This is a genomic window from Hoylesella buccalis ATCC 35310, assembly GCF_000177075.1.
Classification (GTDB): Bacteria; Bacteroidota; Bacteroidia; order Bacteroidales; family Bacteroidaceae; genus Prevotella; species Prevotella buccalis.
In genome coordinates this window covers 57672-156192 of sequence record NZ_ADEG01000090.1, presented here as the reverse complement: position 1 = coordinate 156192, position 98521 = coordinate 57672, and the positions used below count along the sequence as shown (strand labels likewise).

Below are 98521 nucleotides of genomic sequence, written 5' to 3'. Positions count from 1 at the left end.
GATATTATTTATGAATTGGGAACGTAAATTAATTTAAATAAAACTTGTATTTTTGATGTGATATCACTACATTTGCTGTGGAAGTAATTGCAATGATACAGGGTGAACCAGATACACCTCACAACCTATTTCTATGCGTTAACCCCTTACTGTGAATAATATTCAAAGTAGAGATATATATTATTAACTTAAATTTCGGGTCTATGAAAACAAAAAATTATCTATGTGCGATACTTACCGTCGCAGGTAGTGCTTTTGCGTCCCAACCGATGTTGGCATCAGCAAGTGAGCTGAATTTGCCTGGTGTGATGATGCAGCAGCAAGCCGTTCGTGGTATTGTCACCGATGCCCATGGTGAACCGATTGTAGGTGCCACGATTGTTGTGGTTGGTAAAACCACAGGTGCCATTACGGACACAAACGGTCGCTTTACACTTTCTGTGGATGCTGGTACTCAACTTAAAATTTCTTACGTTGGGTACAAAACAGTGACGGTACGTGCAAAAGACAACATGCAGGTTTCACTTGAGGAAGATGCCGGCCAGCTGTCAGAAGTAGTCGTAGTCGGTTATGGCACGCAGAAGAAAGCCAACCTGACGGGAGCAGTCTCGACGGTTGACTTGAGTAAAACCATGGCAGGCCGTCCTCAACAAGACGTGACGAAAGCCCTGCAAGGTGCAGTGCCAGGACTTACTATTACCTCATCGAATGGTAGTATTAACGGGCAAGCATCTATGCGTATTAGAGGTGTAGGTACCTTGAGTAACAAGGCGGTGAGCAATCCGTTGATTGTCGTAGATGGCGTGCCTATGGATGATATCTCATTCCTGAACACACAGGACATTGAGAGCATTTCAGTGTTGAAAGATGCTGCATCCACTTCTATCTACGGAACACGTGCTGCTTTCGGTGTTATCTTGATTCAAACCAAGGGAGCACACCCTGCAGAACGCACCACTGTGACGTATAACAACAACTTCTCTTGGGATCAAGCAACCTATTTGCCAGACTATCCCGACGTGCCGACACAACTTAAAATGGCTTTGGAAGGAAAAGCCAACGCAGGACAGTACGAAGTAGAATTGTTTGGTATGTACTTCGACAAACTTCTGCCTTACGCTGAAAAATGGAAAGCACAGAATGGTGGCAAGATTGGTTATGGCGAGATGAGAAAATATGTCAGTGACGATAATGTGGGTGATTATGCCATGATAGGTGCCACACCTTATTATTATGCAGACTGGGATATCAAGAAAATCTTTTTTAACAATGCTGCTCCTTCACAGAGTCATATACTCTCAGTACAAGGCTCGTCTGGTAAAACCAATTATTATTTGTCATTTGGCTATGATGAAAAACAGGGGTTGATGAAAATTCATCCTGACAAGTTGAACAAATACAACGCATCGGCTAATATTACGAGTAATGTCACTGATTGGTTACAAATAGGTGCACGCATCAATTTCACGCGCAAGATGTACAAACGTCCTGACACCTGGTCAAGTACCTATCAATATTTGTGGCGTTGGGGATCATTCTTTATCCCTTCAGGAACAATAGATGGATTGGATCAGCGTGTGGTCGCCATGCAGAAGCAGGCATCAGACCGTCGTACAACGGTTGACTTAACCCGCTTGAATACTTTTGCAAAAGCTAACTTAACTAAAGAGTTGACCCTGAATGCCGATTTCACCTATATGATACAGAACATGAATAGTGGCTCTGAAGACTTTTCTGTTCATGGTATTAACTGGGGTGGAGTGAAGCCAGGATATATTGTAAACCCAAGTCAAACTACTGTTTGGCGTGACAATTCAAAGAGCAATACTTGGACACTCAATGCTTATATGGACTATGATAAGAGTTGGGGAAATCATCATTTCAAAGCGATGGCTGGTGTGAATGCCGAGAAATCCGACTATATTTACCTCTATGGAAAACGTAGTGGCTTGTTCGATGAGCAAATGCCTGAATTGAATTTGGCTTCACAAGAAGGACAAGACATTAAGTGGGAGCACTCAGCAAGGGCTTCGGCAGGTTATTTTGGACGATTGAACTACGATTATAAAGGCATCTATCTCTTAGAACTGAATGGTCGTTATGACGGTTCTTCACGTTTCCCACACAATGCTCATTGGGCTTTCTTCCCATCGGCTTCGGCAGGTTATCGCTTCTCTGAAGAGACTTATTTTGAGCCTTTGAAGAAGGTAGTAAGCAATGGTAAGTTGCGTGCGTCGTTTGGTGAAATTGGTAATGAGGCGATTGGTAATTATATGTTCGAAGAACTCATCAATCAAACGAATTCACGTTATGCGTATTGGGTAGAGAACAACGCTGCCAATGCTAATAAGCTGACCATGTATAATATGCCAAACTTAGTTGCTAATTCCTTGACATGGGAGCGCATTCGCACTATTGACTTAGGCTTGGATTTAGGCTTCTTCAATAACGAATTGATGCTGGGCTTTGACTGGTTCCAACGTGAAAACCGAGATATGTTAGCTCCATCGCAAGTCTTGCCTGACGTATTAGGCGCCGCTGCACCTTATCAAAATGCAGGAACGCTGCGCACACGTGGCTGGGAATTTAATATCAACTGGAATCACACCTTCGGAGAGGTGAATGTATATGCTAACTTTAACTTGAGTGATTCTAAGACTACGGTACAAGAGTGGCGCAATGATGCGAAGCTGTTGAATACCAATTACTCAGGTAAGGTTTATGGTGATATTTGGGGATTCGAGACAGATAGGTATTTTGAAGAATCAGATTTCACGGGACGGAACGCCGATGGAACATGGAACTATGCAAAGGGAGTTGCCTCACAAAAAGGCTTGGAGAAGGGCTCTTTCCATTATGGACCTGGTGATGTTAAGTTTAAAGACTTAGATGGCAGCGGCGTTATCGATGGTGGTAAAGGCACTGCCGATGATCATGGCGACCTGAAAGTGATAGGAAACTTCTTGCCTCGTTACGAATATAGCTTCCATTTAGGTGGTAATTGGAAGGGATTCGACTTGGATTTGTTCTTCCAAGGTGTTGGCAAGCGTGATGCTTGGACTATCTCATCGCTTAACTTCCCGTTGATGCGTAGTGCAGACTTGGCATCTTATGCACATCAGGATAGTTATAACAGGGTGCTTTATTCGGATGATTGGAAAACGATAAAGGGCTATGAGATAAATCAAGGTAATCGTTACCCGCGTTTGTTCCCAGGAAATGATGGAGGCGGTACGGTATCAGGTATTAGCAACGGATCGAATAACTATTATCCACAGTCACGCTATCTGACGGATATGTCGTATCTACGATTGAAGAATATCACGCTTGGTTATACACTTCCTACAGCCCTGACACAGAAGGCTTATATCCAAAGAGCACGTATTTACTTCAGTGGTAATAACTTATTCTTGTTACACAAAGGACACGATTTACCTGTAGACCCAGAAGTGAACACGGGTGATGGTGAGAGTTACGGTGGCTGGGGACGTACAGCACCCATCACGCGTACATTCTCTTTTGGTGTTCAAGTAACCTTATAGTGTATAATTCCTAAAAATCAGCAATTATGAAAAAGAGCATTATTTTAGGTATTGGTTTGATAGTGGCGATGTCGAGTTGTAATGACTTTCTGGACATCAGCCCGTACGACACCTTTACCAATACCCCAACATATTGGAGTAATTCCAGCAACTTAGACAACCAGTGTAACCACTTCCTGAATAACTATGTAGGTTATGGCAACGCTGGCGGTGGTGGATGGTTCTATTTTAAGACCTTGAGTGATGACCAAGTAAGTTATCACGATAACTTGTGGTCTTACACCAACGTGGTTTCTTCCTCTGGTAACTGGTCAAATCCATTAACAGAAATACGACGCGCCGACTATATTATCCAGGGTTTGAAAAACTCAACGTTGGCTGATAACGTGAAGAAAAGCTATGAAGGTATTGCACGTTTGAACCGTGCCTGGCAGTATTATCAGTTCGTAAGAGAATATGGAGACGTGCCATGGGTAGGTCATGTGGTGTCTACTGACGATAATGACGTGCTGTATGGCTCGAGAGTAGATCGCGATATTGTTATGGATAGCGTGCTAAACGATTTAGACTTTGCGGCCAAATACATTCAGGGAAGCAACAAACAGCGTTTTACCGCCGATATGGCATTGGCAATGAAAGCGGATGTTACTTTATTTGAAGGAACCTATTGTAAATATCGTACTGCTAAAGAAAATGCTGGCAAAGGTCCGGATGTGGCACGCGCCCAAAAGTATTTGAATGAGTGTGTGTCGGCATGTGAGGCATTGATGAAGAAGGGATACAAACTCAATGATTCTTATCAGGGTATCTATAATTCGATAGATTTGAGTAAAAATCCTGAAATCATTTTCTACAAGCCTTATTCTCAGAACGTTTTAATGCACTCAACAGTCGATTATACCTTGAATACCAGTGGTACACACGGTATGACAAAGGATGCCTTTGATGCTTATTTATTCTTGGATGGAAAGCCAAAGGCTACAACCGCATTGGATAATACCGATGCAGTACAGGCAGATGCAAATGGTGTTTTTAACATCAATTCTTTGCTTGCAGTGCGTGATAAGCGTCTGGCAGTAACTATAGATACGGTTTTGGTATTTAAGGGAAAGCCTTATTCGCGTGCTGGGTCGAATGAATTTACTTCGACCACAGGTTATGGTGTAGCCAAATATGATAACCCTAAGGAAATGAATACCACTGACCGAAACAACATAGGAAAGCAATATACCGATTGTCCTATCTATTGGTTGTCTGTGATTTACTTAAATTATGCGGAAGCGAAAGCAGAGTTAGGCAATCTAACTCAAGCAGATTTGGATAAGAGTGTGAACCTTTTACAGAAGCGTGCAGGCTTGCCAAACATGACAACAACTCCAGAGGCTGACCCCGCTAACAACATGAATGTTAGCAACTTGTTGTGGGAAATCCGACGAGTACGCCGTTGCGAGTTGATGTTCGATAACTGGTATCGCTACTGGGACTTGATACGTTGGCATCAACTTGATTTGTTAGATTCACAAAATCATCCCAATATCTATCTTGGCGCTAACTTAAAGTATTTGAAGAATCCTGAAGTTGATGTAAATGCCGATGGATATATGATTGGTTCGAATACTTTGAAGCAGATTCGTACCTTTGACAAAAAGCATTATTTCTATCCTGTTCCAACAGGACAGATAACGCTGAATAAGGAATTGAAACAGAATCCAGGTTGGTAACTGGTGCTTGAGTGTAACGAATGTTACATTTCACAGGTAGAGCCACGCAAGTTCTTACGATAAAAAGAATTTGTGTGGCTCTTTAACGTTGCCTCCAATGTTGGATGCTTTCCATGTTTCTGCAAAGTTGGTGTAATGGACATTTGGTAGACTGAAATAGCCAGCCTACCAAATGTCCATTACGCCTAAACTTGCCTCTCCAATGTGCGCTTAAACATTATTTATGAATTGGGAACGTAAATTAATTTAAATAAAATTTGTATTTTTGAGGTGATATCACTACATTTGCTGCGGAAGTAATTGCAATGAAACAGTGCGAATCAGATACACCTCACAACCTATTCTATGCGTTAACCCCTTACTGCGAATAATATTCAAAGTAGAAATATATTATTAACTTAAATTTTGGGTCTATGAAAACAAAAAATTATCTATGTGCGATACTTACGGTCGCAGGTAGTGCTTTTGCGTCCCAACCGATGTTGGCATCAGCAAGTGATTTGAACTTGCCTGGTGTGATGATGCAACAGCAAGCCGTTCGTGGTGTTGTAACCGATGCCCATGGTGAGCCGATTGTAGGTGCCACGATTGTTGTGGTTGGTAAAACCACAGGTGCCATTACGGACACAAACGGTCGTTTTACACTTCCGGTAGAGGCTGGTACGCAACTTAAAATTTCTTACGTTGGGTACAAAACGGTAACGCTTCGAGCAAGAGACAACATGCAGGTTGCGCTTGAGGAAGATGCTGGACAGCTTTCAGAAGTAGTTGTTGTGGGTTATGGTACACAGAAGAAAGCCAACCTGACAGGTGCGGTGGCTAATGTTGATGTAAAAGAAGCCATTGCCAGCAGGCCTATTACAGATGTAGGCAAAGCTTTACAGGGAGTTACTCCAGGATTGACCATTACAAATAAGATAGGAGGCGTAGGAACGGAATCTACCATTAAACTACGTGGTTCGATAGGTTCTTTAAATGCTTCAAGCGGAACGTCTCCTTTAATTTTGGTTGATAATGTTGAAGTACCCAGCTTGAATCTGGTCAATCCTGATGATATCGAAACCATATCTGTACTTAAGGATGCCTCATCTGCTTCTATTTATGGAACACGAGCAGCGTGGGGTGTTATCTTGATTACGACAAAACAAGGTGCTGCCAATGATAAAGTTAGAGTGTCTTATTCTAATAATTTTGCATGGAACACACCGACCGTCATGCCCAAATTGGCTTCCGCCTCTGATAATGCTGACTATATCTGGAGAATCATGCAGTCGGAAAAATTGACTCAGAAGTCCAATATTGGCTATACCATAGACCAATATGCCATCAAGAAAATCAAAGAATGGGAGCAGAAATACGGCGGTATGTCGCAAGATGCATTGGGAGAGATGCAGGAAGGCCGCGACTTTGAGATTGTTAATGGCAAAACGTATTTTTACCGTTCTTTCGACCCTGTGAAGGAATTCACCCACAAGTGGACACCACAACAAAATCACAGCTTGTCGATAACTGGAGGGAACAAGAACACGCAATATAATATCAGTTTGAGTCGCTTAGGTCAAAAAGGCGTTATGAAATTCAACACTGACGAGTATGACAGATACACATTGCACAGTAATATTACTACGGCAATCACTAAATGGTGGAAAGTACGCTCTAACATATTGCTGACGCGTTCTAAAAAAGAGGAGCCTTACCGCTTTACATCCGGACAGTATGATGCTTGGTTCTATTTGTTGCGTTGGCCTCGTTGGTATCCGTACGCCGATTACAAAGGAAAGCCATTCCGCTCGGCAGTAACAGATATCAAAAATGGTAATCGGGAAAGCGTCACCTCAACATACGTCCGTGCCAACTTGGGGACTGAGTTGAATCCTATGAAAAACCTGTCCGTCAATTTTGATTATACATTTTCGTATGCTAATGATGCGCAGAAGCGTAATGGAGGAAAAGTTTTTGCATACAACATGTTTGCAACCTCTCCTTTCAACAGTTACGAGCAAATCTACTCCAGCTATCATGATGCCGTAACACAAAACAGCATGTATACCACACAACATATTTTCAAAGGATATGTAACTTACCAGTTCGACTTGTTAGATAAGCATAATTTTAAGTTGATGGGTGGTTTTGATGCGGAAAAGCGTGAAAGTCTTGGACATCACTCTAAACGGCAGGGATTGATAAGTCAAGACCTTCCTGAAATAGCACTTGCGTCAGGTGATCAGTATTCATTTGAAAGAGGTTCAAGCTATCATACCCATTTCGCAGCAGCAGGTTTCTTTGGGCGTATTAATTATGATTACATGCAAAGATATCTGTTCGAGCTGAATGCTCGTTATGATGGTTCGTCTCGTTTCCCCGTTGGAAAGAAGTTTGCTTTCTTCCCCTCTGCATCTGCAGGATGGCGTATGTCAGAAGAAAAATTCATGCATTGGGCATCGCCTGTGTTGTCTAATCTGAAATTACGTGGATCGTGGGGTACCATAGGAAATCAAGATGTGGCACCTTATTCGTTTATGTCTGTAATGGCGATGAACTATTCGGGTTGGGTAGTCGGAGGTAAAAATATGGCTTCGCTGAATACTCCTTCCGTTATATCTCCTACGTTAACATGGGAACGAGTTACAACGTTAGATTTCGGTGTTGATGCTGCATTTTTCGACAATGATTTGAAATTTACGTTTGATTGGTATCGTCGTGTAACATCTGACATGCACACCGCGGGAGAAGCCTTACCTGCTACGTTTGGAGCGAAAGTACCAAAAGTTAATTACGGAGAACTTACGGGCACAGGTTTTGAATTGGGCGCCAGTTATCAGCATTTATTCAAAAATGGCTTAGGTATTTCGTTGGGGGCAACATTGTCTCATGTAACGGAAGAGATTACTAAATTTAACGCCCAAGACCGCAATATCTATGGCAATTACCAAGGTAAGAGGTTAGGCGAAATATGGGGCTATACATCCGATAGGTTGTTCCAAAAAGATGACTTTGACGAGAACGGTAAACTCAAAAAAGGTATCGCGTCGCAAGCCCTGTTTGAAAGTGGAAACTTCAAATTTGAACCTGGAGATGTAAAATACAAAGATTTAGATAAAGATGATAAGATAACATACGGAAAAAACACCGTAGAAGACCATGGAGATTTGTCTGTTATTGGTAATGAGCTTCCAAATTTTGAATACAGTTTCAACTTAGGAGCATCATATAAAGGATTTGATGTCAGTCTTTTCTTCCAAGGTGTAGGAAAACGCGACTATTGGCCAACCGGTGCTGTGGGTATTGCAGGAGGTGGCTCTGGATATATGGATGCTGCTTTTGACCATCAAATGGATTATTGGACGCCCGAACATACTGATGCGTTCTATCCACGCCCCGTTAACATGGCATGGACATCAAATGGTAAAAGCTATTTGCGGCAGACTCGATTCTTAGAAGATATGTCTTATCTACGCTGTAAAAACATTACGGTGGGATATACGTTACCGGCAAAATGGGTACAAAAGGCCTATTTCCAAAGCTTTAGAATATATTTCAGTGGCGAAAACTTGTTTGAGTTTGATAACATGAAATTGCCGTTAGACCCTGAGTCAACAAATTATAAAGCTGGCTATGGAAACAGTAGCTGGTCGTTTGGTAGAAGCTATCCGTATACAAGGACATTGTCTTTTGGTGTACAAGCTGTATTCTAACTCTTAAAAAGCAAATAATATGAAAAAGCAAATATTTGGATTGGGACTATTCCTGATATCCATTACATTCACATCATGTAATGATTTTCTGACCTTGGATCCACTGGATACCGTGAGCTATTCTCCAGATTTTTGGGATAAAGAGTCGAACATTCGGTTGTCGACATTAGATTTTTATACCACTTACTTCCCTGGATATAGGTCGGGATGGTCGCGTGCTGATTGGTTTGCCGATACCAATGTTGCAGACTGGACAGACGACATCGCACAATTGAAAGCAACATTCTTTACAAAGGTCGCACCGGTATCAACAAGTGGTTCTGGTTGGAACTTTGATAACGTTCGTGCGTTAAACCTGCAAATAAATAGCATTGAAAAGTCGGCCTTGAACGAAGAAGCGAAGAAGCACTGGTTGGGCGTAAGTAGATTGTTGCGTGGAATGGAGTATGCTTCGTTAGTTGAAAAATTTGGAGACGTTCCTTATTATGCAGATACGATAGCGCAAAATAATTATAATACACTTTACAAAGCACGGGATCTGCGTACGGTGGTAATGGATAAAGTGTTAGATGATTTCAATTTTGCTGTTGAAAATATTCGCGTATCCGATGGCAAGGCCGGATTGACAATCAACAAAGATGTAGCGAGAGCTTTTGCGTCGCGCTTCATGTTGTTTGAGGGTACATGGCAAAAATATCGGGAAAAGAATAACGAAGCTGCAAAAAAATACTTGATGGCTGCGAAGATTTTTGCAGAGTCCATCATGAATGAGGGCAAATATAAATTGTGTAATAATTATAAAGACTTGACCACGTCTATGGATCTCGCCGGTAATCCGGAAGTCATTATGTACCGTGCTTATGTTGAGTCGATTGTAACACACAGTTTGATGGCATTCCAAAACACAGAACACGAGGAAAAGGCACCTTCAAAATCCTTGATCGACTCCTATCTAACCAAAAACGGTCTTCCTATAGGTCAAAGTGGTAACAATATGTTTAAGGGCGATAAATGGTTCTATGACGAAATCGCTGATCGTGACCCTCGCCTGTATGCCAATATTGATACGACGGGACTTTTTTTGACGGGTGTTGTAGATGTTTGGGCTGTTTCTGGCTATTTTGGCAACCGCTTTGTAAATGAATCGCTAAAATACTTGCCTGGAGGTAGAAGCAGCACTTGCATTACGGATGCTCCTGTTATGAAATACAATGAGGTGTTAATGAATTATATTGAGGCGGCTGCCGAGTTGTCTACTTTGGGCGCATACAATTTGACGCAAAAAGATTTTGATAAAACGATAAATGTTTTAAGAGATCGGCCGAGCACCTCTATGCCTCATGTAACTTTAGATGGTGGGCAATTGAAGGTAAACGGTGTTGTCATCAACGATCCTAAACGCGACCAAGATGTTTCGCAATTGTTGTGGGAGATACGTCGTGAGCGGAGAGTTGAGCTGGTTTTCGAAGGAATCAGGTTCAATGACTTGCGCCGTTGGAGTAAACTTAATTATGCTGACATGAGTCTGAATCCCGATTTGAATAGAGGGGCATGGGTAGATAAAGATAGATATGTACAATGGTATAATGCCAAATATCCGAATAAGAAACCGTTGACTGTTGAGAATTTGAAAGGCGTACATCTTGACGGAGGCGGAAACAGCGGGTACATTTTGCCAATCAAAGATAAGGGCAAAATGCGTACTTATTCAGAGAAAGACTACTTGTATCCTTTGCCCAAGGATCAAATCACATTGTATGAGTCTCGCGGATTTAAGCTTCCACAGAATCCTGGTTGGTAGACATGAGTCCTGACTGAGAGATTTTAAGCTTATTGCAAGAGTTTTTCGTATTGCCACTTACCATTCTGTTCAAGTAAATATGAATCGTCGGAATGGTGAGTGGCTTTTAGTTTTATATCATCCATAAGGGTTCCTTGTAACTTACAAGTGGTTGTAATTAGATTTCATCAACTCAATGACAAACAATGGTATATATGCTACTCTCGTAGTAGGGCTTAACCCGAACTGGGATATTATTACCCAATTTCAACAAAACCTGCGATAGTAAAACGGAAAAGAAAAAAGAGCTGTAATCAATGATTAACAGCTCTTTAATTTTATGTCGGGATTACTGGACTCGAACCAGCGACCTCGCGCCCCCCAGAGGCTGCCAACTGCGCCAAATCCTACTCTGATAATCAATGAGTTACAAAAAATCTCAATTCTCGGTTTACATCTAAGTTTACACCAACTCCAAAACCCTGATTTAGTTTATAATTTTTAAATTAGACTATGGGGCTTACCTTTGCTACAAAGGTAAGGATTTTAATTGAAAAATTGCGCACTTAAATCGGGATTTCTGTACAAATAAAAAATGGACAAAAGAAGTACTCAAGACTTCTTTTATCTCCATCTTTTATATATGGTAATTTATGTTACTTTATTTTAAGAATGTTGTATAATAATCTTAATCTTTTTCTTCTACATCATCATCTACTTTTGATTTAATAGCTTATTAAATGCTTCGAAAGTTTTCTTAGTAGATAGGCTGTCTGATTACAATTTTGACAATCGTTTCTATCTCCTTGCTAAAGTTTGCTTTTTGCTTTTCATTTGTCATTTTATTTTAGTCAATTCTTGGCCATCTAATCTTCCGTTCTCTGTTAGTATCTTACACTTGTGTGTAGTGAAGCCAAACTCCTTAATCTGTGTACCTGTAGCGGTGCGGTTAATGCCGTACTTTCGATAAAGCTTTTTCAATAACGATTTAAGCTGTTTGTTAGAAATGCGATCTCCATCATCAAATAATAGATGGAGTTCGCACCTCATCTTTTCAAAATTCATATTTAAAACTTATTGTTATTTCTTGAAATCTGTATCCGTTTATTTTCTTACCATTCAGCGTTTTACTTGTTTTCTCATATCGGCACATAGTCTAATTCTTTATCAAAGTTGCTTTTGGTTTAAATGTGTCTATCCCAAGTTTGGTGAATTGTTCGGCAAGTGCTTCTTTTAAATCCTTGTTGCTCATGAATTTACCTTGCTTGTAGATATTACGGAAAGCTTGGTTCAGTTTTTTCTTGTCTTCAACAGATTTCATCATCTTGTTTTTATTCCATCTTAAACTATTCATTTCCTTTATAGTAAGCCATTTCTTAAAACTTCTGAACTCTGGGTATTCCCAATCATATTCTTTGCTTGGATGATCGAGATAACTAATTAACAGCTGCTTATAGCTAACTGTCAAGGCTTTCTTTATCTGTATATCAAAATATTCCCACTTCAAGTTATAATCGAAAGCTACAAACTTATTGGAGCTGTCATAGCTTCTTATAATGCTAACCTGATCTTTGTATTGGTTCTTTAGCCTGTGCTTGAAGATAAATGATTGTCGCTTTAACTCATTAAACTACATCTTGCCATTTACTATGGAAACGAGTTGCTTATCTAACTTTAGATTCTTGGAATAAACACTTCTTTCTTTATCGTCCATTTTCCCCCAACCTCTAATCATCAACTCACCCTCATTTGCCTTATCGACCATCATCTTTTCAAATTCTTCATCGGTCTGCATGTGGTTGGATTTTGAATAAATGTGTATTAACGAGTTTCTAAACACATTTTGATAATTCTTGTTATCTCTCAAACGACCTGCTATCTGTTCTAAAGTAGTGGATATATCAACTAATGTGCTATCCCTGTTCCCATCGCTTGCAACGATAATCAGTCCGTTATCGGTAAACATATTGCAGCCTTGAAATCCTTTTTTGGTGAAGAAGTTTATTTTCTTGTTTGGTGCCAATTCTGTACTTGCTGCTTCTATCTCATATTTGCCAACGAGAATCCTGTTTCTTAGTCTATCCGCACAACTAACCTTAACCATGCTTGGGTCGAGTTCTAAAGTAGAAACTATCTGCTGTATGCTTGTAACTGAATTAAGGAAGATGAATAAAGATTCAACTTTCGTTTCCACTCCATGTTTATTTGGCATTATTATTCCGTCTTGCAAGAAACATGCAATAAGGTTGGTAACTCCTCTTACGGTATTACTGGTTTGGTAGGGAAGTATTTTTATCTTGGTGAGATTATTCCATATTACTTTATAATGTGGTAACATTTTAAAGAAAGTTATCTCAAGATCATCATCTATGGGAGTTGCAGAAAGAAAACTGTAATGTGTGAACTTATTGACATTCTCTATCAATCCCATGATGGCATCTTCTCTATAATCTATATCTTCAAGTATCAAGTGGTATTCATCTACTACTAACTTGTAGTTGTTTACATCATTCATCCATCTCATTAACTTCGGCAAAGAATCATAGGTGACAGCTATTTTCCTTACCTTGTTCTCTCTGATGTATTTTTCATATTCATATTGCTTTGTACCACCATAGCACTTGAATGTCTTGTACTTATTGTTTTTATCTGCTTCGATGCTATCTACTAAATCTCTAAATGGGCAAACTATAATGTAGTTGCTCTTGCAGTTTGCAGCAACCCACGTTCCGCCACAGTCTGGTTTTGTCTTGTTGATTACTCCATGAGGTAATCCATCTTGAAATTCTGGTAATTCAGATAAATAACGATGGTCTCCACCGCTAATAATAGTCTAATTCATTCTATAAGTGATTTGGATCCATATATTCAATCTATTGTCTGTTAGCATTCCTCAACTACATAAAATCAATTTTATGCTAACTTTATGCGAAAAGAATATTTTTTCTATTTCTTATAGTAAACCTTGAAAAAAAAGTTTCTTCCTTTCCTTATCTATGGTATGGGATTATCTTGTTAAAAAATTCGGGTATCAGTTTAGTCTGATAGTAGAATTCTAAATTTAGATGCAAATAAAAGCTGCCTCTTACAGCAGCCTTTATTCTCTCTTATAGAATTCATCAGGTTATGTCTGATTATTAAAGATCGTATTCTCTCTTATATTTTGTCTCAACCCTCAGCCATATTTATTTAATTATAGGTTGGAGGTTCTTCCTTGCTCTCATTTTAAAGCTAAAGTAGCATTCGAGTCTTCTTTTCAATCTGTATTTATCAAAAATTTTACATAGCAAATATAATGATTCGGAAACCAAATTCCAAACAAAATCAATAGAAAATAAAGAATTGACCTTAGAGACAACTAAAAGTCGATATTTATTAATCAATGGACATTTTAACATTTGGGTATATATAAAAGTTTTAGGAGTAAAAATGTCATGTGTATGAAACTCTATTCAGATTTATCTTTTTTATCTAAATCTTATCCCATTCATGATAGAGTGAGATGTGTTATCATGTACATGACTCTCACAAGGAATATTACGTCTAACTTAATAAAATAGGGATAGGCTTAACCCGAACTGGGGTAATAATCCTTACTTTAGACAGACAGAAAGCAATAGAATTTTGAGGAATTAAACATTGTTTCTTGCAATATAAAGTAAAGTCGCACCTAAAACTAAGTCCAATTGTCCATATTTCTTAATAGCTGGAACAAGAATTTGACGTACATACAATTCTGGAATAGGTGATTCACATCCTTTGCTATAGTCATCATAGAAATAGACGATGCAATTCTCATATTCAACATCTGATAAATTCTCAACAGTAGTCATTAATTCAAGGATAGACTTTAAAGCATTAAATGTTTTCCGCTCGTTATGCAAAGTACCGTTTGTCATTAGATACATGAAACAAGCATGCATCATGCGTTTATGCTCTTCTTCTCTATAACTTGATGTCTTCTCTTTTGAATTCCCCTTAAAATTATCCATCTAATTCATTTTATTTCTGACTGTTCAAATATTATTTGCGCTGCAATTCATGAAACATGACTTAATCAGAATTTTCACAAGCTTCTATCAGTGCTGCAATTGCCATAGAAATTTGGATTAAGCTCATCTTTCTGCCAAACAGATAATAAGGTGCTAATTTAACACTGTTTGATGCACTGTCAGCAATATCCATAATTTCACTCATTAAAACTGCTATTGTTCTACACTCTGTTATTACCCGATTTTTATTTGGATAAAGAGAATTAGCTTCATATTCAATAGCTTGTATTTTAGGTTCTATTTGTTTGAGCAAAATGTTTATTTTGTTTACATTACTGAAAGTTGAAAAAAGTCCCATATATTCTATAGTTTAAAAATTTAGTATCTTGTTATAAAACTCTTTTGGTTTTGAACCTTTTGGAATATATTCTATAAAAGTAGCAATCAAATTCTTTTCTTCCTCCGCAAAATTGTTATCAACCATTGCCGCTTTATTTAATTGCTGAATTAAGAATTCTTTGTCGCCTATTCCTTGAAGTGTTTCAAACATGTCTTCGTCGTCAATATCAATAGAATCCCTTATTAGACTATTACTTACATTTAGCTCTTTAACTAATAATGTAAAGTAAGCCTTTTCTTCTTCTGTTATAATACCATCGGCACTAATAATATATAAAACAGCTTTAATGATTGCTTTTTTCTGAATAACCGAAAGTTCATGAACTTCTTTAGAGGACAGATGTGATTCAGTGTTATCTGTCGTAATAAAATTTGAAAAATTAATTTTTTTAGTCATCATAATAATATTTAGAATTAACAACAGCTTATTTAGCATAAATATTTGTTTCTCATTCGGTCAATTGTTGTATCAATTAGTTCAGATATCTCATTGGTGGTAACTCCTAATTGACTGGCATAACCCACTAAAGAATCTAATAACTCTTTGCGAAATTCACCAAATGAGATTTCTATAAGTGATCCTGTCATAATTCCCAACCCCTCGTTATTAGCATCTTGTACTAATTTTTTACAATACTCTTCTATTTGGTTCTCAAGTCCTTTCCTTATGTTATAATCCATATTACTATTAAATGTGTTATAAGTTACAAATAAGCAGATATACTACATAGAAATCATTTACATTCATCGTGTATCCCTAGAATAAAAGCTTCAAGCGATTGATGGATTTGTTTTTATCTTCTCACTTTTTCATATATTTTAAATGGATAAATCAACTAAAAATGCTCTTTCCACCGCTCTACTATAGTATCATCATATTGTGATATTATATCTAGTTGCTCTTTGGTTGCTGTTATCTCTATTTCATCTTTGGGCAATAAGTATTTCTTAATAATATATGTCTTTTCTGAATCTTGCAAGCTCATTTTTTTTAGCACGGAAAAAACAGCATTCATTATGTGTAATTCTATAAGTTGAGTTCGTGAAAGTCCAATTGAATTAACAAACTTCATTATGGAGTCTGCGTTTGCTAACAACTTTTTTCTATTAGTTGGATAGCAATCATGTACTTTGTCTCTTGAGGATAAATTGGAGTATTCTTCCATCTTTGATTGCAAATTTCTCTCTTCGATTATTTTTCTCCCTGCAGTGTGCCATACTAAAGATGTTGTTACTTTACTAACTGGCACAAGCAAATCTCCAATGTCTCTGCAAAAACACAAATCTTCATCATAGATGTCGTTTCCAAATAAATTCCAGCTCATAATAGTTTTATTTTAAATAAATAATTATATCATTTGATTAGTGAATGTATTTAATATCAAGTGCAACATTTCATTTTCGTCATTACATTGTGATATGTTGTATATGCTTGGTGAAAAAAAATATAGGGAGCTTGCGATAGACGTAAGAAAAAAAGGATAGATTTTTTCTGATCCGATGCAATTATAGGCTTTTCTCAAGGTTATTAGTTTTATATTGACAAAATTTTGAAACCATTCATCACCTTTGTTCTGCAAGTTAGGGGACAGTAGCCTAAAAGGCATCTTTCCGTCAATTTTTACATTGATAAGATTTTGTGGACTAGTTCCTTTTTTGTCTATAGAAAGTAGTATTTTACATGCCGTTTCTACGTACACAATAATTCTTTCATGAGAGTTGGGATGGAGCCGTGATGCAACTATGGCAGACCTCAAGGGTTCATTTCGCATTTCTCTATTAAGCATCTCTAATGTTTCTTCAGACCCCACGCCAAATAATAAAGAAATGATTTGAATGAATTGCCAAATATTTTTGTTCTCAATGTTTTTACATATCCTCTTTTCATTAGGAGATGTTATGTCACAATAGTTTGCGAGGGAAACATACGGATAATAAGCAAGTTGATAGCACTCTGCGTGCTTTAAGTTTTCTTTTTCCAACAAAGAGAAAAATACCTTTTTATCTGTGAAGTTAATTGTTATCATATATTTCGTTTACATTCTTTTCCAAGTGATTAATCAAGTATCCACTTAGGGGTAACGCTTTGTAATTCACAAAACGATGATACTACACTGTCGATTGTTTGGCGGATAATAATTTCAGATTTGTAGTCTGAATTGCTGTTCTATCTTATTTTACAATTAACTTCTACTAATGTCACTTAATATAGCACTAACGGGTCCTCCAATTCCAAAGATTATAAATAAAATAATCTGGAATGTACTTGGATTTGATGTTATATTACATATCCACCCCCAGAAAATAATCCAAATAATAGCAACTTTAATGCTTCTCATATTTTTGGAGTTTTAATAGCAAACTGTTTCCCAGAAGTAAGCGATTAATAATTAGATAGATGACAAAAGCGTGGGAACTATTGCCGCTATCTCCTCTGTGGTCGTGGAAATTACCTACTGCAGATAACACACAATAGCCCACGCATTGAGGTATATTATTCCCTTTGGTAAGAGTTTAATAATCCCAAGCGTGAGCCCTGCTGTCATCATCCTTGCAGTATTGAAATTTTCCACGTTTCAGAGGAAGGATAATTAAGCAAACGCTCTTTTATTAATTTGAGCCTTTAAAACGCATACGCTCTCTGGCGCACACTTGTACTCGTAGGCAAATATAAGCCTTTTTCTTTAATAAAAGAGATTTTGCTCTAAAAAAAATGCTATAATTGTAAATTTATCTATTTTCTTTACAAAACTAAGTTTATCTAATTTCTTTATATAACTAAAGGTACATTTTAACAACTAGAGCTATCATACTATTAATCCTCGCTAATTTGTGCCTCTATTTATTTAATCAGTTGAACTCCTGTTTAATTCTTTGAACAGTGCTTATTCCCTTACCTGTGAGTTTGGCGATATTCCTAATGGAGTAGCCTTTCTTTAGGTAGAGAATAACTTCCCTGTACTCCTCCTTTTTCTGCGCACTACTTTTTACAGAACCAACCTTACGGCCTAACTTGCCTCCACGCTCAACGTACAACTTCCTGCCAGAATTTAGTCTAAACTTGATGTTTTCTCTTTCAAGTTGAGCACACGTGGATAAGGTTGCAATCATAATAGGTGCAAACATGGTAGGTTTTCCCTCTTTATCAAGTAAGGTAAACTGCTCTTTCTGCATATATAGGTTGATGCCGTTGTCTATGAGTAATTTGACAGTATCAAGTACTTCAAAGGCATTTCTTCCAAGTCTTGACAACTCACTAACTAGTAAGCATTTAATTTTATTTGTTATGCAATAGTCTATTGCTTCCATCAAGACAGGTCTGTCAGTATTCTTCTTTGCTCCAGATATATGCTCCTCATATATCTTGGAAATTGTGAGATTTGTGAACTCTGCATATTTTGAAAGGTCATTAACTTGCCTTTGTGTGCTTTGCCTGTCTCCAACTGATGAGACTCTGGCATAAATAACTGCTGTTGTATTCATATTATTCTTTGAATAAGTTGAACTCATAGTTTAGTGTATTCAAGCAATCATTATAGATTTATTTGAACACATTGGTTATTTGAACACAGGAGCACTACCAATTACGGTAGTGCACTTGTAGTTTTAAAAATAATTGTATTCCTGTAAAGCCTCACATGTCATCCACTGACAGCTATTGAGGCTAAATCCATATTCGTTTTCGAGCGTTGCCAAAAAGTCCTCAAAATCATCATATTTATCTACGGCCTTGACCTGCTCATCACTGAGACGGATCTTGATTAGTGAAGCTGTGCAGAAATCAAGTATAATAACATGTCTTACTTCCATATTTAGATCCTTCCTTCATCACGATAGCTGTAATAGCCATTATTTGAAATTATTAAATGGTCTGTGAAGTGGTATCTTAAAATCTCACATGCTTCCTTTATTCGTCTTGTCAGCATATCGTCCTGTGTGCTTGGGTGCAGATTGCCGCTTGGGTGATTGTGACACAATAAGATTTGAGAGGCATTGGTAAGTAGTGCTCCCTGTAATATCATTCTCACATCAACGGCAGTCTCAGAAATTCCACCCTCTGAAATAGTGTTATATGCGATAACTTCACTTGCTTGGTTGAGATAAAGCACCTTTGCATATTCTCTATATTCAATTGTTCCCTCTTTGAAAGTTGGGAACAGTATTTTATAGGCTTCTTCTGAACTCATTACCTTACCTTGTTTCTTACAAGTGGGTTTATATTGTAGTGTTACTTCGGCTACTTTGAAATCCATATCCATAATATTAAATGTTTAAAATTAAAAAATAAAAGGAGACACCACAGTGGATGCCTCCTTCTCCCTAATCAATAACCCATTCAACCGAGAAACCACTGATATGTGGAATCTCCATGAAGTGCGTTATTTATGCCCACAGCTACCTCTGTTGCGTTTACCGCACGTGTAAGGTAACTGTCAATATAGCTCGACTTGTTGCTCTCTGTAAGGAGATTATGAAAGTCAAACATAGAAATCTCATTGTTCTTTACCCCAAAATGTTTGTCAGAATAGTAGCCACGGCAAACATTGTTAATTTGACTGTCTGTGATAAGTAACTTGGGTATGTCTCTGTTGTCAGGTATGGCTTGGTATAGTCTGCAACGTCCAATAATCTGTGCAAACTGCGTTTCTGTGAGTGTAGTCTGCGATAATGTTTGCATCAAATGAATATCCTTTGCTGGATTGAAATTGTAGAATAGTTCCATCACTCTTTGATAGAGGTCTTGAACGCTTGAAACTTCGACCTGTAATAATGTACCATCGCCTGTAAGGACTTGGTTACTGCAAATCAAAACTCTCCAACCCACAAAGACGGAAAACTTCTCTATGCCCTTGCTTGCCCTATATAGATTGAGGTCGCTGTAATTGCGCACTCCACCTATGCAAAGTTCAAGCTTCTCACCCCTAACTGTTTCATAGATAGTTGGGATGGTGAATGCAAAGGCAAGTCTCTGATAGAACTGTGTCTTTTCAGATTCAAGAAGCTCTGATGCTTTTTTGCCAAGTGCTGATGGTACTCTGCCACGCACGATGTGTGAAACACGAATGTCAGGTTCATTGATAATCTCTCCGTGATAGAAAGTCTTCGCTGCATCGTGAACAGCTTCAATGAATTTCTGATGTGAAATAGTAAGTTCTTGATTTCCCCAAGTTGGGACAACGCATTTTGAAGTGAGGTCTGTCATCGAAATTGCATCTGTATTGGCTTCGAGGAAATTCACACACGCTTTTGTTTTGACAGTCTCAATCTCCTCAAAGGATGTGTACTCTGCATCCGAAAATTCTAATAACGGTTTGTTGGCCACCGTTGGAGCACTAATCATTAAATTTTCCATGATGAATGAATAAAATAGTTATTGAATAGAGTTAAATCGTAAATAAAATATTTTTCGAACAGCTAAATAAATTTAACCGTCTAAATTTGACTAAAGTATTTTATAATTCTATTCTATCAATTCTCTGGAATAGCTTTTATCTAAAGTGAATTAGTGTGTCTAAAATATAGTTATAATCTTATTTATTAAGAATGCTTCCCATGTCATGGATAGGTCTATTCAGTCAATTCTTTTTATTGTTTTTGTAGGGCGGGGGGACTAACTTTGGAGTACACTTTAAGAGCAATGACTTTATATATTTTTTTATTAATGTTAACCAAAAATAGGAATGTTTTGACAAATGTTTGATTTGTATGTTTTTGGTCTGCATTTAAATGTAAATGAAAGCCCAAAATGTTTTTTATTTGTCACATATTTTTTTTATTTTTCTTAAATATTTCAAATAGGGAGATGCTATTAATAGGATTAATTGTGGGAATGTTAATTATAAAAAAAAGAGTAATCAAGCCAGAATTATTTCTCTACTTCATTTCTCCTAAAACTTCAACATTTTTGGGCGAGGGGGAAGAATCTTCTTTTTCTTATTATGTCACATTTCTGAATTTTGAAGAGAATAGGTAATATCCTCGTCCTTCTTTTTTCTTTTGTTCTACAGCTTCAAAATAATCATTGATAGTATGTGAGGTTATAGCCTTAGGGGGCGATATGTTCAAGCTATCGAAAATCTCTTTTAGACGTTTCTTTATCATGGCACACGAGTACCAATGCTGATTTTTGAAATTGATGTTAATAAGTTTTATAATGTCTTCAGAAGATGTCTTTTGCTTGTGTTCTTTTAATATGATGGCCTCTTTCATCTTCTTGGTGCTGTATTGCATAGATTCTATGGCTTCTTTTCCAAACATATCGTATGCTCGTACTAACAGCGTATCTACAAACGACAAATCCGTTTTATATTGTAATTCAGCTTCTGTTGTGCAATCTCCAAGAATTTCTAACTGATTAACAATTTCCACACGTTTCTCTTTGATAGTTAGTCCACTGCAAGCAAACTTCAATTTTTCATAGTCGCCCAACTTGTATTGGTGCCTGATATGTTTAACATTAAAATAATCGCATTCAGTGTATGCCTTACAAAGTGTTTCATGAGAGTTGTAAAAAGTCTTGATATATTCATCGTTTATGTAGTTATCAATAAGAAAGCCATTTTCTTTTCCTGTCTCATCAAGGAATTTGTTGTAGTTGAGCAAAGCTATGTTGTTTGTGTAGACAGTATTCAGCAAGTCATCATTGCAGTTATCTCTGAATGTACAGAGCCTATCATAAAGGAATTTCTCACATTGATAGGAGCAAACAATCTGTGGTCTTGTCCAAATCTTGATTCTGAAATCTGTATTACTGATATGTACAAGTTTGGAAACACCGTTCCGAAATCTGCCAACAACCTGTACCGTGTCCATATATGGGTCAAACATGGTATATTCAGCCTTAAAACAGTCTGTAAGCAAGATTACATTCGGTTTGATATTTGCGTCGTCGAATTCAATATCAAGTGCAGAGTAGAATCGACTTGTCATGAAGTTGTATCGCATTTGTCTGTCACTTTTCCAGTCCTCATAAGCATGCCTAAACCGTTCAGACTTTAATTTCTCAACACTCTTTTGTGAACAGAAAACAGCTGAATCTTCCAATATCCCGAGTTGTGTCATTATGCTATAAATCATATCCGTGTAATTCACAAAGAGAAACATGGGTTGCTCGCTATCTTGCATTTCTGTAAGCTTTTCCTTTAAGGTCTGTAGAACATTGTTGGAGGTTTGCAATTCTATATCCTGTGAATAGTCATTGTCTGGCTTTATTTTCAAAACCTCAAAGTTTTCAAACCTATCATCAGAGAACTCATTTGGAGGGGTAGCTGAAACGATAGCCTTGTTCTTGCATTGGAAGAAAAATTCTATCGGCAAGGTAATATTTGCTCTATATCCACTATCCTTTACCATCTTTTGACATTCATCAAAGAGCAGGAAGTAACCCTCAAATCGAATATCGATATCAAGTTCCTCAAAGGCACTCCGTACTTTACTGAAACTCTCTGGAGTTGTCATTATCTTGATGAACTTGCCTCGCTCCTGACTTTTCAAGACATATTTGACGATGTCATCTGTATAGACACCCTCGAAAACACTGAAAAGATTATCTTTCTTATGTTTTGAATCATTACACTTGCCATAGATTACAGGTCTGTTTGGTTCTATGATTATAGAGTTGCGCTTTGTTTTGATTTCTGTATAGGTGGCACCGCAACCTGTTATGGTTTTATTGAGGATAGTATTTGTTGGAATGGCAGGTAGCACCTCATTGAGATGCTGTACCTTGCCGTTAATTTTCTTAATTATAATTTCCATATTTTTTATGCTATTTGCTTGTTCTCTCTTAGGTATTCAAGATTATCTTCACTTCTTGTAATTCTGAAAAAGATATTGCCTTTTAACATGGGAATATTTCCACTAATCTTGTCATTGTACTCTCTAAAGAGTGGTACATATTGAATAACGTGCCCTTGTTCAATAAAGAATTTTAAAATCCACAGTTGGAAATCAAAGTCTTCTTCTTTTTCAGGTGTAAAGTTATCGGGATGCAAATCGAAGTCCGTTGCTTCCCCTGTTTGAAGGTAATGTATTAATCCACCAAGAGTTTCTGCTCTCACAATGTATTTGAAACCTGCAACCTTTTTAGATTCAATCCATAAGCTTGTATGGCCTTCTTTATCTGTGAAACATTTCACGGAAAGTTTATCGCCTCTTTTCATCATTACTTGAAGTTGCTTATAGGCTCCCACATTATCATATTTCTCACTTGTAGACTTTGCTACATTTGCTACTGATATTACAATTTGTTTGTCCATATCAAAATTCTCCTTTTCATTTAGTTATTGGTAATCGATAAGGTTAAAGCTTCTTTATCAAAGGGGCATCCCATATTTTTTAAAGCCCCTTGTACTGCTATGTTTTTTGGTAAACAGAAATCTACTGATCTCATTTTAGCCAGTTGGAAGCTAACGCAGGCATAACGTGTTCCGTTATCATCAATCCAGTCTGGTCTGATTTCTCCTTTACTATCTGATTCAAGAAATTGGTAAAATAAATCTAGTCTTTCATCGTTTAGGATTACTTCTCCCAAGTCGTCTGATTTTAGATAGTCAAGAAGAGCATCTGGACTATTTGTTGCAAGAACTGTTATAAGTGTCTGGATTAGTTCAAAACTGGCAGGGCTTGTAATGGTTGCCGAATTCTTGTGTCCGTATCTGAGCTGATAGTTTACCTGCATCACTTCCTTGTTCCATTTAAATCTTAGTGTCTGTGCAAATGGTAAATGTGCATTCGTGAGATAATTGGATAGCTGTTCAATTGATTTTCTGTTTACACCGTTTGTGTTCAAATTTTTATTTTGGAATATTTTTTCCATTTCTTTTTTTTTATTGAGCCCTTTTAATATGAGGTGGAACTCTTTTCCTACAGCCAAATAAGCCGCGCGCTGCTTCTCGGTTGCGATGCAAAAGTAGGAAGAAATGAAATAGGAAAATGGAAAAGTGACCTAAATGGCCATAGGGAAAGAAAAACAAATGGTCTTTCCCTAAAACATAAATCGCTGATTAATAGTCTGTTGGGATATCAAAGTAATAAAAGGAATTCTTAACGTTGGGTTTGTCTTTGCATTTCTTTATAGTGTCTGCAATATTTTTACCTACGTCGAAGGGGATAGCTACGTATTCTATGCCGTTTATAGAATGATGTTCATATTGAAGTATCTCATATTTCTTACATTCTCTTATGGGTCTTGGCTCATATCCTAACCAGTATCGCTTGTCAAAGGAGATTTCTGCAAGATAAAGGAATTTTCCTATGAAACTTACTTTACTCGGAAAACGGGCTGTTACTTTGCTCATCAGAAAATAACTCATCATTTCCTTGAAGAATTTCATGCGCGCAACACGGTATCTTTGTATGTCTTTATCAGAAGATATGCAAACAGTACCATCCATGTAACTCATGTTCAATTCTGACATTATTTGCAGACTTTCAGAGAGTTTATTTTTGAAAAAAGGATTGATGGTTGAGAATGATTTTCCGTTTACTTTTATTTTGAGCTCTTCGCCCTCTGATATCTCGCAGGACAAAACTTTTGCAAGTTGTCGAGCAGAATAAAACTCATAAGTCGGAATATAGGAGAAACTTATATTTGTATAATCCAAAATAAAGAGGTAAAGTCTCCAGAACTTCTTGTAGTCTAAATTATATGTATGTAGTATCTCTTGTACTTCATTAGAGGATAGATATGTTTTACACTTACTAAGATGCTCCTTAAAAAGCACGTTGTACCTGTTTCTGAAATGGTCAATAGCTGTAAACTCTGCTTCATCTTGGAGAAAGAGGTCATTAATATCTTGTGCTCTGCAAAATTTACGAGCTACAAATGCAACATATTCAAGTTGTTCTAAAGTCAATTCCTTATCCATGAACGCAAATGTAACAAAAAAACTCCGCATGAAGATAGTCAAATGCAGAGTTTCTTAAAAAGATGGACATTTTTAAAATAAGGACTTATAGATCATTTTTATAGAAATCATGTCTCACAGTAAATTTTTCATTGCTTTATCAACCTGTGCATTATCAAAACTATCAAGATAAATCTGTGTCGTTTGTATGTCTTGGTGTCCAAGCGACTGAGAAATTATTCCTATGTCCACGCCAGATTTTCTTAGCACAGTAGCAAATGTATGCCGAGCAACATAGGTAGTGACATCACCTTTTAGATTCAATTCTTTTGCAATGGTATGTAACTCACGATTTATGTACTCAATAACTTTGCGTACACGATTAAATTTTTGCATTGGGGTTGTATGTCGCTTTTGATTGAGTATTGGAAAAAGATAGCCAGATTGGTGGCATTGTATTTCGTATTTGCTAATTATTTTCTGCGCCTCTTTCATTAAGCACAAATTTATCTCTCCATTAGTTTTCTGTCTGATGTAGTGCAATCTTCCATCTACAATGTTATTGGGGGTGAGGTTCGCAACATCAACGAATGAAATCCCACCGCAATAATATGAAAAAGTAAAAATATCATGTGCAAGTTGAGTTATATTTTTTCTTTCACTACAATCCAACTTGATAATTTTTCGCATATCATCTTTTGATAGCGCACGCTTCTTTGTCTTTGTTGAAAAGCGGCTTAGATTATATTCTGGGAATGGATTATTGTTCCTCCGTGCAGATTTATCTTTTATGGCTCGGTTATATGTGGCACGCAATGTCTTAAAGTAGAAGTACATAGTTGTATCAAGAAATTGCCTCTTACGCATCCATTTTTCAAAGTTTTCGCAAAAGCAGACATCTATGCTATCAAAGTAGAAGTTTAAGGGCTTTCCATAAAACTTTTTGAGAGTCGTATGTAAGTTTAGATAAGCGTAACTATTACCTACATGGCCATCTTTTCGAAGCATTTCAACTATTGAAATAAGATATTCACCCACATATATTTTTTTGAATGAATTGGTTTCTGTCATAATTAGTGAAGCAGAGAGTTCTCTTCCAACCATCTTTTCTTCAAGTATTTTGGCTTGATATTTACTCATAATATCAGAGATAATTTTTTCTATAAGTAAGCGGTTAGGACATTTGATTTTCGGGGCATTTCGTTGAAAATCCCAAAAGTCTGCATTTACAGAAATGCCTAAACTACGGTAACTCCGATTGCCATCTTTACTAATTCGTAACATAAGTGGAGATTCTCCGTTTTTTAACTTTTTGCTTTTGTAGCAAATCACAGAAATTGTTGCTTCCATATAAATCCTGGTTTACATCTGGGTTTACATGAGAGGGGGGAAAAAGAGGTAATATTACCCAATTTCACCAAAACTTACGATAGTAAAACGGAAAAGAAAAAAGAGCTGTAATCAATGATTAACAGCTCTTTACCTTTATGTCGGGATTACTGGACTCGAACCAGCGACCTCGCGCCCCCCAGACGTGTGCGCTACCAACTGCGCCAAATCCCGATCATTTTCTAAAAGTGCTGCAAAGATAGTGACTTCGTGGCATATCTGCAAATTTATGTTTCCTTTTTTGTTTTAAAATGTTTAATTTACATGGATTCATGTAGATATCGTTTAAAAGCGTTTGCCTTCACTCATTTTTTTTAGTAACTTTGCATGAATCAATAGAGATTATTTTCATGCAACGATATACATATATTTTTCTGTTGTTTTGCTTCACGTTTTTTTCTTGTAGTCAAGATGATGGGCTGGAGCGGAAAACGCAGAATGAGGTAGTGGATGAGGACGATGACGATACGCAGACGGCAATTGATGATGAGTATGTCTATCGACTGCCCATCATCTTCCACGTTTTGTACCAGGATGCGGAAGATGCCACACAATATGTCCCTGTTTCACGTTTGCAAGCCATTGTGAGGAACGTCAATGAGTTGTTTCAGGGTGGTGTCTATGGGAAGAGTGAGCGCATACGCGTGCATTTTTTTCTGGCACAATATGATGAATCAGGCAAGGAACTGGTAACCCCTGGAGTGGAATATGTGAAATATACCGGCGCTTATCCCATCAATCCCAAAGAGTTTATGAATGACAATTCGGGAAAGAATGTCAAGTATATCTGGGATCCCAATGAATACATCAACGTGATGCTGTATCATTTCACGAAAGACAAAGATGGACAGACTTTGGGCGTTAGTCACTTACCGTATGTGTCGAAGAGTGATTCTACCATCTCTGGTCTTGAATCTGTTCGTCAAAAACATTTGACCAAGCGCAACTTGAATTATGCTTATTGCTCTTCCATCAACAGCACCTACATCAATTCAGAGTCCACCCGCTATGTCTTAAACGACAAAGGACGTAGAGGATATCAATATGTTTCCACCGATGTGAATGTGACCTTGGCGCATGAATTGGGTCATTACTTGGGACTGTATCACACGTTTTCAGAGAACAAGGCTCATGGAGGTTATGAAGCTGTTGATGATTGTCACGACTCTGACCATTGCAAGGATACGCCTTCCTATAATAAAGTAGCGTATGACAGCTGGTTGAATGACTATTTGAAGAATGCTCCCAGCAAGAACATCGACATTAAAGAACTGGTGAAGAGAGAAAATTGCCAAGGACAACAGTTTGAATCAACTAACATCATGGACTATGCCATAGGATTTGGTTTTTACTTGTCACCCGACCAAAAGCATCGTATTCGTCAGGTATTGTATTATAGTCCGTTGATTCCAGGCCCAAAGAAAAACAGGTCAACCAGCCGAGCTGCCAAGGAGGAGAGTGACGAGGTGTTAGATCTGCCCATACAAACAATTAACTAAAGGTAAAGATGACACAATATGAAATCACGGCACCCAGCTGTTTCAACCATACCATCAAGTTGCCTGCATCTAAAAGCGTGAGCAACAGGGCATTGATCATCAATGCTCTTTCGGGCGGAAAGATTAGTCCCGAGAATCTCTCCGATTGCGATGATACGCAAGTTGTCATCGATGCTCTCAAGAACATGCCGCGAGTGATAGATGTCAAAGCGGCTGGTACAGCCATGCGATTCCTGACGGCTTACTTAGCTGTCCGTGGAGGAGAACATGTCATCACGGGAACAGAGCGGATGAAACATCGCCCTATTGGGCCGTTGGTAGATGCTTTACGCTATTTTGGTGCGGATATTGAATATACCGAACAAGAAGGTTTTCCGCCACTACGCATTAAAGGCAAACCTTTAAAAGGCGGTTATCTGGAGATGCCAGGCGATGTCAGTTCGCAATACATTTCGGCCTTGTTGATGATTGGGTCCGTGTTGAAGGATGGACTTGAACTGAAACTGACGGGAACTTTGGCGTCGCGTTCCTATATCGACCTGACGCTATGGGTTATGCAACAGTTCGGCGCAGAGGCTGAATGGAGCGACATTGACACGCTTGCCGTCAAGCCAACTCCCTATCAACCGCACGAATATTACATAGAAAGTGATTGGAGTGCGGCTTCGTATTGGTATGAAATTCTGGCCTTGTCCAGTCATCGTGATAACACGTTCATGTTGAAAGGACTGACCGATGGGTCGAAGCAAGGTGATTCTGTGGCGCGATATCTTTTCTCTTTGCTCAGTGTCAAGACAGTTGTAGAAGATGGTGACGACCCACGTACGGGGGGCATACGTATCACGCGACATGTCAGGACGTTGCCGAAATTGGAGTACGATTTTATCAATTCGCCCGATTTGGCACAGACATTCGCAGTATGCTGTGCGGTACTCGACATACCGTTTCTGTTTACAGGCTTGTCTTCTTTGCTGATCAAGGAAACAAATCGCATTGAGGCTTTGAAGACTGAGCTGCGCAAGTTGGGATATGTCATCAAGGATCAGAATGGCAGTGAGCTCTTCTGGGATGGTGAAAAATGCGAACCTACTTTTGAACCCATCGATACATACGAAGACCATCGCATGGCCATGGCCTTCGCACCAGCAGCGATCAATTTCCCTGGTTTGCGCATCAATCATCCGGAAGTCGTATCAAAGTCTTACCCGCATTTTTGGGATGACATGCGTCATGTGGGTTTTCAGATAAAGGAAATCAATACGGTTCATCATATTTAGCCATTATGACAGTCATACTTATCCTATTAGGTTTAATCCTGCTGGCCGCACTATTTGGTATCTTTGCAACTAAACGAGGTGAGGACAAAGAACCTGTCCACATGCCAACCAGTTCATGTGCCACCTGTAATGGCGTTGACGAGATGTGTGAGCAAGTGTGTATGATGGAGGCTGCAACGAAAGATATCGAATACTTTGATGACGAAGAACTGGACCGCTTTAAAGGAAAACCGTCTGATCAGTTCACAGATGAGGAGGCCAATGAATTCACCGAAGTGCTCTACTCCATGAAACAAGAGGAAGTGAAGGATTGGAACAGAAGTCTTATATTGCGGGACATCCACCTTCCTAACCAACTGAAGGACGAGGTCATCATGCTTATTTCCAATCAATAGCCATGAACATTCTGCATTATACGTTTTTTCAAAATGCCCTATTAGGTTCACTTTTGGCCAGTATCGTGTGTGGCTTCATCGGTACATACATTGTAACGCGTCGACTGGTGTTCATCAGTGGCGGCATCACGCATGCGTCGTTTGGCGGTATTGGCTTGGGGGTGTTCTTGGGTTTCAATCCTATTGTGTCGGCCATGCTGTTCGCCATCTTCAGTGCATGCGGCATTCAGTGGATGTCACATCGTAGTGATGCGCGTGAAGATTCTGCTATTGCTCTGTTCTGGACCTTCGGTATGAGCGTGGGTATCATCTGTTGTTTTTTGACACCGGGGTTCATGCCCGACCTTCCATCGTTCCTTTTTGGCAACATTTTAACCATTTCCCGTGGTGATCTGTTGTTGCTTGCCGTGCTTTCTTTGTTGTTACTCGCCATATTCACATTGCTCTTTCGTCCTATTTTGAGCGTAGCCTTCGATCCATGTTTCGCCCGTTCGCAAAAGCTCCCCGTATCAGCCATCGAATACATGATGATGATATTAATTGCCATGACCATCGTTTCCACACTCCGTATGGTTGGAGTTGTCTTGGCCATCAGTCTGTTGACCATTCCCCAGATGACAGCCAATCTGTTTACATATAGCTACAAGCGAATCATCGTATACAGCATTTTGGTGGGGTGGGTGGATTGTTTGTTAGGCTTGACATTCGGTTATTTGCTGAACATTCCATCAGGAGCAGCCATCATTTTTGTCAGTATCATCATTTATGCCTTGTTAAAGGCAATAAAAGTCCTTATATTCAAGTTTAACCAACGTGAGGTCTCACCATCTTAAAAATATCACTTTGGCTGTGCCGTTGATAGCTTTATTGTTGTCATTGGCAGGTTGCTCTACGCAGAAAAACACTGCCAAGAGTAGATGGTGGCATTCGTTTACCGCTCGGTACAACATCTATTACAATGGTTCGGTTGCCTATATTGATGGCTCATTGGAAAAAGAGAATGGACATCGAGACAACTTTACCGAAATGCTTCCTCTCTATCCTGTTGGAAATAAAAAGAGCCGTGAGCTTGGTAAGGCCAACTTTGACCGCGCCATTGAGAAATCTCAGAAGGCAATCAAGTTGCATAGCATCAAGCGTAGACCTGAGTGGAATCCAGGAAAGCGAAAGACAGCAAAAGATCGTGAGTGGCTGAGTCGGAAAGAATACAATCCTTTCTTATGGAAAGCGTGGATGCTCATGGGGCGTTCGCAATTCCATTCGGGTGCTTTTGAAGAGGCTGCGTCAACCTTTTCATACATGAGTCGTCTGTATCAGTCGCAGCCTTCCATCTATGGTCGTGCACGAGCCTGGCTTGCTAAAAGCTATATTGAGCAAGATTGGTTGTACGATGCCGAAGACGTCATTCGCAACATGCAGCGCGATTCCATTCACTGGCAGGCGCAAAAAGAGTGGGATTATACCTATGCCGACTATTATCTACACACGAAGGAGTACGATAAAGCCATTCCTTATCTCCGCAAAGTCATTAAACACGAGATGCGTCGCAAGCAGAAAGCCCGCCAGTGGTTTCTGTTAGGGCAGCTCTATGAGGCCGTTGGAAACAAGGAACAGGCTTACAAGTCATACCAGCGAGTACTTAGACAGCATCCCCCTTACGAGGTTGAGTTCAATGCTCGTGTTGCCATGACCGAAGTGATGGCGGGTACACAAGCCAAGAAAATGATTGCCAAACTGCGTCGAATGGCAGTCAATGAAAATAATAAGGACTATCTGGATCAGGTTTATTATGCCATTGGTAATATCTATTTGGCCAAGAAAGATACCCTCCAAGCTATCGATGCGTATGAGAAAGGGAACAAAGGTGCTACCCGCAGCGGCATTGAAAAAGGTGTGCTACTGCTGAAACTTGGTGATCTTTATTGGGAACGTGAGAAATATAACGATGCCCAACGGTGTTATGGCGAAGCGATAGGCTTGTTGGATAAAGAGCGTGAAGATTATGAAGAGCTGTCTTATCGCTCGAAAGTTCTTGACGAACTGGTGCCTTACACCGATGCTGTTGCGTTGCAAGATTCCCTGCAAGCACTGGCTAAACTGCCCAAACCAAAACTTTATGCAGCTATCGACCGTGTCATTGATGCGTTGAAGAAGAAAGAAAGAGAAGAGGCTGATCGCCTGGCTGAGCAGAATGGTCAAAACTCGATGGCTGGAGGGGATGACAGTTATTTCGACAACCAACGAAACACTCCTTACCGACCACCCACGCCAACCCCTCAAAAGCAAGGTGATGGCCAATGGTATTTTTATAATCAAATGGCTGTTAACCAAGGCAAGACCGCTTTTGAACGATTGTGGGGAAAGCGTGAAAACGTTGACAATTGGCAACGAACTAATAAAACGGTGGTGTCGTTTGGCGATACTAACCAGATGACAGAATCACAACTCGATTCCCTACAACAAGCGGAAACGGTGACAGATTCACTCAGTCAGGTTCCCGATAGTGCCCAGAACGACCCGCACAAGCGTGCCTACTATTTGGCGCAGATACCGTTTTCTGCCGAACAAGTTGCGGCCAGCAATCTCCAAATCATGGATGGATTATTTCACTCGGGGGTTATCTTTAAGGATAAACTGGACAATTTGAAGTTGAGTGAGAAGGCTCTGCGGCGGCTGGTTGATGGCTATCCTTCCTACGAGCATATAGACAAAGCTTATTATCACCTGTTCCTGTTGTATTCAAGGCTGGGGCAGTCGGGTGTTGCAGCTCGCTACATACAGCTGCTCAAGGCGCAACATCCGAAAAGTGAGTGGACCGTTCTTCTCACCGACCCTCATTTCCGTGAGAACGCGCAGTTTGGTGTGCAACTTGAGGATTCCCTCTATGCGGCCACCTACAATGCGTTTAAGGCTGATCGCTACGATGAGGTGCACAGCAATACACATCTTTCATCAACCCGCTTCCCATTAGGTGCCAATCGTGACAAATTCCTTTTCATCGGAGGTTTAAGTAAGTTGAACAATGGTGATGCTGACGGCTGTTTGGCTGATATGCGGAAGCTGGTGAAACAATTCCCTGAGAGTGGCCTCAGCAACATGGCTGGCATGATTATCAATGGCGTGCAGGCTGGCAGACGATTGCATGGTGGTAAGTTTGACATGGGCGAGGTGTGGTCGCGGCGTTCTGCGGTGTTGAGTGACAGTGACTCCATTGCAGCCCGTCAGTTCAACAACGAACGAAACACGGAGTTCACGTTCATGCTCGTCTATCATCCTGATTCGGTTCAAGAGAATCAATTGCTCTACCAGGTGGCCAAGTACAATTTTACCCGTTATGTGGTACGCAATTTTGATGTTACCATAGATGAAGATGCTGGTTTGCACTTGATGAAGATAGCCGGCTTCCGTAATTTTGACGAGGCTTTGCAGTATGCTCGTGCGTTCCATCGCCAAACCAATCTCACTTCTCTCGTGGGTAAGGCGCGTTCGTTTGTCATCAGCGATGCCAATCTTCAATTGCTGGGCACCACATTCAGCTATGATGATTATGACCGATATTATAACAAGCACTTTGCACCTTTAAAGATTAGTACGTTCCAGCTACTCACCGAACCAGCTGAAGTACCTACCGAACCGCAGCGCAAGCCATCGGTAGAAGAGATAGACCACTTGCTGGATGATGGCACCTTTATAGACAATGGCCTCGAAATCGAGCCGGTAGATCGTGGAACCCTCGTTGTTCCGCAAGAGGAAAAAACGAAGCAAAACGAACAAGGTGGCACGGTGATTCCTACTGAAACACCCTTGCCAAAGGCGCAAGACAAGACTGTTCCTCTGCGCGAAACCATACTTCAGCTGCCTGCCGACCAGCCTAAAAAGCAGCAAACCACTCCCCGTGAGCAACCCTTAAAAGTGCCTAACGCCAAGACACCAGCCGTAAAGCCGAAAACGCAAACGCAACCTAAGACGGTTCCCAACAAGCCACAGCCGCAACGTCCTGGTGAAACGATTATTTATTTTGAGAACACTCCAAAGGAAAAGTCTCAAAAGAACAATCAGAAAACGCCCGCCAAACCAGCTTCCAAGGATGACAAGGCCAAGAAAAAAGCTGAACCAAAGGTCATCGACTTAGGTGATGAATATTATGATTTAGAAGGATTTTAATTATGAGCAATGGACTATTGTTATGGGTAGATGATGAGATTGAACTGCTTCGCGCACACATCATCTTCCTCGAAAAAAAAGGATATCAGGTGGTGACGGTGAGCAATGGATCGGATGCCATCGACCAGTGTCGCCAGCACACCTTCGACTTGGTGCTGTTGGATGAAATGATGCCGGGTCTCACCGGATTGGAAACCTTGCAACGCATCAAGGAAATCAGTCCGGCAACACCTGTCGTGATGGTGACCAAGAGTGAGGAAGAGAACATTATGGATCAGGCCATTGGTTCAAAAATAGCCGACTATCTCATCAAACCCGTGAACCCCAACCAGATTTTGCTGGCGCTTAAAAAAAACATCCACCGCAAAGAAATTGTAACGGAGGTGACGCAGTCGGGCTATCAACAGAGTTTTCAAGACATCTCCATGCAGATTATGAATTGCCAATCATTGGGCGATTGGATGGATATCTACAAGCGATTGGTTCACTGGGAGCTGGAACTGAGTTCGACAGACAGCAGCATGACAGAGATGTTGCAAATGCAGAAAGAAGAGGCCGACCTCGGATTTGCCAAATACATCAAGCAGCATTATCTCGAGTGGGTAGCGCCTTCTCAGACCAGCAGGCCCATGATGAGTCCCGATTTGTTTAAGAACAAGATTTTTCCATTGCTCGATGCTGGCGAGAAAGTGTTTCTCATTGTCATCGACAACTTTCGTTATGACCAGTGGCGGGTCATCTCCAAGGAGATTGGCGACCTGTTCGACATGCAGGAAGACATATATGTGAGCATTTTGCCTACGGCCACACAGTATGCCCGAAACGCCATCTTCAGTGGACTGATGCCCAACAAAATAGCCGAAATGTTTCCTCATCTGTGGGTTGATGAAGACGAGGAGGAGGGCAAAAACCTCAATGAAGAGCCGCTCATACAGACACAAATCGAGCGCTACCGTCGTCATCACAGCTTCTCATATAATAAGGTGAACGATTCGAGTGGGGCAGAAAAGTTTTTCGACAAGCTGCATGAACTCAAGAAGAACGACTTGAATGTGCTGGTGGTCAACTTTATAGACATGCTGTCACATGCCCGCACCGAGTCCAAGATGGTGCGCGAGTTAGCCAACAACGAGTCGGCTTATCGCAGCATCACCAAGAGCTGGTTCCGACATTCCATGATGACAGAGTTGATGAAATTGCTCTCACAGAGCGACTATAAAGTGGTGTTGACCACCGACCACGGCAGTATTCGTGCCTCAAAGCCCATCAAGATTATCGGCGACCGCAACACCAACACCAACCTAAGGTACAAGCTTGGCAAGAACTTGAGTTACAGTGCCAAGGAAGTCTTTACCATTAAAGATCCCCGGAGCGCACAGTTGCCCTCGCCAAACATCAGTACCAGCTACGTTTTTGCCACGGGCGACACTTTCTTTGCCTATCCCAACAATTACAATTATTACGTATCCTATTACAAGGACACCTTCCAACATGGGGGCATCAGCATGGAGGAAATGCTCATTCCGCTGATTACACTCACGCCCAGAAAACGATAAAATGATCACACAATACAGATAATAGAAATTAATAAGATAAAGAAATGGAAATTAAAATCAAATCATTAGATTGCATAAAAGAGGCTGCCCAGCAGTTCATAGACAACATGGGTAAGGGCAATGTGTTTGCTTTCTACGGAAAAATGGGAGCTGGTAAAACCACTTTTATCAAGGCCATTTGTGAATGTTTGGATGTGGAGGATGTCATTACCTCACCCACTTTCGCCATCGTGAATGAGTATTATTCCAATAAGTTGCAAGACTCCATCTACCATTTCGACTTCTATCGCATTAAAAAGCTCGAAGAGGTGTACGACATGGGCTATGAGGATTATTTTTACAGTCATCGCCTCTGCTTCCTCGAGTGGCCGGAGTTGGTGGAAGAGTTGCTACCAAAAGATGCCGTCAAGGTAACCATTGCAGAGCAGGAAGACGGCTCAAGGCTGGTCACATTTTAGCATAATATGGCGTAAACCTTAACGGGAATTTGCTGTGAGGAATAGCTTTGGGATAACCGAAACAAAGCGACCAAAATAATTACAAATCATAGCTAATGATGCTATGCCGCATTGCATAGCATCACGTTGCATGATAATCTTCATCTTCTTCATTGTATGGATCTATAATCTATTTATCTCGTCCTGTCGAGATGTTTTTCCTTTATATTTACCCTTTGCTGCGTTAAGAGTATATCGTATGCTTAATGCGATTGAACGGGATCCCCCCTTGATGTCAGAAGAATAATCGACAGTATTGGTGAAAGTGTCAAATTTCTGTCTCCATGTATTGAATATATCATTAGCCGAGAGTGTGAAAGCCCAGCTTTTCCAAGTTTTGTTCAAGGTCACCGATGCCTGCCACGAACCACGGCTATAAATCACATCTTGATTGCCGGTCCCGAGACCGAACAGATTAAAATAAGCATAGAAGCTGCTGGGAATATCGAACCGGTTGTTAAGCGACAGAGTATAGAGTGGTTTGTTGTATTTTCTTACGGGTGAGCCATACTTCAAATCCTGAACGTAGAACACGCCCTGTATGGTGGGATGCCAAAAGCCGAAATCAAGTTGTTGGACAGCCACAAGTTGGAATGAGTTATAATCTGGCAGATTGACTGGTTGTACAACATTAATACGATCGGTGTTGTCATAGCGATATATTGAGGTCACATTCCGTTTGTTCATTGTGAATGAGCTTTGAAGGATAAATTTCTTATAATAAAGATTCAATCCTATTTTGTGGCGGAGAGTTGAACGAAGTTCAGGATTGCCCGTTTCCCAAAGGGTAGGAGTAACATAAACGTATGTGTTGTCAAGAGATTGGTATCCCGGACGAGACACGGATGCTCTGTAAAACAAGCTCATACGAATAGATGAGTTAAAGGATATGCCCAGATTAGGCAACAAGTCTGTATATGATTTTGATAAATCTTCACGAAGAACGTTGTTTTGTCTGAAATCTGTATTGGTTGATTCAAGTCTAAGTCCACCATACATATTCCATGTGTTGTTGGGTGTCCAGTTAAAACCGACAAATCCTGCATAGAGATTTTGTTTTACATTGTCTGTTTCTGGAGCAATAAAATCCTGATTCCCGGTGGAGGACCCCAAATAATCCTGATTGTTGCGTGTATATGAGATTTCCGAGCCAGCCTCTATCTCTACCTTGCTGATTTTTCTTGACAGTACAATTTTTCCTGACCATAAAGAGGCTTTGCTTACATTCGAATTGTAGATCATATTGGTAGAATTGTTCTCATCTACACCCGAGTTGGAAGTACGATAGGATTTTACATAATCGGCGTCTATGCGTAACCCGATATTGGCAGGCAAGGAAAAACTGCCGAAAGTGTTGACATGATGCATAGAGCTTTGACTATGCAGGTCACTTATTGATGCTATTACATCTTCGGTCCCTTGATTTTCCATAACGGATTTGGCATTGCCGCTATAGTGACTCTTGGGAGTGCGCTGAAACGTGTATTTTGCACCAATGGAGTTGTTCCCGAAATCGTAGTTTAGGCCAGCGTCTGCCATGAGGGACTGGCTTCTGCTTTTGGCTTTGGAATAAGTATCAGTACGATATTTTGATTCAGGGTTACTCTCTGAATAAAAACCTTCAATATAATGTCTATCCTGTTTGAAGCCAGAAAAGCCGTATGATAAATCTCCCAAGACGGTAAGTCCGCTTTCTGTATGGTAATTCAGTGACACATCGACAGATTCTGACCATTCTTCACTTGCCGAAACATTACCTGCTGCGACAGCATGGAATCCCTCATTAAGTTTTTTTGTGCGTATGAGAATGACAGATGACACATTGGCGCCATATTTTGATGAAGGGTTGGTAACAATCTCAACATTGGATATATCGTTGGCGGAAAGTGAAGACAACTCACTTGTTGAACGCACAAGCCTGTTGTTGATATAGACAACGGGCGTTCCATGTCCAAGGACAGATATCCCACCGCCAGACGTGTCAATCATCGGTAGGTACTTGATCGCCTCCATGGCATTGCCAAGTTTTGCAATAGGATTCCCTGCCATTGAGATTTGCAAGCCTCTCGGCGTTCCCTTGACATATTTCTTACTTCCCCGAACCACGACTTCTGCAAGTTTATTGGTGCTTTCAATATAAATCATGGTATCACACGGAAGGACTACATCTGTGTTTTTGCATCCTACTGAGGATATGGAAAGAAACATCCCCTCTTTTAATGTGGTGTCGAAGCCGAACAGACCGTTCAAATCCGTAAGGGTTGATCCAATCATGACGGAGTCGGGCTGCATGAGTCTCACTGTTGCGAAACTTACCGGAATGGAATCTTCTAAGGTTAAAACTCGTGATCTGATATTATAGTTCTGATTCTGAGCGAACATAACGATATTCGAGAATAAAACTATTGAGAAAATAATATGCTTTTTCATTTTTAAATACTATTTATGCACTCCATCGGCTAAACCTTGGAGCAAGTTCCCGTTTTTATTTGCGTATCATGACGGACTATCAGCCGATGGTGAACCCTCCATCACCGACGTGATGCACCGTTCAAATCCATGGAAGCATCCGTGAAGCGGGCTTGATGACGCACATTTCATGATTACTGCCGTGTGCTATTTCACGAAGAGCGTACCCCGGTATTGCATGTCGACGTTGTCTTCGTTATACGAGAGGTACAAGTAAGTGATGACAAGCTGTGTCTGTTTGCCGGTGGCAGTCATGTAGAACTTATCTTTGCCGTTGACCTTTCGTTCAATCTCCGCCAAACTCATTTGGTAATGGTCTGTCAGTGTTTTACCATTCAGTTGATATTTCATGGTCACAAGTAGTTTGTCTCCCTCAACTTTAGCTTCTACTTGCGGAGTATATTGATCAATATTCTGAAAATAACGGTAACCCGGCGGAATGGGTAATGGGATGTTTTCTTCGCGTTTGTCGCTGATGAGCGTATTTTCGGGTATGGATGTTGAAGAGGTACCTGCCATTGGCTGCTCGTACATCTCTTCTACTTGATAGTCTGCGACGAGATACCTGGGGTTGATGATATCCTCAATGGCCTGGCTACCGTATGTGCTGTTCAGGTAGTTCAGCTTACCCGCAAGGCTTTTCGCCTGTTGGCATCCTACTTGTTTTAATAAGGTTGTGTATGTTTTACTGCTTATCGGAAACTTGGTCATGTTGTGCTTGGCCAACAATTCGCGTACCTGTTTTTGCAAATGGTTATGGGTATAACTTGATACGTTTACTGGAAATACCGACACCAGCAACAGGATGGCGACAAAACTCCATGCCACCCACATCACCTTACGCGACCGACAGACGATGAGACCTATGCAGACAGCGTAGCACCAAAGGTTGAACAATAGCAGGTACAGACGCTGTATGGTTACGCCATAGTCGGAGAAGCGGCGGGCGATGCCTATCGACATCAGCACCAACAACGGCAGAACGATGATGGGAAGATAGCGAACAGCCAAACGGTCTACCGGCTTTACTTGGTCTTGCTGGTGAATAGGATAGAGCAAGAACAGAATGATGACGGTGAGCAACATGAGTACCGTAACCAATGTAGACACCCATCCGTTGGGCAATTCCCAGATAACGAGTATCTTTACAGCGTAGAGATAAAGCGTAATGACGTAGGCTAAGTGCAGCGGAATGAGCAGGTAATGGATGATGCCGTTGCCAAACTTATGTTGCAGCCAGTTGTATTGACTGTATTTTTGTTCGTCTTTCGGCAACTGAAACATGAATAACAACGGGGCCACCAGTGTGAAACACACGTTAGCCGTGTCGGTATAGAAGGTTGCCTCTATGTCCATGTTAAACAGATCCTTGAACGATTGTAACAGCAACAAGATGCCCAAGAAGAGAACAAGGGATGTGAGGGTAGCGATGATGCCGCTTCCCATAAGCCTGATGAGGAAATTAATGGCTGGACGGTCGTTCGTTTGTTGCGCGAAAGGCAGTGTGAACCAGCCCACCAGCATCGCACCTACGCATGTCCCGGCGGCGATGCATTGTCCTGTGGAAAGTTCGTATTCGGTGGCCCAATAGATGCACAGAGCCAGCCAAAGGGCATGTATAGCACCTTGCCATCCCCTTGCTTTGAGCCGTTGACGCATGTCTTCCGTCCACAGGTGGAGTGTCAACGACAGAATGGTGGCCGTGAGTGGATAGAACATGAGGAAGAATTCGAATTCTTTCGTCTGTCCGTCATAGTGCAGATCGTGATTGAGGTACATCAGCGATAGGCATGAGGCGATGGTAAAAAACAGGGTTAGCGGAAATCTCTGTACAATGCTTTGCAGGCTTTCTTTCCAGTGTTTGAATGCGTCTTTAGACATGAAATGTGCCATTGCTCGTCTTGGGTTTGATTAATATCGCAAATCTACAATAAAATATAAGTTATGCCAAGTGTCTTTTGATAAAAATGATTAATTTTGTCATCCTAACGTTTTTTCCTGCTTCCTCTTCATCGCAGTCCTTGTGGTGTTGATGGGGTGGAAAGGCACAATCAATAGCTTATGCAATTCAGAACCATAGTCAAAATAGACCAGCCCTCGTTTCAAATCCCGCCATTCGAGCGCATGCTCTTTGTCGGTTCATGCTTTGCTGACAGCATGGGGCAGCGGTTCGTCGAAGATAAGTTTCGCGTCACCGTCAATCCTTACGGCGTAATGTACAATCCGGCCAGCATTCTGCACACGGTAGAGCGCACCGATGTAAACCCCAACGTGGCCGTGTTTACCCTGGGTACCAACCATGTGTACATCTTAAAAGAAACGGGCGAGATAGTAGACAACTGCCAAAAGCGTCCGCAACGCTTGTTTTGTGAAGCAGAATTGAGCGTGGAGGAGTGTGTGGCCTATCTGTCTCGAGCGGTAGAATGTTTGGTGAAGCGCAATGACAAGGTGCGCGTCATCCTTACGGTCAGTCCCATTCGTTATGCCAAGTACGGTTTTCATGGCAGTCAGCTGTCCAAGGCCACGCTGCTTTTGGCTACCCGCCAGCTGGAAGAGCGTTATCCCGACGTGGTGACTTATTTCCCCGCTTACGAGATTGTGAACGACGAGTTGCGCGATTATCGGTTTTACAAAGAAGACATGTTGCATCCGTCCGAACAAGCTGTGGCATACATCTGGGAACGTTTTTCGGATGCCTTTTTCAGTCAGGAGGCCAAACTTTTCTTGGCCGATTGGCAACCTGTGAAGGCCGCCTTGGCGCATCGTCCGTTCCAACCGGATGGCGATGCTTACCAGTCGTTCATCCGTCAGACGCAAGAGCGCATCAAGGAGTTGGAAAACAAATGGGGTGTAAACTTGATGAATCAAGCGTAATGCGCTGCCTTCTGTCCTTCATGATTCGTTCCTAGTCTTGAGGTATGAAGAATTTGTCAGTGTTTTCTTGTTCCCATTGCAGCAACCACCGCTTTCTGTCCAGCCCTCCCGCATAGCCCGTGAGGCTTCCGTTGGTACCGATGACCCGGTGACAAGGAATGATGATGGAGATGGGATTGCGTCCAACGGCACCGCCCACTGCTTGGCTTGACATGCTTTTCACGCCGTGCTGCCTGGCCCATTGCATGGCTATGTCTTTGTAGGTAGTGGTTTCTCCATACGGAATGGTCAACAATAACTGCCATACTGCTATGCGAAACGGCGTGTCGTTCAGCAGGATCGGGGGCGTGAACGTAGGACGTTTGCCTTGAAAATAAACGTCGAGCCAAGTGCGAGTCTCGTCAAAAATGGGGAGCGAGTGATGTTGAGGTCGGTCACCTGACGGGTAATCGAAGTGCTTTTGTCCTTCAAACCACAATCCTGTAAGCTGCTTGCCATTGCTGCCCATGGTGATGATACCTAATGGAGAAGTGTATGTGTCGATATATTGTTCCATTCCAAAAATGCTTGGTTGCTGTACAAAGATAACGAAAAAGATGGGAGCAACAACTGATGACCGTGCCAAATGTTTGTGAGCAAGAGCCTGTTGAAGCCATCGTCCACATTCGTTTTGTTTTGGTGTTTACTTTGCGTTTATTTGCCTATTTCTGTTAATTATTCTATCTTTGTAGCATCAGTTAATACACCCAATGAGTTTAATTTGCCGCATTTGGAGCTACAGATGATGCTGATTGATTCCGAAGTTTACCGATGTGGAATGGTATGCTGACAACATTCAGCCTTACGATGTGAAGCGTCATCATGTGTATAAATACAAATTTAGTATAGAGAAAGATTCATAATAATAAAGAAAAACCTATGCCTATCAAACAAAAGTTAGTCTGCGCATGTGCCTTGTTCGGCCTTTTGGCAGGACAAGGGCTGCATGCCCAAAACAAAGAGTTGGTTGATTATGTCAATCCCTACATTGGCAATATCAGTCATTTGCTGGTTCCTACCTTTGCAACGGTGCAGTTGCCGAACAGCATGTTGCGTGTGTATCCCGAACGAGGTGATTATACTACGGAACTGGTAAACGGTCTTCCAGTTATCGTCACCAATCATCGTGAGCGCTCAGCATTCAACATTTCTCCTTATCAAGGCAAGCAACCCACGGCCATTGTGCCACTGAATTATGACCACGAGAAGCTCACACCCTATGGTTTTGATATCGAGTTGGACGACAATCAGATGAAAGCTCGCTACGCTGTGTCACACCAAAGTGCCGTCTACGAACTGAATTTCTGGCAAAAAAATAAGCCCGTGTACGTCATGATCAATTCGCGTGATGGTGGCATGCATTGTTCCGGGAACGCCATTAGCGGATTCCAGCGGCTCACAGACCAGACAAAAGTATACATTTATGCAGAGGTAGACCGCTCTCCCATGCAGATGGGAGCCTTGGAAAACGGTGCAATCAATGCGTCCAAGGCATCGGTTGAAGGCCGAAATGCCTGCATTGCATTGCGTTATGCCGATGGAACACCGCAGGTTCGATTACGTTATGGCGTATCTTTCCTCAGTGAAGAGCAGGCCAAAAAGAATCTGAAACGAGAAATCCAGCATTTTGATGTCGATGTCGTGGCAGCAAAAGGTCGTCGGATATGGAATGATGCGCTGGCCAATATTCAGGTCAAAGGAGGTTCTGAAGACCAGAAAACAGTGCTTTACACCTCCTATTATCGCACTTTTGAACGTCCTATCTGTTACAGTGAAGATGGCAAATACTGGAGTGCCTACGATGGTGCAGTGCATGAGGATGGTGGCATACCGTTTTATACCGACGACTGGATTTGGGACACCTATCGTGCCGCTCACCCGCTTCGGGCACTCATTCAACCCGAAAAAGAAGAAAACATCATCGAGTCTTACCTGCGAATGGCCGAACAGATGGGCACGCTATGGATGCCTACCTTTCCCGAAGTGACAGGCGACTCACGCCGAATGAACTCTAATCATGGCATCGCCATGGTGGCCGACGCGCTGTACAAAGGATTGAAAGTGGATGCCAAGCGTGGCTATGAGTATTCTCGTAAGGCACTCGAAGAAAAGACTTTGGCTCCATGGTCGGGCAACCCGGCAGGCTGGATTGATGATTTCTACAAGCAGCATGGCTACATTCCAGCTCTCAGAGAAGGCGAGAAGGAAACTGATCCCAATGTGTCTGACTTTGAAAAGCGCCAACCTGTGGCTGTAACGCTTGGCACGGCCTATGACGAATGGTGCCTGTCGCGCATTGCCAGCTATCTGAATAAAAACAAAGAAGCATCCTATTATGAGCGTAGGGGGCGTAACTACCGTACCCTCTTCAACCATGAAACCAGCTTTTTTCATCCCAAAGACAAGGAAGGCAATTTCCTTCAGCCCTTTGATTACCGCTTCTCGGGTGGCATTGGTGCCCGCGATGCCTACGATGAGAACAATGGTTGGACTTATCGTTGGGATGTTCAGCACAACGTTGCCGACCTGATTAACCTCATGGGTGGGCGCGAACAGTTTGTCAAGAATCTGGATCAAACGTTTATTGAACCTATGGGAAGAGGCAAACGGGAGTTCTACACCCAACTTCCAGACCAGACCGGAAACATCGGACAGTTTACCATGGCCAACGAACCTTCGCTGCATATTCCTTATTTATACAACTATGCGGGCACTCCTTGGAAGACTCAAAAGCGGGTACGGCAAGTCTTGAACACTTGGTTCCGTAACGATTTGATGGGTGTTCCCGGTGATGAAGATGGGGGAGGGTTGACCTCTTTCGTCGTTTTCTCCAGCATTGGTTTCTATCCAGTGACACCTGGTATCCCCGCTTATAACATTGGCAGTCCTCTGTTCAGCGACATTCAGGTGCGGTTGGGCAATGGAAAAATCTTCCATATCATCGCTAACAACTGCTCTGATGAGAACAAATACATTCAGCGGGCCACCCTAAATGGCAAAGCGTGGAACAAGCCTTGGTTCTCACACGATGACATCAAGAACGGTGGTACCTTGATCTTGGAAATGGGTAAGCATCCCAATAAGTCTTGGGGAGCCGATAAAAAGATGGCTCCACCCTCATTGGATGCGGAGCAATAGGGTGATAACTGCGCTCGATTCTTCCTATATGATTCACCCTTTTACAGCACAGTGTCTGGCATAAGTCAGCCAGTTGGGCGTGAATTCGTGTATAGGCAGACTATCTGTTGGTGCAATTCTCTACAGTGTGGGAATTGCACCAACGATTTTTCTTGTTATTTTTGTCGAGATTCAGCTTTTCATCTTCTTTTGTAATAAATCATACCCTTTGTCCGTTTATATAGAAAAAAATAAGCATCATGAAGAAGTTATTGCTGTCCATGGCCCTGTTGATGGCCTGCACATTTGCCACGGCTCAACGCAGTGTTGGGACGTGGTCATTGATTCCCAAGGTAGGGGTAAACTTGGCAAACATCTCTAATTTTGACGTTGTTATCACTGGTTTGTCCCCTGATGCGCAGCAGAATGAAGTTGAGCAGAAATCAAAATACCGCGAAGGGTTTATCGGCGGACTGGACGTACAGTATCAAGCGATGAATCAGGTGGCATTCTCTGCCGGTGTGTTCTATTCGGTTCAGGGAATGCGGTTTCCACCATCAGAAACGATTGACAAGGAAAAAGTACACTATACGTCTGATGATGTTCAGTGGAAATACGATTATCTTACGCTTCCCTTGATGGCTCATGTGGCGGTTCTTCCTGGTCTTTCGTTTAATGCTGGCGTTCAGATGGGCTACCTCTTGTCGGCAAAAGGTAGGGCATCCTTGTCGCAATTTACGGTCGACAAAGAAGGAAAAGTGCATTATCAGACTGGCGAGAAGGGGAATTTGCTGTATGCCTACACCGAAAAATACGACAACCTGTCCTATTCAAAGCGCTTCGACGTTTCCATTCCTGTGGGCTTTTCGTTGGAGTACAGCCATGTGGTGCTGGATGCAAGATACAACTTCGGTCTGACCAAGATGAACAAATATACCCAAGATAGAATGAAAAACAAGGTGTTCACCTTCACGGTTGGTTATGTGTTTGACCTCTGATCAGTAAATACAATCCCGCGCAAAAGATTATTCTCCATCATCTTCTAAATTGTAAACAGAAAACGCTTCTTCAATAATGCCTATCGGTTGTTATTTTAATAGCATGGAGATTGGTGTCGAATAGCAATGAGTTTGGTGCCCAATAGCATTGAGTTTGGACGCTAAAGTCATTGAGTTTGGTTATGCTTTCGAATTCTATTGGAAATCAACATCTTACAAGTACCTGTTTCGTGATAATACCCCTGCTGTAGTGAACAGGATGGTATCAATTTCCGTTTTTTAGTTCTCTTTTACACACATATCGTATCTTTTACGTAATTTTGTGCGCTCAAACGGACAAAAGCACTTCTTAAATGACGACTCAATGCAGATGTTAAAAAGTATACTTCGTGGTGTTGGCCAAGTGATGTTTCAGGGCAATGCGCTGTCGGGCGCACTGATGCTTGCAGGTATTGCTTGCAACTCCCTCCTCATGTGCTTGTTTGCCTTGGTTGGAAGTGCCATTGGCACGTGTACGGCTGTAGTCCTTCGATATGATGCGGGGCGCATCCGCGACGGCCTTTATGGTTTTAATGCTGCGCTGGTGGGTATCGCCGTACCCTGCTTTATGCCCATTCATGCAGGTTCGGTTCTGCTCATGGTAGTGGCATGTGTGCTATCTGCGCTGGTGACGCGACTGTTCGAGCGGCAACGCTATGTCCCTGCGCTCACCGCACCCTTTGTACTCATCACCTGGGCAATGCTGCTGTTGGGTCACGTTTTTCCCCAGTTGCAGCTGCCAGCAACGACAGCTGTCGATACTGCGGAAAGTTTCTCGTTGGTTCGGGCCGCCTCACTGAGCTTTGGACAAATCATGCTTCAGGGCAACAACCTGCTCACTGGCTTGTTGTTTTTCCTTGCCATTTGTGTCAATTCGCGCAAGATGGGCATGGAGTCGCTTGTAGCCTGTGCGCTGTGTCTCGCCGTGGTGTGTGTGCCGGGTGTCAGTACCACCTCTGTCAACAACGGTATGTATGGCTACAATGCCATTCTTGCGGTTTTGGCAGTTGCCAATATTCTTGACATTGGCACATGGACTTACGTCAAGGCATTGATAGCCCTGATACTATCGTTGCTAATGCAGTATGCAGGTTTGCACATGGGGCTTGTCACGCTCACCGCACCTTTCGTGTTGTCGGTGTGGTTAGTGGTTTTGTATCAGACTTTCGTAGTTAAAACCAAACAAGATTAAAAAAGTGAAAATTAAAAGATGGTTAAGCCCCACCTTATGGGGCATTGTGCTTGCCTCGATGGTGAGCATTCCCACCTTGGGCAAGATAGTAACAGTGGACAAGTCGATAAGCATTGCCCGCAAATATGTCAATGTGAGTCTTTCGGAACGTCATGCTACGAGGGCTTCGCATGGTACTCCACCTTATTATATTTATAACGACCGCCACGGACGGGGTTTCGTTGTGGTGGCAGGCGATGATGCCATGGGACAAGTGTTGGGCTATTCGCACACAGGAACGCTCGACACGTTGCGTGCAAGTGAGGAGCTTAAATTCCTGCTGAGTGCTTATCGTGACGCCTTTCACCAAATACAAAGGCAACCCGCCACAAGAGCTACCATTACTACTATGCCCCCTAACCGAAAGGAGGTGGCTCCGTTGCTCACAACGGCATGGAGTCAAGACGACCCTTACAGTCGTCTTACGGGGTACAACTACACGGGATGTGTGGCTACGGCGGTAGCACAAATCATGTATTATCATCGCTGGCCGGAACGGGGAAAGGGCAGCTACTCGTATGTAGTGCGCTCCGACAACCGCACGATGAGCGTGGACTTCAGTCAGTCGGTATACCAATGGGACAAGATGTTACCCAAATACAACACACGTATGGTACTTGCCAATGCGGAGGCTTGCGATGCTGTGGCGCTGCTCATGCGTGATGTGGGCGTGTCGGTGAACATGCAGTACACCCCTACATCCAGCGGTGCACAAACCTTCATGGCTGCCAAGGCACTGAAAACGTATTTCAATTATTCCACCTCCATGCTCAACAAATCTGATGAGGGCGCAGCTGCTTTCACCCAGATATTGCGCAAGGAGATAGAAAACGGCTTCCCCGTGTACATCAGCGGCAGCGTGAAGTCGGGCGGTAGTGGACACGCATGGGTGGTAGACGGTGTGGATAAGGACAACCTATTTCACATGAATTTTGGTTGGGGAGGCGGTGGCAACGGCTACTTCTCCGTTACTGCACTGAACCTTTCCACCACAGGACAGGAGTTTGGCGGCAAGCCTCTCTCCTTCAACAAGCAGGTGCAGATAGTTTTGGTGCATCCCAACAAACCGGGAAGCGCACCCATTGATGCCGAACTTGCCGATGATGCCCCCAACTTGTGTTTCAACTCGGAGGGCAACATGACCGTAGTTGGCAACACGCCCACTAACAAACAGCAACCCATGACGGTTAGCTATCACCACTTTAAGAACCAAGCCGACGGAACGTTTGCTGGAGATATTGGCTTGGGCGTGTACAATGAGCAGGGCAAACAAGTAAAAGTGGTGCCATCGGCATGGCACGACAAAGGCGGATACACCGCAGAGCGCGGCAAGTATAACGGTGGCGTGCTGCAATCGGGACAGTTGATTGACGATGCTTGCACGTTTACGGTGAATCTTGAAGGTCTTGCAGATGGACGCTACTATTTGCTGCCCGTGTGTGCCAGCCTCAAGGATAAGGACACCTACGGGGCATGGTGCAAGATGAAAACGGCACCACGCATATGCTTTCAGGTGCAAGGCAACGGCGTGCGCCTATTTGAGAAACCCGATGACAAGGCACCTTTCGCATTGGCATCACATCCGTATACGCTCAAACCGTGTACTGCTGGCAACAAAGCCACGCTGTGCCTAAGCATACGCAAACTTACGGGTACGCCTTTCGATGGCACGGTGAGGGTGTCGCTCGTAGATGATGAAAATCGTGTGGTTGCTATGGGACAAACCGCAGAGGCAGTGGATTTTGAGATGTTTGCCGAGACTGAGGTGAGGGTGGACATGCACTTGCCCGACAATCTGCAGTCCAAGGAATACAAACTGAAGGTAGAAGTAATCAAGGAATATGATGCCGACAACATTGCCACGGTGGGTATGGTGCACGGCAACGAGCCGTCTACGGTGCAGGTGGAGGCAGCTAAGCCCAGCGACAAGCTTTTCGTAAAACTCCAAGGAATGGTGCAAGACAACAGTGAATCAACCATATCTCCCATGAACGTAGACCTCAGTGGCAATCCATTGCTCAAGATAGGAGTGGTGATGACGCTTGCACCTCAAGCCACCTACAACGGCAAATTGACGCTTTGCTTGATTGATACAAAAACTCAGCGACGCATATCTTTGGGCAGCAGTGCTCAAAAGCAATACAACTTGTCGGGTGGAGGGGATGATGAAATATTTGTTACAGGATGGTTGAGAAACAAGGACAGCTTGCCCGTCATCAACAATCGTACCTACCGATTGGCATTGATGGGTGTGGTAGACGGCATGGAGTGTGATTTGTGGAACGAGAACTGCGCTCCCTTTGAAGTGTCGTTTACAAACAGTATTTACAATAATTATCCTGACGAAACCACGCATATAGACACAACACAAGGCTCGCTACGCATGATGCGAAGTGGTAACTGGATTGACGTACAGGGCGAGGACATGGCACATGTGCAGGTGTTCGCACTCAACGGAACCCTGATTGCCGCCTCCGATGCCCACGGTCAACATACGGTGAGGTTGCACGTTCCTGCTGCGCAAGTGGTTGTTGTGCGGGTGAAAACCCTTCATGGCAGCACCTTAACGAAGAAGTTAAGATAAAACGTAAGCCTCCATTACTAACTGCTTACAAAGGAATCGCATTTTGTTATGAAGAGGCCTTCAAAAAGAAAACTCCAATAAGTTGTAGCTGACTTATTGGAGTTTTTCTTATTGACAGGATGTTCTAAAAGATATATCCAACGCCTATCATCAAGCGGGAAAAATCCTTTTGTGTGATGCTGTATTGAGCTGATATGTTGAAATGTTTGATGATATTAACTCCTACTTGAGGTGAAAATATGGCATGGTATTTCCTTCCTTCATTAAAAACACCTCTATTCATATTATCAATCGTAACGCCAACACCCGCTCCCGTATAGAATTCTACCTGTGATGACAGTGGAAAATTATAATTCAGGGCAGGCAAAATCACAACAGACCTTCCATTGAAAGGTGAATTGGTATATTCGTTCATCACTACCGTGTAGCTCTCATAGCTGACTTTAAGTTTAGCACTAAGTGGGTTGTTATGAAAATTATATGTTCCATTAATATAAAAACCAATGTGGTTTTCTTTGTTCCCATCTTTTACCAACCCTATCGGATAGTTAATACCGGTTTCGACTTGAAATGTTTTCTTTTGGGCAAATGCCACGAAAGACAAGCTAAGCATTAATAAAAACGTAAAAAAAGTTTTCATATAAAATTATTTTTTAGAGATTTTCAAACCATCCCAATTTCAATTTATGTTATCTGCCAAGATAACTAAATTATCTTTCGTTCGTTTTACAGGCAGACTTCTCAGGCCTGACATTAAGTCAGAAAGAGATTTATAAGAAAGAGGCTATTTTATAATGTTGTAGGAAATTATTCTGGATAAACAAGGTTCTTGTCTTCAATATTCAGCAATACTTCTTCAAGGAATTTGCGTGATTCAAGTTTCGCCATGGGTAGGTCGTGCAACAGGTAGTTGCCACAATCCTTGGGTTGTGCGCCGGGAATCTCGCCCTCATAGTTGGCAATGAAGCTGAAGGTGCGTATCATCAAGTCGACAATGTCGCTGCTTTTCAGGTCGCCATGTATAATAAGGTAGTTGCCAGTGAGGCATCCCATGGGTCCCCAGTAAACGATTTTGTCTTTCCACTGGGCATCATTGCGCAGATAGGTGGCGGCTAAATGCTCGATGGTGTGCAAGGCGCCGATGTGTAACACGGGTTCACGGTTGGGCTCTTTCATGCGAATGTCGAAAGTAGTGATGACTTCAGAGCCGAAAACGTCTTGCCTACTTACATAAATACCACGCAACAATTTGTTGTGGTTGATGGTGAATGAAGGAATCTTGTTCATTTTTTAGTTTTTTAGTTTGTGAGTTTTTTAGTTGATGAGGTGTTAGTTGACGAGGTTTTAGTTGACGAGTTTACGAGTTGATGGCTTTTCTTTGCTTGTGGGTTTTATCGTTGATTCGCCAATAGCAAAAGCTATCAACTCGTGAACTTGTCAACTCGTAAACTTGTCAACTACCCCACTATCTGTATAAACTCTTTGGTGACATGGAACGAATTGTTGGCCAATCGCTCCCAAAAATCATAATACTGTGCCGCGTTTGTATCCTTTAAAGGCACATCACTGATTACTCGGAAGGAGATGAACGGCGTGTGATAAAGATAACAGGCTTGGGCAATGGCGCAACTCTCCATGTCAACAGCCATAGCTGTGGGAAAAGAGGAAAGTATTTGTTGCATCTTCTCTTTGCTGTCAACAAACCAATCGCCACTTACAATGAGGCCGCTGCGAATGTTCGTGCCGCAGTCGATGGCGCACGCCTTACGCAACAATTCGGCAGGAGAGGCGTAACTTGCGGGCATTCCCATGATTTGACCTGCTTCACACTCTTTGCCGCAATAAGCGTCGTGGTAACAACATTGTGTGCTTACAACCACGTCGGTAGGACTTAATGACGCATCTGCACCACCCGCACATCCAGATGATATCACCAAGTTGGGGTGATGATGGTTTATCAATTCCACCGCACCAATGGCAGCATTGACCTTTCCAATGCCACATTGTTGCATCACGATTTCGTGTTGTCCAATGCGTCCCGTGATGACAGACAGATGCTGATGCTGTTGTGTCTGCATGTCTTCGAGCAAGGATTTGAGTTGCGTGAACTCTTTCTCCATGGCCACAATGATACCTATTTTCATGATTGTTGTTTGCTATTTAGCTGCAAAGGTAACAAAAAATGGTTGCACAGGCAGGTGTAAACGGTAAAGTTTTGCTATCTTTGTGCCTAAATCTTAACATAAAACAGCTATTCATGGAAGCTTTGAAGAAATATGGGTTGGATGTCGCCGCCATCGTCTTGTTCGTCTTGATTTCATTCGCTTATTTCGTTCCAGCCAGTCTGGAAGGGCGTATTCTGTTCCAGCATGATGCTTCAGCAGGAAAGGGTCTTGGGCATGAACAAACAGAATATTATCAACGAACGGGTGAACGAACCCGATGGACCAATTCGGTGTTCGGAGGTATGCCCACCTATCAAACGGCTCCGTCGTACAAAAGTACCGATATACTGAGCAAGGTGATGAACGCTTACCACCTGTGGTTGCCCGAAAATGTGTGGTATGTGTTTGCCTATTTGCTGGGCTTCTACATCTTGTTGCGTGCTTTTGATTTCCGCAAAGAGCTGGCTGTTTTGGGTTCTGTCATTTGGGCTTTCTCCAGTTACTTCTTCATTATCATTGCTGCCGGACACATCTGGAAAGTGATGGCCTTGGCCTATCTGCCGCCAATGATAGCTGGCATTGTGCTTAGTTATAGAGGAAAATATCTCTGGGGATTCATCCTGACGGCCTTGTTTACCGCCTTTGAGGTGAAGGCCAATCATGTGCAGATGACCTATTATTATCTGTTCATCATCTTCTTCATGGTTATCGCCTTCTTGGTTCAGGCCGTGAAAGAAAAGCAGTTGGCACGATTTGGCAAAGCATCAGCCGTGTGTATCGCCGCTGCCGCCATTGGTATCTGCATCAACCTGAGCAACCTGTATCATACTTGGGAATACAGTCAAGAGTCGATGCGTGGCAAAAGCGAGCTGGTGAAGCCCAATTCGGCCAACCAAACCAATAGTGGCTTGGAGCGCGACTACATCACCCAATGGAGTTATGGCATTGGTGAAACGTGGACGCTGCTTATACCTAATGCAAAAGGAGGGGCATCTGTTCCGCTCTCAATGAACGAAACCGCCATGAAAAAGGCTGATCCACAGTTCACGGAAATCTATCAACAGATAGGCCAATACTGGGGCGAACAACCCGGAACCAGCGGTCCCGTGTATGTTGGCGCATTTGTCATGATGCTCTTTATCTTGGGACTGTTCATTGTGAAAGGGCCTATGAAGTGGGCTTTGTTGGCAGCTACCATCGTGTCTGTCATGCTGTCATGGGGGAAGAACTTCATGCCGCTTACCAATTTCTTCATCGATTGCGTGCCCATGTATGCCAAATTCCGAACCGTGGCGTCGATATTGGTCATTGCAGAGTTTACCATTCCGCTGTTGGCCGTGATGGCATTGAAGAAAATCATCGACGAACCTGAACTATTGAACAAACGATTAAAATATGTATATGTCAGCTTTGGCCTCACAGCTGGGTTCTGCTTGTTGTTTGCCCTGATGCCAACAGTGTTCTTCTCCGACTATATTTCCACTGCAGAGATGGAGGCTATGAAGAATATTCCTTCCGAATATCAGGGTGCGCTGTTGACAAATCTTCGAGCCATGCGGCAAGCTATCTTCACAACAGATTGCTGGCGTTCGTTTGTGATCATCCTCATTGGTACCTTGTTCCTACTACTTTACAAGGCAAGGAAAATACGTACAGCATGGCTCATCGGTGGTCTTACCCTGTTGTGCTTGGTAGATATGTGGGCTGTCAATAAGCGTTACCTCAACGACAGCATGTTTGTAGAGAAGAGTGTGCGTGAAAATCCTATCGAAATGACACCCACCGACAAGCAAATCCTACAGACCAAAGAGCTTGACTATCGTGTGTTGAATCTCTCAACGAGTACGTTTAACGAGAACGAAACCAGTTATTTCCACAAGAGCATTGGTGGCTATCATCCTGCCAAGTTGCGCCGTTATCAGGAAATGATAGAGGCTTATATCGCTCCTGAAATGCAAAATCTGATGAAAGGAATTATGGATGCACAGGGCGACATGACGCAGTTGAATGGCGATAGCATTTCGCCTGTGCTGAATATGCTCAACACCAAGTTCTTCATCATGCCATTGCAGGGCGGACAAACCGTTCCGCTCAAAAATCCATACGCCTTTGGCAATGCGTGGTTTGTTGATAAATTGACGTATGTGGATAATGCCAATCAGGAAATAGAACGCATCGGAAAGATGAATCTTCGTACTGAGGCCGTGGCTGATAAGAAGTTCAGACAACAACTTGGCGAGGCCGTTGCGCAAGACCATTCGTCGGTAGTAACGCTGCAGAAGTATGAACCCAATCAACTGACTTACGAGGTAGAGTCGAGCAAAGGTGGCGTAGTGGTGTTCTCTGAGATTTATTATCCGGAATGGACGGCCACAGTTGATGGCGAGGAAGTGCCGGTTGGTCGGGTTAATTACATACTTCGTGCCATCCAGGTGAAACCCGGTAAGCATACGGTTGTATTGAGTTTCTTCCCTAAATCGGTCAATCGAACAGAGACCATCGCGTATATTTCCTTTGCTTTGTTGGTGGTACTGATTATCTTGGTATGCTTCAACGAGTTTCGTAAGCGTAAACAGAAGGAAGAAAAGCAAGCGTGATAGTGCTGTTAAGAAGCGCAGCGTTGAAGGAGGATAATATAACTTTGCGACTAAATTTAACGAGATATTCATGGTATCAGTAGAAGGTTTGAAGGTAGAATTTGGTGTGAAACCCTTGTTCCGTGACGTGAGTTTTGTCATCAATGAGCGTGATAGAATTGCATTGGTGGGCAAAAACGGGGCTGGTAAATCTACCTTACTCAAGATTCTCAACGGCCAACAGAAACCTACCTTGGGTGTCGTTTCGGTTCCTAATGACACCACCATTGGTTATCTTCCGCAGGTGATGAAGATAGCCGACGACACAACTGTCAAGGAAGAAACACGAAAGGCTTTTTCTGATAGCATGCGCATGAAGGAACACCTTGAGCACATGCAGAACGAATTGGACAACCGTACCGACTATGAGAGTGCATCGTACATGGAACTGGTGGAGAAGTTTACGCAGGAACATGATCGCTATTTGATGATGGGCGGCGAGAACTATGAGGCCGAAATGGAGCGAACACTCACCGGACTGGGCTTTACTCAGGCCGATTTTGACCGTCCTACGTCCGAGTTCTCTGGTGGTTGGCGCATGCGAATCGAACTGGCGAAGATTTTGTTGCGTCGTCCTGACGTGCTGTTGCTGGACGAACCAACCAACCATCTCGACATTGAGTCGATACAATGGCTGGAACAATTTCTCGCTCAATCAGCCAAAGCAGTGGTGCTGGTTAGTCACGACCGTGCTTTCATCAATAATGTAACCAACCGTACGATAGAGATTACTTGTGGCCACATCGAAGACTATAAAGTTAAATACGATCAATACGTCGTCTTGCGAGCTGAGCGAAGAGAGCAGCAACTGCGTGCCTATGAAAACCAACAAAAAGAAATAGCCGACACAAAAGCTTTCATTGAGCGTTTCCGTTATCAAGCAACCAAGGCCATTCAGGTGCAACAGCGCATCCGTCAACTGGAAAAGATAGAACCCATTGAGGTCGATGAGGTGGATAACAAACGCATGCACTTGAAGTTTCCTCCATGCCTTCGAAGTGGCGATTATCCTATTATTTGTGATGAACTTCGCAAAGATTATGGCTCTCATACGGTGTTCAAAGACGTTACTTTCACCCTTAAACGTGGGGAGAAGGTTGCCTTTGTCGGTAAAAACGGCGAAGGTAAATCTACCTTGGTCAAATGTATCATGGGCGAAATTCCGTATACAGGCACCCTCAAGGTGGGTCACAACGTGCAGATAGGCTATTTCGCACAGAACCAAGCGCAGTTGCTGGATGAGGAACTAACGATTTACGAAACGATTGACCGTGTGGCAACGGGTGACATGCGGTTGAAAATCAACGACCTGTTGGGTGCGTTTATGTTCGGTGGTGAAACGTCTGAGAAGAAGGTTAAGGTGTTATCGGGTGGCGAACGCAGCAGGTTGGCGATGATACGCTTACTCTTGCAACCCGTCAACTTGCTCATTCTTGACGAGCCTACCAACCATTTAGACATGCCATCAAAGGATGTTTTGAAAGAGGCCATACAGGCTTTCGATGGCACGGTGATATTGGTGAGCCACGACCGCGACTTCCTCAACGGCCTGGTGAGCAAGGTTTATGAGTTCGGTGGCGGACAGGTGAAAGAACATCTGGGTGGCATCTACGACTTCATCCGCAGTCATGCGCAGTCGTTGGGTGATGCCGCTGACAACCATAGCATCGACTCTCTTTTGCACACAAACACACAGTCGGGTGCATCACAACCATTGCAAACAGCTTCAAAAGCAGAAAAGAGTGGGGCTGAAGAGTATCTCCAGCGGAAGGAGCAGCAAAAGAAAGTACGCAAACTAAAAAGGAGTATCGAGGAGAGTGAAGCTAAAATCGCTGCTATGGAAAAGCGAATAGCCGAGCTAAACACCATTCTTTCACAACCAGAAAATGCGTCTAACATGGAGTTGGTCACTGAATACACGTCTATTCAACGAGCATTGGATGCGGAAAACGAACGGTGGATGGAGCTTAATGAGAAAATGGAAGAACTTTGAACATTGAACTTTGAACTTTGAACTTTGAACTTTGAGGTTTGAACATTGAACATTGAACTATCAACTTGTTAGCTTGTAAACTCGTAAACTTGTAAACTCGTAAACTATAATACTTTAAAACTTATGAAACATTTATTTCCAATCATGATGTTGATGGTGGCTCCCTCGATGGGAATGGCACAATCAAAATCGGGACTTGTCGAGGCTAATTTTGACAAGTCTGTCCGCCCAGCCGATGATTTTTACCAGTTTGCCACGGGCGGATGGCAGAAGAAACATCCGCTGCCAGCGGCTTATTCGCGCTTTGGCAGCTTCGACCAGTTGGCCGAAGACAACAACAAGCGAATAAATACCATCTTGGGTGAGCTGCAAAAGAAGACGTACAAGAAAGGTACGATGGAGCAAAAGCTGTCCGACTTCTACAAGCTCGCTATGGATGCTGACCGTCGTAACAAGGAGGGCATCAAGCCAGTGAAGCCCTTGTTGGATGAGATGGAAGCCGCCAAAACGAAGAAAGACCTGGAGCAATTGCAATTGAAGTATGCGGCTCAGGGATATGGTGTCTCTTTTGGTTCTTACTTCGCTGCTGACGAGAAGAATGTGACGATGAACATTCTGAACATCAGTCAGAGTGGATTGACATTGGGGCAGAAGGACTATTACCTCAACAACGATGCGGCCACCATTGCCATTCGCGACGAATATAAGAAGCACATCGCACGCATGTTCAACCTCTATGGATTCGATGAGGCTCAGGCGCAGGCAAAGGCGGATGTCATTTTCAAAACCGAAACCGCACTTGCGTTGATTTCAAAGAGCATGACGGAGCTTCGTGACCCACAAGCCAACTACAACAAGATGACCTTGAAAGAGTTCAAGGCCAATTATCCCAACATCAACCTCGAAGGCATGGCTAATGCGGAGGGCGTGAAGAGTGAGTACATTCAGACGATGGTTGTCGGTCAACCGTCATTCCTGGAAGGATATGACAAGCTGTCTGCTGCTGCTACTGCCGACGATTTGCGTGCACTGATGGAGTGGGATGTCATCATGTCGTCATCAAGCTATCTCACCGATGCAATTCGTGAGGCCAACTTCAACTTCTTCGGTAAGACCATGAGTGGCCGCAAGGAGGATTATCCGCTGTGGAAACGTGCCACCAACCAGGTTGAGGCACAGATGGGCGAGGCGCTCGGCAAGATGTATGTAGCCCGTTATTTCCCCGAGAGTTCTAAAAAGAAGATGGAGAACTTGGTGCGCAATCTGCAAATTGCATTGGGCCAACGTATTGATGCACAAACATGGATGAGCGATACAACCAAGGCCGAAGCACATAAGAAGTTGGATAAATTCTATGTGAAGATTGGCTATCCTAACAAGTGGCGCGATTATTCTAAGTTGAACATCGACCCCGCTAAGTCGTTCTATGAGAATGTTATGGCATGTCGCCAGTTCGCACATGAAAATCATATTGCCGAGCGTGCTGGTAAGCCAGTCGACCGTGATGAGTGGTTCATGACGCCGCAAACTGTGAACGCCTATTATAATCCTACCACCAACGAGATTTGTTTCCCAGCGGGAATCCTGCAATATCCGTTCTTCGACCCTAAGGCCGACGAGGCCTTCAACTATGGTGCCATAGGCGTGGTGATTGGTCATGAGATGACGCACGGATTCGATGACCAAGGTCGCCAGTACGATGCCAATGGCAATATGAACGACTGGTGGACTGCCAACGATGCGAAAGGCTTCAACGAGCGAGCCGACATGTATGCCGATTTCTTCTCCAACATCAATGTTTTGCCCGACCTCAAGGCCAATGGACGCTTTACGTTGGGTGAGAACTTGGCCGACCATGGCGGATTGCAGGTTAGTTTCTTGGCTTATAAGAACGCCACGGCGAAGAAGCCTTTGAAGACGAAAGACGGCTTCACGGCCGATCAACGTTTCTTCCTGGCCTATGCAGGCGTGTGGGGACAGAACATCACCGAGCAGGAAATACGTAACCGCGTGAAGCGCGATCCACATGCGTTGGGCAAGTGGCGCGTTAATGGAGCACTACCTCACGTTGACGCTTGGTACGAGGCTTTCAACGTGAAAGAGGGTGACAAGCTCTTCATTCCGAAGAAAGACCGCTTGGACTTGTGGTAATTTTTGCGAATTTTTGAAATCATCATATCCACTCATTTGAGCATCAACTTCTCAAGTGAGTGGATTTTTTCGTGACTGTCGTTCACGATTTCCTTGAACGCAGGTGATTTGTAAGCTACCTGATACCAAAAGATTTCAATGGAATGAAACGCACGGGAACGACTATCTATTGTTTCTTTGTAAACCATTGAATATCAGGAAACTATAAGAATGTATATTGATAGCATTGTCCTTGCTCTGCAAACTCATTGACTTTGGACCACAAACCCATACAGATTGGAGGCCAAACTCTATGACTTTGATGGCTAAACTCTATGACTTTGAAAATGCGGTCAATCTCTCTTATAAAACACTGTCAATGAGAGGTTTATGAAAAGTTGGCTTTTTTACGGGTAGGGTGGTGATGCACAGAGGGGTGCATTAGCCATTCGCCCAGTTATTTGTGGCGTGTGCGCCAGGTTGTGTATGGAATGATTAAGTGGGTGTATGATGGATGAAAGCTGCTGACGTAGCGAATATTCAAGTTCAATCCGTGTGGGCTTTCAGCACGCGGTGGGGCATGCGTCCATGTCCTAACAAGTCGATGGGGCAGCCGAGGTGTTGCTCCAGCTCAACCATCGACAGCTCCGTGTCGGGGTGGTAGTGTACGTTGTGGTTGACACAGGCCACGGCCTTCACGTTTTGCAGGATAGAGCCAATGTCGTGGCTCACGATGATGATGGCGCAATCGCGGTTGATATCGTTGAGCATTTGGTACATTTGTTCTTGGAATTGCCTGTCAATGTAGGTGTTGGGTTCATCCAAAATCAGCACTTCTGGCCGTGCAACGATGGCGCGAGCCAGCAACACGCGCTGCAACTGGCCACCACTCAGGGTGCCGATGGCACGCCGGCGCAGTTCGATGAGCTGCATCCTGGCGAGCGTTTCGTCCACCATGTGGTGGTGCTTGGACGTGAATCGTGAGAACAATTTCTTTTGTCCACTCAGTCCCGACAGTACTACTTCCTGCACCGAGATGGGGAATTTCTTGTCGATGTCGTTGTATTGTGGGAGAAAACCCATGCTGATGTGGTCTGCAAGCGTTCCGTTTCGGTAGAACTTGATTTGTCCCTCGCTCGGCTTTTTCAGGCCAATGATGAGTTGTACAAGGGTAGTTTTGCCACCACCATTCGGTCCGATGATGCCCAGAAAGTCGTGATCGTACACGGTGAGGTTCACGTCTTGCAGAACCGTCTTCTGTCCGTACGCCGCGCTGATGTTTTCTAATTGGATGATGGGTATCATGCGGTTATTTTAGTTTTTTGGCAATACTCACCATTTCTTCGCTCCAGTTGTGGCTCAAGGGGTTGATGGTTATCGTTTCTGCACCCGCCTCTTGGCTGACAATTTTCGTGCTTCTGGTTTCAAATTGCTTCTGCACAAACATCACTTTCACCTTCTTGCTCTTGGCCAACTGGATAGTCTTTTTCAGTTGGGCTGCACTGGGTTCGCGTCCTTCTTCCTCCACTGGAATTTGCAAAAGCTCGTAGTCGCGGGCAAAGTAGGTGAGGGCTGGGTGATCAATGAGAAAAGCTTGCGACTTGTCACGCGTGAGCTGTTCGCGCAGTCGCATGTCGGTAGCCTCGATGGTATCTATCAAAGCTTCGTAATTTCGCCTGTAGGTGGCGCTGTCTCGCTCATTGATACTGACCAACGCTTGGTAGATGTTTCGTGCGATTTGCTTTGCGTTGTTGGTGCTCATCCAGGTATGTGGGTCAGTAACGCCGTGTGAAGAGGGGGCCAATTCAATGCCTTCAGACGAATCGATGATGATGGTATGCGGCGCGTTCTGGCTCAGTTTTTTCATCCATGTGCGCTCAAAGCCAATGTTTCCCACCTTGATGTACAGGTCGCTCTCGGCCAATTTCACCATCTGTTGGGTGGTTGGTTCATAGGTTTCGGGGTTTCCTCCCTGGGGAACCATGGTGTTCACAACAAACTTGTCACCGGCAATTTGTTCGGTGAAATAACGGAGTGGCTCTATGGTCACCGTGATTTTTCGCCTCGTGTCTTGCGGAGTGGTGGTGCAAGATGCGAGAAAGAGTGTGACCGTGAGGAGCAGAAGATATTTTTTTATAAAGCGTGTCATGTATATAATGCTTATAAGATGAGATTCATGCCATAAATGATAAGTAGGTATCTGAATATTTTTCCCAAGGTGAAAGACACGAGGGTGACCCAGATGTTGGCTCTCACCAGTCCTAAGACGATGGCTATGGCGCTGCCAATGATGGGCAGAAAAGCGAAGAAACCTATCCAGGCACCGTAACGGGCCATCAGGCGTTGTGCGCGATCCAGCTTGTCGGGTTTGACATGCAGGTATTTCTCTATCCAGTCTAATCGCCCCAATGTGCCGATAAAATAATTGAACAACGAGCCAATGACGTTTCCAATGGTGCCGTACACAACCAAGGGCCAGGGGTTAAGACCAGCTGCCAACAGACCCGCCATGACGGCTTCGCTGCTGAAAGGAAAGACCGATCCGGCTAAAAGTGAGGCCAAGAACATGCCCACATAGCCGTATTGTATCAAGAGATCTATCAATGTATCCATAGTTGATAACCCGTGATGGTCAGCGTGATGATGAACAGCGTGAGGCAAGTAATGCCCGACAGGCGCGAACCGGTGAACGTGATGTAGTGACCGATAAGTGGTGAAACGCTGACAATGAGTGCAGGTAAGAGGTTGGGTAGATGCGTAGGTTGCAGGATGATGAACACGATGGTGGCTGCCATCATCAACATGAAAGATGAGAAAAACAAGCGAATGCGAATCTTATCCTTTGAGCTGTTGAGAAGAAAATGCAGCATGCCGATGATGCCCAATGCGGAGATAAAGCAGAGGGTCAGCAGGTTCAGTAGGGAAATGCTTTGGAAATCGAAGAGAGGTGCAAAGTCGGTGATGCTGGAAAAGTGGTGGATGAGTGTGTCAACATCGTGTCGATAGACGTAATAACCCCCTACAAACCAATAGGGAGTGATGACAGCCAGTAGCGAAGCCCAGAAGGTTCGCCAGCCCATGCCCATGACGTAAAACCGCAAGATAATCCACCAAATGGGGACAAGGAATAGTATTTGGACAAACCAAATACTGGCCACGCCGATGAAGAAGAACGCATTGAATACGCTGCTGATGGCCGATTTGTCTTGATAGGCGCGGAACATGAACAAATAGGTGAGGGCAAAACAAAGTTGAACGATGCAGGTATCCAGGTGAACGAACAGGGGTAGGGCAGCGACAGAGAGTACAAGATACGAACAAGACAACATGCGACTGTAGGTTCGTATCAAAGTGTGCTGGTTGTTCAGTTCGACCATGGTCAAAGTAGTCATGAGCATCAGTATGAACTGAGGCCACAACTGCTGTTGAAGCAAACCGCCCATGAACCAAATGCCTATCGCATATACCATGGTGATGGGCAGGGCATAACGACTTCCTGCTATTCTGTTTTGTAATCTATGCGTCATGAATCAAACCAAAAGACACTGTAAATGCATTCTCGAGTTAAAGCATCGGTGACGACAGTCGTCAGTACTTGATGGACTGGCCAGCCGGACTTCGTGTGAACGAGCGTAGGCATTTATAGGTCTTTGCCGATGTCTTTTCGGAAATATACGTCTTGAAAATCAATCTTTTTTGCTGCTGCAAAACTCTTATTTAGTGCCTCGTCTTTATCTTTTCCGTATGAACAAACGGCCAAAACCCTGCCACCGGCCGTTACAACCTGCCCATCTTTCACCGCCGTTCCGCTGTGAAAGATAATGCTGTCTTTTACAGTTTCGAGTCCAGAGATAGGATATCCCTTGGTATAGGCTTGCGGATAGCCGCCGCTGACGAGCATGACGCACACGGCTGCGCGTTCGTCAAAGGTGACAACACGCTTGTCTAAGTTGCCTTCCGCAATGCCCTCGAATAAGTCAACGATGTCACTTTTCAGTCGCAGCATCACGCTTTCGGTCTCTGGATCGCCCATTCTACAGTTATATTCTATCACCATGGGGTCGCCTTTTACATTGATTAAGCCAAAGAAGATAAAGCCTTTGTAGTCAACACCTTCTTCAGATAGTCCCTTTATCGTTGGTTGAATGATTCGTTCCTCCACTTTCTTCATCCAGTCATTATCTGCGAATGGGACGGGTGAGACGCTGCCCATGCCACCTGTATTCAGTCCCATATCGCCTTCACCAATACGTTTGTAATCCTTTGCTTCTGGCAAAATTTGATAATGTTTGCCATCGGTTAAGACGAAAACGGAACACTCTATTCCACTTAAATATTCCTCTATAACGACTCGTGCCGACGCTTTTCCGAACATCCCCCCTAACATTTCCTTTAATTCTCGTTGTGCTTCTGCCAACGTAGGGAGTATTAAAACGCCCTTGCCAGCACATAGTCCGTCGGCTTTCAGCACATAGGGAGCCTCTAAAGTCTCCAAGAAGCGAAGTCCTTCATTTAATGTCTCGTCCGTAAAGGTATGGTATCGGGCGGTTGGGATGTGGTGACGCTGCATGAAAGCCTTAGCAAAATCCTTGCTGCCTTCCAGTTTTGCCCCTTCTTTCGATGGACCTATAACCACGGTATCTTTGGTTCGAGGGTCATTTTTCAACGCATCGTAGATGCCATTCACCAGTGGATCTTCGGGTCCAACGACAACCATGTCAATCTTTTGGGTGCATATAAAATCTTTGATGGCATCGAAATCATTCACCTGAATGTCGACGTTGGTGCCTACTTCACTTGTTCCAGCGTTGCCGGGAGCGATGAATAGTTGGGTTACTCGTTTGCTTTGTGCTATTTTCCAGCCCAAGGCGTGTTCTCTTCCGCCACTTCCTAATAATAATATCTTCATGTGTATGTTTCCTTTTTTATTTCAGATAATCCTTAAAGTACTGTGTAATCCGTTCGTGGAGGTGAACACTTTGGTGTCCTCTCATATTGTGTGGTTCACCCGGATAGACGAAGAAATCGGGTTGTGTGCCTTGCTTGATACATTCAGCGATGAACGACAAGCAGTGTTGTGCCACTACCGTCTTGTCGTTAGTGCCTTGAATAATTTGTAACTTGCCTTTCAGATTCTTGGCTTGTGGTATCAAGGAAGTCTTGCTGTAGCCTTCAGGATTGGCTTGTGGAGTGTCCATATAGCGCTCTCCATACATCACTTCGTACCATTTCCAATCAATAACAGGACCGCCAGCCACACCCACTTTGAAGGTTTCGGGATAGTTCGTCATCAGCGAAATGGTCATAAAACCGCCGAAACTCCAACCATGTACTCCTATTCTGTCAGCATCTACGTATGGTAAAGTCTTCACATATTCGATGCCCTTCATTTGGTCTTGCATCTCTATCTGACCTAATTGGCGGAATGTTGCTTGTTCAAAATCCCTTCCTCGGCGTTCACTTCCTCTGTTATCGAGTATGAGGAGGATGTATCCCTTCTGTGCCATGTAGGTTTCCCAACTACGAGAAGCGTAATGCCAACGTGCATCTACGTTGTGTGCATGAGGTCCTCCGTACACATAAAGCACTAAAGGATATTTCTTGTTTTCATCAAAGTTGGCTGGTTTCACCATGCGATAGTACAAGTCGGTCGTGCCGTCAGCAGCTTTGATGGTACCACATGTATAGGTTGGCACCTGATATTCTTTCCACGGGTCAGCCGCTTCAAAGTACTGGGTGCGCTTACCGTTGGCAGTGTTGATAATTTCTATGTTGCGTGGAACGGTGGGTTCGCTGTACTTATCTACGATAAATGTTCCGGAAGGAGATAATGACGGACTGTGATAGCCACGCCCGTTGTCCAACAATCTGCGCTTTCCAGTCTTGACATTTATGGTGTATGTGTTGGTTTGCAGTGCATGCTTTTCGGTAGAAGTATAGACAATCGACTTGTCTTTTGTATTGAATCCTATCACGTCCAACACCACCCATTTGCCTTTGGTAAGCTGCTTGACCAACTTACCATTAGTTTGGTATAGGTACAAATGGTTGTAACCATCACGTTGGCTTTGCATAATGAAGAGGTTGTTGTCCCAAGGCAAGAATGTAATAGGGTGCTGTGGCTCTACATATTTATCGTGCGTCTCTCGGTAAAGTTCAGCGATCTTTTTGCCTGTTTGTGCATCGTAGCTCACCAACCGACAGTCATTTTGATCCCTATTCAGCTCAAACATATAGATAATCTTGCTGTCTGGACTCCATGAAATGTTGGTAAAATATCGATCGGTGGGGTCACCAGCCTGCAAAGTAACCGTCTTTTTCGTGGTTAAATCATACACTAACACCGTTACCTTGTGACTTGTTTCGCCTGCCATGGGGTATTTGTCGGGCTCGCATTTTGCTATTCTGTCGAAGATGTTTACCTGCGGATAGTCAGCTACCATGCTCTGATCCATGCGATAGAATGCCAATTTCTGTCCATTGGGTGCCCAAAACATACCTTTGTGTATGCCAAATTCGTCACGATGTACGCTTTGACCATACACGATTTCCCTGCTTCCATCGGTCGTCAACTGGGTGTCATTGCCATCCGCAGTGCGTATATGGAGTTGCTGACTTTTAGGTTCTATATACGAAGTAGCCTTGGAGTTGGCATTCCATTCGGCCACCTCGCCCTCGTCAGCAGTGTTTATGCACCATTCAGTCTTCTTCGTTTTCCAGTTGTACAAACGCATGTTTTCCCCATTCCGCAGCAGTACCAACGGCTTGCGAGGGTAAGGAAACGAGGCACTAAACAGGTTTTTAACTTGGCTGGAGCAGTCGCTTACCGCGTATTTGTTTATTTCGTCCAGCGTGAACAAGATGCGCTCTTTGCCCGTTTTCTTGTTGATGACGCTGCATTGGTTGGCCTCTGTGCGAATCAGTTCATCGCCCCACCAGGTTGTGTAGCGGTTCTCTGGAACGAACTGGCGGTAGTTTTTCCCGCCAAAATTCAACTCTTCGAGCGTAAATTGCTTTTGTGCCATCATCTGTTGTCCACCTACGAATAGGGCAATGAGGGTAAGAAAACTGAACCAAGTTTTATTCATAATCGTCTATTTGATAATTCTTTCTTCCATGCTCTTTGCCACCTCGCTTGCCAAATGACCGTCCACGTCCGTCTTTGTCAAAGCGTTTCTTGCCTTTGTAGTCAGGCCTATCGTTACTATCATACGAGCGGTCGTTGCGGCGGTTTCCGCCTTTTTTTCGCTCATCTCGCTCCTGTACTCGTTCCAAAGAATGAAATTTGAACGAGCGGATATCAGCAATTTCGTTCTCTTCGTTTTCTTCTAAGCGTTTCTTGAACTCACGATTTTTCTTGAAGCGATGCTTTTCAGCCATCTCCTTCTTTTCCGCTTCCGTCTTGATGATGCCTCCTTCGGCACGAAATTCCTTCATCTTTCCGTCGAAGATGGCATATTTTCTAAACTCACATTCAAGGCTTCCGTTGTACACAGGTATCTTGATGGATGGTTTCAAACCAATCTGTTCAAAACACTCTTCACGGTAACTCAATATCCAAGCATCATTGCCCATGAACTCATGTTTCAGTCGTTCGCCAATCATCTTGTAGGTTCCGAGCAAATTAGGCGTGGAGATACGCTCGCCGTATGGCGGATTGGTAATGAGAATACTGGGTTCTTGGGGCTTCTTAAAGTTCTTAAAATCAGCCTGTTCTATCGTGATGTCTTTGGTTAGTCCCGCCGCTTTAACATTCAGTCGAGCCGTGTTCACCGCTTTCATGTCGATGTCATAGCCATAAATATGGTGCGTGAACTCGCTCTCTTGCGACTCGTCATTATAAATACGGTCGAACAACTCTTGGTCAAAATCGGGCCATTTCTCGAATGCAAACTCCTTTCTAAAGATGCCAGGACTCATATTTCGGGCAATCAGCGCCGCTTCTATCAACAACGTACCACTACCACACATGGGGTCAATAAAGTCGGTTTCGCCTTTCCAGTCTGTCATCAAGATCATTCCGGCAGCCAACACCTCGTTCAAAGGAGCTTCCACAGATTCCTGTCGGTAGCCTCTTCGGTGCAGCGACTCACCACTGGAATCCAAACATAGCGTTGCATCTTCCTCGGCGATGTGTATGTGTAGGCGGATGTCAGGATTACTCACCGAGATATTCGGACGTGTTCCTGTCTTTTCTCTGAATTGGTCTACGATGGCATCCTTCACCTTGTAGGTCACGAATCTGGAATTTCTGAACTCTTCAGAATAAACCACCGAGTCGACAGAGAATGTCTTTCCTTTTTCTATGTACTGGCTCCAGTCTACCGTCTTGATTTCATCATACACCTCTTCAGCAGAGCGAGCCTTGAAGTGCTTGATGGGTTTTAGAATACGAATGGCCGTGTGGAGTTGGAAATTGGCGCGGTACATCATTTCCTGATCACCAGTAAATGACACCATTCTGCGTCCTATTTGTACATTGTTTGCACCCAGTTGGGTCAGCTCTTGTGCCAAAACGGGTTCCAAGCCCATGAAAGTTTTGGCGATGAGTTCAAATTCCATTTGATTGAATTGATAAATAATAGTTGTATTAAAATAATGAAAACTTAATTCTTGTTGTATTTCTTTGTGTCGGGAGCCAGGTCTTCTGTCACCCAAACATTAGCGCCAATGACGCTTCCCTTACCGATGGTAACTCTGCCTAAGATGGTGGCATTGGCATAGATGATGACGTTGTCTTCAATGATGGGATGACGTGGAATGCCCTTGACTGGGTTTCCACGTTCGTCTAACGGAAAGCTTTTAGCGCCCAGGGTTACCCCTTGGTATATTTTCACGTTGTCGCCAATCGTGCAAGTGGCACCAATAACGACACCTGTACCATGATCAATGGTGAAGTATCGGCCTATGTGTGCACCCGGATGAATGTCGATTCCAGTTTCCGAATGAGCCAACTCTGTCATCATTCTGGGTATCAGCGGAACATTGAGTAGATAGAGTTCGTGTGCGATGCGATAGTTTGCCAATGTTTTGATGATAGGGTAGCACGCTATAATCTCAGCCCGGCTTTCAGACGCAGGGTCACCATTGTAAGCTGCGATGACGTCTGTTGAGAGTTTTTCACGTATTTCAGGTAGTTTCTTGATCAACTTGAACGACAAATCCCTGGCCATCTTTTTCTGTTCGTCTGCTTCCAACTCGCTCAACGTAGTCTCGCAGTCTTCACAGAAACGGAGTCCAGCTAATATTTGATCTTCCAGCAAGCGTTGAAGTCGCTCTACGTTTACACCTATATAATATTGTATTGTTTGAATGTTCACCGATGCTTTTCCATAATATCCAGGAAAAAGAATGGCTCTTGACAAGTCTATGATTTCTTGCAGTGTTTTACCAGATGGGAGAGGGTATCCATCACGCTGCCGATGGCACAAGTTGTTGAGTGATTCTGGTTGGGACAGCAGTTCAACCGTGCTTGTCAACGCATGAGTCAAATTATCTTTACTCATCTCTATGTAATGTCTCAATATTAAGGTACAAAGGTACAATTTTTAAATTGAAAACAACCAGTAGCGATGCATAAATTTAATTATTTTCGATTGTAATACGATTGTAACATGTGTTTAAAAGTCTTGTAATATAACTCCGCTATTTTTGCTCACAAAATCAGTAGGCGCTATGCCAGACTGTACTTTGATTATTAATAATAAAACCATATCAATGTTAACAATTTATTTGTGCATCGTCATTTTTCTGCTTTCTTTGGCAGTTTTTGACTTATTTGTAGGTGTCTCTAACGATGCTGTCAACTTCTTACAATCGGCTGTGGGAGCCAAGGTAGCCAAGTTTCGCACCATCCTCATCATTGCTTCCTTTGGTGTTGTCCTGGGTGCGGTCATGTCATCGGGCATGATGGATGTGGCTCGGCATGGCATCATGAATCCAGCTCAGTTTAGTTTCCATGAGGTCATGATTATTTTCCTGTCCGTCATGGTAACAGACGTCATTGTCTTGGATATCTTCAATCGTTTGGGAATGCCTACCTCCACCACGGTATCCATGGTTTTCGAGCTGTTGGGTGCCACCTTCATGTTGGCCATTATCAAGATGGCGGCCGACTCTTCTCTCGGATTCAGTGACTTGCTGAACACAGAGCAGGCCTTAAAAGTGATTATTGCCATCTTTGTGAGTGTCGCCATTGCTTTCGTCTTTGGTGTCATCGTACAATATATAACGCGTATCATTTTCACTTTCAATTACAAGAAAAACATGCGTTATACCATCGCCATTTTTGGTGGCATCGCATTCACAGCTTTGGCTTACTTCATCTTTATGAAAGGTGTGGGAAACTCTCCTTATATATCAGAAAGCATACGGCAATTCATCAACGACCATATCGGTATGTTGCTTGTTTATACCTTTATCGGCTCGGCCATCCTCATGCAGTTCATGCATCTCATGGGAGTGAACATCTTCAAGTTCGTGGTGTTGATGGGAACGTTTGCCTTGGCGATGGCATTTGCCGGCAACGACTTGGTTAACTTCATCGGTGTTCCGCTTGCAGGCCTTGATTCGTATCAAACTTATTTAGCGCAGGGTAACGGCACTGCACCCACGTCTTTCTTGATGACCAGTTTGGTTGAGAGTGCCAAAACCCCTCCATTTTATTTAATGTTAGCAGGCGTCATCATGATTATAGCCATGGCCACATCAAAGAAAGCTCATCGTGTCATCAAGACTTCGGTTGATTTGGCACGACAAGACGAGGGTGACGAGATGTTTGGATCGAGTGGTGCCGCACGCAGTATCGTACGCTTCACACAAAATACCAACTCGTATGTCATGAAAATCATTCCTAATCGAATCATCGATTGGATAAACAGCCGATTTGATCACCGGGCCGCATCTTTAGATGATGGTGCTGCTTACGATGTGGTTCGGGCAGCGGTTAACTTGGTTTTGGCTTCCATGCTGATCACCTTTGGTACCAACTACAAGTTGCCATTATCTACCACCTATGTTACTTTCATGGTTGCCATGGGTACCAGCTTGGCCGATCGGGCATGGAGTCGCGAAAGTGCCGTGTTCCGTGTAACGGGCGTGTTGTCTGTCATCGGCGGTTGGTTTATCACGGCTGGTGTTGCATTTCTTTGCTCCGCAGTGGTAGCCTTGCTAATGTTCTATGGAGGTATTTTGGTACAAGCGGCCTTCATCGCTTTAGTGGTATATTGTTTATTCAGAGGGTCGAAGGATAGGTCGGACGGCGGATCGGGCAAAGATGATACTTACCGATTGATGATGCGCACGCATGATCCGGTTATCCTTTGGGATTTGTTGAGCAAACATGTCAGTCGTACACAAAGTTACATGACACGTTTTGCCAACGAACAATACAATGCCATCTTGGACGGATTTATCAATGACAAGCCAAGTGTGCTGAGGCACAGTCTGAGTGCGCTGCGCAATGAGAAAACATCTCTCACGAAATACCGTCGACAAGAGCTGATGGCTCTTCGCAAGGCACCTGCCGACCTCGCCATTGAGCGCAACACCTGGTTCCATGTGGGCATGAACGCGTCACAGCAATACATCTATGGGTTGCGCCGCATGCTTGAGCCTATCAAAGAACATGTTGACAACAATTTTACTCCTATCACGCAGCGTCTTATTGACGAATATCAACCCATCCGTCTGAAAATCACCGACTTTTTAACCCAAGCCGAAAACTTCATTGCAACAGGTAGGTTTGAAAACTATCGGGAGTTGTTGGATAAGGCCGAACAGTTTGAAACAGAGTTGAGCGATTATCGCAAGAAGCATATCGATCGTATACAGATGGCACCGGACAACGAGACCTTCCAATTGTCGCTTGTCTATCTCAATCTGCTCCAAGAGAGCGAACTACTGATTAGCAGTATGCGTCATCAGCTCAGGGCTGCCAAGAAGTTTAAGGAATAAAGGCTTATGTAACAACGAATGGAACAGATGAACCAACATCATCCAATGAACAAGGATGTTTGATGGGTTTAATTCGTTGTTAAACAGTCATTTAACAAGAAATAATAGGAAAGTGCATTGAGTGGTAATACCATGCTTTGCACTTTCCTTTTTTCTTACTTTTGCTTTCCGTTTCCAATCTCCATGGCTTTGGAGCCCAAAGTCATTGACTTTACAGGCCAATCTCCATGACTTTAAAGCCCAAAGTCAATGAGTTTGGAAGCCGCAAGTTTTGCCCTAAAATCGTTGTCAATAATTCAAGAAACTCAATGATGTTGGCACAATAAAAAATCCCCTCGCCATTCATGTGCTGAAAGTCATGATAGGCGAGGGGATGAACTTGTTATTTATGTTGTTTAAGTGCTAATCGAAGCGTTGCATCATTCCTTAAATGGAAGCGGTTTGCCAATGCTGCCGTTCGGCACTTGTATCTTCAAAAGGTTGCAGATGGTGGGTGCAATGTCGTTGATGGTCGCTTCGTACGCGCTTCTGCCATGTGGAATTCCCCAGCCGTAAAGTACAAATGGGATGTGCGAATCGTAGGGATTCCATACTCCGTGCGTGGTTCCTTGGTGAGGAGCCGTGCCTGCATGCTCGTAATGAGCGGGCGAAAGTACCACCTCCATGTCGCCGCTTCTCTGGGCGTTATACCCATTGCGCATCATGTTTTTCAGTCGGGCGGGCATGGATAGATTCTCTAAATTCTCGTAATCAACCACGAATTCAATCTTCGTGTCTTGTTTCAAGAATGCCGCAATCTCGTCTTTTACCTTCTGGATATCGAGGTTCGATTGGCCAATCGTTTCATGATCAAGATAGATACGGTATTCAATGTAGTCTTTAACTAATGGTTTGGCGGCTCCGAATTTGGATGAGAGATGTTCGTTGAGAGCCTTCATGGTTGCGCGAGCATCCCATGTTCCGGCCTGAATTTTGTGTGCGCGGAGGTAATCTGTGTTATGCGAAGCTCCGTGATCGGCCGTGAGGAACAGCAGGTAGTTGCCTTTTCCCACCTTTTCGTCCAACTTGTTGAGCAGTTTGCCCAACTCCTTATCCAGGTTGAGGTATATCGCATCGGTTTGTTTACTTCTCACACCGTATTTGTGACCCACATAGTCGGTCGACGAAAAGCTCATGGCCAGGAAGTCGGTTTCATCGCCTTGCCCCAGTTTTTCGTTGTCCAAAACCTCCATGGCCAGACGCACCAGGATGGAATTTCCTTCTGGATCGGTGCGCATGTCGCGTTTAATGATGTCGTAATTCTTCTTATTGAAGGCTTTCAACCATGCGGGAAGCTCGTTCATGTAGTAAGTGCTGGTGATGAAAGAACCGGCCGATACATCCATCCAATAGGCCGCATTGGCCGTATGTCCGCCGGGCATGATGGCGCTACGGTCTTTGATGGAGATAGAAATGGTGCGCGACCTGAAATCGCTGGCCAGTCGTAAAGCGTCGGTCATTGTTGTCACTTTGAGGTTGCGGGGCGACATCTTGCCAGCCTTCGACTGACTTCCTACGCTGTTAACGGTATTGTCGTCGGCGCAATAGACGCGCTGGCCTTTGATGTAAAAGTTGTTGCCGGCAATGCCAGAAATGGCGGGTACCGAGCCTGTATAAACGTGCGTGTGGCCTGCGCAGGTAACGGTAGGGGTGTAATTGATGTTGAGGTTGTCGAAACTGAAGCCGCCATTCATCAGTCGGTTGAAGCCATCTTGCCCAAATCGGCTTTCATAATAGGGCAGATAGTCCCACCTCATTTGGTCTACGATGATGCCTACTACTAGTTTTGGTTTCTTGGGTTGAGCCATCACGAGGAGTGATGAGCATACCAAGAGCGTGCAAAGTGTAAAAAACTTTTTCATTTCTTTCTATTGTTTTGCTGTGATACTGCAAAGTTACAATATTCTTTTTACAAAGCCATGTGCATAGCATGACAAAGTAATGATGGTTTGTCGCCGAAGGTTAGTCATCCTTGAGTCGTCTGTTGGGCTCTTTGCTTTCAATCCAACTCCTGAGCAGCCACAGGGCATTGTTGTATGCGCGTTGGCTGATTTTGCGCGTGGGGAAATCCATTTTGACACCGATACTGAAGGCTGTCTTGAACTTTTCTGTCTCGTAAAGGCTGGGTTGTCCCGTAAAAGGACCGTTGATAAATCGCATATTTGCGCGTTGATGTCCGCCTAAACCAAAGCGGTAGTCCCAGTCGAGGCAGAGCGAAACGGTGCTGAAAAGGTGAATGTCAACGCCCAACTGTGGTATAATACTCAAGGCTGGGCATTGAATATCATGTTCCATATAAAGGGTTGTTCCGGGGTATCCTTCGGTGACCGCATAATTGCCTTTGCCCTGTGAGCGACTAAGGTTGAGAAAATTGGTTTGAAGGGAGGCGCCAACGTGCGGCTGGATGATCCATTTCTTGGGAAAAAAGTAATATTTGACACCGGCTGTGAGGCCCATGGTATTGATCTTTTTCAGTCCAATTCCGCTGGAAAAGCCGGTCAAAAGTCCGGCTTGTTCAAAGTACACACCTCCTGTTAAAGCCAGTCTTTGAGTGAGAAAATAATCACCGTTGAGTGAAAATAGGTTCCCTTCGTTGTCATTGGGAACATAGAAGGGTTGATTTTCTGGCGAATTGTCTCCTACGGAAGTCTTGCCCATTCCCAGTTGTAATCCCCATCGTTTGGGGGCGTCGTCATCACTTGCCGCTTTGATTGGTAACGAACAGAAAGCGACCATTGTTAAAATCAAGATGAAATATTGTTTCTTCATTTGTCGAAACTTATAGAAATAAATGTATGCAAAAGTAAATAAAAAGCGGAAAAGTATATGTCTGTTTCATCTGCTTTTCATGCTTTTTAACAGATTTATCACGGGTAGAGGGCAAAAAAAATATCATAACTCCATGGAGCTATGATACTGATGTGTTGTTAAATCCATTCAGACTTAATGTCTAAACTATTTGTTGGCGGTGCGTACGAGACTCGAACTCGTGACCTCCTGCGTGACAGGCAGGCATTCTAACCAACTGAACTAACGCACCAAGTGCATGGAGAAATGATTTGTTGGCGGTGCGTACGAGACTCGAACTCGTGACCTCCTGCGTGACAGGCAGGCATTCTAACCAACTGAACTAACGCACCTCAACTAATGCTGTCATTTCTGTTTGCGGATGCAAAGGTAATGCTTTTAATTGAAAAGTGACAAACAGATGTCAAGAATCATTCATAATTAATATATATTAACACATTGTCGAGATGATGAGGAACAACGATAAAAGTATCATACAGCCGGCTACCACCTTTTGATATTTCTTTTTGTCAACGTTCTTGATGAATCGCATGGCCAGGTAGTTGCCGACAATCATCGCCACAGCAATGCCAAGACCAGCAATGATAATATGCTCGTTAACCAGATTCAGCTTGCCATAAACCACGATTTTAACAACGTGCATCACCGTTGCTGCCGTGGCTTCACTGGCGATATAGGACACCGGACTTAAATCTAATGTGAGGAACACCGCACTACTTAGAGGTCCTGAAATACTCAACATGCCGTTGATGAATCCCGTGACGCAACCGCCCACGACCATGGTTGCAGGATGTTGTGGAAAGTGCAGCTTGCCACGGAGTTTCTGAATGGCAAACAGTATCAAGGCAAAGCCTACGATGATGGTCATGATATTTTTGGGCGCAATGGAGAAACCGTAAGCACCCAGTGCCGTGAGGGGGATGGATGGCAGCAAAAACCACAGCGTTTTTTTCCATTCAATGCTTTTCCATCCGATGACCGTGCGCGAGGCATTGCTCAGCAGTTGTGCGATGGTGCATACGGGAACGGCCACCTCTATGCCATAAACGGATGTGACGATGGGTAGCAGCAGCATGCCGCCACCAAACCCGATGGAACTGGAAAGCATGCCAGCCATGAGGCCTACGATGCTGAGAAGAATAATGGAAGTGTTCATTGCATTGAAGTTTTGCAAGTAGTTTTGCTGAATGTCAGGTCGCCTATGTGTTATTGTCCATCGGTTTTACGTTGTCTGGATAGGAGGACAATGTTGCGTGCATAGGCCACAAATCCGAATGATTGTCCAAGAATCAAGACCGGGTCGCGGCGAATGATACCGTATATAACGATGGTGCCACTACCTATCAGACTGATAATCCAAAAGCCGAGCGGGAGGAGGGAGGCATGGCGTCGGTAGGAATAGTACCATTGATAGACAAATCGAAGCGTGAAGATGAGTTGTCCCAGAGAGCCAATGACAAGTAAGTAGAGTGGTACTTGCGTGTTGTGAAAGAAGTTTTGCGTGAAGGAAGGGATGTCTGACAGCATGCCCACAACGGCTGCAACGGGAAGTAACCCAACGGCGATGCGCAAAAACCATGGCAGTCGTTGCCAGATTCCCTTTGTTTGCAGATTCCAGATATATATATAATAGGTGATGAGTTGGCCGAAAATAATGGAGAAGTCGTCGCGCAGCCAACCGTAAATGAAGAGTAATACGCTTCCCGTCAGGCTGAATATCCAAAAGATGTTGGGCGAAAGCACTTTCTTGGCACGCTCTGAAAGTATCCATTGTGTCAAGATGCGGGCGGAGAAGAATCCTTGGGCGATGAAGCCTATGGCATAGACAAGATAGGGATTCATAGGTTGTTGTCCTTGATTTGGTAGCGTATGTACCGCTGTTTCAGCCATCTAAATGCGAAACAGTCGGTCAATGGACCCACGAGTCTGTTAAGAAGATGATACTTGGATACGCCTGCTGTTCGGGGATAGTGACGCACAGGCATTTCCATGAATTTGCCCCCAACCAATGTCAACAGTGCTGGTAGAAAACGGTGCATGCCATTAAAAAAGGGCAAACGTTGCGCATAATCAGTCCACATCACTTTGAGTGGGCATCCCGTATCGGTAGCTGTGTCGCCTGTCATCATGCGGCGAAAGCCGTTAGCAAACTTGGATTGCAATTTCTTGAAGCCTGTATCTTTGCGCTCCGCTCGTATCCCTGAAACCAATTGGTAATCTTGCACGAAGGCCAATAACTTGTCAAAATCTTCTGGATTGGTCTGTAAGTCGGCATCGATGTAGCCTATATACCTGCTCTCTGCCATATCAATTCCGGCCTTCATGGCTGTGCTGAGTCCGTGATTAGCTTCAAAGGTGATGTAAAAGAAGTTCTGAAAGTCCAGACAAGCCTTTTTCATCATTTCCAAACTCCTGTCTTTCGAACCATCATCTACCAGTAGTACGCAGGTTTTCACCGGTGCCTTAGCAGTGTAAGCAGATAGTTGGCGCACCAATCTGTCCATGTTGTCTTCTTCGTTATAGATGGGAACGATAATGGTAAAGTCGTAGTTTTTTGTCTTGTTCATTGCTAATTCTTTTGGTCTCAATATATATATTTGTCCTTTTTATTTCAACGGATTCTCATCGGATAAGTACCAATCAACGAAGTGGCGGATGCCTTCTGCCAACTGATATTGCGGCCGGAAACCTGTTGCTGCTTCCAGTTTGGATGTGTCGGCGTAGGTTTGATATACGTCACCAGGTTGCATGGGCAGGAATATTTTCTTGGCCTTTTTGCCCAATGCATGCTCCAGTTCGCTGATAAAATCCAGCAATTGGATGGGATGCGAGCAACCGATGTTGAAAATATCATAGTGAATTCCATTTTGATTGGGGACTATTTCGGCATCCAAACAGCGCAGTGTACCTTCCACGATATCGTCGATGTAGGTGAAGTCGCGCAGCATTTGCCCTTGGTTGAATACCTTGATGGGCTCGTTTTTGCAGATGGCGTTGGCAAAAAGCATGGGCGCCATGTCTGGTCTTCCCCATGGTCCGTAGACCGTGAAATAACGAAGTCCAGTGGCTTTCAGTCCGTAAAGTTTGCAATAGCTATGCGCCATCAGCTCATCAGCCTTCTTGCTTGCGGCATAAAGACTGACGGGTGTGTCGGTCATATCATCTTCTCGGAACGGCACATGGCTGTTCAAACCATAGACAGAGCTGGATGAGGCGAATACCAATCGGTCAACATGATGATTACGGCAGCATTCCAATAGGTTGAAAAAACCATTTAAGTTGCTGTTGAGATAAGCTCTTGGGTTGGATATCGAATAGCGTACGCCTGCTTGGGCAGCCAAATTCACCACCTTGTCGAACGCATAACGACTGAAAAGTTGATCCATTTTCTGTTCATCACTAATGCTCATGCGGACGAAATGGCAATCGTAAGGCAGGGTAGTCTTGACAATATTCGACTCCCAACTGGCTTCATCCGAATTGATTCCGCATGCAGCAAGCCTGGCATATTTCAACCTTGTGTCGTAATAGTCGTTGATATTGTCAATTCCTATCACGCTGTCACCCCGTTCAGCCAATGCTTTCATCACGGCAGAACCAATAAAACCAGCTGCTCCTGTTACTAATATTCTCATATTTTTGAATGATCATTGGATGATTCCATTCAACTGAGGCATAGCCAATCCCGCAAAGAATAATGTGGAAAGAACGGCGTAAGCCACCAGATGAACCGAATGAATAACATCTTTTTTGTAGATGAGTTGATACAATGCCATCGCACTTATCGCCGACATGGCGATGGCTGCCACCATGACGAGAGGCGTGTTTAGAAAAGTAAAAGAGGGCTTCGTGCGTAAAAACAATAGGGCAGGAAATACCAAAATCAAAGGTATTTGAATAATACCTAACGACCAACGCACCCAAGATTCAGACTTGAATTGCTCCAAAAGATAAACGCACAGGAAGATAAGGAATGGAAATACCGGCAACAGATATATTTGTAGCTTGGAGCTGATGACGGACAAAAGCACCATACTGGATAGAACAATGCACAGAAAATATTGCGTCATTTCGTGCAAACGAATCTTTCTTATCCAAATCATCACCATGCCTCCGACGGCAAATAATGACCAAGGCAACCATTCATACCACATAGATACGAGATAATAGTAAAAAGGTTGTTCGTGATGAAACGAATCAACGGCACGATCAACGGTCTGATGAAACAGCAGATTGTTTAAATAATCTATTCCCGCTTCATGGTAAGTCATCCCAAACCACATGCTGCATCCCACGAAAAGCACAAGCCATGTCCGCCAACCCCACGCAGTTCCAAGCAGCTTCCACTGTCGTTTCCATACTAACCACGCCATTGTTGCGACAAGAGGGATGAGCAGTCCGAGGGGACCTTTGGTGAAAAGAGCCATGAACAGCCACAAACCAAACAACCATTGTTCACGCGGTAACTTGCATGCTTGTATCGCCATCAGCCAAAAAGAACGAAAAGCCAGCACCATGAACAGCACCATCAGCATGTCCATGCGTACAACCAATGCCGCCGCAGCAAAGTAAGCGGTGGTCATAAGCATCAAGGTGGCCGTCTTTCGATTTTGCTCTGAGAATAAATTGTTTATCCATGAAAGCATGATAGCGGTAATGCCACAAGCAGGAATAAACGAAAGCAGGCTCAACAAAATCATGTGGTGTCCACCCGATATCCAACGACAAAGCATCACCAACCATAGATAAAAAGGTGGCTTATCTGCATAAGGCTCTCCATGAAGTGTGAAGGAAAAGAAGTTACCTGACCTGATTGCTTCATCGGCAATGATGAGGTACCTGCCTTCATTCGCAGGAGTGAAGTCGCGCAAGATGAGAATCGGGAGAAAGGCCAGTATGATGACGAACCATATTTTCTTATCAATGTCTGGAGCTTTTGCGTCTATCATATACAATGTATATAAACATTAGTTAGCAGTGAAATGGCTGCTCCATCTTTTGAATTTTACAAAAACGGTGTGTATACAGCAATTCAAATGAAGTGATACTTCTCATAATGTTTTTGTGCTGAATGATTGAACCATGTTTTAGTATGACAAAGATACTTTATTTTTCAAAGAAATGCAAATGAATATTTGTAGTTTTTTGAATCTTCATATATATTTCATCATGGAAAGACCCATGGAAGGTTTATTTTTCTCCCTTACTACGATAAAACCAATAACCGATATTCATAGAACCGAATACCAAGCGAAAGAAAATCAAAACGTTTTTACTAAATACGTGACAACGTTCCATACAAAACAGAGTTATCGTTAATTAATTTGTTACTCAAGGTGATTTTATGTAACAAACAGCTTGTCATGATGTTATCAAGTATTTATTCGTCCTCTTTATCGTTAGCACATCGTTCCTTTGTAGGGCTCTCACAAGGTTTACAAATCAACTTGATGTGTCAATTTTCAACCATCATCTACCGAATGCGGGTATAGATACAAACCGTAACAGAAGCGTAAAATCGGTTGTTTATCCTCCTACCTTTGCAGCGTAAAACTTTAACAAGATAGTAATTATGGACAATCAAATCATTATTTGGAGTAGTGTTATTTTAATGTTAGGTGTCATCTTCATCATACGTGAAGCAGTTAAAATGAGAAGACACACCAAAGGACATAAATTCTTAGAGCTTTCAGATGAATTCGATATCTATAACTGGGACGAAGAATAATCAATTGCCAGTGGTTGATCAAACCAAGTCAATATGCCTGTTTCTTGCCGACTATGCCTCATGGCTTTATGGCTGTGGGGCGACCTGCACACGCATAAAGAAGAACGTAGACCGCATGGCCAAGGTGTGGAAGCTAAACATTGAAATGACTATTTTGCCGGGTAGTATCCATCTGGCACACTCTGATCCGGCAACGGGACAATCGAGCGTGTACTTCAAGAAGACGCCGGACACAGGTATCAGCTTTTACAAAAACACCCAACTGAGCAAACTCAGTTGGGCAGTTTCTGACGGACAAATACAGTTTGAGGAGGCTCAGACTGAGTTTGCACGCATCATTTCTGCGCCGTTTACCAACAAGTGTGTGGTGTTGTTCCTTGCTTCACTTGCAAATATGTCATTCTGCCGCTTGTTCGGTGGCGATTTGTTGGCCATGGTCATCGTCTTCGTGGCTACGCTGTTGGGCTTCCGATTGAAGCAGGTGTTGTTGGAAGAACATGTGGATGTCAAACTGGTTTTCATGGTTTGTGCTTTCTTTTCTGCCGTCATCGGAACGGCGGGATATGTCTTCGGACTGGGTGACAAGCCCGATGTGGCATTGGGTACCAGTGTTTTGTACCTCATACCAGGCATCCCGTATATCAACAGTCTTAGCGATCTTATACAAGGTCAGTATCTTGTGTCTTTCAGCAGATTCATGAATTCCATGATCCTTACGTTCTGCCTCTCTGTTGGATTGGCTGGTGGCATACTGCTGATGAATCTCAAAATGTTTTAATCGTATAGTTATGGCATTCTTTTTATGCGTTTTAGAAGACGCATTCTTTGGTGCTCTGGCAGGCATAGGATTTGCCAGTATCAGCAACCCACCGCACAATGCGTATCCTTATTGCGCCCTCATCTCAGCCGTAGGCCATGGCGTGAGATATTTCTTGATGAACAACGCCTATCACCCAGAGAGCCTTATCGTAGCCAGTTTCGTGGCCTCTTTGGTCATTGGCTTCATGGCAGTGGCACTGGCCAGAATGGCTAAGTGTCCACCTGAGACTTTCTCTTTCCCATCTCTCTTGCCGATGATTCCTGGTATGTATGCCTATCGAACTGTCGAGGCTTTGGTTATGTGTTTGTTTACACAGGATGAAGATTTATTCAATCATTATTTGTATCTTTGTACATCAAACGGATTCACTTGCGCTTTTGACATTTTAGGAATGGTGTTGGGTGCCACATTGCCCATCTTCTTCCTCAACAAGATATCCTATCGCGCTACCCGTCATGTAGATTGAATATGATGTAACAAACTGAAAGAGGTAAACTATGGAACTGAGACAAATAAAATACTTTCTCAAGGTGGCCGAATTGTTGAATTTCTCTGAGGCATCAAAGGCGCTGTTCATCACACAGAGCACCCTCTCTCAACAGATACGCCAGCTTGAGAACGAATTCGACACCATCTTGTTTGAGCGAAACAGTCACGAGGTTTCGCTCACCGAAGCCGGGCAACAATTCATGCGATATGCCCGAAAAGTGATGATTGATGTCGATGATTGCACGCAGAAGATGGACGACCTGAAGAACATGCTGACGGGCGAATTGAACATTGGCGTTACGTTCACGTTCAGTCCTTTGCTTACCGAGACCGTTCTCGAATTCATGAAACTGTACCCACATGTGCGCCTCAATGTTTTTTATAAAACCATGAGTGAGCTCATGGACATGTTGCAACGACGGGAAGTTGACTTTGTGCTGGCCTTCAAACCTACTGACAGAAACGATAAGATAGAGAGCCATGTGCTCTTCAACAACCATCTGTCCGTGGTGGTCAGTGAGCAACATCCATTGGCAAAGCGTAAGTCGCTGACCCTTGACGATTTGGTGTTGTACGATGCAGCCATGCCGGCACGCGGCTTGCAGGCTCGCAACTCGTTCGATGATATGATTCATAGCGTAAACAGCAAACTTAAAATCCGCGTTGAACTCAACGACGTGAGCATCTTGCTGAAGCTGATTAGACAAAGCAAGCTCATCACAATATTGGCCGAAGCCACCATTCATGATGAAGATGGCCTCGTTGCCATCCCGCTCGAAATGGCAGGCAATGATATGGAGGGATGCATCCATCTGCTCAAACAAGCCTATGTCAAAAATTCAGCACGCGAGTTTTATCGGCTCCTCAGTCAGTCAAGAGCCATTCTCAAATATTCCTCTTTGGCCAAATTGCTCTAAGTTTTTTCGTTCAAGAAGAGTAGAAACTGCGCCAGACGCTACCCATCAAATCGGGTGGAAGTTAAATACTCAAAAATGTATTTATCTTCCACCCGTTATATTTGGTGTTGTTTCTTTCTCGTAAAACTACGGCTCTGGATCTGCCTCTTCATCAACCATCTCGCTGCGTTCTTCTATCTTCATCTGAGCAACGGGCAATTGGCGATCGATTACGGTGCGGAACGAAATCATGGTTTCGCTTCCCGACAGTCCCAGGGGTTGCAATTTATCATAGATAATGCTCATCAGGTGATGATTGTTTGTGGCATATAGCTTGATGAACAAATCATAATCACCCGTTGGGCAATGGCATTCTACCACCTCCGGAATCTTCTTCAATTCGTCGGCCACTCGGTCAAAATCACTTGGATCTTTCAAGTGCAGACCAACGAAAGCGCAGGTTTCGTAGCCAATCTTCTCTGGATCGAATATGAATCCCGAACCCTTAATCACTCCCAAATTTATCAATTTTTGCACACGCTGATGAATGGCTGCTCCGCTAACGTTGCATGCGCGGGCAATCTCCAGAAATGGAGTCCGGGCATCCTCAGCAATCATAGTGAGAATCTTCTTATCTAATGCGTCTAGATTATGGTGTCCCATTTTTACTTTTATATATTTTAATTTTATGAATAATGTGCAAATATACTACAAAGTGTTGTTTTCCACAACGATTTAAATATTTTTTGTAATCAATGGTCATTTGGCGGTATTTTTTCTTGACAACCATCTTTCTTCTCCTTGGCTTATTTACAAACAAACTGGCTGCTGACCGAAAATACGCCGATAATGAGCGATGTTGATAAGCTATTGATTGTCAATATTTTATCTCCTTCATGCGTTGCTTCTCCTCGGTAGTTCACGTTGATTTCAGCCAAAGTCATTGCTTTTCAATACTAATTTGCATGCTTTAACGCTCCAATGTCATCTCTTTTGTGGTGTAAACTGATGCCTTTTGCCGTTTAATCTCATAGCTTTTGCGAGAAAAACTGCTTTTTTTAACCGAATCATCACTTGTTTGCTGCCTGTTTGCCTATTGATTTTTTCTAGATTGAAACTTTTGAAGAGCCATTTTTGGGGCATTATTTGCGTAAAATAATGTACAAATCGTGTCGTCCGTAGCACGCTCATCCATTTTTCAATAACCAATTCATGAAGATGAAAAGGTACGAACGTCCTGATTAGTCAAACTCCATTTTAATGTGATTCATTCACCAGAATGCTTACTTTTATGGAATTGATTAACCATTTCTTTGGTTTTATTTGTAAAATATGTTGTTTGTATTTTTATTCACTACTTTCATTTCTATTTCTATTTAATTATCGACGTTATTGGCGGTTGAATGGTTGTTAGAATGAAGTTTAAATGTCATTATATTTCAAAAATAATACCTTTACAATTCATTTTTTTTATTTACAGAATTAAACCTTTTTGTTGTACTCTCGTCATAACATAAAATCGACACAGTAATTTAACTAGACTTTAACTTAATAAAAGCGCTTGATTTTGGCCATTTTAATGGTAGTCTTGAGTTTAGAGGTTGACAACGCATATAGAAGCATGCCTAAGAAGGCACTATGCAACAATACGATACCCGTGGAGTAGGTGAACTACCCAATTGGGAAGAAATCGCTATATTGCCAGATAGCTCTTGCTAGAGATGGAGGATATTTCGTGACCATAATCAACTAAATGATTAGTTGCGCATAACAGTAGATAAAAACAAGAACTGAACTTTTATATATTTAAATGTGATTCAGTAGGAATTAGTTTGTAAGATCAGGATGATTCTGAGCGTCCCCTAAGTGATTAGCGGGCGCTTTTCTTTTTTTTGTCTTGTTTGTGTGCAATGAGTTTTTTGTCATTTTTTATTTGTACCTTTGCAAATGATGGGCGGTTCTGGTTTTCTTCCTGATGATGGGGGATGAAGCACAACACGCCACAAGTAAGTTATAAGATAGGAAACATTAAATATAGAATCAACTCATGCGATTGTATTTACGTTTATTTTTGGTTATAGTTGTAGGTTGTGGTATCGTGTCTTGTTCTGAAAAGAAACAAGATAAGAATATTATCACGCAGAAACCAAAGCCTGTCAAGCAGAAGGCTACGCAATCCATGAGCGACTACGAGCAGTCAATTCCTGTGGAATGGGTTGGCTCGGTGTATCATGTGAATGTATCAAGGCAAGCTGACTCTTCGCTACCGTTAGCGGATGATGGGGCAGGCAACAAATATTATGATAATAAGATAAAACTGTGTATCGTTCGAAAAGACCAAAGCGAATTCTATGGTAGGACGTTTACGAAAGCTGATTTTGTAAACTATGTTGATGAACTTTATCGTAAAAACAGCGCATTGTTAGGCATTGTTTTTGACAAGGTTGAAGGCAATAACCTCATTTTTGCAGTGAGTATCGGCTCGCCCGACAAAATGAGTGACGAGTATGTTCCTTTGGTTATGAAGATATCAAACCTTGGTGCTGTATCCATCCAGAAAGATACCCTGTTGGATACCGGTAACACGGAGGGTGAGGAATCGGAAGTTGATACAGAAGATGACGATGATGGTGTGTAGGGTAGACCATCATTTGGCAGCTTCGTACTGGCACATCTTTTCTTTGTTTCTATCCCCATGACTCCACGCCCAACGGCATTTCTTCATGAGGGTTGGGTGATTGCTTTGTTTGGTGTAACTTCTTTTTTGACATCTTTTCTGTTTATTCGCTAATCGGCATCCATTTTTTAGCTAGCACTTAAATCGTCATAAAGAATGATAATTCTTGTGGCTATTATTCGATTTTTGTTATCTTTGCATAAGATAGGCATCGCCTTAACAAAGTAAGTAAACTTCCTTTGCCTTCGGCTTGCACTATCTTTGCAAATAACGAACGGTGTGTGTTTTGGTAGAATACAGTTCTGTCATCTGCATGCTTCCTAAGTCTTTTATAAAAACAAGGGTTAAGGTATGAAAAAAATCATAATGATGTTGATAGCTTCTTTACTGATGCTGCCGTCTCACCTGATGGCAGACAGTTATACTATACTTTGGAAGCAGTATGAGCGAGCACAGCAAAAGGATCTACCTAAGACGTCCATGAATGTGCTGAAGAAGATTATAACCAAGGCACAGGCCGATAAACGATACGGCCATCTCTTGAAAGCTGAATTGCTACACGGCTCCCTCGCTAATCAGGTATCGCCCGATTCATTGACGGTTGAGGTAGAAAGACTGGTCGCCAGTATGCACAAGGCCGAGAAGCAAGATCCGGTTTTGGCTGCTGTTTATCAATCGTCGTTAGGTCGTCTATATCGGGAGAATGTCCAACTGTCGGACAACAGTAAGGAGTTGAGTGAGGAGTATTACCGCAAATCCTTGTCGCATCCCGACTTGTTGGCTGCTCATAAGGCCTCGGAGTATGTGCCCATGGTGATAGAAGGCATCGACAGTAAGATTTTCGGCAACGATCTCTTGCATGTATTGGGCATGGAGGCTGAGGCTTATGGGATGCTGCACGATTATTATCAAAAACAAAACAACCGTCCTGCAGCGTGCATCACGGCCTTGCTGCGCGTGCGACAAGATAGAGATGGGGACGTGATGCAGGTGAGGAAGTCGAAATATCTGCTGACCATCGATTCGTTGATTGACCACTATAAAGATCTCTCCGTGGCAGGTGAACTGGCCATCGAGCGCTATCGTTTTATGGAGCAGGCTGACGATGCTTCTGCCGAAAGCAAGATGAACTACATCAATTATGCACTGGCTCAATGGGGAGCGTGGCCTCGAATGAACATACTGCGTAACGCCAAGGCACGGCTGACGTTGCCAATGTTCCATCTCTCACTGGGAGAAAGCGTCCAAATTCCTCATCAGGAGCGGCAAGTGGTCATCATGCAAATCTGCAATATCGATCAGTTGGATATGTCGGTGTGGCGCCTTAATCTGAAAGGCGATACCTCACTTCATCCCAATGACCCACGCGACTATGCAAAAATCAAGACGCATATTGTTTCTAAAACACCGGTGTACACAGCCTCAAAGCGATACGTTGGATTGCCAGACTATCAAGTCATGCGCGACACGATGACCATCAAAGGCTTGCCAATCGGCGTGTATCTCGTGGAGATGACCACCAACAATAAGTCCATCAAGCCACAGCGTGCCTTGTTGCGGGTCAGCGATATGTATCTCATGTCACAGACACTGCCCAACAACCGGGTACGATTGGTTGCTGTGAGTGCAACCACAGGACAGCCATTGCCGAACGCTAAGATTAGAATCACAAACGGTAACAATTATGATAACAAACGTCATTCCCAAACCTTGACCTGCAATGAGCAAGGTGAGGCGGTGTACGAAATGGGTAGGTCGTCCAATCAATCCATTTATCCTTATACAGATGAAGATCAAGCTTGTGCGGAAACTTATTTCAATGCTTATGGACAATTCTCAAAAGATCGAATACCAGTTCGCCCGCAGGTTGAGCTTTATACGGATCGAAGCATCTATCGTCCTGGACAGACCGTACATGCTGCAGCCATTGTTTACCGAAGGGTGGATGATGAACGTACAGAGGCAGTTGCCCATCAGACCATGACTTTGACGTTGCGTGATGCCAATTATAAAGTTGTAGCCACAAAAGAGGTGGTCACGGACGATTTTGGAACCGCTTCAACCGACTTTGTTTTGCCATCCTCTGGACTTACTGGCATGTTCTCATTGCGCACAAACTTTGGCAATAACGGTTACGTATACTTTTCTGTCGAAGAATATAAACGTCCTACCTTCCAGGTCTCTTTCGATGAAGTGAAAGAGAAATATCAAACCGGTGACACTGTGAATGTGGTTGGACATGTGAAGAGTTTCGCTGGTGTTCCTGTCCAATCAGCCAAAGTTAAGTACACAGTTGTGCGCAGACCTGCCATGTGGTGGTTCTATCGTATGAATAAAGACCGGGAAGTTATGGTCGCCAAAGACACCTTGGTGACTGACAGTGACGGACGCTTCACGGTTCCTGTGCCGATGGAAATGCCCGATGATTACAGCCATCACGTTGCCCGTTACTATTCGTTCGAGGTTCATGTCGATGTCACTGACGCTGGCGGAGAGAGCCATTCGGCTGAAACTCGTCTACCATTGAGCGACAAACCAACCTTGCTCACCTGCAATTTGCCGGCTCAAAGCTTGCGAGACAGCATCCCATCTGTTACCTTCAGGTACATCAATAATGCAGGTCAGCCTGTCGAAGGACAAGTAAATTATACGATAGATGGGCATGCTTATTCAGTAAAAACCAATGAGCCGACCGTTCAGGGGTTGAAGAATCTGTCTTCGGGCGAGCATCATTTAGTCGCCATTTGCGGCAATGATACGCTTGAACAGACGTTTGTCATCTTCTCTCTTGATGACAAGAAACCCGTTGTCAAGACCTCCGATTTCTTTTATGTCACATCAGACACCTTCCCACACAAGGGTAGACCGGTGTATCTGTTGTTTGGTTCGTCTGACATGCAGGTGCATGTGGTGTACACAATGATTGCTGGCGACCGTGTCATTGATAGCGGAACGCTTGAAATCAACAACCAGCTGATCAAGAAGAAGCTGACTTATTCGCCCCAATATGACAAGGGATTGCTTGTCAACTACGCATGGGTGAAGAATGGTAAGCTATACAGTCATCGTCAGATGATACAAAAACCGCAGCCCGACAAGCGGTTGATGGTAGCATGGAAGACTTTCCGCAATCGCCTCACCCCAGGGCAAAAGGAGGAGTGGTCGTTGCAAATTACCAAGCCAGATGGCTCGCCAGCGCAGGCTCAGTTGATGGCTGTGTTGTTCGACCAAACGCTCAATGAAATCAGAAAACACGATTGGAGGTTCAATACGACCTACCATCCAGCCTTGCCTTTTACCCAATGGAGCGGGTTAAACTTTACTGAAGCTGTTCTCTATGGTGATGCTCCCGTTGCGTCTCTTCGTGAACGGAATCTTGATTTCAGTCGTTTTGACGAGGTGTTTGCAATCGACCCCAGAGGGGAGGTGCTCTTGGCAGCCCTTGAGGGCAGGCTGTATGGAAGCCGTGCGATGAAGGCCATGCCTATGTCTGCGACGGCCAAGCAGTCTGGTGGCATGGTGCTGAAAGCGACAGCTGAAGGGAGCAATGCAAGGGAAGCATCTGATGATGACACCGCTTCGCCAGCTTTGGCAGAGGCATCTCAGCCCCAACAACCTGCCTCACGAATGAGCGTTCGCGAGAACTTGAGCGAGACAGCCTTCTTCTTCCCGGCCTTGCTGTCTGACGACAAAGGCAATGTGAGCTTGAGGTTTACCTTGCCGGAGAGTGTCACCACATGGCAGTTCATGGGCCTTGCGCACGACAAGGCGATGCGTCATGGCATGCTCAAGGACGAGATTGTGGCGCAAAAGACCGTCATGGTGCAGCCCAATATGCCGCGTTTTGTGCGTATGGGCGATCATGCCACGCTGTCGACGCGCATCATCAGCACCTCTAAACGGGTGGTGGAAGGCACCGTGCAACTGGAGTTGATCAACCCTGAAACCGAGGGTGTGGTGTTCAGTAAACAGCAGACCTGCCGTCTACAGCCCGATACCACCGTTTCGGTTGTCTTCGATTTCGACGTAATCCGTCTGCTTGCCGCCCATCCGCAGCTGTCGTTGCTCATCGCACGCGTCACGGTAAGCGGTAAGGGATACAGCGATGGCGAACAGCATTACCTGCCCATTCTGCCCGCGAAGGAATGGGTGACCACCACTGTACCATTTACGCAGCATGCCCCTGGCACCAAGACGATTGACTTGAAACAGCTCTTCCCCGTGGATGATGCTGCCAATCGGCTGACCATCGAATACACTAACAACCCGGCATGGCTTATGGTTCAGGCACTTCCATCGATGGGAACGCCTGACGCCGACAATGCCATCAGTCTGGCAGCAGCCTATTATGCCAACAGCATTGGGCGTTATCTGTTGAACGAAGCACCGCAACTGAAGTCGACCATCAGCCTGTGGAAGCAGGAAAAGGGTAGTGATACCTCGCTCATGAGTAGTCTGGAAAAGAACCAATCACTCAAAACAATGGTGCTTGAGGAAACGCCTTGGGTGGCCGATGCAAACCGTGAGAGCGAGCAGAAGCAGCAACTGGTCACTTTTTTCGACCCAAACACGATGGACTACCGATTGAACTCTGTCCTCGACAAGCTGTCAAAACTGCAAAATCCTGACGGCTCTTTCAGTTGGTGGAAGGGCATGTCGGGCAGTCGTTACATGACAACGGCGGTAGTCAAGATGTTGGTTCGGTTGAATGCGCTCATTGGTAAGCAGCAGGTAACAACGCCAATCATCCGGCAGGCTCTTGCATATTTGGATAAGAAGGCGGCTGAGGAGGTGGTTCAGTTGAAAGAATTGAAAGCAAAAGGAAGCAAGAATCTGGCTCCCAGTGAGGCGGCTTGCGACTATTTGTACATCCATGCGTTGGCTGAAAGACCATCGACCTCCACCGTTAAATACCTTGTTGACTTGCTCGCCAAGAAGCCTTCGGCATTGACGATCTATGGGAAAGCCAATTCAGCGATTATACTTTCACAGTATGGTAAACACGAATTGGCCAAGGAATACCTGCAAAGCGTGCAGGAATACAGTGTGTACAAAGAGGAAATGGGACGCTATTTCGACACGCCGCGCGCCCAGTATACCTGGTGCGACTATCGCATACCGTCTCAGGTGGCAGCCATCGAGGCCACCAAACGTCTGCGTCCTGGCGACCCCAGCATTGAGGAAATGCAACGCTGGCTGCTGCAATCCAAGCGCACACAGGCTTGGGATACGCCCATTAACAGCGTGAATGCGGTGTTTGCCTTCTTGCAAGGTGCCACCGAAAAGCTCACCCAGTCGTCCCAAGATGCCGTTATCAAGATAGACAACCAGCCTGTTGACCTGCCTAAGGCCACCGCAGGACTGGGTTATGTCAAGGTGTCGAAGCCGGGCAAGGATGTGCGAACGCTTGCTGTGAACAAGACTTCAGCCGGCACATCATGGGGAGCTGTGTACGCACAGTTCATGCAGAAGTCCACCGAAGTGGCCAGTCAGTCGTCTGGAATTAAGGTAACGCGTACCTTATTATATAATGGTAAGCCTGCAACGAATCTGAAGGTGGGCGACAGGGTGACCGTGAGAATCGAGATAGAAGCCGACCGCGACTACGACTTCGTGCAGCTACAGGATAAGCGTGCGGCATGTCTTGAGCCGATAGGTCAGTTGAGTGGCTATCATCTAGGCTACTACTGTGCACCAAAAGACAATGCCACCAACTATTATTTCGACCGCCTCGGCAAAGGAAAACATCGCATAGAAACAGACTATTACATAGACAGAGCCGGTACCTACCAAACGGGCATTTGCACCATTCAGTGTGCTTACAGTCCGGAGTACAATGGTAGGGAGGCTGCCAAAACTTTGAATATACAATAAAAGATGAATCGAAAACTCATGATATTCGCGCTCATGGCGCTTCCACTCCTGTCTTCTGCGCAGCAGATGACAGCCGTCAACGAGGTGATAGATTGCGGACAAGTCGTTTATAAGGCTCCCGTGACGGTGGCGTATGACATCAGGAACACCAGTGAAAAGCCGCTCGCTATCAGCAAAGTGCTGACCAGTTGCGGCTGCACCTCTGTAGATTATCCTCGCCAAGCCATCGCTTCACACGGCTCAGCTGTCGTGAAAGTCACCTATGACGCCAAACAAATGGGAACTTTCAACAAGCTGGTTCGCATTTACAGCAATGGCGCTGCCGCTCCTTTGGAGTTGACCTTGAAGGGTAAAGTCGTAGATGAAATCATTGATTTCAGTGGGTCTTATCCCTTTACTTTAGGCATGTTGCAAACCGATGTCAACAACATCGAGTTTGATGATGTGAATCGTGGCGAGCGTCCGCAGGCTAAGATACACATCAAGAACAACACGACGCAGATGGCACAGCCCATCTTGATGCATCTACCCAACTATCTTTCAGCCGACGTGTCACCCTCACGCATTGCTCCAGGTCGTGCCGGAGTGGCAACCATCACCTTGAATTCCAAGCTGATACGCGACTACGGACTGACCCAGACGTCCATCTATATGGGGTTTGTTCCGGGTGATAAAGTGAATCCCGACAATGAGTTGACTGTCTCAGCTGTGCTTCTACCTGAATTCGATGATCAGGCAACAGCCGAGCACATGCCCCAACCGAAGATGCAGCTCTCTGCAACCAAGTTGGATTTGGGCACCTTTGGGCGTAAGAAAAAGCTGAAAGGACAAATCTTCATCCAAAACATTGGGAAGAGCAAACTCGAGATAGAGAGCGTGCAGATGTTCACGGGAGGTTTGCAGATATCGCTCAATAAGTCGAAATTGGAGCCTGGCCAGACCGCCAAACTCAAAGTGACGGCTATCGCAGCGCAATTGAAAAAAGCTAAGAGTAAACCACGTATTTTGATGATTACCAACGACCCGGAGTTGCCTAAGGTGATTATTGATATCCATGTGAACTGATTTTCCGATGGTACAAATAGAAATTGATAGTGGCAGTGGCTTTTGTTTCGGCGTGACAACGGCCATACAGAAAGCGCAGGAAGAGTTAGCTAAGGGTGAAACGCTGTACTGCTTGGGCGATATTGTGCACAATGGTATTGAAGTGAAGCGTCTGCATGAACGCGGACTGGTGACCATTAACCACGATGATTTACGCCAACTGCACGATGTGAAAGTGTTGTTGAGGGCACATGGAGAACCCCCCGAAACCTACGAATTGGCTCGAAAAAACAACATCGAGATTATAGATGCCACCTGTCCGGTGGTGCTGGCGTTGCAACGTCGCATTAAAAAACAATACGAAAATCATCCTGATGCGCAAATTGTGATCTTCGGAAAGACTGGTCATGCCGAAGTGTTGGGCTTAGTAGGTCAAACCCAAAGCAATGCGATTGTGATAGAAAAGGTAGACGACGTGAAGCTGTTGGACTTCTCACGCGACATTTATTTGTATTCTCAAACCACCAAGAGCCTCGATGAGTTTCATCGGGTGATTGATTACATACAATCGCACATCTCGCCCGATGCCGTCTTTCGCAGCTTCGATACCATTTGTAGACAGGTGGCAAACCGTATGCCCAACATTGCTAACTTTGCGTCTAAGCATGATTTGATACTCTTCATGAGTGGACGAAAGAGTTCGAATGGGCGTGTCTTATTCAAAGAGTGTAAGCGTGTGAACCCCAATAGTTACCATATAGAGGATGTAGACGAAATCGATTTCGATTGGTTGCAAGGTGTTAATACCATTGGCATTTGTGGGGCTACCAGCACGCCTAAGTGGCTCATGGAGAAGTGTCGGGATTATATCTTGCAGAAGCTGGGGCAGTAAAGGAGTTAACTGGAGTTATCTGGAGTTAAGCGGGAGTTATCGGACAAATGTCTGTTTATCATGCGAAGGAGTTAACTGGAGTTATTAGGAGTTAAGAGTGAGTAAACAGACATTTGTCCGATATCTCCGCTTAACTCCCTTTTTACTCCCGCTAACTCCTGGCTCCAAGCTATAAATCACACAAATCTTTTACCACTTCACCCCCAACAATCAGTCCTGCGGTGGCAGGAACAAACGCATTGCTGGCTGGTACCGACCGCTTTTTATTGGTAACGATTGGTGCTGATAATGCGGATTCTGGTGCTGATGAGGCCTCTTTGGTTGGCGCTATGGGAAACGGCTTTTGGGGCTGTTCGTCACTATAAACCACCTTGAGGTGGGCAATTCCCAACTTTCTAAGTTTCTTTCTGATAACCTTTGCCAGCGGATCCATCTGCGTTTTGCTGATGTCTGCCACCTTAAAACGAGTGGCATCCATCTTGTTGGCTGCCCCCATACAGGCAATCATGGGTATGTGCAGCGCGTCACATTGTTTGATAATCTCCAGTTTGGCGGCCATGGTATCAATGCAATCTACCACATAATCGCAAGCTGACAGGTCAATTTCATGTGCTGTTTCTGGCAAATAAAACAGTGCATGCGCATGCACTTTGCAGTGGGGATTGATGTCTAAGATGCGCTTTCGCGCCACCTCCACCTTCTTTTGCCCGAGGGTTGAATGCAATGCCACCAGTTGTCGGTTGATGTTCGAGAGGCTTACCTCGTCGTTATCTACCAAACTGATTTCTCCAACTCCGCTGCGCGCCAGCACTTCCACCACATAACTGCCCACGCCGCCCACGCCAAAAACCATGACATGCGATTGGCTTAGCTTTTCCAGGGCCGCGGTGCCAAAGAGCATTTCGGTTCGGGTAAACTGATTTTCCATATCCTGTTTCTTTATTCCGTGTGCAAAGTTAGCGATTTTATCCCACTTTTTAACTAACTTTGCCCATGGGTATGACAAAGAACAATATCATTGTTTTGAGTTTGGCTTTATTGTTTTGCATCTGCCTTTTGCTGATGCTCAACTTGTTGGTAGGTAGCGTTTCGATACCTACGCAGGATGTGTTGGCTATTTTGTCCGGGCAAGATGTGGGCAAACCCAGTTGGCAATTCATCATCCTCCAGTCGCGTTTGCCGCAAGCCCTCACGGCGTTGCTGTGCGGGGCCGCACTCTCCACTTCTGGTTTGCTGTTGCAAACGTCGTTTCAAAACCCCTTGGCAGGTCCTTCTATTTTTGGCATCAACAGCGGTGCCGCATTGGGCGTGGCTCTCGTTATGCTGTTGCTGGGCGGCAGTGTGTCCACGGCTTTGTTCAGCGTAGGTGGGGCATGGGCTGTCTTGTTGGCTGCGTTTGTGGGTGCCATGGCCGTGACAGGCATCATTTTCATGTTCGCCCAGTGGGTGAAAAGCAGTGTGATGCTGCTCATTATCGGCATGATGATTGGTTATTTGGCCTCGTCTGCCATTGCCCTTCTCAACTTTTTCGCCACCCAAGAGGGCGTAAAGTCGTTTACCATGTGGGGCATGGGCAACTTTGGTGGCGTGTCGTTGTCGCAACTGCCCATGTTCACATGTGCGATTGTGGTAGGGTTGGTGGGTTCCGTTTTGCTGATTAAACCTCTCAATGCTCTGTTGTTGGGCGAAACATACGCGCGCAACTTGGGCGTAGACGTGCGCTCGGTGCGCAGTTGGCTCTTGGTGATTACTGGATGGCTCACGGCCGTTACCACGGCTTATTGCGGTCCGGTGGCATTCATCGGGCTTGCTGTTCCTCACTTGGCGCGTCTTGTGATTGGCACCGACAACCATCTTCAATTGCTTCCCATCACCATGGCCATGGGGGCGTTGATTGCTCTTTTGTGCCAACTTGTTTGCGTGTTGCCCGGTTCGCAAGGCATCTTGCCACTCAATGCCGTAACTCCATTGATTGGCGCACCGGTGATTATCTATATTATTTGGAAGAGATAGAAGAAAGAGCCTCACCCCCAACCCCTCCCCAAAGGGGAGGGGAGTAGATAGATTATTTGCATAGGAAAATTCTACTATCGTTTGAGAAAGATTTTTACGAGCATGCTTCCGTGCTTGGCTTCTTTGCAAACAAGCATGCAGCTCGACGCAAATACGTAAAATATGGGCGATTTGTATAAATGCAAGTGAATCAGAGTGTTGTGGAATGAGAGGTGAAAAAACAGATTTTTTTACTCCCGATTTTTCCCCAAAAAGCCAAGAAAAACGGTGAAAAAACAATGCTGTTGAGCCCCAATAGCATGCAGATTGTGCGGCAATATGCATGCTATTGTCGCACAATCTCAATGACTTTCTGCTAAAACAACCTATTTGTTGGAAATAAAAGTCATGTAGGCGGGTCGTTTGCCTATTGATTTTTTCTATTTCATCATTTTACAATGGCCATTTTTTTGTCATTTATAAGGACAAAAATAGGTCAGAAGGGGGATGATGGTTTTAGGCAGATGAATCGACAAACTTATTTTGTCACTTCTATCACCCTAAACACACCGTCACCCTGGATGTCAGGTTGCATCACGATGGGGTAGAACTGTACGCACACCGCCTTATCCACCGAGATGTTTTGATGCGTGTCGGTCAGTAAGCCATTGGCACTGTTGATGCGGAAAACCTGAATGGTGTTGTCGTCGCGACAGGCGCAAAGTAAGAACCGTCCGTTGGGGGTAATGTTGAAATGACGTGGGTGGATGCCTGTTCGCTGATAGCCTACCTTTGTCAACAAGCCTGTTTTTTGATTGATTTTGAAGATGGCAATGCCGTCGTTTTTCAGTCGGTTACTGGTATACAAGAATCTGCCGTCGGGTGAAACGTGAATGTCTGCGCCGCCTTGTGCACCCACTTCATCAGACTGTATCTCCTGTATTTTCTTCATATTGCCAAAGTTATACTGGTATGCGGTGACCGCTCCAGACAGTTCGCTCATCACATAAACAAACCTGCTGTCGGTGCTGAAGGCGATATGGCGAGGTCCTGAACCTTTGGACAGCTTTGCGGTAACGTTGGCGTTACCCAGTGATTTCATGTCTTCCAGTTCGAATCGCAGCAGTTGGTCGGCACTGAAATCAGTAGCAATAACGCCATTTCCGTCGGGAAGGAATCGTGCGCAATGAACGTGTGGCGCCTGTTGACGCTCAGAGTTTGGTCCACCTATCGAGCCTTTGAATTGTTGCGACATGGCTGAGAGCGACCCGTCTACGTTCAAGGGGTACACGCTCATGGAGCCTCCTGAATAGTTGGCCGTCAGCAACAGGTTGCCGTTGGTCTCCACATAGCAAGGGTCTTCGCCCTTCGTGGGGAACGAACTTTGCAGCTGCATGTGTCCCGTTGTCTTGTCAAACGTGATGGCGTTAACCGCTGCCGACTCGTCATGGTTTTCGCTTACGGCATAAATCATCGTGCCGTCTGAGGCGAGTGTTAAGAATGATGGGTTCTTCAGTTCGAGCGTGTCGAGAGGTGAGGCCTGTCCGGTGGACTGATTGAAGTTGAAAGAGTAAATGCCTTTGCTGGTGCCATTGGTATAGGTTCCAACGATTAGTTTGATGTTGTCTTGTGCCTGTAACGTCACTTGGCCGAAGACAGTCAAGGCGAGTAAAAGTAAATTCTTGATTTTCATAAAGTATGTTTTGTTATTGATGATCGTCATATCGGATGAAACAAGAGGTGATGGGCAAACCGTACAAGGTACGATTGACCAAGACAAAGATATTCATTTTCTTGCACTGTAGCAATCATTTATTGTTTTTTTATTCACAATTCGATATTAATTTGTAATTTTGCCTGCATGATGAATACCATTGAATTAACTCCTTTACGTAAGGGAATTGTGGGAGTGCAATTTCTCTTTGTTGCATTCGGTGCAACCGTTTTGGTTCCATTGTTGGTAGGTTTGGACCCGGCAACAGCATTGTTTACCGCTGGTATAGGTACTTTCATCTTTCATTTGGTAACGAAAGGGAAGGTACCTATTTTCTTAGGCTCAAGCTTTGCTTTCATCGCACCTATCATTGAGGCCTCCAAGATGTGGGGCATGGCTGGTACGTTGGCGGGTATTGCTGGCGTAGCCTTGGTTTATTTTGTGATGAGTGCCTTGATTAAATGGCAGGGAAGGAAGCTCCTTGATCGGTTGTTCCCGCCCGTTGTCATCGGTCCGGTGATTATCCTCATTGGTTTGTCCTTGTCGGGATCGGCCGTGAACATGGCCAAAGAGAACTGGGCGTTGGCCTTTGTATCCTTGTTGACGGCCATCCTTGTACTGACACTCGGCAAGGGGTTAATTAAATTAGTGCCCATCGTGTGTGGCATTGTGGTTGGATTCATCGTCGCTTCCCTGATGGGTGAAGTGGATTTCACGAAAGTGCATGAGGCGTCGTGGTTTGCCTTGCCCGGCTCATTGGCCCATTTTCATTGGCCCGAGTTTGCTTGGAAGCCATTTATCTACATGATTCCTGTTGCCATTGCACCGGTAATAGAGCACATCGGCGACGTGTATGTGGTGAGCGCAGTGGCTGACAAAGACTTCGTGAAAGAGCCGGGATTGCACCGCACCATGTTGGGTGATGGGTTGGCATGTCTTGCGGCAGCCTTCTTTGGTGGCCCTCCCGTGACCACTTACTCGGAGGTGACGGGTGCCATGCAGATTACCAAAGTGACTCATCCGCAGGTCATCCGCATCGCAGCATTGACGGCTATCGTGTTCTCTGTGATTGGAAAACTGAGTGCTCTGTTGCAGAGTATTCCGCAAGCAGTGCTGGGAGGAATCATGCTGTTGCTGTTTGGAACCATTGCCAGTGTGGGAGTTCAAAATCTGATTCAGCACAAAGTAAATCTTAACAATCAACGCAATATCATTATTGTGTCGGTGACTTTGACGCTGGGAATTGGTGGCGCGATGCTCGATTTCAGTCTGCGTGGCGTAATCATCGGCATTCTCATGGTTAGTTGTTTGGTTTATGCCAATGCCATGAAGCAAGGTTTGGTCAAAGTGTTACTTATTATATTAGGTGGCATTGCTTTAAGTACCTTGATCTTCTTTTTGCTTCCTGGTGGTGAAAGCGAACTGACCAAGATGAGTGGTATTGGCCTGAGTGCCATTACGGGCGTAGTACTTAACTTGGCGTTGCCTAAGCGTACCGAGGAGGAAGAAGCATGATGGAGGAGGACTTTGAGCGTTATTGGCTGGAAAACCGCCGTGAACTTCTGGCGAAGAACAAAGAGTATCGAGAGATAGAAGAAAGCTATAAGATGCGAACGGGCTTCGATTGGCTGCTTTGGGCCTTGCCTGTTGTGGTGGGAATCCTGACGTTCAACGTGGTTAGTAGTGAAAGTGAGGTGCTGAAGTGGTTGGCCTCTGCGGGAGCTGTCATTGTTGTATTCTTGGTATGTGTCTGGGTCAAGTCAGCTGTTTCTGGTCATCGTCCGTTGGACGAGGTGGAAAAAGAGGTCAAAGCACAGGCATACGAAGCTTTTAAGCGTAAATTAAATCAGCCATGATGGCATCGCTTACATACAGTCCTTGCGCCGTCAAACGAATTGAGTCGCCCCGAATCTCCAAGAGGTTCTGGGCGATTTGCTTTTCTGCTTGTTGTAAAAGATAGGTTTTGTGCTTAGGGCTGAGCATCGATAAGTTGATGCCTTCGGATGTTCTCAGTGCGGTTGTTATCAAGTCATTGTAGCGGGTATCGTCGTCAAGCCATTCGCGCTCGAAGGGAATCTCACCTTGTTCGATGGACGAGATGTATTCCTTGATGTTGGAAACGTTCCACTGTCGCGATTGAATGTCGTACGAGTGGGCCGACGCACCGATGCCCAGATAGGGTATGGCGTGCCAATAACTGCTGTTGTGTTGGCTCCGTTTGCCAGGTTTGGCGAAGTTGCTGATTTCGTAATGTTCATATCCCGAAGCTTTCAGCTCATCCACTAAAGTTTGATACATGGTCAAAGAAAGTTCGTCATCAATTTCTTTCACCTTATTATTTCTTAGTAGTTGATAGAGTGGTGTGCCTTCTTCGTACATCAAACTGTAAGCCGAAATGTGCTCAACTCGTAGCGCAAGGGCCTTTTGGATGTCCAGTTTCCATTCGTCGAGTGTTTGGTTGGGAAAGCCAAACATCAAATCTACACTGATGTTGTCAATGCCTATGCTTCGAAGTTGCTGCACGACAGGAGAAATATCTTGCGCATGATGGCGCCTGTGAAGAAACTTCAAACGCTCGTTGCTGAATGATTGTACACCCATGCTCACTCGGTTCACTGGCGAATGCTGTAGGAATTGAACAAATGACGGGGTGATATCGTCGGGATTACACTCCATGGTTACCTCACAATGGGTGCGCATCAGCGTATCATCTCCATGAAAGAAAACCGTGACGATGGTACAGAAAATCTGTTGAAGTTGTGCAGGAGTGAGTTGGGAAGGGGTACCTCCACCTAAATATATGGTGGAAATCAGAGGCTGAGCAACAGCACTTGTGTCGTCTGTCGTGGGCAGGTAATGGCGTCTCAACTGCATCTCTCGGCACAAAGCATCAACATATTGTTGGCGCACATCAAGGTGCGTGGTGGAGTAGAAGCCACAATAAATGCAGCGACTGGCGCAAAAAGGAATGTGTATGTATAAGCCAGCCATGGGTATGGACTATTTTCATGCAAAAGTACTAATTTGATTTAAATATGTTATATTTTTTCCATAATACTTTTGTCTTTATTCAAAAAATGCCTAACTTAGACGGCATAATCTTAAATAACGTAATACTAACCCTTTTTAAAATCTATAACCGTTATGAGAGTATATCAAACGAACGAAATTAAAAACATCGCATTGCTTGGCAGTGCGGGTAGCGGCAAGACCACACTTGCCGAGAGTATGCTGTTTGGCAGTGGTATCATCAAGCGCCGTGGATCAGTAGAGGCCAAAAATACCGTCAGTGATTATTTTCCAGTTGAGCAGGAATACGGCTATTCGGTGTTCCCTACTGTATTTCATGTAGAATGGAATAACAAAAAACTGAACATCATTGACTGTCCCGGTTCGGATGACTTTGTGGGTGGAGCCATCACTGCTTTGAATGTTACCGACCAAGCTGTGATTCTCATCAACGGGCAATATGGACCAGAAGTGGGTACGCAGAACAACTTTAGATACACGGAAAAACTGAAGAAGCCCGTCATCTTCTTGGTTAATCAGCTTGATTCAGACAAA

The 98521-nt window shown here is 43.9% G+C and carries 74 protein-coding genes and 3 tRNA genes (1 of these 77 running past the window's edge); 31 read left to right on the top strand and 46 right to left on the bottom strand.

From position 1 onward, the window contains the following. Positions 1–269: 269 nt before the first annotated feature. From HMPREF0650_RS10160 to HMPREF0650_RS10145, 4 genes are all read left to right on the top strand, one after another. Complete coding sequence (locus tag HMPREF0650_RS10160) at positions 270–3542, top strand: SusC/RagA family TonB-linked outer membrane protein (RefSeq protein ID WP_245543499.1); 3273 nt, start codon at positions 270–272, stop codon at positions 3540–3542. 26 nt (positions 3543–3568) lie between these two features. Beyond that, the gene (locus HMPREF0650_RS10155; protein WP_004350556.1) at positions 3569–5263 is read left to right on the top strand and encodes a RagB/SusD family nutrient uptake outer membrane protein; all 1695 of its coding nucleotides are present in this window, start codon (positions 3569–3571) and stop codon (positions 5261–5263) included. Positions 5264–5676: 413 nt separating this feature from the next. Continuing rightward, on the top strand, positions 5677–8958 hold the full coding sequence (locus HMPREF0650_RS10150; protein WP_004350555.1) for a SusC/RagA family TonB-linked outer membrane protein: 3282 nt from the start codon (positions 5677–5679) through the stop codon (positions 8956–8958). Between the two features lie 19 nt (positions 8959–8977). Then, complete coding sequence (locus tag HMPREF0650_RS10145) at positions 8978–10759, top strand: RagB/SusD family nutrient uptake outer membrane protein (RefSeq protein ID WP_004350554.1); 1782 nt, start codon at positions 8978–8980, stop codon at positions 10757–10759. A gap of 1135 nt (positions 10760–11894) precedes the next feature. On the opposite strand, the gene HMPREF0650_RS13600 is transcribed toward HMPREF0650_RS10145, so the two are convergent. The 18 genes from HMPREF0650_RS13600 to HMPREF0650_RS10055 form a co-directional block, all read right to left on the bottom strand. Beyond that, positions 11895–12245: a hypothetical protein gene (locus tag HMPREF0650_RS13600; RefSeq protein WP_245543498.1), complete on the bottom strand. Its 351-nt coding sequence runs from the start codon at positions 12243–12245 to the stop codon at positions 11895–11897. A gap of 123 nt (positions 12246–12368) precedes the next feature. Continuing rightward, entirely contained in the window at positions 12369–13433 is a 1065-nt protein-coding gene (locus HMPREF0650_RS13595; protein WP_375342090.1) for a DEAD/DEAH box helicase family protein, read from the bottom strand. Positions 13434–14370: 937 nt separating this feature from the next. After that, positions 14371–14730 (bottom strand): hypothetical protein, encoded by a 360-nt coding sequence (locus tag HMPREF0650_RS10130; protein WP_004350552.1) that lies wholly within the window; start codon positions 14728–14730, stop codon positions 14371–14373. 61 nt (positions 14731–14791) lie between these two features. Further along, entirely contained in the window at positions 14792–15088 is a 297-nt protein-coding gene (locus HMPREF0650_RS10125) for a hypothetical protein (RefSeq protein ID WP_004350551.1), read from the bottom strand. Positions 15089–15100: 12 nt separating this feature from the next. Next, positions 15101–15529 (bottom strand): tellurite resistance TerB family protein, encoded by a 429-nt coding sequence (locus HMPREF0650_RS10120; protein ID WP_004350550.1) that lies wholly within the window; start codon positions 15527–15529, stop codon positions 15101–15103. Positions 15530–15558: 29 nt separating this feature from the next. After that, a complete protein-coding gene (locus HMPREF0650_RS10115) occupies positions 15559–15810 on the bottom strand; it encodes a hypothetical protein (RefSeq protein ID WP_040563138.1) in 252 nt (83 codons plus the stop codon). Between the two features lie 155 nt (positions 15811–15965). Continuing rightward, on the bottom strand, positions 15966–16454 hold the full coding sequence (locus HMPREF0650_RS10110) for a hypothetical protein (RefSeq protein WP_040563137.1): 489 nt from the start codon (positions 16452–16454) through the stop codon (positions 15966–15968). 24 nt (positions 16455–16478) lie between these two features. After that, a complete protein-coding gene (locus HMPREF0650_RS10105) occupies positions 16479–17156 on the bottom strand; it encodes a hypothetical protein (protein WP_004350549.1) in 678 nt (225 codons plus the stop codon). Between the two features lie 823 nt (positions 17157–17979). Further along, positions 17980–18612: a recombinase family protein gene (locus tag HMPREF0650_RS10100; RefSeq protein ID WP_004350548.1), complete on the bottom strand. Its 633-nt coding sequence runs from the start codon at positions 18610–18612 to the stop codon at positions 17980–17982. 123 nt (positions 18613–18735) lie between these two features. Then, a complete protein-coding gene (locus tag HMPREF0650_RS10095) occupies positions 18736–18939 on the bottom strand; it encodes a hypothetical protein (RefSeq protein ID WP_004350547.1) in 204 nt (67 codons plus the stop codon). Between the two features lie 2 nt (positions 18940–18941). After that, positions 18942–19388: a JAB domain-containing protein gene (locus HMPREF0650_RS10090; RefSeq protein ID WP_004350546.1), complete on the bottom strand. Its 447-nt coding sequence runs from the start codon at positions 19386–19388 to the stop codon at positions 18942–18944. A gap of 77 nt (positions 19389–19465) precedes the next feature. Beyond that, a complete protein-coding gene (locus tag HMPREF0650_RS10085; RefSeq protein ID WP_050774869.1) occupies positions 19466–20482 on the bottom strand; it encodes a DUF3871 family protein in 1017 nt (338 codons plus the stop codon). A gap of 584 nt (positions 20483–21066) precedes the next feature. Beyond that, on the bottom strand, positions 21067–22887 hold the full coding sequence (locus HMPREF0650_RS10080) for a DEAD/DEAH box helicase family protein (protein WP_004350544.1): 1821 nt from the start codon (positions 22885–22887) through the stop codon (positions 21067–21069). Between the two features lie 5 nt (positions 22888–22892). After that, on the bottom strand, positions 22893–23387 hold the full coding sequence (locus HMPREF0650_RS10075) for a hypothetical protein (protein WP_004350543.1): 495 nt from the start codon (positions 23385–23387) through the stop codon (positions 22893–22895). A gap of 20 nt (positions 23388–23407) precedes the next feature. Further along, positions 23408–24004, bottom strand: a complete 597-nt coding sequence (locus tag HMPREF0650_RS10070; protein WP_040563136.1) for a hypothetical protein — start codon at positions 24002–24004, stop codon at positions 23408–23410. 130 nt (positions 24005–24134) lie between these two features. Beyond that, positions 24135–24998, bottom strand: a complete 864-nt coding sequence (locus HMPREF0650_RS10065; RefSeq protein WP_004350540.1) for a hypothetical protein — start codon at positions 24996–24998, stop codon at positions 24135–24137. Between the two features lie 114 nt (positions 24999–25112). Next, positions 25113–26327, bottom strand: a complete 1215-nt coding sequence (locus HMPREF0650_RS10060) for a site-specific integrase (RefSeq protein ID WP_004350539.1) — start codon at positions 26325–26327, stop codon at positions 25113–25115. A 140-nt stretch (positions 26328–26467) separates the two neighbouring features. Beyond that, a tRNA-Pro gene (locus HMPREF0650_RS10055) sits at positions 26468–26540 on the bottom strand. A 176-nt stretch (positions 26541–26716) separates the two neighbouring features. Here HMPREF0650_RS10055 and HMPREF0650_RS10050 point away from each other — a divergent pair. Genes HMPREF0650_RS10050 through tsaE form a run of 7 tightly spaced genes read left to right on the top strand, consistent with a single transcriptional unit; the run spans position 26717 to position 35715 of the window. Beyond that, positions 26717–27865, top strand: coding sequence for a zinc-dependent metalloproteinase lipoprotein (locus tag HMPREF0650_RS10050; protein ID WP_004350537.1), 1149 nt, complete (start codon positions 26717–26719; stop codon positions 27863–27865). Between the two features lie 8 nt (positions 27866–27873). After that, on the top strand, positions 27874–29142 hold the full coding sequence (locus tag HMPREF0650_RS10045; RefSeq protein WP_004350536.1) for a 3-phosphoshikimate 1-carboxyvinyltransferase: 1269 nt from the start codon (positions 27874–27876) through the stop codon (positions 29140–29142). 5 nt (positions 29143–29147) lie between these two features. Continuing rightward, positions 29148–29537 (top strand): hypothetical protein, encoded by a 390-nt coding sequence (locus tag HMPREF0650_RS10040; RefSeq protein WP_040563134.1) that lies wholly within the window; start codon positions 29148–29150, stop codon positions 29535–29537. Positions 29538–29539: 2 nt separating this feature from the next. Continuing rightward, positions 29540–30370 (top strand): metal ABC transporter permease, encoded by an 831-nt coding sequence (locus HMPREF0650_RS10035; RefSeq protein ID WP_004350533.1) that lies wholly within the window; start codon positions 29540–29542, stop codon positions 30368–30370. Continuing rightward, positions 30351–33701, top strand: coding sequence for a type IX secretion system periplasmic lipoprotein PorW/SprE (gene porW, locus HMPREF0650_RS10030; protein ID WP_040563132.1), 3351 nt, complete (start codon positions 30351–30353; stop codon positions 33699–33701). Before HMPREF0650_RS10035 ends, porW begins: the two co-directional genes overlap by 20 nt. A 2-nt stretch (positions 33702–33703) precedes the next feature. Continuing rightward, entirely contained in the window at positions 33704–35257 is a 1554-nt protein-coding gene (gene porX / locus HMPREF0650_RS10025; protein ID WP_004350531.1) for a T9SS response regulator signal transducer PorX, read from the top strand. A 44-nt stretch (positions 35258–35301) separates the two neighbouring features. Next, entirely contained in the window at positions 35302–35715 is a 414-nt protein-coding gene (tsaE, locus tag HMPREF0650_RS10020; protein WP_004350530.1) for a tRNA (adenosine(37)-N6)-threonylcarbamoyltransferase complex ATPase subunit type 1 TsaE, read from the top strand. An 18-nt stretch (positions 35716–35733) separates the two neighbouring features. Here tsaE and HMPREF0650_RS13765 read toward each other — a convergent pair whose 3' ends face one another. From HMPREF0650_RS13765 to HMPREF0650_RS10010, 3 genes are all read right to left on the bottom strand, one after another. Further along, positions 35734–35859: a cysteine peptidase family C39 domain-containing protein gene (locus HMPREF0650_RS13765; RefSeq protein ID WP_375342089.1), complete on the bottom strand. Its 126-nt coding sequence runs from the start codon at positions 35857–35859 to the stop codon at positions 35734–35736. Positions 35860–35877: 18 nt separating this feature from the next. Further along, positions 35878–38028, bottom strand: a complete 2151-nt coding sequence (locus tag HMPREF0650_RS10015; RefSeq protein ID WP_245543496.1) for an outer membrane beta-barrel family protein — start codon at positions 38026–38028, stop codon at positions 35878–35880. 342 nt (positions 38029–38370) lie between these two features. After that, positions 38371–40116, bottom strand: coding sequence for a DUF4153 domain-containing protein (locus tag HMPREF0650_RS10010; protein WP_004350527.1), 1746 nt, complete (start codon positions 40114–40116; stop codon positions 38371–38373). A gap of 168 nt (positions 40117–40284) precedes the next feature. Between HMPREF0650_RS10010 and HMPREF0650_RS10005 the strand changes: the two genes are divergently transcribed. Next, entirely contained in the window at positions 40285–41097 is an 813-nt protein-coding gene (locus HMPREF0650_RS10005) for a GSCFA domain-containing protein (RefSeq protein ID WP_004350526.1), read from the top strand. Between the two features lie 31 nt (positions 41098–41128). On the opposite strand, the gene HMPREF0650_RS10000 is transcribed toward HMPREF0650_RS10005, so the two are convergent. Next, positions 41129–41653, bottom strand: coding sequence for a methylated-DNA--[protein]-cysteine S-methyltransferase (locus HMPREF0650_RS10000; RefSeq protein ID WP_004350525.1), 525 nt, complete (start codon positions 41651–41653; stop codon positions 41129–41131). A 362-nt stretch (positions 41654–42015) separates the two neighbouring features. Here HMPREF0650_RS10000 and HMPREF0650_RS09995 point away from each other — a divergent pair, with 362 nt between their 5' ends. The 4 genes from HMPREF0650_RS09995 to HMPREF0650_RS09980 all read left to right on the top strand — a co-directional run bounded on the left by HMPREF0650_RS09995 (position 42016) and on the right by HMPREF0650_RS09980 (position 49105). Then, positions 42016–44274, top strand: coding sequence for a GH92 family glycosyl hydrolase (locus tag HMPREF0650_RS09995; RefSeq protein ID WP_004350524.1), 2259 nt, complete (start codon positions 42016–42018; stop codon positions 44272–44274). A 239-nt stretch (positions 44275–44513) separates the two neighbouring features. Beyond that, entirely contained in the window at positions 44514–45251 is a 738-nt protein-coding gene (locus tag HMPREF0650_RS09990; protein WP_004350523.1) for a porin family protein, read from the top strand. A 370-nt stretch (positions 45252–45621) separates the two neighbouring features. After that, entirely contained in the window at positions 45622–46482 is an 861-nt protein-coding gene (locus HMPREF0650_RS09985; RefSeq protein ID WP_245543495.1) for an urea transporter, read from the top strand. Positions 46483–46486: 4 nt separating this feature from the next. Continuing rightward, complete coding sequence (locus HMPREF0650_RS09980) at positions 46487–49105, top strand: C10 family peptidase (RefSeq protein ID WP_004350520.1); 2619 nt, start codon at positions 46487–46489, stop codon at positions 49103–49105. Between the two features lie 124 nt (positions 49106–49229). On the opposite strand, the gene HMPREF0650_RS09975 is transcribed toward HMPREF0650_RS09980, so the two are convergent. From HMPREF0650_RS09975 to HMPREF0650_RS09965, 3 genes are all read right to left on the bottom strand, one after another. Then, on the bottom strand, positions 49230–49745 hold the full coding sequence (locus HMPREF0650_RS09975; RefSeq protein ID WP_004350519.1) for an outer membrane beta-barrel protein: 516 nt from the start codon (positions 49743–49745) through the stop codon (positions 49230–49232). Between the two features lie 167 nt (positions 49746–49912). Continuing rightward, the gene (locus HMPREF0650_RS09970) at positions 49913–50392 is read right to left on the bottom strand and encodes an S-ribosylhomocysteine lyase (protein ID WP_004350518.1); all 480 of its coding nucleotides are present in this window, start codon (positions 50390–50392) and stop codon (positions 49913–49915) included. Between the two features lie 170 nt (positions 50393–50562). Continuing rightward, positions 50563–51249, bottom strand: coding sequence for a 5'-methylthioadenosine/adenosylhomocysteine nucleosidase (locus tag HMPREF0650_RS09965; RefSeq protein WP_004350517.1), 687 nt, complete (start codon positions 51247–51249; stop codon positions 50563–50565). Between the two features lie 113 nt (positions 51250–51362). On the opposite strand from HMPREF0650_RS09965, the gene HMPREF0650_RS09960 reads away from it, so the two are divergent. From HMPREF0650_RS09960 to HMPREF0650_RS09950, 3 genes are all read left to right on the top strand, one after another. Beyond that, positions 51363–53867, top strand: a complete 2505-nt coding sequence (locus HMPREF0650_RS09960) for a YfhO family protein (protein ID WP_004350516.1) — start codon at positions 51363–51365, stop codon at positions 53865–53867. Positions 53868–53937: 70 nt separating this feature from the next. Next, the gene (locus HMPREF0650_RS09955; RefSeq protein WP_004350515.1) at positions 53938–55899 is read left to right on the top strand and encodes an ABC-F family ATP-binding cassette domain-containing protein; all 1962 of its coding nucleotides are present in this window, start codon (positions 53938–53940) and stop codon (positions 55897–55899) included. A gap of 123 nt (positions 55900–56022) precedes the next feature. Continuing rightward, positions 56023–58050, top strand: coding sequence for a M13 family metallopeptidase (locus HMPREF0650_RS09950; RefSeq protein WP_040563129.1), 2028 nt, complete (start codon positions 56023–56025; stop codon positions 58048–58050). Between the two features lie 525 nt (positions 58051–58575). On the opposite strand, the gene HMPREF0650_RS09945 is transcribed toward HMPREF0650_RS09950, so the two are convergent. The 8 genes from HMPREF0650_RS09945 to epsC all read right to left on the bottom strand — a co-directional run bounded on the left by HMPREF0650_RS09945 (position 58576) and on the right by epsC (position 67535). Continuing rightward, positions 58576–59334, bottom strand: a complete 759-nt coding sequence (locus tag HMPREF0650_RS09945) for a metal ABC transporter ATP-binding protein (RefSeq protein ID WP_004350513.1) — start codon at positions 59332–59334, stop codon at positions 58576–58578. Positions 59335–59338: 4 nt separating this feature from the next. Further along, positions 59339–60178 carry a metal ABC transporter solute-binding protein, Zn/Mn family gene (locus HMPREF0650_RS09940; RefSeq protein ID WP_004350512.1) on the bottom strand — a complete coding sequence of 280 codons (840 nt, stop codon included), beginning with the start codon at positions 60176–60178 and terminating at the stop codon, positions 59339–59341. A gap of 11 nt (positions 60179–60189) precedes the next feature. Beyond that, complete coding sequence (locus HMPREF0650_RS09935) at positions 60190–60642, bottom strand: YqaA family protein (RefSeq protein WP_004350511.1); 453 nt, start codon at positions 60640–60642, stop codon at positions 60190–60192. Beyond that, positions 60630–61556, bottom strand: a complete 927-nt coding sequence (locus tag HMPREF0650_RS09930; protein WP_004350510.1) for a hypothetical protein — start codon at positions 61554–61556, stop codon at positions 60630–60632. The genes HMPREF0650_RS09935 and HMPREF0650_RS09930 overlap by 13 nt, the downstream gene beginning before the upstream one ends. Positions 61557–61669: 113 nt before the next feature. Then, positions 61670–62938 (bottom strand): phosphoribosylamine--glycine ligase, encoded by a 1269-nt coding sequence (gene purD, locus HMPREF0650_RS09925; protein ID WP_004350509.1) that lies wholly within the window; start codon positions 62936–62938, stop codon positions 61670–61672. 16 nt (positions 62939–62954) lie between these two features. Next, positions 62955–65117, bottom strand: coding sequence for a S9 family peptidase (locus HMPREF0650_RS09920; RefSeq protein WP_004350507.1), 2163 nt, complete (start codon positions 65115–65117; stop codon positions 62955–62957). After that, entirely contained in the window at positions 65110–66591 is a 1482-nt protein-coding gene (locus HMPREF0650_RS09915; RefSeq protein WP_004350506.1) for a THUMP domain-containing class I SAM-dependent RNA methyltransferase, read from the bottom strand. Before HMPREF0650_RS09915 ends, HMPREF0650_RS09920 begins: the two co-directional genes overlap by 8 nt. Before the next feature lie 44 nt (positions 66592–66635). Further along, complete coding sequence (epsC, locus tag HMPREF0650_RS09910) at positions 66636–67535, bottom strand: serine O-acetyltransferase EpsC (RefSeq protein ID WP_004350505.1); 900 nt, start codon at positions 67533–67535, stop codon at positions 66636–66638. A 211-nt stretch (positions 67536–67746) separates the two neighbouring features. Here epsC and HMPREF0650_RS09905 point away from each other — a divergent pair, with 211 nt between their 5' ends. Then, entirely contained in the window at positions 67747–69984 is a 2238-nt protein-coding gene (locus tag HMPREF0650_RS09905) for an inorganic phosphate transporter (RefSeq protein WP_004350504.1), read from the top strand. A gap of 419 nt (positions 69985–70403) precedes the next feature. On the opposite strand, the gene HMPREF0650_RS09900 is transcribed toward HMPREF0650_RS09905, so the two are convergent. The 9 genes from HMPREF0650_RS09900 to HMPREF0650_RS09860 form a co-directional block, all read right to left on the bottom strand. Continuing rightward, positions 70404–71885, bottom strand: a complete 1482-nt coding sequence (locus tag HMPREF0650_RS09900; protein ID WP_004350503.1) for an alkaline phosphatase family protein — start codon at positions 71883–71885, stop codon at positions 70404–70406. Between the two features lie 100 nt (positions 71886–71985). After that, on the bottom strand, positions 71986–72792 hold the full coding sequence (locus HMPREF0650_RS09895; protein WP_004350502.1) for an outer membrane beta-barrel protein: 807 nt from the start codon (positions 72790–72792) through the stop codon (positions 71986–71988). A gap of 194 nt (positions 72793–72986) precedes the next feature. Beyond that, positions 72987–73063: transfer RNA gene (locus HMPREF0650_RS09890), tRNA-Asp, on the bottom strand. Between the two features lie 23 nt (positions 73064–73086). Continuing rightward, a tRNA-Asp gene (locus HMPREF0650_RS09885) sits at positions 73087–73163 on the bottom strand. A 98-nt stretch (positions 73164–73261) separates the two neighbouring features. Continuing rightward, entirely contained in the window at positions 73262–73987 is a 726-nt protein-coding gene (locus HMPREF0650_RS09880) for a sulfite exporter TauE/SafE family protein (RefSeq protein WP_155813630.1), read from the bottom strand. A 50-nt stretch (positions 73988–74037) separates the two neighbouring features. After that, positions 74038–74673 (bottom strand): lipid-A-disaccharide synthase N-terminal domain-containing protein, encoded by a 636-nt coding sequence (locus HMPREF0650_RS09875; RefSeq protein WP_004350500.1) that lies wholly within the window; start codon positions 74671–74673, stop codon positions 74038–74040. Beyond that, complete coding sequence (locus HMPREF0650_RS09870) at positions 74670–75398, bottom strand: glycosyltransferase family 2 protein (protein ID WP_004350499.1); 729 nt, start codon at positions 75396–75398, stop codon at positions 74670–74672. Before HMPREF0650_RS09870 ends, HMPREF0650_RS09875 begins: the two co-directional genes overlap by 4 nt. A 39-nt stretch (positions 75399–75437) precedes the next feature. Further along, positions 75438–76466 carry an NAD-dependent epimerase/dehydratase family protein gene (locus tag HMPREF0650_RS09865; RefSeq protein ID WP_004350498.1) on the bottom strand — a complete coding sequence of 343 codons (1029 nt, stop codon included), beginning with the start codon at positions 76464–76466 and terminating at the stop codon, positions 75438–75440. Positions 76467–76478: 12 nt separating this feature from the next. Then, the gene (locus HMPREF0650_RS09860) at positions 76479–77780 is read right to left on the bottom strand and encodes an ArnT family glycosyltransferase (RefSeq protein ID WP_004350497.1); all 1302 of its coding nucleotides are present in this window, start codon (positions 77778–77780) and stop codon (positions 76479–76481) included. 744 nt (positions 77781–78524) lie between these two features. Between HMPREF0650_RS09860 and HMPREF0650_RS09850 the strand changes: the two genes are divergently transcribed. From HMPREF0650_RS09850 to HMPREF0650_RS09840, 3 genes are read left to right on the top strand one after another with little or no spacing between them, the layout of a single operon-like run. Beyond that, positions 78525–79337: a threonine/serine exporter family protein gene (locus HMPREF0650_RS09850; RefSeq protein WP_081454887.1), complete on the top strand. Its 813-nt coding sequence runs from the start codon at positions 78525–78527 to the stop codon at positions 79335–79337. A gap of 10 nt (positions 79338–79347) precedes the next feature. After that, positions 79348–79845 carry a threonine/serine exporter family protein gene (locus tag HMPREF0650_RS09845; protein ID WP_004350494.1) on the top strand — a complete coding sequence of 166 codons (498 nt, stop codon included), beginning with the start codon at positions 79348–79350 and terminating at the stop codon, positions 79843–79845. A gap of 31 nt (positions 79846–79876) precedes the next feature. After that, positions 79877–80785: a LysR substrate-binding domain-containing protein gene (locus tag HMPREF0650_RS09840; RefSeq protein WP_004350493.1), complete on the top strand. Its 909-nt coding sequence runs from the start codon at positions 79877–79879 to the stop codon at positions 80783–80785. A 126-nt stretch (positions 80786–80911) separates the two neighbouring features. On the opposite strand, the gene HMPREF0650_RS09835 is transcribed toward HMPREF0650_RS09840, so the two are convergent. After that, complete coding sequence (locus HMPREF0650_RS09835) at positions 80912–81427, bottom strand: Lrp/AsnC family transcriptional regulator (RefSeq protein WP_004350492.1); 516 nt, start codon at positions 81425–81427, stop codon at positions 80912–80914. A gap of 1384 nt (positions 81428–82811) precedes the next feature. Between HMPREF0650_RS09835 and HMPREF0650_RS09825 the strand changes: the two genes are divergently transcribed. From HMPREF0650_RS09825 to HMPREF0650_RS09810, 4 genes are all read left to right on the top strand, one after another. Continuing rightward, the gene (locus HMPREF0650_RS09825) at positions 82812–83402 is read left to right on the top strand and encodes a DUF4738 domain-containing protein (RefSeq protein WP_004350490.1); all 591 of its coding nucleotides are present in this window, start codon (positions 82812–82814) and stop codon (positions 83400–83402) included. A gap of 390 nt (positions 83403–83792) precedes the next feature. After that, positions 83793–89315 (top strand): alpha-2-macroglobulin family protein, encoded by a 5523-nt coding sequence (locus tag HMPREF0650_RS09820; protein ID WP_040563120.1) that lies wholly within the window; start codon positions 83793–83795, stop codon positions 89313–89315. Between the two features lie 3 nt (positions 89316–89318). After that, the gene (locus HMPREF0650_RS09815) at positions 89319–90380 is read left to right on the top strand and encodes a DUF1573 domain-containing protein (protein WP_004350486.1); all 1062 of its coding nucleotides are present in this window, start codon (positions 89319–89321) and stop codon (positions 90378–90380) included. Between the two features lie 7 nt (positions 90381–90387). After that, positions 90388–91251, top strand: a complete 864-nt coding sequence (locus HMPREF0650_RS09810; RefSeq protein WP_004350485.1) for a 4-hydroxy-3-methylbut-2-enyl diphosphate reductase — start codon at positions 90388–90390, stop codon at positions 91249–91251. Between the two features lie 169 nt (positions 91252–91420). Here HMPREF0650_RS09810 and HMPREF0650_RS09805 read toward each other — a convergent pair whose 3' ends face one another. Further along, complete coding sequence (locus HMPREF0650_RS09805) at positions 91421–92179, bottom strand: tRNA threonylcarbamoyladenosine dehydratase (protein ID WP_004350484.1); 759 nt, start codon at positions 92177–92179, stop codon at positions 91421–91423. A gap of 65 nt (positions 92180–92244) precedes the next feature. Here HMPREF0650_RS09805 and HMPREF0650_RS09800 point away from each other — a divergent pair, with 65 nt between their 5' ends. Then, positions 92245–93264, top strand: a complete 1020-nt coding sequence (locus HMPREF0650_RS09800) for an iron chelate uptake ABC transporter family permease subunit (protein WP_004350483.1) — start codon at positions 92245–92247, stop codon at positions 93262–93264. Positions 93265–93781: 517 nt separating this feature from the next. On the opposite strand, the gene HMPREF0650_RS09795 is transcribed toward HMPREF0650_RS09800, so the two are convergent. Continuing rightward, the gene (locus HMPREF0650_RS09795) at positions 93782–94936 is read right to left on the bottom strand and encodes a lactonase family protein (protein ID WP_004350482.1); all 1155 of its coding nucleotides are present in this window, start codon (positions 94934–94936) and stop codon (positions 93782–93784) included. A 171-nt stretch (positions 94937–95107) separates the two neighbouring features. On the opposite strand from HMPREF0650_RS09795, the gene HMPREF0650_RS09790 reads away from it, so the two are divergent. Continuing rightward, complete coding sequence (locus HMPREF0650_RS09790) at positions 95108–96472, top strand: uracil-xanthine permease family protein (protein ID WP_040563145.1); 1365 nt, start codon at positions 95108–95110, stop codon at positions 96470–96472. Next, positions 96469–96813 carry a hypothetical protein gene (locus HMPREF0650_RS09785; protein ID WP_155813629.1) on the top strand — a complete coding sequence of 115 codons (345 nt, stop codon included), beginning with the start codon at positions 96469–96471 and terminating at the stop codon, positions 96811–96813. Before HMPREF0650_RS09790 ends, HMPREF0650_RS09785 begins: the two co-directional genes overlap by 4 nt. On the opposite strand, the gene hemW is transcribed toward HMPREF0650_RS09785, so the two are convergent. Further along, a complete protein-coding gene (hemW, locus tag HMPREF0650_RS09780) occupies positions 96788–97948 on the bottom strand; it encodes a radical SAM family heme chaperone HemW (RefSeq protein WP_004350473.1) in 1161 nt (386 codons plus the stop codon). The genes HMPREF0650_RS09785 and hemW overlap by 26 nt on opposite strands. Before the next feature lie 153 nt (positions 97949–98101). Between hemW and fusA2 the strand changes: the two genes are divergently transcribed. Continuing rightward, positions 98102–98521 carry the 5' portion of an elongation factor G2 gene (gene fusA2, locus HMPREF0650_RS09775; RefSeq protein ID WP_004350472.1) on the top strand. 1743 nt of this gene lie beyond the right edge of the window, so 420 of the gene's 2163 nt are visible here — the first part of the coding sequence; its start codon is at positions 98102–98104; the stop codon falls past the right edge of the window.

What these genes read in the sequence shown, in the direction of transcription:
- HMPREF0650_RS10005 (WP_004350526.1), top strand. Translation starts at nt 40,285, where the DNA reads ATGCAATTCAGAACCATAGTCAAAATAGACCAGCCCTCGTTTCAAATC.
- HMPREF0650_RS10080 (WP_004350544.1), bottom strand. Translation starts at nt 22,887, where the DNA reads ATGGAAATTATAATTAAGAAAATTAACGGCAAGGTACAGCATCTCAAT.
- HMPREF0650_RS10150 (WP_004350555.1), top strand. Translation starts at nt 5,677, where the DNA reads ATGAAAACAAAAAATTATCTATGTGCGATACTTACGGTCGCAGGTAGT.
- HMPREF0650_RS09970 (WP_004350518.1), bottom strand. Translation starts at nt 50,392, where the DNA reads ATGAACAAGATTCCTTCATTCACCATCAACCACAACAAATTGTTGCGT.
- HMPREF0650_RS09820 (WP_040563120.1), top strand. Translation starts at nt 83,793, where the DNA reads ATGAAAAAAATCATAATGATGTTGATAGCTTCTTTACTGATGCTGCCG.
- hemW (WP_004350473.1), bottom strand. Translation starts at nt 97,948, where the DNA reads ATGGCTGGCTTATACATACACATTCCTTTTTGCGCCAGTCGCTGCATT.
- HMPREF0650_RS09950 (WP_040563129.1), top strand. Translation starts at nt 56,023, where the DNA reads ATGAAACATTTATTTCCAATCATGATGTTGATGGTGGCTCCCTCGATG.
- HMPREF0650_RS09845 (WP_004350494.1), top strand. Translation starts at nt 79,348, where the DNA reads ATGGCATTCTTTTTATGCGTTTTAGAAGACGCATTCTTTGGTGCTCTG.
- HMPREF0650_RS10060 (WP_004350539.1), bottom strand. Translation starts at nt 26,327, where the DNA reads ATGGAAGCAACAATTTCTGTGATTTGCTACAAAAGCAAAAAGTTAAAA.
- HMPREF0650_RS09915 (WP_004350506.1), bottom strand. Translation starts at nt 66,591, where the DNA reads ATGGAATTTGAACTCATCGCCAAAACTTTCATGGGCTTGGAACCCGTT.
- HMPREF0650_RS09995 (WP_004350524.1), top strand. Translation starts at nt 42,016, where the DNA reads ATGCCTATCAAACAAAAGTTAGTCTGCGCATGTGCCTTGTTCGGCCTT.
- epsC (WP_004350505.1), bottom strand. Translation starts at nt 67,535, where the DNA reads ATGAGTAAAGATAATTTGACTCATGCGTTGACAAGCACGGTTGAACTG.
- HMPREF0650_RS10085 (WP_050774869.1), bottom strand. Translation starts at nt 20,482, where the DNA reads ATGGAAAATTTAATGATTAGTGCTCCAACGGTGGCCAACAAACCGTTA.
- HMPREF0650_RS09955 (WP_004350515.1), top strand. Translation starts at nt 53,938, where the DNA reads ATGGTATCAGTAGAAGGTTTGAAGGTAGAATTTGGTGTGAAACCCTTG.
- HMPREF0650_RS09940 (WP_004350512.1), bottom strand. Translation starts at nt 60,178, where the DNA reads ATGACACGCTTTATAAAAAAATATCTTCTGCTCCTCACGGTCACACTC.
- HMPREF0650_RS09930 (WP_004350510.1), bottom strand. Translation starts at nt 61,556, where the DNA reads ATGACGCATAGATTACAAAACAGAATAGCAGGAAGTCGTTATGCCCTG.
- tsaE (WP_004350530.1), top strand. Translation starts at nt 35,302, where the DNA reads ATGGAAATTAAAATCAAATCATTAGATTGCATAAAAGAGGCTGCCCAG.
- HMPREF0650_RS09825 (WP_004350490.1), top strand. Translation starts at nt 82,812, where the DNA reads ATGCGATTGTATTTACGTTTATTTTTGGTTATAGTTGTAGGTTGTGGT.
- HMPREF0650_RS10115 (WP_040563138.1), bottom strand. Translation starts at nt 15,810, where the DNA reads ATGGATTATAACATAAGGAAAGGACTTGAGAACCAAATAGAAGAGTAT.
- HMPREF0650_RS09895 (WP_004350502.1), bottom strand. Translation starts at nt 72,792, where the DNA reads ATGAAGAAACAATATTTCATCTTGATTTTAACAATGGTCGCTTTCTGT.
- HMPREF0650_RS09800 (WP_004350483.1), top strand. Translation starts at nt 92,245, where the DNA reads ATGGGTATGACAAAGAACAATATCATTGTTTTGAGTTTGGCTTTATTG.
- HMPREF0650_RS09805 (WP_004350484.1), bottom strand. Translation starts at nt 92,179, where the DNA reads ATGGAAAATCAGTTTACCCGAACCGAAATGCTCTTTGGCACCGCGGCC.
- HMPREF0650_RS10110 (WP_040563137.1), bottom strand. Translation starts at nt 16,454, where the DNA reads ATGAGCTGGAATTTATTTGGAAACGACATCTATGATGAAGATTTGTGT.
- HMPREF0650_RS09975 (WP_004350519.1), bottom strand. Translation starts at nt 49,745, where the DNA reads ATGAAAACTTTTTTTACGTTTTTATTAATGCTTAGCTTGTCTTTCGTG.
- HMPREF0650_RS10155 (WP_004350556.1), top strand. Translation starts at nt 3,569, where the DNA reads ATGAAAAAGAGCATTATTTTAGGTATTGGTTTGATAGTGGCGATGTCG.
- HMPREF0650_RS13765 (WP_375342089.1), bottom strand. Translation starts at nt 35,859, where the DNA reads ATGAAGATTATCATGCAACGTGATGCTATGCAATGCGGCATAGCATCA.
- porX (WP_004350531.1), top strand. Translation starts at nt 33,704, where the DNA reads ATGAGCAATGGACTATTGTTATGGGTAGATGATGAGATTGAACTGCTT.
- HMPREF0650_RS09905 (WP_004350504.1), top strand. Translation starts at nt 67,747, where the DNA reads ATGTTAACAATTTATTTGTGCATCGTCATTTTTCTGCTTTCTTTGGCA.
- HMPREF0650_RS09935 (WP_004350511.1), bottom strand. Translation starts at nt 60,642, where the DNA reads ATGGATACATTGATAGATCTCTTGATACAATACGGCTATGTGGGCATG.
- HMPREF0650_RS09785 (WP_155813629.1), top strand. Translation starts at nt 96,469, where the DNA reads ATGATGGAGGAGGACTTTGAGCGTTATTGGCTGGAAAACCGCCGTGAA.
- HMPREF0650_RS10010 (WP_004350527.1), bottom strand. Translation starts at nt 40,116, where the DNA reads ATGGCACATTTCATGTCTAAAGACGCATTCAAACACTGGAAAGAAAGC.
- HMPREF0650_RS09900 (WP_004350503.1), bottom strand. Translation starts at nt 71,885, where the DNA reads ATGAAAAAGTTTTTTACACTTTGCACGCTCTTGGTATGCTCATCACTC.
- HMPREF0650_RS09985 (WP_245543495.1), top strand. Translation starts at nt 45,622, where the DNA reads ATGTTAAAAAGTATACTTCGTGGTGTTGGCCAAGTGATGTTTCAGGGC.
- HMPREF0650_RS10105 (WP_004350549.1), bottom strand. Translation starts at nt 17,156, where the DNA reads ATGATAACAATTAACTTCACAGATAAAAAGGTATTTTTCTCTTTGTTG.
- HMPREF0650_RS09840 (WP_004350493.1), top strand. Translation starts at nt 79,877, where the DNA reads ATGGAACTGAGACAAATAAAATACTTTCTCAAGGTGGCCGAATTGTTG.
- HMPREF0650_RS10045 (WP_004350536.1), top strand. Translation starts at nt 27,874, where the DNA reads ATGACACAATATGAAATCACGGCACCCAGCTGTTTCAACCATACCATC.
- HMPREF0650_RS09850 (WP_081454887.1), top strand. Translation starts at nt 78,525, where the DNA reads ATGAATTCGATATCTATAACTGGGACGAAGAATAATCAATTGCCAGTG.
- HMPREF0650_RS09875 (WP_004350500.1), bottom strand. Translation starts at nt 74,673, where the DNA reads ATGAATCCCTATCTTGTCTATGCCATAGGCTTCATCGCCCAAGGATTC.
- HMPREF0650_RS10145 (WP_004350554.1), top strand. Translation starts at nt 8,978, where the DNA reads ATGAAAAAGCAAATATTTGGATTGGGACTATTCCTGATATCCATTACA.
- HMPREF0650_RS10130 (WP_004350552.1), bottom strand. Translation starts at nt 14,730, where the DNA reads ATGGATAATTTTAAGGGGAATTCAAAAGAGAAGACATCAAGTTATAGA.
- HMPREF0650_RS10120 (WP_004350550.1), bottom strand. Translation starts at nt 15,529, where the DNA reads ATGATGACTAAAAAAATTAATTTTTCAAATTTTATTACGACAGATAAC.
- HMPREF0650_RS09790 (WP_040563145.1), top strand. Translation starts at nt 95,108, where the DNA reads ATGAATACCATTGAATTAACTCCTTTACGTAAGGGAATTGTGGGAGTG.
- HMPREF0650_RS09860 (WP_004350497.1), bottom strand. Translation starts at nt 77,780, where the DNA reads ATGATAGACGCAAAAGCTCCAGACATTGATAAGAAAATATGGTTCGTC.
- HMPREF0650_RS09795 (WP_004350482.1), bottom strand. Translation starts at nt 94,936, where the DNA reads ATGAAAATCAAGAATTTACTTTTACTCGCCTTGACTGTCTTCGGCCAA.
- HMPREF0650_RS09945 (WP_004350513.1), bottom strand. Translation starts at nt 59,334, where the DNA reads ATGATACCCATCATCCAATTAGAAAACATCAGCGCGGCGTACGGACAG.
- HMPREF0650_RS09960 (WP_004350516.1), top strand. Translation starts at nt 51,363, where the DNA reads ATGGAAGCTTTGAAGAAATATGGGTTGGATGTCGCCGCCATCGTCTTG.
- HMPREF0650_RS09865 (WP_004350498.1), bottom strand. Translation starts at nt 76,466, where the DNA reads ATGAGAATATTAGTAACAGGAGCAGCTGGTTTTATTGGTTCTGCCGTG.
- HMPREF0650_RS10050 (WP_004350537.1), top strand. Translation starts at nt 26,717, where the DNA reads ATGCAACGATATACATATATTTTTCTGTTGTTTTGCTTCACGTTTTTT.
- HMPREF0650_RS10125 (WP_004350551.1), bottom strand. Translation starts at nt 15,088, where the DNA reads ATGGGACTTTTTTCAACTTTCAGTAATGTAAACAAAATAAACATTTTG.
- HMPREF0650_RS10075 (WP_004350543.1), bottom strand. Translation starts at nt 23,387, where the DNA reads ATGGACAAACAAATTGTAATATCAGTAGCAAATGTAGCAAAGTCTACA.
- HMPREF0650_RS09815 (WP_004350486.1), top strand. Translation starts at nt 89,319, where the DNA reads ATGAATCGAAAACTCATGATATTCGCGCTCATGGCGCTTCCACTCCTG.
- HMPREF0650_RS09870 (WP_004350499.1), bottom strand. Translation starts at nt 75,398, where the DNA reads ATGAACAAGACAAAAAACTACGACTTTACCATTATCGTTCCCATCTAT.
- HMPREF0650_RS10040 (WP_040563134.1), top strand. Translation starts at nt 29,148, where the DNA reads ATGACAGTCATACTTATCCTATTAGGTTTAATCCTGCTGGCCGCACTA.
- HMPREF0650_RS10065 (WP_004350540.1), bottom strand. Translation starts at nt 24,998, where the DNA reads ATGGATAAGGAATTGACTTTAGAACAACTTGAATATGTTGCATTTGTA.
- HMPREF0650_RS09810 (WP_004350485.1), top strand. Translation starts at nt 90,388, where the DNA reads ATGGTACAAATAGAAATTGATAGTGGCAGTGGCTTTTGTTTCGGCGTG.
- HMPREF0650_RS10100 (WP_004350548.1), bottom strand. Translation starts at nt 18,612, where the DNA reads ATGAATACAACAGCAGTTATTTATGCCAGAGTCTCATCAGTTGGAGAC.
- purD (WP_004350509.1), bottom strand. Translation starts at nt 62,938, where the DNA reads ATGAAGATATTATTATTAGGAAGTGGCGGAAGAGAACACGCCTTGGGC.
- HMPREF0650_RS09990 (WP_004350523.1), top strand. Translation starts at nt 44,514, where the DNA reads ATGAAGAAGTTATTGCTGTCCATGGCCCTGTTGATGGCCTGCACATTT.
- HMPREF0650_RS09965 (WP_004350517.1), bottom strand. Translation starts at nt 51,249, where the DNA reads ATGAAAATAGGTATCATTGTGGCCATGGAGAAAGAGTTCACGCAACTC.
- HMPREF0650_RS09835 (WP_004350492.1), bottom strand. Translation starts at nt 81,427, where the DNA reads ATGGGACACCATAATCTAGACGCATTAGATAAGAAGATTCTCACTATG.
- HMPREF0650_RS10160 (WP_245543499.1), top strand. Translation starts at nt 270, where the DNA reads ATGTTGGCATCAGCAAGTGAGCTGAATTTGCCTGGTGTGATGATGCAG.
- HMPREF0650_RS10035 (WP_004350533.1), top strand. Translation starts at nt 29,540, where the DNA reads ATGAACATTCTGCATTATACGTTTTTTCAAAATGCCCTATTAGGTTCA.
- HMPREF0650_RS10000 (WP_004350525.1), bottom strand. Translation starts at nt 41,653, where the DNA reads ATGGAACAATATATCGACACATACACTTCTCCATTAGGTATCATCACC.
- HMPREF0650_RS10095 (WP_004350547.1), bottom strand. Translation starts at nt 18,939, where the DNA reads ATGGAAGTAAGACATGTTATTATACTTGATTTCTGCACAGCTTCACTA.
- HMPREF0650_RS09920 (WP_004350507.1), bottom strand. Translation starts at nt 65,117, where the DNA reads ATGAATAAAACTTGGTTCAGTTTTCTTACCCTCATTGCCCTATTCGTA.
- HMPREF0650_RS10090 (WP_004350546.1), bottom strand. Translation starts at nt 19,388, where the DNA reads ATGGATATGGATTTCAAAGTAGCCGAAGTAACACTACAATATAAACCC.
- HMPREF0650_RS09880 (WP_155813630.1), bottom strand. Translation starts at nt 73,987, where the DNA reads ATGAACACTTCCATTATTCTTCTCAGCATCGTAGGCCTCATGGCTGGC.
- HMPREF0650_RS10015 (WP_245543496.1), bottom strand. Translation starts at nt 38,028, where the DNA reads ATGATTGGATCAACCCTTACGGATTTGAACGGTCTGTTCGGCTTCGAC.